This window comes from Paraburkholderia haematera, assembly GCF_905220975.1.
GTDB classification, from domain to species: domain Bacteria; phylum Pseudomonadota; class Gammaproteobacteria; order Burkholderiales; family Burkholderiaceae; genus Paraburkholderia; species Paraburkholderia haematera.
Genome location: NZ_CAJNBK010000016.1, coordinates 1 through 114601, shown reverse-complemented (window position 1 = coordinate 114601; position 114601 = coordinate 1). Strand labels below are relative to the sequence as shown.

Here is a 114601-nt window from a genome sequence, read left to right as displayed (position 1 = left end):
ACCGAGTCGGGTTCGACCGCGCTGTGGATGTCGCGTCACTGGACCCACGTGCCGATTTTCGCGCTCACGCCGCGCATCGGCAGCGAACGGGCCATGGCGATCTACCGCAACGTCACCTCGCTGCATCTGGACACCAGCAGCGACCGTGACACCGCGTTGCAGCAGGCGCTGGAAACCGTGGTCAGCAAGGGCTACGCGTCGCGCGGCGACATGGTGGTGCTGACCGTCGGCGAGCCGATGGGTCAGGCAGGCGGCACGAATACGCTGAAGATCGTGCGCGTCGGCGAGCCGTATTGATTGGCATCAGCGCTCCGGCGTAAGCCGGAGACTGCTCGATCGGCACAAAGGCTTGATAGAGCGAAGCAGGCTCTCATGCCCCGCGAGAGGCGGCGCACAGACTCCAATCGCGCGTCGGGGAAACGCGCTTTAGGGAACGTGTGAAAGGGTATGAAGCTCGCTTCGCGATAAAATCGTCAAAAAAGATGCCGACAGCACAGAATTCGTTTCAATCTAAGGAGTTAAGCATGCCTCTCGTATCAATGCGTCAACTGCTGGACCATGCCGCCGAAAACGGTTACGGCATTCCGGCATTCAACGTGAACAATCTGGAGCAGGTGCAGGCCATCATGGCCGCGGCCGACAAGATCAACGCCCCGGTCATCATGCAAGCGTCGGCCGGCGCGCGTAAGTACGCGGGCGAGCCGTTCCTGCGTCATCTGATCGAAGCCGCGGTCGAGTCGTACCCGCATATTCCGGTTGTGATGCACCAGGACCATGGTCAATCGCCGGCGGTCTGTATGGCGGCGATCCGCAGCGGTTTCACCAGCGTGATGATGGACGGTTCGCTCGAAGCCGACGGCAAGACGGTCGCATCGTACGAATACAATGTCGAAGTCTCGCGCAAGGTCGTTGAAGCGGCGCACTCGATCGGCATCACGGTGGAAGCGGAACTGGGTGTGCTCGGTTCGCTGGAAACCATGAAGGGCGACAAGGAAGACGGTCACGGCGCGGAAGGTACGATGACCCGCGAACAACTGCTGACCGACCCGGAGCAGGCTGCCGACTTCGTCAAGCGCACGCAATGCGACGCGCTCGCGATCGCGATCGGTACGTCGCACGGCGCGTACAAGTTCAGCAAGAAGCCCACGGGCGACATTCTGTCGATCCAGCGCATCAAGGAAATTCACCAGCGCATTCCGAACACGCACCTGGTGATGCACGGTTCGTCGTCGGTGCCGCAGGAACTGCTCGCGGAAATTCGCGAATTCGGCGGCGACATGAAGGAAACCTATGGCGTGCCGGTCGAAGAAATCCAGGAAGGCATCAGGAACGGCGTGCGCAAGGTCAATATCGACACCGACCTGCGTCTGGCGATCACCGGTGCGATCCGCCGCTACATGGCGACCAATCCGGGCAAGTTCGATCCGCGCGATTACCTGAAGCCGGCGCGCGAAGCCGCGATGAAGATCTGTCTCGAGCGCTTCACGCAATTCGGCTGCGAAGGCCAGGCTGGCAAGATCAAGCCGGTTTCGCTTGATAAAATCGCGGAGAAGTACAAATCGGGCGACCTCGCGCAAGTCGTCCGCTAAGCTATAAGCAGGCTCTACGCCTGGCTGATTGGCCAGGTTGTCGTTCGATCGCCGTTCCCGCATCATCCGGGGAACGGCGTTTCCCTTTTGTTCCGGTCACACTTTTTGCCCCACTTTTAGCGAACCACGACGATGTCTACCCTTTACGAATCCACGCTCCACTCGCTGCCGCTGCTCGGCCGCGGTAAAGTCCGCGACAACTATGCGGTGGGCAACGACCAGTTGCTGATCGTCACGACCGACCGTTTGTCGGCGTTCGACGTCATCATGGGCGAGCCGATTCCGAATAAGGGCCGCGTGCTCAACGAAATGGCGAACTTCTGGTTCGAGAAACTCAAGCACGTGGTGCCGAATCACCTCACGGGCGTGGCGCCCGAATCCGTGGTGGCGGCTGACGAAGTCGAACAGGTCAAGGGCCGCGCGGTGGTGGTGAAGCGCCTCGAGCCGATCCTCGTCGAAGCAGTGGTGCGCGGCTATCTGGCCGGCAGTGGCTGGAAAGACTACCAGGCAACCGGTTCGGTGTGCGGCGTGGAACTGCCGCCGGGCCTGCAAAACGCGCAAAAGCTGCCTGAGCCGATTTTCACGCCGGCAGCCAAGGCCGAAATGGGCCACCACGACGAAAACATCACGTACAACGAGATGGAACGCCGCATCGGCACCGAACTGTCGGCCACGATCCGCGACATCTCGATCAAGCTGTACAAGGAAGCGGCTGACTATGCTGCGACGCGCGGCATCATCATCGCGGATACCAAGTTCGAATTCGGCCTGGACAACCACGGTCAGCTCTATCTGATGGACGAGGCGCTGACCGCCGACTCGTCGCGCTTCTGGCCGGCTGACCAGTATCAGGTCGGCACCAACCCGCCTTCGTTCGACAAACAGTTCGTGCGCGACTGGCTCGAAACCCAGCCGTGGAAGAAAGAGCCGCCTGCACCGAAGCTGCCGGACGACGTGGTCACGAAGACGGGCGAGAAGTACCAGGAAGCGCTCGAACGCCTGACCGGACAGAAGCTCGCTGACTAACGGTTAGCGCCGCTCGAGACACAAGGAAGCCGTAAGATGAGTGAAGTCCAGACTGCCCATACGCATGGCGCGCCGGTTGTCGGCGTGTTGATGGGGTCCAGTTCCGATTGGGATGTGATGAAGAACGCCGTCGCGATTCTGCAGGAATTCGGCGTTCCCTACGAAGCGAAGGTCGTGTCCGCGCACCGCATGCCCGACGAAATGTTCGCCTATGCTGAAAGCGCGCGTGAGCGCGGCATTCGCGCGATCATCGCGGGTGCGGGCGGCGCGGCGCATCTGCCGGGCATGCTGGCCGCCAAGACCACGGTGCCGGTACTCGGCGTGCCGGTGGCGAGCAAGTATCTGAAGGGCGTCGATTCGTTGCATTCGATCGTGCAGATGCCCAAGGGCGTGCCGGTCGCCACGTTTGCAATCGGCGAAGCGGGCGCGGCGAATGCGGCGTTGTTCGCGGTGTCGATTCTGAGCGGCACGAGCGCCGAGTATGCGGAAAAACTGGCTGCATTCCGCGTACGCCAGAACGAAGCGGCCCACGCAATGGTGCTGCCGGCGCTATAAGCGCTGAGGCTGACTGCTTTTAGATGTCTCCCACTGTCTGAACCCCGGCCGGGTGCTGCTATTGCACGTTTTGCATGCGCATCCGGCCGTGACCGACCACACAAGATGAACCCAGACAACACCCCGGTTTCACCGATTCTGCCCGGCGCATGGCTTGGCATGGTCGGTGGCGGCCAGCTCGGCCGCATGTTCTGTTTTGCCGCTCAAGCAATGGGCTATCGCGTCGCCGTGCTCGATCCGGACGAAACCAGTCCGGCGGGCGCGGTTGCCGATCGGCATATCCGTGCAGCTTACGACGACGAAGCGTCGCTCACCGAACTCGCGCGGCTGTGCGCGGCGGTGTCGACCGAATTCGAAAACGTGCCGGCCGCGAGCCTCGATTTTCTTGCGAGGACCACCTTCGTGAGCCCGGCGGGCCGTTGTGTCGCCGTCGCTCAGGACCGGATTGCCGAGAAGCGTTTTATCGCGTCGTCGGGTGTGGCGGTGGCGCCGCATGTGGTGATCGAGTCGTCGGACGCGCTGGCCGCGATCGACGACGCGAAGCTCGAAGCCGTGCTGCCGGGCATTCTCAAGACGGCGCGCATGGGCTATGACGGCAAAGGCCAGATTCGCGTGCGCAATGCCGAGGAGGTGCGCGAGGCGCATGCATCGCTGGCAGGCGTTCCGTGCGTGCTTGAAAAGCGTTTGCCGCTGAAGTTCGAAGTCTCCGCGCTGATTGCGCGCGCGGCGAGCGGTGCGTCGGCGGTGTATTCGCTGGCACAGAACACGCATCGCGACGGCGTGCTGTCGCACACCATCGTGCCCGCGCCGGATGCGAGCCCCTCGCTGGTCCAGCAGGCGCAGCAGGCCGCGCTGCAAATCGCGGACAAGCTCGGCTATGTTGGCGTGCTGTGCGTCGAGTTCTTCATTCTCGAAGACGGTTCGCTCGTCGCCAACGAAATGGCGCCGCGTCCCCACAACTCCGGCCACTACACCGTCGACGCCTGCGCGACCAGCCAGTTCGAACAGCAGGTCCGCGCAATGACCGGCATGCCGCTCGGCGACACGCGCCAGCATTCGCCGGTGGCGATGCTGAACATTCTTGGCGACGTCTGGTTTCCGGACGGCCCGAAGGGCGCGGCGGTTACGCCGCCGTGGCACGAGGTCGCCGCGATGCCGGCGGCGCGTTTGCATCTGTACGGCAAGGAAGAAGCACGTTGTGGACGCAAGATGGGTCACGTGAACTTCACGGCCGCGACGCTCGAAGAAGCCCGCACGGCGGCGCGCGATTGCGCGCGGCTCCTGCATATCATCACGAGCTGACGCGAGTACCATGCCGGATCAACAGAAACCCGCCCAAGGCGCCGCGAGCGCCTTGCCTGTGAGCGCTGCGCAGATCGAGCACGCGGCCGCGCTGCTCGATGCGGGCGGTCTGGTTGCGTTCCCCACGGAGACTGTCTACGGACTCGGCGGCGACGCCGAAAGTCCGGACGCGGTCGCGCGTATTTATGCGGCGAAGGGAAGGCCGGCGAACCATCCGGTGATCGTGCATCTGGCGCCGCAGGGCGATCCGAACTATTGGGTCGAATATTTGCCGGCTGAGGCGCAGCGCCTGATCGATGCGTTCTGGCCGGGGCCGCTCACGCTGATCCTGAAGCGTGCCGCGCGAATTGACGCAGCGGTGAGCGGTGGACAGGATTCGGTGGGTTTGCGCTGCCCGTCACATCCGGTTGCCCAGGCTTTGCTGGAAGCGTTCAGCGCGTTGCGCGGTGGACATGGCGGCGTGGCTGCGCCGTCGGCGAATCGTTTTGGACATGTGAGCCCGACGACGGCGCAGCATGTGCGCGATGAGTTTGGCAGCGCGATTCATGTGCTGGACGGTGGCGCATCGGACGTCGGGATTGAATCGACCATTCTGGATTTGTCGCGTGGGTTTCCGGCGCTGTTGAGGCCGGGGCGGGTCACGCCGCAGGATATCGCCGATGTGCTCGGCGAGGCGCCACGTTTGGCCGACGGTTCGGATGCGACGGCTCCGCGCGCCTCGGGTACGTTGAAGGCGCACTATGCGCCGCGAACGCCGCTGGCTTTGCTGCCTTTTGATGCGTTGCGGAGTGTGCTCGCGGCGCGCCGGGTGGATGAGCGTGTTGCTTTGGTGGCGCGGGCTTCTCGCGCGGGTGAATGGGCGCATGCCGAGGGTGTGCATTTTATTGCGGCGCCTGAAGATCCGCATGTGTATGCGCGTGAGTTGTATGGCCTGCTAAGGGCGCTGGATCGCGCGGATGTGAGTCGGATTCTTATTGAGAAGTTGCCGGACACGATTGAGTGGATTGCTGTTAATGATCGGTTAGGGCGTGCGGCGGCTGCTTTTGAAGCGCAGGCTTGATGGGGTTTTTGCCTTGTAGTGGTGCTTTTTTTGTATGCCTGCGGCGGTGGCCTTTCCTTGCTTTGTTCGTGGTCTATTAGCGTTGCCCCTGTGCGGGGCGGCACCTACTTTTCTTTGCCTGCCGCAAAGAAAAGTAGGCAAAAGAAAGCGGCTCACACCGCTAATTCTTAAGCGGGTCCCCCGCGCAGCCGCGGTAGTGGTGCATCTGGAATCTGTGTTCTCGCACATTCGGCCCTGGTGACAAGGCAGTCATACTTCCGGCGGCGCTGCGCGCGCCGAAACGTACTTCACTAAAACATTCGTGCGTTCTCTTGCCGCCGTCCACTCGGCGCATAGCTCACCGCCTCGATAGAGCGCAGTACGAGACGCCGAGGCGAAGCCGATGGCTCCCACCGAGCAGGCCCGAAGCCCCTGGTTTCCCACGCAGACCCATCCGCGACGCACGCAGTGCGGAGTGGGAGCTAATGAGCCCTTAGTCACTAACGCGGAGTGTGCGAGGGCCCGGATTCCAGATGCACCACTGCCTCCTCCAAGCCGGGGGACCCGCTTAAGAATTAGCGGTTTGAGCCGCTTTCTTTTGCCTACTTTTCTTTGCGGCAGGCAAAGAAAAGTAGGTGCCCGCCCCGCACAGGGGCAACGCTAATAAACCACTAACAAAGCAAGGAAAGGCCACCACCACAGGCCCACAACCAAGCACCGCGAAGGCAATAAAAAAAACGCCCGACTCAACCAACAAGCCAGGCGTTCGCAGAACACGCAATCAGTCACCGCCAAGCGGCATCCCCAACCTTATTTCCCCAAACCCGTCGCAGCGATCTGCTGCTGAACAAATTGCGCGAACAAGGCGTGCAAGTGCGAGCTCGGGTGGACCAGGTCCGCGAACATGTAAGTCTGGTCAGCGCCAGCCACCGTGTAAGTCTGCGGCGAGCAGAACAGCGACGAACCGAACTGGGAGCCGTACTGGGCCGGGGTCAACCCGTTCGTTGCGCTCGGATTGGCGGTGGCGTAAGCAGTTGCGTTGGCGACCATCGACGCCAGGTTACACGCCGTGCCAGTGTTGGACACCGTGAAGCCCAGCGCCTGGTAGTTCGGCAACTGGGTGTCCAGCCACGTGAACGCATCGACCACAATGACCTTGCCCGTACCCAGCAGGCCGAGGGACGTCAAGCTCTGAACCAGCATACCGTTGTACGCCGCGGTAATCCCCGTCAGCAGCGCAGCCGCGCCAGGTGAGGCTGCGTTGGCTTCGACGCCTTGCGGCGTATTGCCGATGTCCGGCACCGTCGAGATCACCACGTGGGTCGCACCCGAGTTGACCATGGTCTGGACTTGCGCGGCGAGCTGGACGGCGGCCGTCGCGATCTGGGGGTTGGCCAGTTTCTGCAGGTAGCCGGCGATGAACTGTACCTGGCCGGCCGGCGTGTTCGGCAGTGTGCCGGCCTGCACGAGCAGCGGGTATTGCGTCTGTAGCGCGGTGGCGAGCGCCGTCAAATTGGCGGTGGTCCCCGCGAACTGGAAGATATCGTTCGCGCCGCCGTTCACCAGCACGAGCTGGTTCGCGTTGAAGCTCGTATGCGCGCCCAGGTAGTTTGCCACCTGGGTCACCACCGGCACAGTCGTAGCCGCCGCGTTGTTCGGTGCCCAACCTTCGCCCTGGGCGTTGACGACGTCCGAGCCGCCTTGCGCGTAGCCAAATCCGCCCGTTGCAACCAGCGGTTGACCGAAGCCGCCCAGATACGCGGCGCTCAACGTGCCGCCGTAGTACTCCGCAACCTTCTGGGTCCACACTTCGCCCGGGTTGGTCGTGAAGCGGCCACCGCCGAAGCTCGACTGGATCACCGGCGAATACGTGCCGACGTCCGAGAGGCTGTCGCCGAACGACACGACCTGCAATTTCACGCCGCCCGCCGGCGTGCTGCTGCTCGAGTTGTTATCGCTGCCGCCGCCGCAAGCCGCGAGCAGCGCAAACGCGGCACTGGCAACGGCGATCTGCGTGACGCGGATGAAATTGCGCTTCTTCGATGTTGTTTGATTCATGTTGACTGCATCTCCTCGTATGTGTGGCCCTTGCGCCATGTGTTGCAGGCAGCGCCCACCGCGTCGGCGGCGTGACGACAGCTTACAGAATCTTCTACGGCCTGCGCGGTGTTTGAAACGCGGCCGTATGGTTTTCCTCAATGCCCGTATCGACTCCGGATGCCGCGATTCGGGCATTCGTACCGGCGGCGCGGCGCGCATGAAAATCGGTGGCCCACGCGGGCGGCGCGAATAGCGCGCGCAACTTGTTGCGCCAGCCTCGCACGCTCACGAAATCGGCCGCCATCGACCCCCATTCATGAAACGTCGCCTTCAGCGGGTTATAGGTGTGGAGTGGTTCGACGATGCCGTACACCGGCGCGTCGTGCGGATCTTCCTCGACAAAGCTGCCGAACAGGCGATCCCAGACCACCAGCACGCCGGCATAGTTGCGGTCGATGTAGCGATCGTTGCGCGCGTGATGCACGCGGTGAATCGAAGGCGTGTTGAACACGTATTCGAGCCAGCCGAGCTTGCCGATCGCCTGGGTGTGCACGAAAAACTGAAAGCCGAGGTTGATCAGCACGATGGCGACGATCTGCTTCGGCGGAAAGCCGAGCACGGCGAGCGGAATCCAGAACACCCACATGCCGGCAACCGGATACATCAGGCTCTGGCGAAACGCAGTCGAAAAATTCATCCGCTCCGACGAGTGATGCACGACATGCGCGGCCCACAGCCAGCGCACGCGATGGCTGCAGCGGTGAAACCCGTAATAGAGCAGATCTTGCGCGACGAACAGCACGACGAACGACACCCAGGTCGCCGGCCACGTGGTGACGCGATAGTGATCGTAGAAAAAAGCATAGACGGGGATGATCGCAAGCCACGCGAGCTTGTCGGCGGCTTGCTGCATCAGCGCGAGCCCGGCGTTGCAGAACGTGTCGCGCCAGCTATAAAGCTGTGCGCCGGGGCGCGTGCGCCGCAGGTGCCACGCCTCCCAGCCAATGCATGCGAGAAAGACTGGCGCCATGGCGAGCAGCAGCAATTCGGCATCGAATTGCATTGTGTCTTCCTCCGTGGTCCCTGGCCGCTGCGCTTGAGGCAGCGGACGTTGTCGTTTTCGTTTGATCAGGCCACGTGACCGTAACGGGTGCGCGGCTCGTGCGCTACGCGTTACGTTTCACGCGCGCCTCAAACACTGCCCGACAGCGTACACGCTTGGGCGCGTTGCGGCGCGCGGGTTCTATAGAAGGAATCCTCAATGGGCGCCGCGCTTGTGCGGGTTTTTCCTGGGCTTGCTGCTGCGCGCTTCGGCGACGGGGGCGGAGACTTTCCGGAATCCCTGGGACGGTCCCTGGTAGACCCATTCGAGCAAGGCGTCGTGCGCGGCGCGCGCGGCCTCTGAGTGCGGGTCGTTGATCAGGCTAACCACCACGTAGCTGTTGCCATCGGCCGAGGCCACATAACCGGCGATCGCGCGCACATCGCGCAGGGTGCCGGTCTTGATATGCGCGTTGCCGCCCGCGCCCTGGTTGGTCAAACGGTTGCGCATCGTGCCGTCGACGCCCGCAATCGGCAGCGACTCCACGAACACCTGGGCGACCGGGCTCGCATTGGCCCGCTGCAGCAGATCGGCGAGCGAGAGCGCGGTAACGTGCTCGTCGCGCGACAGACCCGAGCCGTTGTCGAGCGTCAGGTATTGCATGTCGACGCTGTCGCGGCGCAGGAACGACTCGATGGCGCGTGCCGATTTCGCGGGCGTGGCGGGCGGCTTTTCTTCCATCGCGCCGATCGTCAGAAACAGGTTGCGCGCCATCGTGTTGTTGCTGAACTTGTTGATGTCGCGAACGATGTCGGCGAGCATCGGCCCCTGGTGCGTGGCGACGAGGCGCGCGCCGACCGGCACCGCGCCTTCGCGGGTCGCGCCGCTGAAGGTGCCGCCGGTTTGCTGCCACAGCGCGAGAAAGCCGCCCGCGAAGAACGCGGTGTGGTCGAGCACCGCGACGTTGGTCGTGCGCGGGCCGCAGCGCACCGAGTAGTCGCCGTCGAACGACGCGACCACGGTGCCGTTGGGTTGAGGCGTCACGGTGGGCGAGACGGCGGCGGCGTCGCCGCGGCACGGGCCATTCACTGCGTGCATCTGATTGTCGATCTTTAGCTGCGAGAGCGCGGGCAGCACGTCGATTGCGACGCTGCCATCCGGGGAAGGCGTCAGCGTGAACGACAGCGATTTGAATGCATACAGCAGCGGATCGGGGCCGACGTTGTACGGTGCGGTCGTGTCGTCGTCGAACGGCGGCAGATCGCGCGTGGAGGTGTCGAAGTAGCGCTTGTCGAGCACCAGCGCGCCGTCGATGCCGTTGATCCCGGCCTTGTGGATCTTCTGCACGAGGTCGATCAACTCTTCAGGCACGAGTTTCGGGTCGCCCGTGCCCTGAATGTAAAGATTGCCATGCAGTACGCCGTTGGCATCGACCGTGCCGTCCGCGTAGGCGCTCGTGCGCCAGCGGTAGTCCGGGCCGAGGATCGACAGGCCGGAGTAGGTGGTGACGAGCTTCATCGTCGAGGCGGGCATCATCGGCTTGCCGGCGTTCAGCGCGAGGATCGGCGTGCGGTCGCCGACTTTTTCGACCACCACGCTGATCGACGACAAAGGCACGTGCGCGCGCTGCAGGCCGGTCATGACCGTCTGCGGCAGCACGGTGGTGACGTTGACGCTCGGATGCGTGGTCTTGACGCGCGCCTGCGCGGCAAGCGGCAGCGCTGCGCCGCAGCCGAGCGCGGCGCAGGCGAGCAGCCATGCCGCCGCACGCGACGCGAACCGGCGAGGCTGGGTGTCGACGCAAGCGGAGGAGAGTGGCCGCAGCGCGACACGGCGTGCGAGAGAAGGGAAAAAAGCAGGGGAAAAAGCGTGCGTCATGGACAGGCGAGGAAGCAAGATTTCGGGGCGCGGTGACGCGCGGCAATTCAGAGTGTGGAGAAGCATCGCGTAACGCGCGGAAAACCGCCACGCGACGCAAAGCGCTCATTGTAGAGACATGCCGCGAAGCTGCGGTGAAAAAGCGTCGCGCGTCGCGCACGCCGGGGCCGGGCGCTAGAATGCGGCATCATCAAATGTTTCGGGACCGTACCAACCATGCGCATATTGCTAGTCGAAGACGACCGGATGATCGCCGAAGGCGTGCGCAAGGCGCTACGCGGTGAAGGCTTCGCGGTCGACTGGGTGGAAGACGGCGAAGCAGCACTCAGCGCGGCGACCAGCCAACCTTACGATCTGGTGTTGCTCGATCTTGGCCTGCCCAAACGCGATGGACTCGACGTGCTGCGCACCTTGCGCGCCAAAGGCCACGCCACGCCGGTGCTGATCCTCACCGCGCGCGATGCGGTCGCCGATCGCGTCAAAGGCCTCGACGCCGGCGCCGACGATTACCTCGTCAAACCTTTCGATCTCGACGAACTCGGCGCCCGCATGCGCGCGCTGATCCGCCGCCAATCGGGCCGCAGCGATTCGACGATCCGCCACGGTAACCTGACGCTCGACCCCGCGTCGCATCAGGTCACGCTCGACGGCGCGCCGGTCGCGTTGTCGGCGCGTGAATTCGCGCTGCTCGAAGCGTTGATCGCCCGGCCCGGCGCGGTGCTCTCGAAGAGCCAGCTCGAAGAAAAAATGTATGGCTGGGGCGAGGAGATCGGCAGCAATACCGTCGAGGTCTACATTCACGCGCTACGCAAGAAGCTCGGTGCGGACCTCATCCGCAACGTGCGCGGCCTCGGCTACATGATCGCCAAGGAAGCCTGAGCCGATGCGTTCGATTCGCCGTCAATTGCTGTTCTGGCTGCTGGCGCTGGTGTTGCTCGGCGTGGGCATTGCGGGTTGGCTGATCTACCGGCAGGCGCTAGCCGAAGCCAACGAACTGTTCGATTACCAGTTGGAGCAGATCGCCGCGGCACTGCCGTCGGAACCGTTCTCGCAGGTGCTCGGTTCGCGCGACACCGGCGACGAAGGCATCGTGCTGCAAATCTGGAATCGCAACGGCGTGCTGATGTACTACTCGCGGCCGCGTGCGCCGCTTGCGCCGCGTGCCGAACTCGGCTTTTCGACCGAGCATACGGAGCGCGGCGACTGGCGCGTGTACGGTGCGATCGTCGGCGATAACGTCGTGCAACTGGCGCAACCGGTTTCGGTGCGCAACCGGCTCGCGGCAAATGTCGCATTGCGGACCCTGTGGCCGTTGATCGTTCTGCTGCCGCTATTGGGCGTGGCGGTCTGGGTCGTCGTCGGGCGCGGCCTGCGGCCGCTGCGGCGCGTGACCAGCGCACTCGACGCGCGTCACCCCGAGGCGCTCGATCCCTTGCCCGATCAGCGTCTGCCGCTCGAAGTGCAGCCGCTCGTGCGCGCGCTGAACGGCTTGCTCGAACGGCTGGCCACGGCGCTCGATATCCAGAAAGCATTCGTCGCCGATGCCGCGCACGAACTGCGCACGCCGCTCGCCGCCGTGCAGATCCAATCGCAACTGGTGGCACGCGCGAAAGACGACGCCGCGCGCGGCGAAGCGCTGGTCGATCTGCAGGCGGGCGTCACGCGCGCCACGCGTCTTGCCGAGCAATTGCTGGCGCTCGCACGATCGGAGCCGGACGGTCTCGCCGCCACCAAGGCGATCGATTTGCGCGAGCTGTTGCAGGACTGCGTGGTGGCCTACTCGCCGCTTGCGCAGAATCGCGGTGTCGATCTCGGCATCGAGGCGAGTGAACCTGCCACGGTGACCGGCGACGCCGACGCGCTGCGTGTCATGTTCAACAACCTCGTTGATAACGCAACCAAGTACACGCCGCGCGGCGGCCGCGTCGACGTCGGTCTGCATGTCGAAGAAGGGCATCCGGTGGTGCGGATTGCCGATAGCGGGCCGGGCATCGAACCGGCGGAACGCGAGCGCGTATTCGATCGCTTCTACCGCGCCGGCGCCAGCGCGAACCGCGTGCGCACCGACGTGGCGGGCAGCGGTCTCGGCCTCGCGATCGTGCGCCGCATTGCTACGCAGCACCATGCGGCGGTGAGGCTCGACGAATCGCCGGCGGGTGGTTTGCAGGTCGAAGTGCGCTTCTGAATGTGAGGCTTTCTGTTCGCAAAGTGGTTCGAACGTGGTTTAAGCAAGGCTTAAACGAGCCTTAAGAGCGGGCTTGAGACGATCTGGCGCTGCTTAAGACTCTTTTAAGCGATGCCACGTACGCTTCATCTCATTCCAGAGCCTCTTTCTGCCAGTCAGGAGTACACGATGAACGCGAAAACCTTGTCCCGCAGCGCTGTTGCAGTGGCTGTCGCCGTGGCGCTCTCCGCCGGCTACGTGGCGGGGCATCGCGACGTGCCCGCGCCCCAGGTGATCACGCCGGCGCAGGCCGCGATGATGCCTGCCGAAGCCGCGGCGAAAACCGGTATTCCCGATTTCTCGGGCCTCGTTGAAACCTACGGCCCGGCCGTCGTCAACATCAGCGCGAAGCATGTGGTCAAGCAGGCGGCCTTGCGCGGCAACGGCGGCAATGGCGGCGTCGGCGGCAACCAGTTGCCGATCGATCCAAGCGATCCCTTCTATCAGTTCTACAAGCACTTCTTCGGCGGCATGCCGGGCATGCAAGGCGGCGACGGCGGCGATGCGCCCGATCAGCCGAGCGCGAGCCTCGGGTCAGGGTTCATCGTCAGCAGCGACGGCTACATCCTGACCAACGCCCACGTGGTGGACGGCGCGAACGTCGTCACCGTGAAGCTGACCGACAAACGTGAATTCAGGGCGAAAGTGGTCGGCGCAGACAAGCAGTCCGACGTCGCCGTGCTGAAGATCGACGCGAGCAATCTGCCGACGGTGAAGATCGGCGACCCGCGTCAGAGCAAGGTCGGCCAATGGGTGGTCGCGATCGGCTCGCCTTACGGTTTCGACAACACGGTGACCTCGGGCATCATCAGCGCGAAGTCGCGCTCGCTGCCGAACGAAAACTACACGCCGTTCATCCAGACCGACGTGCCGGTGAATCCGGGTAATTCGGGCGGCCCGCTGTTCAATCTGCAAGGCGAAGTGATCGGCATCAACTCGATGATCTATTCGCAGACGGGCGGCTTCCAGGGCCTTTCGTTCGCGATCCCGATCAATGAAGCAATCAAGGTCAAGGACGACATCGTCAAGACCGGCCATGTGAGCCGCGGGCGTCTCGGCGTCGCGGTGCAGGGCATGAACCAGACGCTGGCCGATTCGTTCGGCATGCAGAAGCCGCAAGGCGCGCTCGTCAGCTCGGTCGATCCGGGCGGCCCGGCGGCCAAGGGCGGTCTGCAACCGGGCGACGTGATTCTGTCGGTGAATGGCGTGTCGGTTGGCGACTCGTCGGATCTGCCGTCGCAGGTTGCCGGTCTGGCGCCGGGCAGCCCGGCCACTGTGCAGGTGTGGCGTGACAAGGCCACCAAGGACCTGAAGGTGACGATCGGTTCGTTGTCGGATGCGAAGGCGGCCTCGGACAAGGCGGATCAGCCGGCGCAGTTGCAAGGCCGTCTCGGCGTGGCAGTGCGGCCGCTGACGCCGGAAGAGAAGAGCGGGGCGTCGGTGTCGCACGGTCTGTTGGTGCAGCAATCGGGCGGCGCGGCTGAAAGCGCCGGCATCCAGCCGGGCGACGTGATCCTCGCGGTCAACGGCCGGCCGGTCACGAGCGTCGATCAGTTGAAGCAGATGATCGCTGGCGCGGGCAATAGCATCGCGTTGCTGATCCAGCGCGATAACGCGCAGATTTTCGTGCCGGTCGATCTCGGCTAACCGGGAATTGAATTAATCGAAGTCATGCTTGCCGGTCCCTTGTACTTGCTGCCGACGGACCGGCAATTTTTTCCCGATTCCACAGCCGTCAAGAAGGGCGCTCTGCGCCGCGTGACGTGGCGCAGCAGCGATTTCCAGACGACGCAAACCGGGCTTGGCACGCAGGTTGCGTCTACTTTGGTCGGGGACCCATCAAGGGCTTCCGGACGCCAAGGACTTTTGGAAGGAGCGAACCGATGAAAACCCAACGCAAGCAGCGAAGGATCGTAGCCGCCGCGGTATGCGCAGCGCTCACGCTCGGTCTGGCGGGCGGCGCTTATGCACAGCAGGCGAGCGAGGTAGCGGGCGGTACGACCGCGGACAACACCAGCGCAGGCAACGCGAACGGCGGCGGTCTGCCGCAAATCCAGCAAAAGGGCGACGTCTCGTTCGTGTCGGGCGGCGTCGGTATCGACGAATCGACGGCGCTGCAACACGCGCAAAGCGAGTGGCCGCTGTCGCTGCGCTTCACCGGCCCCGGCTCCGACTTTCTCGCCGACGTCCATGTGCGAATCGTCGACGCGCACAACGACGATGTGCTGAGTGCCACCTCGCGCGGCCCGTATATGCTGGTCAGGCTGCGCCCCGGCCGCTACACCGTGCATGCGCAGTACAAGGATAGCGACCAGACCAGGCCGGTGACGATCCCGGCCAAGGGCACCGCCAAGGCGGCGTTCTACTGGAAAACGCAATAAGCGTCTTACCTTGTCGAGTGGCGCCGGACGAGACGCCCCGGCTGCACTCAGGAAGGCCGCACAATCGGCTGGAGTTTGGCCGATAATGAAGCCACGGGCACCCCCGTGGCTTTACTATTTGCAGGACCGCACACGAGTTCCACACCACCCCGGAGCCGAGACATGAGCGATGCCTTGACACCCCACGGAAACCCCGGCGCAAGCACGGGCGGGCATACCATCGCGATCGGCGGCAACAATCACCGGGTGCGTGTAATTCATGGCGGCGTGACCATGGCCGACACCCAGTCGGGCCTCACGCTCGCGGAAACCGGTCTGCCGGACGTGTTCTATTTCCCGCGTGGCGACGTGAACATGGCGCGCCTCGAACGCTCGACACATACTTCGCACTGCCCGTTCAAGGGCGAGGCGTCCTACTTCCATTTGCGCACCGAAGACGGTCTGGTCGAAAACGCCGCGTGGAGCTATGAGACGCCGCTCGAGCCGGTGGCACGTATAAAAGGGTATCTCGCGTTTTACGCATCGCGCGTCGACCGCATCGATCAGACGTCCTGACCGGCTGTCGCGCGTTCATCGGGGAGGCTGCCATGGAACTGAACGACGCGTTACGGATTCCGCTTGCACCGTCCGACGTTTGGGACGCGTTGCAGGACCTTGCCTTGTTGCGTGCCAGCCTCGACAACTGCGAGTCGTTCACGCGGCTCGGCCACGGCGAATTTGCACTGACCATGACCGTGCCGCTCGGGCCGTTGCGCGCGCGTTATGAAGCGCGGGCCCATGTCGCCGGGCAGGATTCCGGACCGGCGGACGCGCAGCGCCGCACCATCAATTTCAAGGCGCGAGCGGAGGGCATCGGCTCCTTGCGCGGACAGATCGAGGTGAGGTTGCGCGCGGACGATGGCTCGCATGGCGTCGGCCGGGAACGGGGCACGCGGATCGATTACACGATCTGGGCGACCTCGTCCGGGCCGCTTGCCGAGCTGCCTACGCGCCAGCTCGAAAATGCGCTGCACCAACTGGCGGACGATTTTTTCGACGAGTTCGGCGCGGTCGTTCGCGCCAAGCATGGGCAAGGGCCGAACCGTGCGCGGGGTTCGGCGGCGCGCCGGCAGCACGTGTTTCTACGGCCGATCACGCTCGGCGGCATCGCCCGGCGTACCCGCACGGATCATGGCAATGCGTTGACCGGGCGGGCGGCGAGCGCGTCGCACGCGGCATCGCACGGCGTCTCGCATCACCAGTCCAGTCCGCATGTGGTCCCGAACTGGGCGTGGGCGGCGATGATTTTTCTGGTGGCGCTGTTGTTGTATGTGGCCCGTTGGCTAAGCGAACACTGACGGCTTGGCTTGGCTTGGCTGTAGCGTCAGCGCGACTACGAAATCCTGGTAGGTCACTACGAAACGCCGTTGATCACACGGCGTTTGCCGTCCTTGTTCGCTTTTTGCCGGCCCCACCCCGCGCTTAAAGATTATCGACCGCTTTCACGCCAGCTCACACGCCGCGAAATTCCCGCCTCCATGCGGACGGCGAGGTGCGAAACGCCTCCGCGAAATGTTGCCGTAGCGAGGCGGTCGAGCCGAAACCCGCAATGCCCGCGATCGCTTCCACGGATTCGTCCGTGCTTTCCAGCAGGTGTTGCGCGCGGCCGAGCCGCTGCGCCAGCAGCCATGCGCCGACCGTCGTGCCGGTGGCGAGCCGGAAGCGTCGCGTAAAAGTGCGGCGGCTCATCAAGGCGCGCTCGGCGAGCGTGTCGAGCGTATGCGGCGCATCGAGATTGCCACTCACCCAATCGAGCAGACCGGACAAACGATCGCCGCGTACATTCGGCGGCACCGGCTGCTGAATGAACTGCGCCTGGCCACCTTGTCGATGCGGCGGCACGACCAGCCGGCGCGCAACATAGTTCGCCGCTTGCGCGCCGCACATCTTGCGCAGCACGTGCAGGCAGCAGTCGAGGCCGGCGGCGGTGCCGGCCGAGGTCACCACGTTGCCGTCGTCGACGTAGAGCACGTCGGGATCAAGCCGTACGCACGGATAGCGGTGCGCGAACTCGTCCGCCCACGCCCAATGAGTGGAGGCCGGCCGGTCGTCGAGGATGCCGGCGGCGGCCAGCACGAACGCGCCCAGACACAGCCCGACCAGTTGGGCGCCGCGCGCATGGGCGGCGCGCAGTGCGTCGAGCAGCGCGGCGGGCGGCGTCTCGTTCGGGTCGCGCCAGCTCGGCACGATGATCGTATCCGCGTCGGCGAGCGCTTCGAGCCCATGCGTGACGGCGATCGAGAAACCGGCGGTGGTGGTCAGCGCGCCGGTTTCGGCCGCACAGACGCGAAAGTCGAACGCGGGCAAGCCGCCGCCGCTGCGGTCCTCGCCGAACACCACGCAGGGCACTGAAAGATGGAACGGGCTGATGCGGTCGAACGCGATGACCGCGACGATGTGGCGGGGCGCATCGTCGCGCGCTGTCATGGAGGAGGGGGATGTAGCCATAGGTTGCGGTCGCCCCGCGAAATTCAATGATGGCCCGATTCTATCGAATATTGTCATTCGGGTCGCTATCGGGAAAACGGCGGCGGGCCAACAATGCAGTCATCGCCGCTGCCTGCTGAACGCCCATCCCGGGCCGGGCAGCGCGAGCCTTAACCGCTCAACCGACAGGAGTCTTGCCATGACCGCACCACGCCGCGCGCTGATCGTCATCGATGTGCAGAACGAATACGTCACCGGCGATCTGCCGATCGAATATCCGGATGTGCAAACCTCGCTCGCCAACATCGGCCGGGCGATGGATGCGGCCCGTGCCGCCGGAGTGCCGGTGATTGTTGTGCAGAACTTCTCGCCGGCCACCTCGCCGCTATTTGCGCGCGGCAGCGTGGGCGCGGAGTTGCATCCGGTGGTGGGCTCGCGTGCCCACGATCGTCTTCTGGAGAAAACGCTGCCGAGCGCGTTCACCGAGACCGATCTGGCCGACTGGCTCGCCGCGCAGCAGATCGACACGTTGACGGTGGTCGGCTACATGACCCATAACTGTGACGCGTCGACTATCAACCACGCGGTCCACTTAGGTCTCACAGTCGAATTCCTGCACGACGCGACGGGTTCGGTACCCTACGAGAACAGCGCGGGGTTTGCGAGCGCGGAGGACATTCACCGGGTATTCAGCGTGGTGTTGCAGTCGCGCTTCGCGGCCGTGGTGAGCACAGACCAATGGATTGCGGCTGTGAAGAGCGGCGCGCCGCTCGAACGCGGCAACATCTACGCGTCGAACCAGAAGGCGCGGGCGAGCCTGGCGGCTGCATAAAGCCGCGGCCCGGCCGGCTGTCAGCCGGCCGTTTTTTCCTTGCGCAACGCCGGGCTCAGCTGCAGCGCATCGAACATCCCCGCAACCATCTGCTCCGCATGCTTGCCGAAATCGGTCGCCTCCGGCAAAAACAGCATGTCGCGCAGCGAGCCGCTGACGAATGCGTGCACCATCGCCGCCGCGATCCCGGTATTGAGATTGGCCGGCAATTGCCCTTTGGAGATCGCATTGCGCAGACCGCCTTCGATCTTCTTCAGCCCTTCGCGCATATTGGTCTGGTAGCGGACCATCACCGGCCCCATCTCTTCGACCAACTCGCATTTCAGAAAGAGAATGTCGAACACCCGCCGGCGGCGCGGGTCGTTGGCGGTGTCGCGCAGGCAGACCGTGCAGATTTCCACCAGGCGCCCGAGCGGGTCGGGCTCGTTGGGGTCTGGCAAGCCGGCCTTGAGTTCGTCCAGCGGCAGCAGCACGCGGTCGAACATTTCGGTAAACAGATCGCTTTTGTGCGCGAAATGCCAATAGATCGCGCCACGCGTGACGCCGGCGGCCTGCGCGATGTCGGCGAGCGACGTGCGCGATACGCCTTTCTCGAAGAAGACCCTTTCAGCCGCGTCGAGAATACTGTTACGCGTCTCCTGCGCCTCTTCTTTGGTTCTTCTGACCATATTGGTGTGACCTGCCCTGATTGTGGGGTTTTCCCGGGCGTTTTTAAGTACGCCCGATGACAATCTGTCCGCTGTTAAGCCATTTGCGAAGCGATCTTGCAGGCCCCCCGCCTGCAAAGAAGCAAACGCACTTTTACATGCATTCGTGGATGTATATATAATAGCATCCCACGATCGGATAGCCCAAGCCGTGACGACCGGTTAATATCCGTCACTGTTGCCTTTCAAAACGCTCTCGCGCCGTGCCCTGACGGACGGCGCCGTGCGGCATTTCCCCGGTATGGCGCATTTCGCTCAGGATGCCCCTGCAGGTTCGGTTTGCATCAGTGGGCTTCCGGTCAAGCGTCGAAAGACGTATGTGTGCGCTGCCGTCCCCGGGGTAGGGATGCGCGCACTTTTTCATTCTCAGTCATAGACAGAGGTCGCTCCATGCGCGTCGAACGGGTTCCATTCCGCTTAATTAGTGCCGCGACGGCTGCCGTATTGCTGGCAGCGTGCGGACCAAAACAATCGGCCCCGCCGCAACAAACCCCCGAGGTTGCCATCGTTACGGTCCAGCCGACGACTGTGCCAGTGACCACCGAATTGCCGGGCCGCACCAATGCGTTCCTGGTGGCCCAGGTCCGTGCGCGGGTTGACGGCATCGTGCTGCGCCGCGAATTCACCGAGGGCAGCCAGGTCAAGGCTGGCCAGCGTCTGTACAAGATCGATCCGGCGCCTTATATCGCGGCACTGAACAGTGCCAAGGCAACGCTTGCGAAGGCTCAGGCGAATCTCGCCACGACCACCGCGCAGGCAAACCGCTATAAGGTGCTGGTCGCGGCCAACGCAGTCAGCAAGCAGGATTACGACAACGCTGTCGCAGCAGAGGGGCAGGCCGCGGCAGACGTGGCTTCCGGCAAGGCAGCGGTCGATACGGCGCAGATCAATCTCGGCTATACAGACGTGACTTCGCCGGTGACCGGCCAGGTCGGCATTTCGCAGGTCACGCCGGGTGCCTACGTCCAGGCTAGCGCGGCGACGCTGATGTCGACCGTCCAGCAACTCGATCCGGTCTATGTAGACCTGACCCAATCGAGCCTCGACGGCCTGAAGCTGCGCCGCGAAGTCCAGGAAGGGCGTCTGAAGACGAACGGCCCGGACGCGGCGAAGGTCACGCTGATCCTCGAAGACGGCCGTAACTATTCTGAGCAGGGCAAGCTGCAGTTCACCGACGTGACGGTCGACCAGGGCACCGGTTCGGTCACGATCCGCGCGATCTTCCAGAACAAGGATCACGTGCTGCTGCCGGGCATGTTCGTGCGTGCGCGTATCGACGAAGGCGTCAATGACAAGGCAATCGTCGTGCCGCAATCGGGCATTACGCACGATCCGAAGGGCCAGCCGACCGCGCTCGTTGTCGATGCGCAAAACAAGGTCGGAGTGCGCCAGCTCGTCACCTCGTCCACGTACGGTTCGAACTGGGTGGTCGAGAGCGGCCTGAATCCGGGTGACCGCGTGATCGTGCTCGGCACTGACAAGGTACGTCCGGGCATGACGGTCAAGCCGGTTCCGGCGCCTTCGCCAGCCTCCGACGCAACCGCTCAGGAAGCGCCGGCGGCCAGCGGTGCACAGATGGCGCAGGCTGCGTCCGCTGCATCGGCCGCGAAATAACAGGGAGCCTGTTTCATGGCAAAGTTCTTTATTGATCGCCCGATTTTTGCATGGGTGATCGCCATCATCCTGATGCTCGCGGGTATCGCGTCGGTGTTTACGCTGCCGATCGCGCAATACCCGACCATCGCGCCTCCGGCGGTGCAGATCAGCGCCGTGTATCCGGGTGCGTCGGCGAAGACGGTGGAAGACACCGTCACGCAGGTGATCGAGCAGCAGATGAGCGGCCTCGACCACTTGCTGTACCTGTCGTCCACCTCGGACGACTCCGGTACGGCAACCATCACGCTGACGTTTGCGGCCGGCACGAATCCGGACATTGCCCAGGTGCAGGTGCAGAACAAGCTGCAACTGGCAACGCCGCTTCTGCCGACCATCGTGCAGCAGCAAGGGATTAACGTCACCAAGTCGAGCAGCAGCTTCCTGCTCGTGCTGGCGTTCAATTCCGAAGACGGCAGCATGAACAAGATCGACCTCGCGAACTACGTCGCGTCGAACGTCAAGGACCCGATCAGCCGTCTCGACGGCGTGGGTACCGTGACGCTGTTCGGCACGCAGTACGCGATGCGGATCTGGCTCGACGCCAACAAGCTGACCAAGTTCAATCTGACGCCGGTCGATGTCCAGGCTGCGCTGCAGGCGCAGAACGTTCAGGTGGCAGGCGGTTCGCTCGGCGGCACGCCTTCGGTGCCGGGCCAGATGTTGCAGGCAACGATTACCGAGGCGACGCTGCTGAATACGCCTGAGCAGTTCGGCAACGTGCTGCTGAAGGTGAACACCGACGGCTCGCAGGTCCGTATCAAGGACGTCGGGCGCGTCGAGCTGGGCGGTGAAAACTACAACTTCGACACGCACTACAACGGCAAGCCGACCGCCGGTCTGGGCATTCAGCTCGCGACGGGCGCCAACGCGCTGCAGACCGCGAAGAATGTGAAGACGAAGATCGACGATCTGTCGAAGTACTTCCCGCACGGCCTCGTCGTGAAGTACCCGTATGACACGACGCCGTTCGTGCGCCTGTCGATCGAAGACGTGGTGAAGACGCTGCTCGAAGGTATCGTGCTCGTGTTCCTCGTGATGTACCTGTTCCTGCAGAACCTGCGGGCGACGTTGATTCCGACGATCGCTGTGCCGGTGGTGCTGCTGGGTACGTTCGCGATCATGAGCGCGGTGGGCTTCTCGATCAACGTGCTGTCGATGTTCGGGCTGGTGCTCGCGATCGGTCTGCTGGTGGACGATGCGATCGTGGTGGTGGAAAACGTCGAGCGGGTGATGGCCGAGGAGGGATTATCGCCACGCGACGCCACCCGCAAGGCCATGGACCAGATCACCGGCGCGCTGATCGGCGTGGCGCTCGTGCTGTCGGCGGTGTTCGTGCCGGTCGCGTTCTCGAGCGGTTCGGTGGGCGCGATTTATCGGCAGTTCTCGCTGACGATCGTGGCGGCGATGGTGTTGTCCGTGCTGGTCGCGTTGATTCTCACGCCGGCGCTGTGCGCGACGATTCTCAAGCCGATTCCGAAGGGCCATCACGAAGTGAAGAAGGGCTTCTTCGGCTGGTTCAACCGGACCTTCGAATCGAGCCGCGACAAGTATCACAGCGGCGTGCACCACGTGATCAAGCGTTCGGGTCGCTGGCTCATCATCTACCTGGTGGTGATCTTCGCGGTCGGTTTGCTGTTCGTTCGTTTGCCGAAGTCGTTCCTGCCGGATGAAGACCAGGGGATCATGTTCGTGCTGGTGCAAACGCCGGCCGGCTCGACCCAGGAGCGTACGGCGCATGCCCTCAAGGACGTCTCGGACTACGTGCTGAACCAGGAAAAGGACATCGTCGAATCGGCGTTTACGGTGAACGGTTTCAGCTTCGCGGGCCGCGGCCAGAATGCCGGTCTCGTCTTCGTGAAATTGAAGGGCTATTCCGAGCGCCAGCACGCGAACCAGAAGGTGCAGGCCTTGATCGGCCGGATGTTCATGCACTTCTCGACGTACAAGGATGCACTGGTGTACCCGGTGAATCCACCGTCCATTCCGGAACTGGGTACGGCATCGGGTTTCGACTTCGAGTTGCAGGATCGTAGCGGTCTGGGTCACGCGAAGCTGATGGAAGCGCGCAACATGCTGCTTGGCATGGCTGCGAAGGATCCGACGCTTGCCCAGGTGCGTCCGAACGGCCTGAACGATACGCCGCAGTTCAAGATCTCGATCGATCATGAGAAGGCGTCGGCGCTGGGCGTGTCGCTGGCGGCGATCGACCAGACGTTCTCGATCGCGTGGGCTTCGGTCTATGTGAACAACTTCCTCGATATCGACGGCCGGATCAAGAAGGTGTACGTGCAGGGCGACGCGCCGTACCGGATGAACCCGGAAGATCTGAACTACTGGTACGTGCGCAATGCGGCGGGCGGGATGACGCCGCTCAACTCGTTCGCGTCCGGCACTTGGACCTTCGGGTCGCCGAAGCTCGAGCGCTACAACGGTATTTCGGCGGTGGAAATCCAGGGCGCGGCCGCACCGGGCAAGTCGACCGGTCAGGCCATGACGGCGATGGAATCGATTGCGGCGAAGCTGCCGGCGGGTATCGGCTACGAATGGACGGGTCTGTCGTTGCAGGAACGCCAGTCCGGTTCGCAGGCGCCGATCCTGTATGGCATCTCGATCCTCGTCGTGTTCCTGTGTCTCGCGGCGCTGTATGAAAGCTGGTCGATCCCGTTCTCGGTGATCATGGTGGTGCCGCTCGGCGTGCTGGGCGCATTGCTTGCCGCTACGTTGCGCGGGCTCGAGAACGACGTGTTCTTCCAGGTGGGTCTGTTGACCACGGTGGGGCTGTCGGCGAAGAACGCGATTCTGATTGTGGAGTTCGCCCGCGAGCTGCAACAGAGTGAGGGCATGGGGCCGATCGAGGCCGCGCTGGAAGCGGCGCGTCTGCGGTTGCGTCCGATTCTGATGACTTCGCTCGCGTTCATTCTCGGCGTCATGCCGCTCGCGATCAGTAACGGCGCGGGTTCGGCCAGCCAGCACGCAATCGGTACCGGTGTGATCGGCGGGATGTTGACGGCGACCTTCCTCGCGATTTTCATGATCCCGATGTTCTTCGTTGTGATCCGCGCGAAATTCGGCGGTGAGAAGGAAGACCCGGATGAGGCGCTCGCACACTATAACCAGCACCATCCGCATGACGGCCAAGGTGGCGGCTCGGCTGGCGGGTCGGCTGATGAAGGCTCGGGCAAGGACGGACATTGAGATGCAAAAACACTCTTTGATTGCAGTGGCGGTTGCGCTGTTCGCCGCGGGTTGCACGATGGCGCCGAAGTACCATCGCCCGGCCGAACCCGTGACGGCGGCCTTCCCGACCGGCGGCGTGTACGACACGCAACCGGGCGCGGCGGGTACCGCGCGTACCGCGAACGGTCAGGCGGCAGCCGATATCGGCTGGCGTGATTTCTTCGTCGACGCGCGTTTGCAGCGGCTGATCGAAATCGCGCTGAAGAACAACCGCGATCTGCGCGTGTCGGTGCTGAATATCCAGGCATCGCAGGCGCAGTACCAGATTGCCCGCGCGGCGCTGTTCCCGACGCTGGACGCTGCGGCTTCGCAAACCAAACAGCGTACGCCTAAGGATCTGACGGCCACCGGCCAGACGATCTCCAACACGTACTCGGTGGGTCTGAACGCCTCCTGGGAAATCGACTTCTTCGGGCGGATTCAAAGTCTGAAGGATCAGGCGTTGGCGCAGTACCTGGCTACCGCTCAGGCGCGCAAGGCCGCGGAAATCGCGTTGGTCTCGCAGGTGGCGAATCAGTACATGACGGTGCTCGAGGTGGACGATCTGCTGAAGGTCACGCAGAACACGCTGAAGACCGCCCAGGAGTCATACCGGATCACCAAGCTGCAGTTCGACAACGGCACCGGTTCGGAACTGGATCTGCGGCAGGCGCAGACGGTGGTCGAGCAGGCGAACGCCAACCTGCAGTCGCAGGCGCGTTTGCGGGCTCAGGCGGATAACGCGCTCGTGCTGCTGCTCGGCGAGCCGTTGCCGGCCGATCTGCCGCCGGGCACGACGTTGGACAATCAGAACCTGCTGACGGATATTCCCGCGGGCTTGCCTTCCGATCTGCTCACGCGTCGTCCGGACATCATGGAGGCCGAAGAGAACCTGCTTGCGGCCAACGCGAACATCGGCGCGGCGCGCGCAGCGTTCTTCCCGAAGGTCTCGTTGACCGGCAGTTTTGGCACGCTGAGCCCGTCGCTCGGTGGCCTGTTCAAGCCGGGTTCGGCGGCATGGAGCTTCGCGCCGTCGATCACGTTGCCGATCTTTGAAGGCGGCCAGAACAAGGCCAATCTCGATCTCGCCACCGTGCAGAAGAACATCCAGATCGCGACGTATGAAAAGGCGATCCAGACGGCCTTCCGCGAAGTGGCGGACGGACTGGCGGCGCGCGGCACGTACGATCAGCAGATCCAGGCGCTGGAGCGCAATACCTTTGCCGAACAGCGCCGGCTGGATCTGTCGAATCTGCGTTATACCAACGGCGTCGACAGCTATCTGTCGGTGCTGACCGCGCAGACCGATCTGTATACGTCGCAGCAGTTGCTGGTGACCGCGCGCATGCAGCGTCTGCAGAACCTGGTCACGCTTTACCAGGCACTCGGCGGCGGCTGGATCGAACGGGCAGGCGATCAGCCGCGTCCGGCCGACGCACCGGTCGATTACGGTGCGGCGAGTGCGCCGGTGGCGGCTTCGGCCGCGACCGCGGGCTGAGATTTGTAGTCTTGCGGTAGCAGCCGCGCGGGACGGCTTTCAGTTTCACGAAAGCCGTCCCGCGCAGCCGGTAATAAAAAAACGCCACGGCATGCCGTGGCGTTTTTGTTTCTGCTTAACTTAACTTAACCTGACTCGACCCAGCGCTCAGTGCGCATCCGCCGCACGCAGCAACTCGTCGCCTGCCGGCGGCTCATTCCCGCCGCGTCCGTCGAAATCATGTCCGGCCTTGCGAATTTCGCACTGAGCCTTCTTCTCGCTCTTTACACCGTTGAAGATCAGGTTCAGCACCACCGCCGACACTGACGCCAGCAAGATCCCGCTGTGCAACAGCGGCGAGAGCGCCGGCGGCAGCTTCGAGAAAAATTGCGGCGACACCACCGGCACCAGGCCCATGCCGATACTGACCGCGACGATGAAAAGGTTGTGATGGTTCTTCACGAAGTCGACTTTGGCTAGCACCTTGATGCCGTTCGCCGCGACCATGCCGAACATCACGATGCCCGCGCCGCCCAGCACGAAGGCCGGCACCGAAGCGACCACTTGCGCCATCTTCGGGAACAGGCCCAGCAGGACCAGGATGACGCCGCCCATCGCGCAGACAAAGCGGCTTTTCACACCCGTCACGCCGATCAGGCCAACGTTCTGCGAGAACGAGGTATGCGGAAACGAGTTGAAGATACCGCCGATCAGCGTGCCCAGACCGTCGACACGCAGACCGCGCACCAGCGTCTTCTGATCGACCGGACGATCGACCATGTCGCCGACCGCGAGGAACATGCCGGTCGATTCGATGAAGGTGACGAACATCACGGTGACCATCGTCGCGATCGCGAGCGGATCGAAGTGCGGCAGACCAAAGTGGAACGGCATCACGAAGCCGACCCACGGCGCGTGCGTCACGCCGTCCATGTTGACGCGGCCGAGTACCAGCGCGATCACGAAACCCGCGACGATGCCGAGCAGCACCGAGATATTGGCGAGGAAACCCTTGGCGAACTTGTTGATGAGCAGAATCAGCATCAGCACGACCAGCGACAGCCCCAGATAGATCGGATTGCCGTAATCAGGATTGCCCACGCCGCCGGCCGCCCAGTTGATGCCCACTTCCATCAGCGAGAGACCGATCACCGAGATCACCACGCCGATCACCACCGGCGGGAAAAAGCGCAGCAGCTTGCCGACCGCCGGCGCGAGAAGGATGCCGATGACGCCGGCTGCGATTGTCGAGCCGAAAATATCGAGAATACCGAGCGATGGATTCGTTCCGATTGCGACCATCGGACCGACGGCCGCAAAGGTGCAGCCCATGATGACCGGCAGACGGATGCCGAAGATCCACAGACCGAGCGTCTGAATCAGCGTAGCGATGCCACAGGAAAACAGATCGGCGCTGATCAGGAACGCGATCTGGTCTTTCGGCAGTTTCAACGCGGCGCCAACGATGAGCGGCACCGCAACTGCGCCTGCGTACATCACCAAAACGTGCTGAATGCCGAGCGTCAGCAACTGGCCTGCGGGCAGTCGCTCGTCGCACGGGTGAACCGTGTTCGATTGCATTTTGTCTCTCTCCACCATCTCGTTTTGGGATGGCTCCAAGGTATGCGGAACGATAAAGCGCAACAAGACCACTGGGGCCTATTCCGGCATTCCCGGTGACGATATGCATGAGGCCCGTTTGAAAGCCAAAAGAAATGCGCGTATCTCGCAAATTGGCCGTAAGCCCCACGCAGCGGTGAGGCGTGCGCGCGCGCGCCGCGGCGTCGCTTCAGGTGATATGTGTTAAAAACAATGGGGTGTATCTCGCTGGACGCATAGTGCTGTTTTCGTCTGGAGTCCCGTTTGGCGGGGTTAACCCGCAAATTCAGGGTTTTCACTTAGGCCGCGGCACAGCTGTCGGCGCACCTCGAAAGCCTGCCTCCGTTGATGGAAAATACAGCGCTATCCGCACCCTTTCCGCGTGCGTTTTCCCATGCCTCATTGGATGTTCTATCGCCTATGAATTTTCTTGGCATCGATCTTGGCACTGGCTCCCTCAAAGTCGTTATCGTCGACGAAAACGGCCGCGAGCAGGCGGCAGCGAGCGTCCCTTACGCGCTCGAAACGCCGCATGCGGGTTGGGCAGAAATGTCGGTACAGACCTGGTGGCGTGCGCTGTGCGAGGCGGCAGCGCGACTGCCCGCTGACGCACGGCAAAACGTAGAGGCGATCGGCTTTTCCGGACAGATGCACGGCGTGATTCTGGTGGATGCGGACGGCGAAGCGGTGCGCCCCGCGATGCTCTGGCCCGACACGCGCGCGCTCGCTTTGCTCGATGAGTGGCCAGAGTCGCAACCGAATCCCGTAGCGCCCGGCATGGCCGGCCCGTTGCTGTGCTGGATCGTGAGGCACGAACCGCAGTCCGCGCGCAAGACACGTTGGGCGCTGCAACCGAAAGACTGGCTGCGCGTGGCGCTGGGTGGCGTGGTGGCAACCGATCCCTCCGATGCCTGCGCGACGGCGCTTGCCGATCCGGCCGGCGTGTGGGATCGCGCGCTGCTCGATCGCCTTGAACTGCCGCACGAATGGTTTGCGCCGCTGGCGCCATCCTATGCGGCGGGCGGCGTGTTGTCGGAGAAAGCCGCTCAGGCGCTCGGGCTGCGCGCCGGCATTGTGCTCGCGATCGGCGCTGCCGATACGCCATGCGCGGCACTCGGCAGCGGTCTCGCTCACGACGGCGACGCGTTGCTCACCACAGGCACCGGTGGACAGATTGTCGTACTCGCCGGGCACGCGCCCGCAGCGGTTAAAGGTCTGCATCGCTATCGCGCGGCGAGCGATCACTGGTACCGGATGGCAGCCATGCAAAACGTCGGCGTCGCGTTGGAGCGCGTGCGCGGCTGGCTTTCGTATGAATGGGCTGATGCCTATCGCGATGCGTTCGGTGAAACTGGAGTCTCAGCGGAAAACGCAGCGGAAAACGCAGCGGACGGCGCAACGGATGGCGCAACGGAAAATGCAGCGGGAGCTGCAGCGAAAGCCCCCGCGGGCCTTACCTTCCTGCCGTACCTCACGGGCGAGCGCACGCCATGGCTCAACCCGGCGGCGCGCGGAGGCTGGCTCGGCCTTGCGCTCGATCACACGCGCGGCACGATGATGCGGGCGGCTTTCGAAGGTGTTGCGTTCTCGCTGCGCGCCGGGCTCGACGCGATTCGCGCAAGCGGCGCGAACGTGACCGCATTGAAGCTCGCGGGCGGTGGTTCAGTGGATGCTCGCTGGCGGCAGTTGCTGGCCGACGCGCTGAACGTCGAGCTGTATGCGGTCGATTGTCCGAACGCGGCGCCGCGTGGCGCGGCCATCCTCGGCGCATTGGCAAAGGGGCACTGGCACGCGAGCGATCTCGCGGCGCTTGCGCCGGGCGCGACGCGAGTGGCCGGTCCGCAAAACGATGCAGCGCTCGCACAACGCTATGCGCGCTTTCTCGACCTCTATGGCCGGGTCGAGACATGGTTCGGCGAGGACGAAGGCGAGGGCGAACGCTCGTAGCCGGGCCGATGTCACGTACAGACAATGCCGCGACGCACTTTGCAATACCATGACGGCTTTCGCGCGCTAAGTTATCTGCCGGCACATCAGGGCGCGCGGCAGTGGCAACTTCTATCCGCCGCCCGGTACATCAGGCGATTACCGCCGTCGAACTGCAACACCGGCGCGCCGCGCGTTTTTCTCGCCGCGACGTGCCACGCATTCACAGACTCACAGGAGCATTCACGATGAAGACCAAAGCAGCAATCGCATGGAAAGCCGGCGCCCCGTTGACGATCGAAGAAGTGGATCTGGAAGGCCCGCGTGCCGGTGAAGTCCTGATCGAAGTGAAGGCAACAGGGATCTGTCACACGGATTACTACACGCTCTCGGGCGCCGATCCGGAAGGCATCTTCCCTGCGATTCTCGGCCACGAAGGCGCGGGCGTGATCGTCGATGTCGGTCCCGGCGTAGGCACGCTGAAAAAAGGCGACCACGTCATTCCGCTCTACACACCGGAATGCCGCCAGTGCAAATTCTGTCTGTCGCGCAAGACCAATCTTTGCCAGGCGATCCGTTCGACGCAAGGTCGCGGCCTGATGCCCGATGCGACCTCGCGTTTCTCGCTCGACGGCAAGCCGCTGTTTCACTACATGGGCACGTCCACGTTTTCGAACTACATCGTCGTGCCGGAAATCGCGGTGGCGAAGGTGCGAGAAGACGCGCCGTTCGACAAGATCTGCTACATCGGCTGCGGCGTGACGACGGGCGTAGGTGCTGTCGTGTATTCGGCGAAGGTCGAGGCGGGCGCGAACGTGGTGGTGTTCGGTCTCGGCGGCATTGGTCTGAACGTGATCCAGGGCGCGAAGATGGTCGGCGCCGACAAGATCATCGGGGTCGACATCAATCCGGGCCGTGTTGAGTTGGCGAAGAAGTTCGGCATGACCCACTTCGTCAACCCGAACGAAGTCGAGAACGTGGTCGATCACATCGTGCAACTCACCGATGGCGGTGCGGACTACTCATTCGAATGCATCGGCAACACCAAGGTGATGCGTCAGGCGCTGGAGTGCACGCACAAGGGCTGGGGCCAGTCGTTCATCATCGGCGTGGCGGCGGCGGGCGAGGAGATCAGCACGCGTCCGTTCCAGCTGGTGACGGGCCGCGAGTGGAAGGGCTCGGCATTCGGCGGCGCACGCGGGCGTACGGACGTACCGAAGATCGTCGACTGGTACATGGAAGGCAAGATCAATATCGACGATCTGATCACGCACCGTCTGCCGCTCGAACGCATCAACGAAGGCTTCGACCTGATGAAGAAGGGAGAGTCGATCCGCTCGGTGGTGTTGTACTAACGCGGCATCTATGCGCCACCGACCCAGCACGGAAAGGAACAAGTCGATGCTTGAACTATTGTCGTCGCATGCCTGCCATGGTGGCGAGCAGCGGATCTACCGCCACGACTCGCAGACCATCGGTCTGCCGATGCGCTTCTCGGTTTATCTGCCGCCGCAGGCCATGCAGGCCAACGCGAATGTGCCTGCGCTGTTCTACCTCGCGGGTCTGACCTGCACCGAAGAAACCTTTCCGGTCAAGGCGGGCGCGCAGCGCTTCGCGGCACAGCACGGCATTGCTCTCGTCGCGCCGGACACCAGTCCGCGCGGTGCGGGCGTGCCGGGCGAAAGCGCGGCGTGGGACTTCGGCGTGGGCGCGGGCTTTTACGTCAACGCGACGCAGCAGCCGTGGGCGACGCACTACCGGATGTACTCGTATGTGCGCGATGAACTGCGCGAAACGGTGCTCGCGAATCTGCCGGTGGACGGCGCGCGTCTGGGTATCTTCGGACATTCGATGGGTGGTCACGGCGCGTTGATGCTGGCGCTGCGCAACCCGGAGATCTATCGGTCGGTGTCGGCGTTCGCGCCGATCGCCGCGCCTTCACAGTGCCCGTGGGGCGTGAAGGCGTTCAGCGGATATCTGGGCGAAGACCGTGAAGCGTGGCGTCAGTATGACTCGAGCGAACTGGTCACGCGGTCGTCACGCAAGTTCAAGGAAGGGATCCTGATCGATCAGGGGCTCGCGGATCAGTTCCTCGCCGAGCAACTGAATCCGGATGTGTTCGAAGCGGCCTGCAAGGCCGCGGGACAGCCGCTGACCTTGCGTCGTCACGCGGGCTACGACCACGGCTACTACTTCATCTCGACGTTCATCGAGGATCACATCGCGCATCACGCTAAGGTGCTGCTTTGAAGTAGCGATTAACCCGGAAAGGTAGCGGCAGCATGGAGGTGTGCCGCCGTTACCGCCGGGTTTCGGTCAATGCCGCTTCAACAAACTGCCGCCATACACCACCGCCGACAGCACGGTGATCCAGAAGCTCGTCGGCCAATCGGTATAGAACGCCAGCGTCAGACCCAGCCACGCTTGCACCAGCGCGAACACGGCGGCGAGCACGAGACCGGTGGAGAGCCGTGTCGTCATGTTCTGCGCAGCGGCAGCCGGCCCGACCATCAGCGTGAAGACCAGCAGCACGCCGACAATCTGCGTGCAGGCCGCCACCGCCAGCGCGGCAATCGACAGAAACAGCACCGACACCTTGCGCAGCGACACGCCCTTGGCCTCGGCCAATTCCGGCTGCAACGAAGCAAACAGCAAGGGCCGCATGATTGCCGCGAGCGCCAGCAAACTGACGATGCCCAATGCCGCCAGCACGCCGAGCGTCGACGCATTCACGCCGAGCACGTTGCCGAACAGCAGCGCGGTGACCTGGGTCGCGTACGCGGTGAAGAAGTGCAGGAACAGCAAGCCGAAGCCGAGCGACAGCGACAGGATCACGCCGATCGCCACGTCACGTCCGGCGAGCCGCTCGCCGAGCGCGCCCATGCCGACTCCTGCGGCGAGCGTGAAGCCGATCATCCCCCAGATCGGCGAGATGCCGATCAGGACCGCGCCGGTCGCGCCGGTGAAGCCGACGTGCGAGAGCGCGTGGCCCGCGAAGGTCTGTCCGCGCATCACCAGAAAGTAGCCCACCACGCCTGCCAGCACCGCGACGATCCCCGACGCCGCGAACGCGTTCACCATGAAATCGTATTCAAACATCGTGCTTGTGTCCGTCGCGTGAGTCGTGCTGGTGTGAGTGGCCATGTGCGTGGCCGTGGTCATGCGAGTGGCTGTGGCCGCCGTTCTCGTCGTGTTCGTGCTCGTGATCGTGTTTTTCGACTTCGACGCCGCCCGACATCACGAAGATGCGGCCGTTCACGCGCATCACGTCGATCGGCGAGCCATAGAGGCGCGACAGCACCGGTCTCGTAATGACTTCATCGACGGTGCCGAGCGCGGCCACGCCGCTACCGAGATACAGCACGCGATCGATCGAGTTCAGAAGCGGATTCAGTTCATGCGCCGAGAACAGCACGGCAATCCCGAGTTCCTGCTGCACGCGCCGCACCAGTTCGACCACGCTTTTCTGATGATGCGGATCGAGACTGATCAGCGGTTCATCGAGTAGCAGCAGCTTGGGGTTGCCGAGCAGGCACTGCGCGAGCAAGAGGCGCTGACGCTCGCCGCCCGACAATTCCGATAGCGGCCGCTCGGCCAACTGGCGGCCGCCCACCAGATCCAGCACCCGCTCGACATCCGCGCGGGTCTTGCGGTCCGCATGGGGCAGGCCCCAGCGGTGTCCGTCGGCCGCCATCGCGACGAAATCGCGGCCGCGCACGCGGCGGCCCGCCAGCGCGCTGCGCGTCTGCGGCATATAGCCGATCGACGCATTGCCGCGCTCGACCGGCTGGCCCAGCACGCGGATCGCTCCGCTCGCGGCGGGCACGAGACCGAGCACGGCGCGCATCAGCGTAGTTTTGCCCGCGCCGTTCGGCCCGAGCACGCCGATGAATTCGCCCTGGTTCACCACAAAGCCGGTGTCGCGCAGAATCGTGCGGTCGCCGAGCTCGAGCGTCACGTGTTCGAGTTCGAGCACGGGAGCATTGGCGCGTCCGCTGGTTGATGCACTTACTGATGCATTAGCTGGCGTGCTGCGGCCAGTTTCGGTCATTGGGTTTTTCCTTTGGCGGGGGGTGTGGTGGCCGCCGCCGCATTCGCTCCGCTCGCATCGCCCGCGGCCAACGCCGTGCCCAGCGCGTCGAGCTGCGTCAGCATCCACGTCTGATAGGTCTTACCGGCCGGTTCGGTTTCGGTGACGCTCATGGTCGGCACCTTCGATTGCTGCGCGAGCTTCAACATGCGTTTGGTCAGGGCCTCGGTTGCCTGGCTGTTATAGATCAGAACGCGCACGCGCTTTTCACGCAGATCGCGTTCGAATGCGGCGATATCGGCCGCACTGGCTTCCGTGTCGTTCATCGTCGCCATCTGGAAGCGCAGATTGCGCATCGAGAGGCCGACCGCGTCCGACATATAGCCGAACACCGGCTCGGTCGCCGTCACCGGCACGCCGGCGTAGCGGCCATGCAGACCGGCGACTTTGGCGTCGATGGGTTTCAGCGAATCGAGAAACTTCGCGAGGTTCGCATCGTACGCCGACTTGTGCGCCGGGTCAGCCGCGACGAGCGCCTCGCTCACCGCGCGCGCCACCTTCGGCATGGTTTGCGGGTCGTACCAGAGGTGCGGATTATCGCCGCCTTTCTTACCGACGAGATCCGCGGCGACGATCGTGGCGCGCTTCGCGCTCTTCGAGGCGGCCAGCAGTTTCGCCATCCACGGATCGTAGTCGGCGCCGTTGTAGACCACAAGGCTTGCATGTTGCAAGGCGCGCGCCGTCTTCGGGCTGGCCTCGAACAGATGCGGGTCCTGATCCGGATTGCTGAGGATGCTCGTTACGTCGACGCGGTCGCCGCCCAGTTGCTGCACGACATCGCCGTAAAAGTTTTCCGCCGCCACCACCGGGATTTTCGCATCCGCGGCAAACGCGCCGTGACTGAGCGTGAAAGCCGCAGCGGCCGTCGCGACCGTGGCCGCGGTCTTCGACAGTGTCAGCGCACGGCGCGCCCCGTTCAACATCGAGCCGAATGTCTTCATCGTTGATTCCTGCTGCGTGAGAGTTGAATGAACCGCAAAACTTAGGCGCGGCGCGCTTTGGCGGTCGTCGGGGCATGCGGGCCGCCGTCAACCCTGCGTAGCGGCGGTCTGCGCGCATGCCGCCAGCACAAAGCGAAGCGAGGCCGAAATGATATAACGTATCTCGATTTTTTGTCAGCGGCTTGAGCGGAAAACAGCTTGGCCGTCTCCGATTTCTCGTATTAGTGCTGGTCTCGTACCGATCGGGGCCGGAAGAGGAGGTGTGGCGATCCTGCCGCGCTGCACCATCGAAATCTGGTCGAGCGCCTTGACATGACCCGGTACGTATCCGATCATTCGATCACAAGCAGAGCAATTGTTCGCGCAACGAGCGTTCGCTCACCGCGCCTCAAGAAGCGAAACGAACCGGAGACAGGCAGTGGCGGCACGATTGCAAGACAAGGTGGCCATTCTGACGGGCGCGGCAAGCGGGATCGGTGAGGCCGTGGCCCGGCGCTATCTGGACGAAGGCGCGCGTTGCGTGCTGGTCGATGTCAAGCCGGCGGACAGTTTCGGCGACGCGCTCGTCGACGCTTACGGCGACCGCGTGCTGACCGTGAGTGCCGACGTGACGCGCCGCGAGGATATCGAACGCATCCTCGCGAGTACGCTCGCGCGCTTCGGCCATGTCGACATCCTGTTCAACAACGCGGCGCTCTTCGATATGCGCCCGATCCTCGACGAATCCTGGGACGTGTTCGACCGCCTCTTCGCGGTCAACGTGAAGGGCATGTTCTTCCTGATGCAAAGCGTCGCCCGCCAAATGGTCGAGCAGGGCCGCGGCGGCAAGATCATCAATATGTCGTCACAAGCCGGCCGGCGCGGCGAGGCCCTGGTGTCGCACTACTGCGCAACCAAAGCCGCCGTCCTCAGCTACACGCAATCCGCCGCCTTGGCCCTTGCGCCGCACAAGATCAATGTGAACGGCATTGCGCCGGGCGTCGTCGATACGCCGATGTGGAACGAGGTCGACGCGCTCTTCGCCCGCTATGAAAACCGGCCGCTCGGCGAGAAGAAGCGCCTGGTCGGTGAAGCGGTGCCGCTCGGCCGGATGGGTGTGCCGGAGGATCTGACCGGCGCCGCCCTGTTTCTCGCGTCGGCGGATGCCGATTACATCACCGCGCAAACCCTGAACGTCGACGGCGGGAACTGGATGAGCTGAGCGGATAACAGCGTGGACGTGCTGAATCCGCTTCACCCTTCGTCATTTTCGTAGAACAAACGCAGCATCACATAACGTACGAGAAAGGAGACAACACATGAAACCAGCTACCCAATCCGCGCTGAAGGCGCTAAGTGCCGGTGCGCTTGCCTGCTTTGCGTTGAGCGCTCAGGCGGCCACGGTGACGATCGCCACGTTGAACAATCCGGACATGATCGAGCTGAAGAAGCTCTCGCCCGCTTTCGAGCAGGCAAATCCGGACATCAAGCTCAACTGGGTGATTCTCGAAGAAAACGTGCTGCGTCAGCGCGCCACCACCGACATCACGACCGGCAGCGGCCAGTTCGACGTGATGACGATCGGCGCGTACGAAACACCGCAATGGGGCAAGCGCGGCTGGCTCACGCCGCTCACCGGCCTGCCCGCCGATTACGATCTGAACGACGTCGTGAAGACGGCCCGCGACGGCCTCTCGAGCGGCGGCCAGTTGTACGCGTTGCCGTTCTACGTCGAAAGCTCGATGACGTACTACCGCAAGGATCTGTTTGCGGCCAAGGGCCTGAAGATGCCCGACCAACCGACCTACGAGCAGATCGCGCAATTCGCCGACAAGCTCACGGACAAGGCCAACGGCATGTACGGCATTTGTCTGCGCGGCAAAGCCGGCTGGGGCGAAAACATGGCGTACGCGACGACGGTGGTGAACACCTTCGGCGGCCGCTGGTTCGACGACAAGTGGCAAGCGCAGCTCACGTCGCCGGAATGGAAGAAGGCCATTTCGTTCTACGTCGATCTATTGAAGAAAGACGGCCCTCCGGGAGCGAGTTCGAACGGCTTTAACGAAAACCTCACGTTGATGTCCTCGGGCAAGTGCGCGATGTGGATCGATGCAACGGTGGCCGCCGGCATGCTCTACAACAAGCAGCAGTCGCAGATCGCCGACAAGGTGGGCTTTGCGGCGGCGCCGACGGCGGTCACGCCGAAGGGTTCGCATTGGCTGTGGGCGTGGGCGCTGGCCATTCCGAAGTCATCGAAGCAGGCTGACTCGGCGAAGAAGTTCATCGCGTGGGCTACGTCGAAGCAGTACATCGAACTGGTCGCGAAGGATGAAGGCTGGGCTTCGGTGCCGCCGGGAACGCGTCAATCGACGTACGCGCGCCCTGAATACAAGCAGGCCGCACCGTTCGGCGACTTCGTGCTGAAGGCCATCGAAACGGCGGATCCGGACCATCCGACGCTGAAGCCGGTGCCGTACACCGGTGTGCAGTTCGTCGGCATTCCTGAGTTCCAGTCGTTCGGCACGGTGGTCGGTCAGAGCATCTCCGGTGCGGTTGCCGGTCAGATGACGGTCGATCAGGCGCTGGCAGCCGGGCAGGCAACGGCGAACCGCGCCGTGCAGCAAGCCGGCTATCAGAAGTAAGCCGCAGTGTTAAGCCGCAACGCGAGCATTGCAACGTAACGTGAAACGCGCCGGCTGACGCCCGTCAGCCGGCTCACGCAGCACAGTGGGTTGTCCTCGGCACTCATTTGCCACGCACTTGCCACTTATGCGTCGCGACATCGTCTGGCGTCTCGGCGAGTGATACGGCTAAGGCGGTGTCTTCACTGGACAGCCCGCGCATTACCGAACAGGTGGTCAATCATGCGTCCTCTGCGCCTACCTCTCATGCATGCCCATCCCCAGACAGAAAAAGAACGCGAAATCCGTAAAGCCAATTCCGCCCGCTGGCTAGTGTCGCCCTCAGTGGCGGTACTCGTGCTGTGGATGGCGATTCCGCTGGCGATGACGATCTGGTTTTCGTTCTCGCGCTACAACTTATTGAATCCGGATCTCAAAGGTTTTGCCGGATTCGACAACTACAAATATCTCGCAACCGACCCGTCATTCGGACCGTCGATCGGGCACACGCTCGAACTGATCATCTCGGTTCTGGTGATCACGGTGGTCGGCGGCGTGCTGATGGCGATCCTGTTCGACCGTAAGTTCTACGGGCAGGGTGTTGCCCGGTTGCTGGCGATCGCGCCGTTCTTCGTGATGCCGACGGTCAGCGCGCTGATCTGGAAGAACATGATTCTGCACCCGGTGTATGGCCTGATCGCGCAGGGCATGCGCGCGATCGGCCTGCAGCCGATCGACTGGTTCGCCGACTATCCGCTGACGGCGGTGATCATGATCGTCGCGTGGCAGTGGCTGCCGTTCGCGTTCCTGATTCTGTTCACCGCGATCCAGTCGCTCGATCAGGAGCAGAAGGAAGCGGCGCGCATTGACGGTGCCGGCCCGTTTTCGATGTTCTTCTACATCACGCTGCCTCACCTGAAACGGGCGATCGCGGTGGTGGTGATGATGGAGACGATTTTCCTGTTGTCGATCTTCGCCGAAATCTATACGACCACGGGCGGCGGTCCGGGCACCGCGACCACCAATCTGTCGTACCTGATCTATTCGCTGGGCCTGCAACAGTTCGACGTCGGTCTCGCTTCGGCGGGCGGCATTCTCGCTGTCGTGCTGGCTAACATCGTGTCGTTCTTCCTGGTGCGGATGCTCGCGAAGAACCTGAAAGGGGAGTACGAAAAATGAGCCACGTTGCCTCTACACCGGCGTCCACCACGACGTCTATGAGCGTACCGGCCAAGTCGCCGTTCGACGCGATTCGCCGCGGCATTCCCGGCGTGATCGCATGGCTGGTCGCGCTGCTGTTGTTCTTTCCGATCTTCTGGATGACGATCACCGCGTTCAAGACGGAGCAGCAGGCGTATTCGTCGTCGCTGTTTTTCATCCCGACGCTCGACAGCTTCCGCGAGGTGTTCGCGCGCAGCAACTACTTTTCGTTCGCGTGGAATTCGATCCTGATCTCGGCGGGCGTCACGGTGCTGTGCCTGATTCTCGCCGTACCGGCCGCGTACGCGATGGCTTTCTTTCCGACGCGCCGCACGCAGAAAGTGCTGCTGTGGATGCTGTCGACCAAGATGATGCCGTCGGTCGGCGTGCTGGTGCCGATCTATCTGCTGTGGAAAAACAGCGGGCTGCTCGATACGGTGTCCGGACTGGTGATCGTCTACACGCTGATCAATCTGCCGATTGCGGTGTGGATGTCGTTCACGTACTTCGCTGAAATTCCGCGCGACATTCTCGAAGCCGGTCGGATCGACGGCGCGGCGACCTGGCAGGAAATCGTCTACCTGCTAATGCCGATGTCGTTGCCGGGGCTCGCCTCCACCGCGCTCCTGCTGGTGATCCTGTCCTGGAACGAAGCGTTCTGGAGTATCAATCTGTCGAGTTCGAATGCCGCGCCGCTGACCGTGTTCATCGCGTCCTATTCGAGTCCTGAGGGTTTGTTCTGGGCGAAGCTTTCCGCTGCGTCGCTGCTCGCGGTGGCACCGATCCTGATCGTCGGCTGGTTGTCGCAGAAGCAACTGGTGCGCGGCCTTACGTTCGGGGCGGTCAAATGACGTCAGGCACGAGTGCAAGCACGACTGTCGGTCAATTCGCACTGATCTGCGATTGCGACGGCGTGCTGATCGACAGCGAAGCCGTGGCGGCGCGCATGCTGGTGCACGAACTCGAAGCGCGCTGGCCCGATGCCGATGTCGAACCGGTGGTGCTGCCATTGCTCGGCTTGCGGATCGAAAAGGTGCTGGAAGGCACGGCGGCGCAACTTGGCAAGAGGCTCAGCGACGAGGATATCGAAGCGATCCGCCGAGCGGTGGAAGCGGCGGCGATGCAGGCGCCGGCAGTGGTTGGAATCGAAGCCGCGCTCGCGCAGGTGCCGCTCACCAAAGCCTGCGCGAGCAACAGTTTCCGGCCGTATGTGGAGAACGTGCTGGTGCGCACGGGTCTCGTGAAGTTTTTCGGCAATCGGCTCTTTTGCGCCGATGCGGTGCCGAATCCGAAGCCTGCGCCCGATGTCTATCTCGCTGCCGCGCTAGGCGTTGGACTTGCGCCGTCGGCCTGCCTCGTCGTGGAAGACAGCGTGACGGGCGTGACGGCGGCCGCCGCGGCAGGCATGACGGTGCTGGGTTTTATCGGCGGCGGTCATGCGAGCGATGCGCAGATCGACGCGTTACATGCAGCCGGCGCACGTCACGTTTTCGACGACATGCTGCAGTTGCCGGAACTGGTCGCGCAATGGACGCTGAGCGCGACGGCAGCGGCGCCGTAAGCGTGGCCGCGTTGGCACCGTATTGGGCACAGTACCTGGATAGACGAATTAACGCAGTAAGAGCAATACACGGAGACACATCATGGCAAGCGTAACTCTGCGCAACATCCGAAAAGCCTACGACGACAACGAAGTGATGCGCGACATCAACCTCGACATTCTGGACGGCGAATTCGTCGTGTTCGTGGGCCCGAGCGGTTGCGGCAAATCGACGCTGATGCGGATGATCGCCGGCCTCGAAGACATCAGCGGCGGCGATCTGACCATCGACGGCACGCGCGTGAACGAGGTGCCACCCGCCAAGCGCGGCATCGCGATGGTGTTCCAGTCGTACGCGCTGTATCCCCACATGACGCTGTACGACAACATGGCGTTCGGCCTGAAACTCGCCGGCACCAAGAAGCCCGAGATCGACGCCGCGGTGCGCAACGCGGCGAAGATTCTGCACATCGACCATCTGCTCGATCGCAAGCCGAAGCAGCTTTCGGGCGGGCAGCGCCAGCGGGTTGCAATCGGCCGCGCGATTACGCGCAAGCCGAAGGTGTTCCTGTTCGACGAACCGTTGTCGAATCTCGACGCCGCGCTGCGCGTGAAGATGCGCCTCGAATTCGCGCGTTTGCACGACGAGTTGAAGACCACGATGATTTACGTGACGCACGATCAGGTCGAAGCCATGACGCTGGCCGACAAGATCGTCGTGCTGTCGGCGGGCAATGTGGAGCAGGTGGGTAGCCCGACCATGCTGTATCACGCGCCGGCCAATCGCTTTGTCGCCGGCTTCATCGGTTCGCCGAAGATGAACTTCATGGAAGGCGTCGTGCAGTCGGTGACGCACGACGGCGTCACGGTGCGCTACGAAACCGGCGAGACGCAGCGTGTCGCGGTGGAGCCGGGCACGGTGAAGCAGGGCGACAAAGTGACTGTGGGTATTCGTCCGGAACATCTGCACTTCGGCATGGCCGACGACGGCGTGTCGGCGCGAACCATGGCGGTCGAATCGCTCGGTGACGCGGCGTATCTGTACGCGGAATCGAGCGTGGCGCCGGATGGCCTGATCGCACGGATTCCGCCGCTCGAACGGCACAGCAAGGGCGAAACGCAAAGGGTCGGCGCCACCCCTGAGCACTGCCATCTGTTCGATAGCGAAGGGAAAGCCTTTCAGCGGAAGATCGTCGAAGTGCTGGCTGCGTGAGTCAGTGAATTAGCCGGCGGCGGGCGCGCCGCTGGCCTTCAATTACGCTCGGGATAAGTTGCCGTGGCAAGCGCCGCGCACGGGTTTCGAGCGGCGCCCGCGTGGACAACGCGTCGCGAACACGTCTTGACCGGGTAAGCGGTTTTTGTCCGCCGCGCTCAGGCTTCGAGCGCCGCTCGCGCGCACAACTCGTCGGTTACCAGCCCCGACAACCAGCCGCCTTTGAGCACCGCGATCACCGCCTCGCGCTTGCGCTCGCCGCCGGCAAACCCGATGGTGGGGCGCCGCGGCGGCGAGTCTAGCGCGATGCTGGTGACGCGCCGGCCGGTCGGCGATTCGACGTGTGCGCCGGCCGCATCGATTGGCAGGCCGAGCATTTCGGCCACCGCACCGTTCTGCATCAACTCCTTCACTTCCGCGGACGTGATAAAGCCGTCTTCGTGCAGCGGACATTTCGGCCCGATATTGCCGATGCCGACGAACGCGACATCCGCCTTGGCCGACAGCGATTCGACGATCCGGTATAGCCGGTGATTGCACCACTGCACGCGCTCGGCCTCGCTATCGGCGAGCAACGGCGCGGGCAGCAGAAAATGCTTGCCGCCGGTCTTCTCCGAAATGTGCAGCGCGACGTCGTAGCGGTTCGACGAGCCGTCCGAGGCGATCGCCCCGACCATGGATACCAACCGGTGCTGCGGACGCTCCAGCTGGGCGATCTGATCGACCGCGGCCTTCAGCGTACGGCCGCTGCTCACGGCGACCACCATCGGCTTTTCTTCGCTGAGATAGCGTTCCATGACCTGCGCGCCGGCCACCGCCAGCTTGCGGTCGACTTCCTCCGAGGTGTCGCTGTCGATCGGTACGACTTCGCACATGCTCAGGCCGTAGCGCTTCGAGAGTTGATCGGCGAGCGCGAGGCAATCGGCCAGTTTGTGATCGACGCGCACGCGAATCAGGTTCTTTTCCACCGCGAAGGCGACCAGCCGCTGCGCGACCGGGCGTGACACCTGGAGTTTCTCGGCGATCTCGTTCTGGGTATTGCCTGCGACGTAGTAGAGCCACGCGGCGCGGGTAGCAAGATCTAATTTTTCTGTGGACTTGGGCACGGTGACGGTTCGCTTGAAGTGCGCCGATGATAGCAGCCGGTCCTCGCCTCTCAACGGGAACCAGCCGTGCTTGGCCGGTTAGGCGAGCGGTTGCCGCGCGGGGTCGAACAGCGGCCGCACGTGGCGGTAGAGCGCGCGATACGCTTCGAGCCGGTGACGCAGTTCGGCATGCCGTCGCGGGTCGGGCGTGAACTCCTTTTCGATCGGCGGCTTGGTGAGCACTTTGGCCGGGTCGCCGCCCGCAGCCAGCCAGCCGAGGCGTGCCGCACCGAGCGCCGCGCCGGTTTCGCCGCCGCCGTGCTTGCGGGTGGCGGTATCGAGCGCGTCCGCGAGCAGTTGTGCCCAGTAGTCGCTGCGCGCGCCGCCGCCGAGCAGGGACAGCGCCTTCGCTTCGGTGCCGGCCGCGCGCAACGCGTCGAGGCCGTCGGTGAGCGCGAGCGTCACGCCTTCGAGCACCGCGTAGCCGAGCAACGCGCGATCGGTCGCGTGATTCATGCCGAAGAACACGCCTTGCGCGTACGGGTCGTTGTGCGGCGTGCGTTCACCGGACAGATAGGGCAGAAAGAGTGGGGCGGTGGTCAATGCCTCTGCGGGGAGCGCCTCGATTTCGGCGAGCAGGGTCGGTTCGTCGGTTGAGGTGAGCTTGCAGACCCAGCGCAAACAGCTTGCCGCCGACAGCACCACGCTCATCTGATGCCAGCGATCCGGAATCGCGTGACAGAACGCGTGCACCGCGGAGGCGGGGTTCGGCCGGAAACTGTCGCCGACCACGCACAACACGCCCGACGTGCCGAGCGAGACGAAGCCGTCGCCCGGTTGCGTCGCGCCGATCCCGATCGCGCTCGTGGCGTTGTCGCCGCCGCCGGCCGCGACGATCACGCCGTCGCTCAAACCGAACTCGCGGGCCACCTCGGGGAGCAGGGTGCCGGACGGCGCGCTGCCTTCGCACAGGCTGGGCATCTGCGCGCGCGTCATGTTGCAGGCGGCGAGCAATGAATCGGACCAGTCGCGTTTGGCGACGTCGAGCCACAGCGTGCCGGCTGCATCCGAGGGATCGGACACCTTGCCGCCCGTCAGTTGCAGGCGCAAGTAGTCCTTCGGCAGCAGTACGCAGGCGGTTTGCGCGAAGATTTCCGGTTCGTGGCGTGCAACCCATAGCAGCTTCGGCGCGGTGAAACCGGGCATCGCGAGATTGCCGGCCACGGTGTGCAACTCCGGCGCGCGCTCGGTCAGCTCCGCGCATTCCTTGTCGCTGCGCATGTCGTTCCACAGGATCGCGGGCCGCAAGACGCGATTGCGTGAATCCAGCAGCACGGCCCCGTGCATCTGCCCCGAGAGGCCAATGCCGCGAATCTGCGCGAACTCGTCCGGATGTCTGGCGCGCAACGCGGCCAGCGCCGTGCGCGTGCCGGCCCACCAATCTTCGGGATTCTGTTCGGCCCAGCGCTGATGCGGGCGCGAAACGGTAAAGGGTGAGCCTGCGGTGCCGATCACGCGTCCATCGGAGGCGAGCAGCAGGACTTTCACTTCGGACGTGCCGAGGTCGATGCCGAGATACATGGGCGCGAAACCTTCGTCGTTAGAGATGCGCTACTTTAGCCGCACATTGCGCGCGGTGCCATGCGGTTTAAGCCTGGCAGCGGTGTGATTCGGGTGGTTCGCGGGATTCGCGTGGTTCGATACAGCGCGGGTCAAGCCGCGCCGCGTTTGGCGAGCCACACGTCGACACGCGCCAATGCGCCCGCCAATGCCGATTCCAATTCCAGCGTCTGCGCCATGCTGCCCCATAGCAGGCGGTCGGCAGCGAACGCCTGCAACGGATCGGGCGCGCTAAAGAATCCACGGGCGACGCGCTCGTCCATCACGCCGTCCTGATACGCATACGGCAGCGTGCCGGCATTCCAGCGTTCGAGGAAACGGAAGAACAGCGCCGGCAACATCGCCGTCGCCGCCGGCGTGACACCACGTTCGAAGCATTCCGAGAGCGTCGGCGCGATAAAGCCGGGCAGCTTCGAAAAGCCGTCGGCCGCGACGCGCTGGTTGGTGTCCTGGATGTAGGGATTGCCGAAGCGTTCGAGCACCACGTCGCGATAGCGTTCGAGATCGAGCGGGCTCGGCGTGAGACACGGAATCACGTCTTCGGTCACGTAGTCGAAGGCGAATTTGTTGATGTCCGGGTCGAGCGTGCCTTCGTGGATGTAGGTCAGGCCGACCAGTGTGCCCGCCCACGCAATGCAGCTATGTGTCGCGTTGAGAATGCGGATCTTCGCTTCCTCGTACGGCAGCACCGAGTCGACCAACTCCGCGCCGACCTTTTCCCACGCGGGGCGTCCGGCGATGAAACGGTCTTCTATCACCCATTGGATGAAGGATTCGCCCATCACCGGGCAGACATCGTCGACGCCGGTGGCGGCTTTCACCCGTTCGCGCACGTCGGGCGTGGGACGTGGCGTGATGCGGTCGACCATCGAACTGGGGCACGCGGTGTTGTCGTCGAACCATTGCGCCAGTTCGTTCGCGCCGCGCCGTTCGAGAAATTCGCTCATGCCCGCATGAAAACGCTCGCCGTTGCTGCGCAGGTTATCGCAGGTTTGCAGCGTGACCGGACCGGCGCCACGCTTCATGCGTGCGTCGAGAATCGCCGCGAGCGCGCCGTAAATCGTCGTGTGACCGCCTTGCAGATCGGCCGCGAGATCGGCATTGGCCGTGTCTAGCGCATCGTGTTCGTCGAGGTAGTAGCCGCCTTCGGTGACGGTGAACGCAATGATCTTGCAGGCCGGATCGGCACCCGCTTCGATCAGCGCATCGAGACTCTCGGTCCACGGTACCACGCGCTCAATCGAGCGAATCGTCTCGTACGCGCGCTCGCCCTGCGGTGTGACGGTCTCAAGCGTATAGACGCCGTTTTGCGCGGCGAGCGCGTCGAGCACCGCGTTCATGTCGCTGCGGATATTGCCCACCGTCAGCGACCAGTGCGGCTCGCCCGCCACCTTTGCCTCGTTCAGCCGATGCAGATACCACGCCTGATGCGCGCGATGAAACGATCCCGCGCCGATGTGCAGGATCACGTGTGCGGTCGCGCCGCTGCCTTGCCCGCTGTTCATGTGCGTCTCCTGAATGTCTTCGATCGCACGGCTCGGGGCGTGCGTTTTTTCGATGGTGGAGCATTTGCTCTGCTTGTGAGCGAATGATCGTACCCGGCGAATCGAATGTCAAGACGAGGTAAGGGGCTTTTCGTGGCGCGGCGCGGCGTGACAGGGCGTTCGGCGTGATTCGCGAGGCGTCCGCGCGTTGCGGGACGTGTCTCGCGGTGTGTATTGCATTGCATCAAATTTGACTTTCGCCGCGCCAGGACTAACCCGAATGCAAAAAAGTATCGGTCCGCGGTTTGATTTTGAGTGGTGGATCAGGCTTGAGAAGGCTACTTTTCGCTATACAAGACGAAGTTCAGCGGCACCCGTAACACGCCGCTTCATGGAGGAAGACGCGAATGCAACCCGATCTGGAAGTCGTCGCCGTACGGCGCGACGAATCCTTCAAAGTGTGGTCGCACGGCTATCCGTATCGCACGGTGCGCTGGCACTTTCACCCGGAATACGAAATCCATCTGATCGTGGCGACGACCGGCAAGATGTTTGTCGGCGACCATATCAGCAGCTTTGCGCCCGGCAACCTCGTGTTGATGGGGCCGAACCTGCCGCACAACTGGGTCAGCGACGTGCCGGAAGGCGAGACGATCGCGCAGCGCAATCTGGTCGTTCAATTCGGGCAGGAGTTTGTGTCGAGTTGCCTCGCTAGTTTTCCGGAATGGCGCCAGGTCGAGGCGCTGCTCGCCGACTCGCGCCGCGGCGTATCGTTCGGTGCGCAGACGAGCGGTGCCATCCAGCCGTTGTTCCTCGAACTGCTGGCAGCGCGCGGGCTGCGTCGTCTTGTGCTGTTCATGTCGATGCTTGAGATCCTGATGAGCGCCGAGGATCGCGAGACCCTCGCGAGTCCTGCCTATCAGGCCGACCCGAGCGGTTTCGCGTCGACTCGCATCAATCACGCGCTCTCCTATATCGGCAAGAATCTGTCCAACGACCTGCGCGAGTCGGATCTCGCGCAACTCGCTGGGCAAAGCGTGAGTGCGTTTTCGCGTTATTTCCGGCGTCATACGGGGCTGCCGTTTGTGCAGTACGTGAACCGCATGCGTATCAATCTCGCATGTCAACTGCTCACGGACGAAGAGTTGAGCGTCACCGATATCTGCTTCAAGGTGGGCTTTAACAACCTGTCGAATTTCAACCGGCAGTTCCTCGCGGTCAAAGGCATGGCGCCTTCGAAATTCCGCCGCTATCAGCAAATGAACGATGCAAGTCGCGACGCCTCCGAAGAAGCCGCCGCGCGCGGCGCCGGCATCGACAACGCACCCGCAATCGTGCTTGCGCCAGGTTTGCCACGCAGCACCGCGGCTGCCTATCCACCGACGTAGTCCTCCACCAGGCTTCAAGCCGAAGCGTTTCACTTCACCCGCGTTTTAACACCTGGCGCGCTGTCCCAAGACGGCGTGAGGGACGTGCTCATCTCATCGAACAGTTTTAATAACGGAGACAACCATGACGCAATTCACTACATCGAAGCAGACATCGTTGAAGACCTTCGCGCGCAGCACGGCCGCCCTGGCGACGCTCGCGTTCGGCCTGTCGTTCATCGCCTCACCGGCGGCACAAGCCGCACCGCTGAAGATCGGCATGACGTTTCAGGAACTGAACAACCCGTACTTCGTGACGATGCAAAAAGCGCTGAACGATGCGGCTGCGTCGATCGGCGCGACGGTCGTCGTCACTGACGCGCATCACGACGTCAGCAAGCAGGTCAGCGACGTCGAGGACATGCTGCAAAAGAAGATCGACATCCTGCTCGTGAACCCGACCGACTCGACCGGCATTCAATCGGCGGTGACGTCGGCGAAGAAAGCGGGCGTGGTGGTGGTTGCAGTCGATGCGAACGCCAACGGCCCGGTTGATTCCTTTGTCGGCTCGAAGAATTTCGACGCGGGTCAGATGGCCTGTGACTATCTGGCTAAGTCGATTGGCGGCAGCGGCGAAGTGGCGATTCTCGACGGCATTCCGGTGGTGCCGATTCTCGAACGTGTGCGCGGTTGCAAGGCGGCGCTCGCAAAAGTGCCGGGTATCAAACTCGTGGATACGCAGAACGGCAAGCAGGAACGGGCGACCGCGTTATCTGTCACCGAGAACATGATTCAGGCACATCCGAATCTGAAAGGCGTATTCAGTGTGAACGACGGCGGCTCGATGGGCGCGCTCTCGGCGATCGAATCGTCGGGTAAGGACATCAAGCTGACCAGCGTCGACGGCGCGCCGGAAGCGATTGCCGCGATCCAGAAGCCGAATTCGAAGTTCATCGAAACGTCCGCGCAATTCCCGGCCGACCAGGTGCGGATCGCACTCGGCACCGCGCTCGCGAAGAAGTGGGGCGCCAATGTGCCGAAAGCCATTCCCGTCGACGTGAAGATGATCGACAAGAGCAATGCCAAGGGCTTCAGCTGGTAAGCCGAATGCTCGTCGCCGTGCTTCTTCGATAAATGGGGCGACGAGCGGTAGAGGAGGACCCGATGGACACGATACTTAAGCTCGACAACATCACCAAAAGTTTTCCGGGTGTGAAGGCGCTGCAAGGCATTCATCTGGAAGTCGCGCGTGGTGAGATTCATGCGTTGCTCGGTGAAAACGGTGCGGGCAAATCGACCTTGATGAAGATCTTGTGCGGCATTTATCAACCGGATGAAGGCACGATCACCATCGCGGGCGAAGCGCGCCACTTCACGAATTACCACGATGCAGTTGCCGCGGGCGTCGGTATCGTGTTTCAGGAGTTCAGCCTGATTCCGTATCTGAATGCCGTGGAGAACATGTTTCTCGGCCGTGAGTTGAAGAACGGTTTGGGCCTGCTCGAACGCGGCAAGATGCGGCGCGCGGCCGCGGCGATTTTTCAGCGCCTAGGCGTGGCGATCGACCTGTCGGTGCCGATTCGTGAACTTTCGGTCGCGCAGCAACAGTTTGTTGAAATCGGCAAGGCGTTGTCTTTGGAAGCGCGCATTCTGATTCTGGATGAGCCGACCGCGACGCTCACACCCGCTGAAGCGGAACACCTATTCGCAATCATGCGTGACCTGAAGCAGCAGGGCGTCGCGATGATCTTCATCTCGCATCACCTTGAAGAGATCTTTGAGGTGTGCGATCGCATTACGGTGTTACGCGACGGTCAGTACGTCGGCATGACGGAGGTCGCGCAATCCGATGTGAGCCGCCTGGTGGAAATGATGGTGGGACGCCGCATCGAAAACAGCTTTCCGCCGAAGCCACCGCTACGCGACGATGCGAAGATCGTGCTCGAAGTCGACAAGCTGCAGTTGCTCAAAGAGAGTCCGATGCTGAGCTTCACACTGCGTGAAGGCGAGATTCTCGGTTTCGCGGGACTGGTCGGCTCGGGCCGCACGGAAACCGCCTTGGCCGTGATCGGTGCGGATCCGGCGTACGTGAAAGAAATCCGCGTCAACGGCACGGCCGCGAAACTATCCGATCCCGCCGATGCGTTGCGAGCGGGCGTCGGCATTCTGCCGGAGAGCCGCAAGACCGAAGGGTTGATCACCGATTTCTCGATCAAGCAGAACATCTCGATCAACAACCTCGGCAAATACCGCTCACTGCGTTTCTTCATCGACCAGCGCAGTGAAGCGCGTGCGACCGCCGACATCATGAAGCGCGTCGGCGTCAAAGCGCCGACGATGCATACCGAAGTCGCGACCCTTTCAGGCGGCAATCAGCAAAAGGTGGTGATTGCGCGCTGGCTGAATCATCACACCAACATTCTCATCTTCGACGAACCGACGCGCGGCATCGACGTCGGCGCCAAAGCCGAAATCTATCTGCTGATGCGCGAACTCACCGCGCGTGGCTACTCGATCATCATGATCTCGTCCGAACTGCCGGAGATCGTCGGCATGTGCGACCGCGTCGCCGTGTTCCGGCAGGGCCGCATCGAAGCGATGCTCCAAGGCGACGAGATCGATTCGAACGCCGTGATGACTTATGCAACAGCCGGCACCCGTGGAGCAAGCCATGAACACGCCTAGTCCTTCTTCATCGCCGAAAACCTCGACCGTCAGCGGCAATACGCCGGGCGCACCGGTGCGATTGACGTGGTCCGCGTTGAAGCGCTCGACGCTCTTTTATCCGTTCGTCGGCTTGCTGGTGGTGTGCGTCGTCATGGTGTTCGCGAGCGATAGTTTTCTCTCCGCCGCGAATATCGAGAACGTGCTGCGCCAGGTCTCGATCAACGCGATCATCGCTGTGGGCATGACGTGTGTGATTCTGACCGGTGGCATCGATCTGTCGGTTGGCTCGGTGATGGCTTTGGCGGGCACGCTCGCTGCGGGCCTGATGGTCGCCGGGATGAATGCAATCGCTGCGTTGGCAGTGGGTATTGCAGTCGGTTTGGGCTTCGGCGCCGCGAACGGGTTCTTTGTCGCGTTCGCCGGTATGCCGCCGATCATCGTCACGCTCGCGACGATGGGTATCGCGCGCGGTCTCGCGCTGATCTATACGGGCGGCTATCCGATCGACGGCCTGCCTGACTGGGTCAGCTTCTTTGGCAGCGGCAAGATTCTCGGCGTTCAGGCGCCGGTTGTGATCATGGTGGTGATCTATGCGATTGCCTGGGTGTTGCTCGAACGCATGCCGTTCGGCCGTTACGTGTATGCGATTGGCGGCAACGAACAGGCGACACGTCTGTCGGGCGTGCGTGTGGCGCGGGTCAAGCTGATCGTCTACACGCTCGCCGGTTTGACCTCCTCTTTCGCCGCCATCGTGTTGACCGCACGCTTGATGAGCGGTCAGCCGAACGCGGGCGTTGGCTTCGAACTCGATGCCATCGCCGCCGTGGTGATGGGCGGCACGTCGATCTCCGGCGGACGTGGCTCGATCATCGGCACCTTGATCGGCGCACTGTTGCTCGGCGTGCTGAACAATGGCCTGAACATGGTCGGCGTGAATCCGTATGTGCAGAACGTGATCAAGGGCGGAATTATTTTGCTGGCGATCTACATCAGCCGTGACCGTAGAAAGTAACGCTTAAATGACCTCTTTTTAGCAGGACCATGCAATGACTCAATCCACGCAATCCGATCAGCAAAACATGACGGCAATCGTCTGCCACGCACCGAAAGACTATCGCGTCGAACAGGTGTCAAAGCCTCGGGCCCGCGCACATGAACTGGTGATCCGCATCGCCGCGTGCGGCATCTGCGCGAGCGACTGCAAATGCCATTCGGGTGCGAAGATGTTTTGGGGCGGCCCGAGCCCATGGGTCAAAGCGCCGGTGATTCCAGGTCACGAGTTCTTCGGTTTCGTCGAAGAAATGGGCGACGGCGCGGCCGATCATTTCGGCGTGAAGATCGGCGACCGCGTGATCGCCGAACAGATCGTGCCTTGCGGCAAGTGCCGTTATTGCAAATCCGGCCAGTACTGGATGTGTGAGGTGCACAACATCTTCGGCTTCCAGCGCGAAGTCGCGGACGGTGGCATGGCCGAGTACATGCGTATTCCGCCAACTGCAATCGTCCACAAGATTCCCGACGGCATTTCACTCGAAGACGCGGCCATCATCGAGCCGCTCGCCTGCGCGATTCACACGGTGAACCGTGGCGACCTGCAACTCGATGATGTGGTGGTGATTGCCGGTGCTGGTCCGCTTGGTTTGATGATGACCCAAGTCGCACATCTGAAGACACCGAAGAAGCTCGTGGTGATCGATCTGGTTGAAGAGCGCCTCGCACTCGCGCGCGAATATGGGGCGGACGTGACGATCAATCCGAAACAGGACGACGCGTTGGCGATCATTCACTCCCTGACTGACGGCTATGGTTGCGATGTCTACATCGAAACGACCGGCGCGCCGATCGGCGTCAATCAGGGCATGGAGATGATTCGCAAGCTTGGGCGCTTCGTCGAGTTTTCCGTGTTCGGTGCGGATACGACGCTCGACTGGTCGGTGATCGGCGATCGCAAGGAGCTCGATGTACGCGGCGCACATCTCGGCCCATACTGTTATCCGATTGCGATCGACTTGCTGGCGCGTGGACTCGTTACGTCGAAGGGCATTGTCACGCACGGCTTTTCGCTGGAAGAATGGGACGAAGCGATCAAGGTCGCTAACTCGCTCGACTCGATCAAGGTGTTGATGAAGCCGCGCGCCTGAGCTTTCTTTGCGCAAGTACGGGATGGGCAGTAGATAAACGGAGACTGTATGGACTACGTGATCGGCGTCGATATCGGCACGCAGAGCACCAAGGCGCTGCTGGTCGATCAGCACGGCGCGATCGTCGCGCAGCATGCGTCGAGCTATCAGCCGGATACGCCCAAGCCGTTATGGGCAGAACAATGGCCAGCAGTATGGTTGAAGGCGGTGGTGGAGTGCATCGCGGCGTGCGTCGGCAAGGCGAAGGAGGCGGGCGTCGCGGCGAAGTCGATCAAGGCGCTGTGCGTGAGCAGTCTGTATGGCGGCTCGGGGATTCCCGTCGATAGCGATATGCGGCCGCTCTATCCGTGTCTGATCTGGATGGACCGGCGTGCGACGGATCAGGTTGAGTGGGTGCGTGAAAACATCGACCTGGAGCGGCTGTATACGATCACAGGAAACGGTGTGGACAGCTACTACGGCTACACGAAGATGCTGTGGCTGCGCGATCACGAACCGGATGTGTGGGCGCATACGCGTTACTTCCTGCCGCCCAATGCCTATGTGATTTATATGCTGACCGGCGAGGTCGCCGTCGACCATAGTTCGGCGGGAAACATCGGCGGCATCTACGACATCGCCAAACGCGACTGGTCGGATGAAGCACTCGACATGCTCGGCATTCCCGCGACGATGATGCCGGAGCGATTAGTGGAGTCGTCCGAAGTGGTGGGTGGTTTGTTGTCGCAGTGGACCGAACAGCTCGGATTGGAGGCGGGCACGGCGATCGTCGCGGGCGGCGTGGATGCCGCGGTGGCGACGTTTGCCGCAGGCGTCACGCGCGCGGGGCAGCATGTTGCGATGATCGGTACGAGTATGTGTTGGGGGTATATCAACCAGACTGTCGATGCGCGGCATGGGTTGATCAGTATGCCGCATGTGTTCAACGGTCAGCGCGACATTTATGTATTTGGCGGCGCGATTACGGCGGGTGCTTCGGTGACGTGGTATCGCGAGCAGTTCTGTCATGCGGAGACTGAGGCGGCACGTGCGATGCCGAATGGGGATCCGCATCGGTTGCTGGAAGAGAGTGCTTCTCAGATCCCGGCGGGTTCGGACGGCGTGATGTTCTTGCCGTATTTGATGGGCGAACGAAGCCCTGTGTGGGATGCCAAGGCGAGTGGGGCGTTTGTCGGCCTGAGCCTGTTTCACACGCGGGCGCATTTGTACCGGGCCGTGTTGGAGGGCGTGTCGTTCGCGTTGAAACACAACATCGAAGCGGGACGCAAAGGTGCACAATCGTTGGACGACAAGTTGATCGTTGTGGGCGGTGCGGCGCATTCTGATCTCTGGATGCAGATCATCGCGGACATTACTGGTTACCCGGTCTATACGATCGAGCAGGAAGTGGAGGCCGCGATGGGCGCGGCGTTGCTGGCAGGGGTTGGCGTCGGTCTCGTATCGCGCGAAGAAGCACAGGGCGGATGGGTGACGTTGATTGAACGCGCTGAGCCGAACGCGCAACGAATGGCTTTGTACGAACAGCGGTTTGGTATTTATACGGATTTGTATCCGGCGTTGAAGCCGGTCATGCATCGGCTGCAGACATCATGAATGCTACTTTTGATTTTTCTGGTAAATCGATTCTGGTTACGGGAGCATCGAGCGGCATTGGACGGGCGACGGTTGAAGCGTTGTGCGCGTCTGGAGCGAACGTGGTTGCCGCGGCGCGGAATGTGAATGAACTCGCGCGGCTGGCTGAGGAAACGGGATGCGAACCGTTGACGCTCGACGTAAGCGACGAAGCCGTTATCGATGATGCATTGGGTTCACTCGATGCGTTCGATGGGCTCGTAAATTGCGCTGGGATCGCTTTGCTTGAGCGGGCGGTGGATACGACGGGTGCCAGTTTCGATCGCGTGATGGGCGTGAACGCGCGAGGGGCGGTACTGGTTTCCAAGCACGTGGCGCGCGGGATGATCGATGCTAAACGCGCTGGCAGCATCGTGAACGTTTCCAGTCAGGCTGCGCTTGTGGCGCTGGATGATCATTTGAGTTATTCGGCTTCCAAGGCGGCGCTTGATGCTATTACGCGTGCTTTGTGTATCGAACTGGGACCCTACGGCATTCGGGTGAATAGCGTTAATCCGACCGTGACTTTGACGCCGATGGCCGTGCAGGCGTGGAGTGATCCTGCGAAACGCGATCCCGCTTTGAAGGCGATTCCTTTGCGGCGATTCGCCGAGTCTGCTGAGGTCGCTGCACCGATTATGTTTTTGTTGAGCGACGCGGCTTCGATGATTAGTGGAGTTTGCTTGCCGATTGATGGGGGGTATACGGCGAGGTGATTGGTTTGGCTGCTACGGATTATTGACGGCACGTCCACTGTGTAACGGCGAATCGCGTCTGGGACGTCACTGCACTCGCAGGGCAGCCAATACGCGAATCGGCGACGAATTGATGGTCGGCGATACTGCACGCAGCACGTCCCCGTCATCTTGGCTAGACACTTTTGTACTCGCCACCTTCCTTGAATGCCCCCGATGAGGGCGTTGTTGGGGTGCCCGCTTAGCGGCGACCCATCCCCTGATGCTTCCGATTTCAGCCGGTTTGTGAAGATGTGTCGCGCAACCGATATTTTCAGAGTGTTCCTATTCTAGTTTCAGCTCTCCTTGATGCAACGTCGAATTATTACGCAATTCTAACGACGTATTACAGAAGGGAGATGTATGAGAACAAAAATCTCATCTTGCTGGCTCGGCGGCAAGCTAGCCCGCCTAGTGTCCTCGTGTGCCTTGTTATTAGTGGCTTCTACTGCGCATGCAGACGACTGCTGGACGCTTTACTCGAAATCAGGTGCGACGCCAGGTACAGCGAGCTGTCGGCTGGACGTCGCAAGCAATACTCCAAGCGGCATGGGCAGTTACGGATGTAGAAACGACATTGCGGCGATTGACGAGTGGTGCGCCACGCCTACGGACCCTGACGAATCTTGTCCGGTTGCCGATCCGGTGTATTCGGCCAATGGCAAGGTGACTCTCTCTGAGAACGATTTCCGCAGCGGCGATGGAATGCCACTGACATTCACTCGAAGCTACCTATCCTCACCGTTTCTCAAATCGGCTACCGCCATGGGGCCGGTATGGATGAATAACTGGCAGCGACAACTCAACGTGGCCGGGACAAGCGGTAGTTCACCTCAAGTCAGTGCATATCGCGCAAACGGCCAACCGCTCACTTTCCTACTTACCAACGGACAGTGGAAAACGTCCAGTTTCAGTGGGTTCGCTCTCGCTCAGAACAGCTCTGGATGGGTTTTGACGGACCTGACAACAGATACCGTTGAGTCGTATTCTGCACAAGGCGTCCTGCTGTCCGAAACAACACATAGCGGTTTCACCCGAACGCTTTCCTATGACGGTGCGGGGCGGCTCACGGCCATCAACCAGCGCGCGGCAGGTGCGGTTCCGAAGTATGAGTTACTGTCGATCAAGCTTGAGTACGACACGTTGGGCCGGATCTACCGCATGACAGACCCAAGCGGCGGTCTTACGCAATACGGTTATGACGGAAGCAGTAACCTCGTATCGGTCACATGGCCTGATGGTTATGTACGCCGTTACGTCTACGACGACTCGCGCTTCAAAAACGCACTAACCGGTGTGATTGACGAATCCGGTTCACGGATCGCAACGTGGACATACGATGCGAGAGGGCGCGCTATCTCAGCAACGCACCCGGATACGACGCAGAACGTCCAGTTCACCTACGGCAACGGCTCGACCACTATTTCGTGGACGGACGGTTCCGGCACGATTAACTTCGCGTCAATCGCTGGCATGTTACGCATGACGGGTGGCAGTACGGCCGATGGCACCGAGAGCCGGACGTTGGACTCGAGCGGGAACCTGCTACAAAAAACTGCACCGGACGGAAGCGCAGCATATTCGTACGACGCCGCGGGTCGACCGGTTCGAGCCGCGGTGAGTAGTGCTAGTGGCACGGTGATAACGTCAGTGCGCTACGCCGATGCGACGAGCCTGCACCCGTCACTTGTTGCAACTCCGGGCAAGATGCGTGCGTTCGTGTATGACGCAGGTGGTAACGTCACTGGATACAGCGAGTTCGATACGTCTGACACGACAGGCGCGAGCGGTTTCGATGCTACTGGCACGGGCAACAAGTTGACTGTTGGTGCGCGCTACGATGCCAATAACCGCCTGGCGCAAGCAACTGTCTATGTGAATGGTGTCAAAACCGAAGACTGGGTGTATTTCCCAGATGAAACGGGGAATCTACAGACCGCTCAGGAGTTGGTCTCACGTTGGCTACTTGGTGCAGTCGATCGCGACGCGTCGAACCGTGTCACGAGAGCCACCGGCAACTATCGTGAAGCGCGCTTCACGTATGACAAACGCGGACGCGTCAGCCGGTTCACGTACAACGAAGACGCAACTGCATTGACGGCAGGTCTGAAGCGTTTCCTGACTGTGGACTACAGCTATACGCCTGATGGTCGTGTGGCGGGTCGGACTGGTACGGCGGCCAGGAACGGGGGTGCCGCGCAAGCGATATCCAGTGATGAGATTGACCAGTGGATTAATAACTATGAAACTGGTGCTGATCCTGTCGGGCCACCGGCCAATCTCTCAGGCTCGCGTAAAGCACTAAAAGCCAGCGGTACGACGGCGATCACACCTGTATGCACCGAGTGCTACGTGTTCACGAAGGCTAAGCTGGCGTGGAAGCTCTTTTACCGTGGGCTCACTGTCACCCAGACAGGTCAGCCAGTTCAGGGTGACGTGCCTGAACTGCAAATAACGGCACAGGAGCAGGTGCCTTTCCCTATCCTGATGCCCGAGCAGAACGGGCAGTCAAAACGTGCGGTGCTATATGCTCAACTCTTCCAGAACAATGGTGACTCTGATTCGGGCTTCGTCAAGTGTGCTTATGGAAAACCCATAACGAAACGCTGTCGCGAAGTTCATGAAAGATGCCAGATCAAGTGCGCGGATACGACGTTTCCGACTGGAAATTATGGCGTGAGTTTTTTCAGATGTATGAACCAGTGCAAATCAGATCAAGACTGCTAGGGAGAGTATGATGGATAAGGAAATAGACAAGGATGTAGCGTCAGAAGTAAGCAAGCAGCTATTAGACGCGTATTTGTCGGTCGAAAATGCGACAAAAATAATTCAGAAAAAATGCTCGAGAGATGAGTTTGAGGGGTTTCGCTCCGAGGCCGGCAGGATCGCCGGGGGGTTGTACCTTCTTCTCGAACCACTGTGGAGAGCATATCCAGACCTTGCTCCCGAAGGTCTGGTCATGATTCCACCAAAGAACAAAAGTAAGAAGTAAACCAAAAAAGGCGCGAATTCGCGCCTTTTTCTTTGCAGCGGCACGATTGCCGCTCTTTCACCCTAGTGCTTCACTTCTGCCTTTTGCGCATCAGCTCGCGTACGCGCCGCAGTCTTTACACGCTCCTGCTTACGCGTTACAGCTTTGTCCACCGCAGCTTCGGCTTCAGCTGCAGCTTCGCCTGCTTCTCGTCCCGCCTCCGCAGCATCTGAAAGAAGCTGTGCCGCAAGCTTGGCCGTGATGCGATTGTGAGCAACCCCTTTCGCATCGAGCGCAATCACCTGATACAGATCGCGGTCGCATTCAACTTCCTGCTGATATTGCTCGACGGTATAGAGCAGGTGTTCCAGCAGGTTGCGCTCACGGCGTCTTTCTTCGACCGTCGTAGCCGGGCATCGCGTGATGCTTGCCGCGAGATCAATCAGTGTTCGAAGCTGCCGGATTTGTCGGTCGCATGCTCCAAACGCCGACAGTGCAAGTTTTTCATACTGGAGTGCATCAACAGGCGGGCGTGATGCAGTTTGAGTTTTCTTTGTGGTTTTGGCCATGTGCGATTTCCGGTGCGTTCGTGAATCGCCCGACACTCGCGAGCTAATCGTTGGGTGAGCGGGCACGTAGCGAGTTTGAGAGACCGGCGGTAGTTCAAACCGGTGGACCTTTCGGCCCCCTCACTGCGACCCGCCCATTGAATAGACGTGCAGAAGCAAGTGCACGACCTACGAATGTAGGTTATGCGAACTACCGTTCGGGCTCTCACACCCGGCCGTCTTTCCAACGGCACGTAGAAATCTAACCTAACCGTTTTTTAAGACGATCAACCACACAGGCTAAACGCGCGAGTTATGACCAATCTTTACATTCGAACCGACGCGTCTACGGATCGCCACGTGTTTCGTGAACGTTGCCAATGCATCGCGCATTGACAAAGACGCAAAGACGCCTTAAAGCATCGTCCTCACATGCCAAAGCTCGGGAAACAAGACCACGTCGAGCATCTTCCGCAAATAAGGCGCACCACTCGTACCGCCCGTGCCTTGCTTGAATCCAATGATTCGCTCAACCGTCGTCACGTGCCTGAACCGCCACTGGCGAAACGCATCCTCGAGGTCGACAAGCTCCTCCGCCATCTCGTACAGCTCCCAATGTTGCGAAGGATTCCGATAGACCTCCAACCACGCCGCCTCAACTGAAGCATCATGCGTAGTCGGTTGCGTCCAATCCCGCTCCAACCTGGAAGGTGAAATCGCAAACCCACGCCGCGCCAGCAGTCGAACAACTTCATCGTAAAACGAAGGTGCTTCCAGCGAAGCTGTCACCTCGGCAAGAACATCCGCCCGGTGCGCGTGCGGTTTCAGCATCTGCTCATTCTTATTGCCGAGCAAAAACTCGATCTGGCGATACTGATATGACTGGAACCCGGACGAGCTACCCAGATAAGGCCGCATCGCCGTGTACTCGGACGGCGTCATCGTCGCGAGAACACTCCACGCCTGCACGAGCTGCTCCATGATCCGCGACACGCGAGCGAGCATCTTGAACGCCGGCGGCAACTCATCGCGATGCACCGCCTTCAGCGCGGCACGCAGTTCATACAGCGCGAGCTTCATCCATAGTTCACTCGTCTGATGCTGGATGATGAACAACATCTCGTTGTGATCCGGCGACAACGGATGCTGCGCATCCAGCACCGTCCCTAACGAGAGATAGTCGCCATAACTCATCGACTCTGAAAAATCGAGCTGCGCATCATGCCAGCCCTCGCCGGAATCGGCAGCCGAAGACGCTGCATGAGCAGTCCCACTGCCATGCCCAAACGGACACCCTTGCGCCGGTTTCTCTTCCGGCAAGCCCGGTGTTTGCATGTGATCGTTCATTGCGCGCTCCTCAGGTCACTGCGCCGCGGGCGGCAAATTCAGGTGCTCGCCAGCTCTCTTCCGCAAGCACCTCGCGCAGCGTTTCCACCGCATCCCACACATCGACAAAGCGCGTGTACAGCGGCGTAAAACCAAACCGCAACACATGAGGCTCGCGATAGTCGCCGATCACGCCACGCGCGATCAATGCCTGCATCACTTCAAAACCATGCGGATGCTCGAAGCTCGCATGCGAACCGCGCTGCGCATGGTCGCGCGGCGTGACGAGCTTCAAAGGAAACTCGCCGCAACGCGTTTCGACCAGTTTGATAAACAGATCGGTCAGCGCGAGCGACTTGGCGCGGATCGTCTGCATATCCGTTTGATGGAACACATCGAGCCCGCATTCGACCAGCGACATCGACACCATCGGCTGCGTGCCGCACAAGAAGCGGCCAATACCGTCATCGGGTTGATACGTCGGGTCCATTTTGAACGGCGCGCGATGACCCCACCAGCCGGACAGCGGCTGCGCGAAGTCGTTTTGATGCCGCTTCGGTACCCAGACGAACGCCGGCGAACCCGGGCCGCCATTCAGATACTTATACGTGCAGCCCACCGCGTAATCCGCGCCGACGCCATTCAGGTCGACCGGCACCGCGCCCGCCGAATGTGCGAGGTCCCACAGCGCGAGCGCGCCTTTGTCGTGGATGAGTTGGGTCAGCGCGGCCATGTCGTGCATGTAGCCGGTGCGGTAGTTCACATGCGTGATCATCGCGATCGCGGTGTCGTCGCCGATCGCGGCGGGCAGCTCGGAGGGGTCGTCGACCAGGCGCAATTCATAACCGCGATCGAGCTGTTCGATCAGCCCTTGGGCGATGTACAGATCGGTCGGGAAATTCGAACGCTCGGAAACGATCACGCGACGCTTCGGATCGCGCGCATTCGCCAACCGCACGGCCGCCGACAAAAGCTTGAACAGGTTGATCGAAATCGTATCGGTGACGACCACTTCGTTGTCGGCTGCGCCGATCAGCGGCGCGAGCTTGTTGCCAAGGCGGCGCGGCAATTCGAACCAGCCGGCGGTGTTCCAGCTGCGGATCAGGCCTTCGCCCCATTCGGCGGCGATCACGTTCTGCGCGCGTTGCGCGGCGGCGGCCGGTGGCACGCCGAGCGAGTTGCCGTCGAGATAGATGGTCGCCGGCGAAAGCGCGAACTGGTCGCGCAGCGTTGCGAGCGGGTCGGCGCTATCGAGCGCGAGAGCTTCGTCACGGGTGTTCATGATGGTCCAGTCAGAGAGATCAGGGAGTTCGGTGAATGCAGCGCGCAGGTGATGTCGGTGATCAGCGGGAGTCGGGCAGCGCCCGCAATACCGCGCGCACGGGGCTCGCATCGAGCGTGGTGAATTTGAGCGGCAGCGCGATCAGTTCGTAGTCGCCAGGTGCGACGGCATCCAGCACGATGCCTTCGAGGATCGCCATGCGGTGCGCGCGAATCCGGTGATGGGCGTCCATCGTCTTCGACTCCTGCGGATCGAGCGACGGCGTATCGATGCCGATCAGCTTGACGCCACGAGCAGCGAGAAGATCGATCGTTTCCGGCGCGACCGCGCAGAACGCGCTGTCCCAAACCTGAGTCGGCGCGTTCCTGTAAGTGCGTAGTAAGATTCGCGGCGGCAGGTCGTCGAGCGAACCGGTCAGGTGTTGTGGCGTCACAACAGGCGAAGCGCCGATGCAATGAATCACACGGCAGCGTCCAAGGTACGCATCGAGCGCGACCTGGCCGATCGCCGCGCCCTCCGCGTCGTAATGAAGCGGGGCGTCGGTGTGGGCGCCGGTGTGCGGCGACAGCGTCAGGCGCGCGACATTGACGGGCGAGCCCGCTTCCATGCGCCACACGCGTTCGATGCCGACCGGCGTGTCGCCAGGCCAGACGGGCGTCGCCGTATCGACGGCGGGGGTGATATCCCAGAGTGTTTCCATGTCTCCATCAGCGAATTGTGTCTATCCAGGAATGATAGGTGGCTTGGCGCGAAATGTGATTGCGAAAAAATCTCCTTCTGAGCCGTGTCTTGGAACATAATTTGAGACAAATGGGAAAGGGAGACCGAATATGAACGCGATCTCGCTCGACGCCACCGATTGCCGTATCTTGACGGTGCTTCAGCAAGAAGGACGGATCAGCAATCTCGACCTGGCGGAGCGCATTTCGCTCTCGCCGTCGGCCTGTCTGCGACGCCTGCGCCTTCTGGAAGAGCAAGGCGTCATCGAACACTACCGTGCGTGCCTGAACCGCGAAGTGCTGGGTTTCGAACTGGAAGCGTTCGTGCAGGTGTCGATGCGCAACGACCAGGAGAACTGGCACGAGCGTTTTGCGGAGGCGGTGCGGGATTGGCCGGAAGTGGTCGGCGCGTTTGTCGTGACCGGCGAGACCCATTATCTGCTGCGGGTGCTCGCGCATAATCTCAAACACTATTCGGACTTCGTGCTGCAACGCCTCTATAAGGCGCCGGGCGTGATGGATATTCGTTCGAATATCGTGCTGCAGACGCTGAAGGAAGATTCGGGCGTACCGGTATCGCTAGTGACAAAAACCAGCGGACACAGCGCGCCGCATAGCTGAGTGCGGGTGGCCGGTCAGTCAGCTTGTACTGGCGTCTACCTGCTTGCGGCGGCCGCTGTTAGTGCACAGCGGCGCCGCGTTCAGAGCGGCTTGAGTCCGTGGAATTGGCCGTTCTGGAAGACTAGCGGCGCAATCTCGGCGGCATTCTCGTGGACGCCGCAGCGCTCCACTTCGCCGACGAAAATAACGTGGTCGCCTTCTTCATAGCGGCTGCGGTTATGGCATTCGAACCAGGCGAGCGCGCCGTCGAGCACCGGCATGCCGGTGTCGCCTTCGGCGTGCGACACGCCTTCGAAACGATCGCCCTTCACTGTGGCAAAGCGTTTGCACAGATCGAGCTGCGACGCGGCCAGCACGTTGACCACGTAGTGACTGTTCGCCCGGAACACCGGCATCGAGGCCGAGCGCGTGGCCAGACTCCACAACACGAGCGGCGGATTGAGCGAAACCGAATTGAACGAGCTGGCCGTGATGCCGATCAATTGGCCGGACGCTGCGCGCGTTGTGATGACAGTGACGCCGGTGGCGAATTGGCCGAGCGCCTGTTTAAAGGCGGATTGGTCGAAGTTGGGCGGGTTGGCGTGCTTCATCGGGCGGAAGCCTTTGCGCCAGACCGGGTGAACCCCGAGCTGAACCCATCGTGCGTGTGGCCGGAAACAAATGATTCGAAAGTCATAGTGAAAATCGTCGATTTGCCCCAATTTTAACTGCAATCGCGGCGGACTGGCCGCGACACCTGCCGGTTAGTGGAAAAACCGCTAAGCTGGAAAGTCTCGGTGGTGGCATGAGCGTTGCGGAAAGCTGGGACCGGCATCGGCCGACTATGAGAATCAAGGAGCAAGCAGCATGAGTCAGACAGGCGAAGTCGCCACCCTCGGTGGCGGGTGTTTCTGGTGTCTTGAAGCGGTGTATCTGGGCGTCGAAGGCGTCAACTCGGTGGAGTCGGGCTATGCGGGCGGCCAAACCCAGCGGCCGACCTACGAACAGGTGTGCGACGGCGTGACGGGCCATGCGGAAGTCGTGAACGTCGACTTCGATCCGGCGAAGATCAGCTATCGCGAGATTCTCGATATTTTCTTCGCGATCCACGATCCGACCCAGTTGAACCGGCAGGGCAACGACGTCGGCACGCAGTACCGATCGGTGATTTTCACCCACTCCGACGCGCAGCGTGAAACGGCACTGCAGGCGATCCGCGAGATCGGCGAGCAGGGTATCTACGACGGCCAGATCGTCACCCAGGTGCTGCCGCTCGACGGCAACTACTGGCCGGCCGAGGCGTACCACCAGAACTACTTCGCGCAGCATCCGAATCAGGGGTACTGCTCGTTCGTGGTGGCACCGAAGGTCGCGAAATTCCGTCAGAAATTCGCGCATCGGATCAAGGCGAGCTGAGCCGGCGCGGTGATCGAGGTGTGATGGCGGGCTGATCTGTGGGACTGGCGGCTTAGGTTTCAACCTGGGCCGCCGCTTGAATCGCGGCTCAGAAAGACGGGCGACGCCGGACGGATGGTAATGCGGCGGCGCTGCGCCGCTCAGTCTTGCTCGCCGCCTTCGCGTTGCGCATTCTCGTTCGGCTCCGGCTCCGGCTCCGGCTCCGGATGCGAATGCGGCATCGACTCGAGTTGCGATTGTGGCTCCGACTCCTGGCGCGGTTGCTCACGTTCTTGTTCATGCTCATATTCATGAGCAAGGCGCGCATACGCCTCAATAATCGCTCGCGCTAATTCCACGCAGCTCAACGGCGCGGAACCCTCCGCCTTGTTGTTGATCGCGATCACCACCGGCTGGCCGGCCAGCGCATAGCGCGCGGCCATCTCGGCGAGCGCGACGCGGGTCGCCGGGTCCTGGTCGACCAATTGGTTGAACGGTTCGTACTTGGCCTTCGCCTGTTCGTATTTGAAGCCGCCGTGCAAACTCCAACGCACGATCAGCGGGCCGGCCGGCTCGCCGTCCAGCAGCGCGAGCGCCGCCGCCTGACGCAGCGGGTCCGGCATCCGTGCATGAATTCCCACGCAGTACCGTACGCCCGCCGCTTTCAGCGTGCGGATAAAGCGCGGCGTGAGCAAACTCGCGTCGCGAATTTCGATCGCGTAGCACGTGCCTTCCGGCAGCTTTGGCAACGCTGTCAGGAACGCGGCGACTCGCTCGATGAATGCCGCCGGTTGCGCGAGCATCTGATCGGGCAGTGGCGAGAGCTGGAACACGAGCGCACCGGCTTTCGCGCCGAGGCCTTCGAGGCATGGCGTGACAAACTCGTCGATCGCCATTTGCGCGTTCAGAAAGCACGGGTTCAGCGAGACCGGTTCGCCGCGTTCGGCTCGCACGGTGGCGTCGGTGATCGTCATCGGCGCTTTGACGATAAAGCGGAAGTGCTCCGGCACCTGCTGCGCATAGCGCAGGTATTCGGTTACGGTAAGCGCCTGGTAAAACGACCGGTCGATGCTGACGGTCTTTAACAGCGGATGCGCGCCATAGGCCGTCAGACCTTCGCGCGAGAGTTTGCTATTGCTGTAATCGTCGCCGTAGACAATGCCGTTCCAGCCCGGAAACGACCATGTCGACGTACCGAGATGGACTTGCGGCGGCAGTTCTGCAGCCAGCGCCAGGAGTTCGGAAGAGGGCGGTGCGGCGAGAACCTCGCGTGAACGGCGTTTTCTGGGTGGATCGGCGGTTGCCGGCGCTGCGGTGGCTTCGGCTTCGGACGCGGTTTCCGGAGGTACTGGCGCGTCGTCATCCTGCCAGAGCAGGGCAGCGCCGCTCGCCTTCGTGCGCGGTGGTTTCGCCCCCGCATCAGGCTTCGATGCCGATGCCGATGCAACCGCTGTCTGCTCCACCGGCATCCCGAACAGATCGAACTGCACGGCGTCGGCCTGTGCGTCTTGCTCGCCGCTTACGGTTTGTTCAACTTCGCTTGTCCCGCTCTGGTCCATCGATGTCCGACCTGCTGTTTAAGGTTTGCGCCGCGTCGGCCCGCACGTGCAAAGCACGTAGCCCTGGCACGCGGCAACGGCAAATCGCCGCGGCGCAACCGTATCACAACGTTTTGTCGTACATATAGCGGCGCGACCAGGGCAAGGTTGTTGCGCTGCGGCCGGCTTTGCGGCACACCACCTGGTAGATCGACACGTCGTCGTTCTCGAACGCGTACGCGCAACCGGCGAGGTACACGCGCCAGATGCGGAATTTTTCGTCGTCGACCAGCTTGCGGGCTTCGTCCGCATGCGTCTCGAAGTTTTCCGCCCAGATGTTCAGCGTGTGCGCATAGTGACGGCGCAGGCTTTCGACGTCAACCGCTTCAAGCCCGCCGCGCTGCATCGCTTCGAGCGCAAGGCTGATGTGTGGCAGTTCGCCGTCCGGAAATACATAACGGTCGATGAATTCGCCGCCGCCCAGCGCGGTTTCGCCGCTGTCGGAATCGCTCGACGTAATGCCGTGATTCATTGCGATGCCATCTTCGGCGAGCAGATCGTGCATCTTCTGGAAATAGCCCGGCAGATTCTTGCGGCCGACGTGCTCGAACATGCCGACGCTGGTGATGCGGTCGAATTGCCCGTCGATGTCGCGATAGTCCTGTAGACGAATCTCGATCTGGTTTTCCAGGCCCGCGGCTTTCACGCGTGCGGTAGCGAGATCGAACTGGTTTTGCGACAGCGTCACGCCGACGCACTTCGCGCCGAACTTCTGCGCTGCGCGCAAGACGAGCGCCCCCCAGCCGCAGCCGATATCGAGCAGGTGCTGCCCCGGTTGCAAGCCGATCTTGGTGAGGATGTGGTCGATCTTCTTGACCTGCGCCGTGGCGAGATCTTCATCGCCATTCTCGAAGTACGCACACGAGTACACCATGTTCTCGTCGAGCCACAGCTTGTAGAACTCGTTCGAGACGTCGTAGTGATACTGAATGGCCTTCTTGTCAGACGATTTCGAATGATGAAAATAGCGCCGTACGCGCGCCAGTTTGCTCGCGCTGCTGACGGTGTTGCGCGCCAACTGATAGCTGACGGTGATGATGTCCGACAGCTTGCCTTCAATGTCGATCTTGCCCTTCACATACGCCTCGCCCAGATTGTCGAGGCTCGGTTCGAGCAGATAAGGCAGCGCCGTAGCGCTTTTGACATGTAGCGTGACCTGAGGCGCGGCGAACTGCCCGAAGTCATGTTGCTGGCCGTCCCACAGCACAAGGCGTGCTGGCAGGTTAGCCTTGGTTTTTACCTCTTCCACCCACTGCGCCAGCTTTTTCTCCCAGAACATGTGATCTCTCCGTGTTCGTTGAATTAAAGCAAAGCCTGTGTGGATCGCGGCTCAGCGCGGCGCAACTCCCATGCCGCGAGACGCAGTCCGACCGGCGCGCGCGGCTGCGTTGGCCACGCGCGTACGGTGTTGTGTTCCGGTTCAAGGCGATAGGCGGGAGATGTGCCAGTCGCTGTTTTCGCTTGAACGCGTGTAGAGCAAGCGGTCGTGCAGACGCGACGGCCGACCCTGCCAGAATTCGATTGCTTCAGGTACCAGGCGATAGCCGCCCCAGTGCGGTGGGCGGGGCGGCTGGTCGCCGTATTGAAGGCTGATTTCGCGTTCGCGTGTTTCGAGCTGCGAACGGCTTTCAATTACCCGACTTTGATTGGATGCCCACGCGCCGATGCGCGAACCGAGCGGGCGCGACGCGAAATACGTATCGCTTTCTTCCGCGCTGGTTTTAACGACGCGGCCCTCGATACGCACCTGGCGTTCGAGTTCGATCCAGTAAAACAGCAAGCTCGCGTAGGGATTGGCACCCAGTTCGCGGCCCTTGCGGCTTTCGTAGTTGGTGAAGAACACAAAGCCGCGCTCGTCAACGCCCTTGATCAGCACGATACGTGCCGACGGCCGGCCGCGCGAGTCGACCGTGGCCAGCGTCATCGTATTCGGTTCGGGCAGTTGGGCGTCTACCGCTTGCTGAAACCACGTGTCGAATTGACGAAACGGGTTGCGGTCGATATCGGCAACGTCCAATGAACCCAGCGAATAGTTTTTTCGAAGTTCGGCGAGTGAGGTCATGTTCTTATGCGAACGCTACAGTACAACCAGTATAGCCAGGGACCGAATTCTTTGCGCGCAGCCAGATCAAGGCCCGCCGCGTTGTGTGGACATCCGCGCTACCAGGTTTGCGAACGTTTGGGCCTAAGCGAGTGCGGCCATGCGGATCGCCGCGATCAGGCAAAATACGGGCTGCGAACGCCTGAGCGTTATCACTTTGTGTTTTGCCTGCTTTGAACGAGCCTGCCACCATGTCCAGCACCACCGCGCCTTCCGATCTTACTACCAGCCTCGACGGGAGTGAAACCGCCGACCGCGCGCGGCGCTTCGGCGGCATTGCCCGCCTGTATGGCGCGCCGGCGCTCGCGGCGTTCGAAGGGGCCCACGTCGCCGTGATCGGCATTGGCGGGGTCGGCTCATGGGTGGCGGAGGCGTTGGCGCGCAGCGCGGTCGGCACGCTGACCTTGATCGATCTGGACAATGTCGCGGAGAGCAACACTAACCGCCAGATCCATGCATTGGACGGTAACTACGGAAAACCGAAAGTCGAGGCGATGGCCGAACGCATCGCGGCAATCAATCCGTTCTGCGACGTGCGGCTGGTGGAAGACTTCGTCGAACCGGACAATTTCGCGGCGACGCTCGGCGGCGGTTTCGACTACGTGATCGATGCGATCGACAGCGTGCGCACCAAGACGGCGTTGATCGCGTGGTGCGTGGAGAAGAAGCAGGCGTTGATTACGGTGGGCGGCGCGGGCGGTCAACTGGACCCGACGCGCATTCGGATCGACGATCTCGCGCTGACCATCCAGGACCCGTTACTGTCGAAAGTGCGCGGGCAGTTACGCAAACAGCATGGTTTTCCGCGTGGCCCGAAGGCGAAGTTCAAGGTGAGCGCGGTGTATTCCGACGAACCGCTGATCTATCCGGAAGCCGCCGTGTGCGATATCGACGAGGAAGCGGAGCACGTCGCGACATCGCCGGGTCATACGGGACCGGTTGGTTTGAACTGTGCGGGGTTTGGTTCGAGCGTGTGTGTGACCGCGAGCTTCGGTTTTGCCGCGGCCGCGCATGTGTTGCGGGCCCTGGCGAAGCAGGCAACCAGTTGACTGCCCGGTAGGGCGTTACCACGTCGCCGCATTAGAGCGGCAGGGTGTTGATGCAGTAGGGCCGTTGCAGTGCATGTGGCAACGCATTCAGGCGCGGCGACCACGCCGCACCCGAACACGGTGCGGATTAGAACAGCAACGCGCTCAGCTTGCGCCGCCATTGCGACACCAGCTCCGGCTGATGCGCGGCGAGATCGAACACTGACAGCATCGTCTTACGGCCGATGTCGTCGCGGAACGTGCGGTCGCGTTGCACGATGGCTAGCAGGTGCTCGAGCGCGCTTTCGTATTTACGGCGTGCGATGAGCGCGCTAGCCAGATCGAAGCGTGCTTCGAGATCGTTCGGGTTCGCGGCGACTTTGGCTTCGAGTGCATCAGTGGGCGGCAGATCGGCCGCCGCGTCCACCGCATCGAGCCGGGTCTTGATCGTATTGAAGCGGGCGTCGATTCCTTGGGTGGTTTTCGGCGACAACAGGTCGACTTCATTGCGCGCTTCGTCGATGCGGTGATCTTCGAGCAGCATCTCGATGAGATCCATGCGCGCTTCGTCGAAACCCGGGTCGTAGGCGAGCGCGGCTTGCAGGGCATTGTAGGCATCTTCACGGCGGCCTTCGGCCAACGCGGCTTGCGCTTCAAGACGTGCCGCGTCCGCGCCTTGCGGCACGAGGCGCTCGATAAACTCGCGCAACTGGCCTTCCGGCAGCACGCCGACGAATTGATCGACCGGCTGGCCCTCGGCAAACGCCATGACGTGCGGAATGCTGCGCACCTGGAAGTGCGTGGCCAGTTCCTGGTTCTCGTCCACGTTCACTTTCACCAGCTTCCATTTGCCGGCGGCTTCGGCCTCGAGTTTCTCCAGCATCGGGCCGAGCGTCTTGCAGGGACCGCACCACGGCGCCCAGAAATCGACCAGCACGGGGGCCAGCGTCGACGCCGTGATGACGTCTTGTTCGAAAGTGGCCAGAGTGGTGTCCATTGCGTCCTCGTCGATAAAACAGTTGGTTGGCTAGGTGGGGCCGGGCGCGGCGAATTCAATGCGCCGCGCGCTCACTTTTACTCGCATGGATGCGCGCTTATTTTCTTGCCGGCAGCGGAATCCATTCGGTCTCACCCGGCACCTGGCCCATCTCCTGATGGGTCCACGCCAGCTTCGCGGCTTCGATCTTCTCGCGCGAACTGGCGACGAAGTTCCATTCGATAAAGCGCTCGCCATCCAGCTTTTCGCCACCGAGCAGCATCACGCGCGCGCCGTGGGTGCTGGCGAGCGTCACGGTTTCGTCGAGCGCCAGCACGGCCATCTGACCGACTTCGAGCGGTGCGCCGTCGATCTCCAGGTCGCCGTCCACCAGATAGACACCGCGTTCTTCGTGCTCCGGTTCGAGCGCGAAGGCGCCGCCCGGGGCGAACTCCGCGGCCACATACAACGTGCCGGAAAAGGTCGCGACCGGCGAGGTTTCGCCGAATGCCGTGCCCGCGATCACGCGCAGCGTGACGCCGTTGCGCTCGACCACCGGCAGCGTGTTGGCCGCGTGATGCGCGAAGGACGGTTCGATGTCCTCGTCTTCGAGCGGCAGTGCGACCCACGTCTGGATGCCGTGCATGGTCAGGCCGCTCGCGCGGTCTTCGGCCGGCGTGCGCTCGGAATGGACGATACCGCGGCCCGCCGTCATCCAGTTGACGTCGCCCGGGACAATCTTCTGCTCGGAGCCGAGGCTGTCGCGATGCATGATCGAGCCTTCGAACAGATACGTGACGGTGGCGAGGCCGATATGCGGGTGCGGACGGACGTCGAGTCCGACACCGGGTTCGAGCGTGGCGGGGCCCATGTGGTCGAAGAAGATGAACGGGCCGATCAGCCGCGCGGCCATGGCCGGCAGCACGCGCCGCACGGTGAGGCTGCCGACGTCGCGCAGATGCGGTTTGAGAATGGCTTTGATCGAGGAAGACATGGGCAGGCTCGGCTGGAAGGGGGAGTCAGGTTTTTGCTCAATAGTCGATTCTACTGCGGAGGGCGCAATGCTGACGGTTTGCGCGGCTTTGCCGCTCCGGGATTCCGTAAGGCGCGCCATCCCTTGACGCCGCTGGCTCCGCTAAACTGCCAGATCCAACAATGAAATGGAGACTGGGATGTCGCCCAGGGACTTACTGCTCGCGCTGGTCGTCGTGGTTGCGTGGGGCGTCAATTTCGTCGTGATCAAGGTGGGCCTTCATGGCGTGCCGCCGATGCTGCTCGGCGCGCTGCGTTTCGCGCTCGCCGCGGTGCCGGCCGTGTTCTTCGTCAAGCGGCCGCAGATGCCGTGGCGCTGGCTGCTCGCCTATGGCGTGACGATTTCGTTCGGACAGTTCGCTTTCCTGTTCTCGGCGATGTATGTCGGGATGCCGGCCGGGCTCGCTTCGCTCGTCTTGCAGGCACAGGCGTTCTTCACGCTGATTTTTGCGGCCCTGTTTCTGCATGAACGCTTTCGCGTGCCGAGTATCGTCGGTTTGCTGATCGCGGTGGGCGGTCTCGCGATCATCGGCATGCAAGGCGGCCACGCCATGACGCTTGCCGGTTTCGTCCTCACGCTATGTGCCGCGTGTTCGTGGGCGCTCGGCAACATCGTCACGAAGAAGGTCGGCAAGGTCGATCTGGTCGGGCTGGTGGTGTGGGGCAGCCTGATCCCGCCGTTGCCGTTTTTCGCGCTGTCATACGCGTTCGAAGGACCGCGGCGGATCGTCGCGGCGCTGTCCGGGATCAGCGCGGTGTCGATCTTCGCCATCGTGTATCTCGCGTTTGTGGCGACGCTGATCGGCTACGGCCTATGGAGCCGGCTCCTGTCGCGCTATCCGGCGAGCCAGGTGGCGCCGTTCTCGCTGCTGGTGCCGATTGTCGGGCTGGCGTCGGCGTCCCTGTTTCTCGACGAGCAGTTGTCCGAAGCGCAGATCGTGGGCGCATTGCTGGTGATGGCGGGCCTCGCGGTGAATGTGTTCGGTGGTTGGGTCGTGCAGCGGCTTTCACCGGCGCGTTGAGTGCCTCTTTGGCGCGAAAAAAAACGGCCGGGCGGCCGTTTTTTTGTTGCCTGCATGACACCGCGTGACGCGGTGCGCACGCGGCGCGATACCCGGTGGCGTCAGGTCATGCGGTTCTTCGCCAACGGCGGATTCGCCGCGAAATAGCGCTTGATGCCGGTCATGATCGCGTCGGCCATCTTCTCCCGATACGCGTCGTCGTTCAGGCGGCGCTCCTCGTCCGGGTTGCTGATGAAGGCGGTCTCCACGAGGATCGACGGAATGTCCGGCGCCTTCAGCACGGCAAACCCGGCCTGTTCGACCGACCCTTTGTGCAGCTTGTTGATGCCGCCGATCTCCTTCAGCACGAAGTTGCCGTAGCGCATCGAATCACGGATCTGTGCCGTGGTCGACATATCGAACAGCGCGCGGTTGACCGTGGCGTCGGTGGACTTGATGTTGATGCCGCCGATCTGGTCCGACGAGTTCTCCTTGTTCGCCATCCAGCGTGCCGCGGCGCTCGACGCGCCATGCTCCGACAACGCGAACACGGACGAGCCTTTCGCGTCGGGCGTGGTGAATGCGTCAGCGTGGATCGACACGAACAGGTCCGCGCCGACGCGCCGTGCCTTCTGCACGCGCACGTTCAGCGGCACGAAGAAGTCGGCGTCGCGCGTCATCATGGCGCGCATGTTCGGCTGTGCGTCGATCTTCGCACGGAGCTTCTTCGCGACGTCGAGTGCGATGTGCTTCTCGTACGTGCCCGAAGCGCCGATCGCGCCCGGGTCTTCGCCACCGTGACCCGGATCGATCGCGACGGTGAGCAGGCGCACCGTGTTGCTCTTGCCGGTTTTCGGGTTGGTGAAGGCGTAGCTATCGTCGCCGTCGCTGTCATCGCCACCGAGGTTGCCCGCCGTGCTGCCGCCCTTGTTGCGGGCGATCGCGGTGGGCGGCGTGAGCGGTGCAAGCGGCACCGCCGGCGTTGCAGGCTTGCCGAGGATGGGAGGAGCAGGGGGCGACACGATATGCGCAGGCGGACGGGGCACGCCCGGCGCTGTCCCACCGCTGCCGTTCTGCGCGTAACGCTCGAAGAAGGCTTCGCTGTTGTCGGCGGTGGGCGGCGTGATGCCCGGGCCGCTTAGCGTGGCAGGCGGCGCGTTGTTTTCATCCAGCGTTTGCTGCTTGCGCTCGGTTTGCGCGAGCAGATCCATCAGCGGATCGGGCGCGACAGCGGGGTACAGGTCGAACACCAACCGGTATTTGTACGCGCCGACCGGCGACAGCGTGAACACCTGCGGTTTCACCGAGCCCTTCAGATCGAACACCATGCGCACGACATGCGGCTGATACTGGCCGACACGCACCGATTGAATCTGCGGATCGTTCGGCGTAATTTTCGATACCAGATCCTTCAGCGCCTGATCCAGATCGAGGCCGCTCAGATCGACCACCAGCCGATCCGGCCCCTGCAGCAACTGCTGCGTGTTCTGCAAAGGCTGATCCGACTCGATCGTCACGCGCGTGTAATCGCGCGCCGGCCAGACCCGCACACCCAGCACCGAGCTGGCCCACGCGAGGCGCGGCGTGACAAGGCCGAGCACCAGCGTGGATGCACCCGCGCGCAGAATCTGCCGGCGCCGCCAGTTATGCGTTGCGGTAGCCGCCGATTCGATCGAGCGGAACGGTTTGATCAACATCTTTCGAGACATGCCTTTCCTGATTCGCTGTATGCCCGTGCAACGAGTACCCGGCCCTCGCCTTCGTGGTCCAGGTCGAGCGCGAAGATGAGATCCGGCACGCCAAGAAGACGCCCGGCGCGCTGCGGCCATTCGACGAGGCAAATAGCGCCGCTGTCGAAGTACTCGCGAAAGCCCGCATCGGCCCATTCGGCCGGGTCGGTGAATCTATACAGATCGAAGTGATAGAGCGCGAGTTCCCCAGCGGGCCGCTCGAGCACGTAGGGTTCGACGAGTGTGTAAGTGGGGCTGCGCACGCGGCCGGCGTGGCCGAGGCCGCGCAAGGTTGCGCGCACGAGCGTGGTTTTGCCGGCGCCGAGGTCGCCGACGAGCTGTACTTGCAGGCCGTGGAATGCCTGATTGCCTTCAGAGCCCGGCGCGGGTTGACGTGCGGGTTGATGAGCTATTTGCTGCGGGGTTTGCAGCGCTCCGCGCACGCTTTCGATTGCCCGTGCAAAGCGCTCGCCGAATGCGTGAGTAGCGGCCTCGTCCGCGAGCGCAAAGGTGCGTTCGAGCAGGACATTGGCGGGCGGTTGGATCGCGAGATCGGAATTGACGGGCATTCTCGTAAAATGGCGTGATGAACCGAAGTCCGGAGTCCCCAGTTTCCTGCACGCCTGCGTCTAACGACGATGCGCGTGCCGAGCGTCATTTCGATGAAGCGGCGCTGAATGCGCTCGCGCTCAACATCAAAACGTGGGGCCGTGAACTGGGTTTCGGGGCAATCGGTATCAGCGACACCGATCTCTCCGCTGCCGAAGCGCCGCTTGCAGCATGGCTGGACGCAGGTTGCCACGGCGAGATGGATTATATGGCGAAACACGGCATGAAACGCGCGCGGCCCGCCGAGCTTGTGGCCGGCACGCGACGTGTGATTACCGCGCGCATCGCCTATTTGCCTGTAGAGACATTGAGTGGAAAGGCGCACGAAAGCGCTTTGCAGGACTCACCGCTCGCGCCGCAAGACTGGCGCGCAGCCGAGCATGCGCGGCTCGCGGACCCGTCGGCGGCGGTGGTGTCGATCTATGCGCGGGGCCGCGATTATCACAAGGTGATGCGTAACCGTCTGCAACAGTTGGCCGAGAAAATCGAGGCGGCGATCGGCGCATTCGGCTACCGCGTATTTACCGATTCGGCGCCGGTGCTCGAAGTAGAGCTTGCCCAGAAGGCCGGCATCGGCTGGCGCGGCAAGCACACGCTGCTGCTGCAGCGCGATGCCGGTTCGCTGTTTTTCCTCGGCGAAATCTACGTCGACGTGCCGTTGCCCACCGATGCCGAGACGTTGCCCGACAATGCGCCCGAAACGCCGGGCGCGCATTGCGGCAGCTGCACGCGCTGCATCGGCGCGTGCCCGACGGGTGCGATCGTGGCGCCGTACAAGGTGGATGCACGTCTGTGCATTTCGTATCTGACGATCGAATTGAAGGGCAATATTCCCCTGGAAATGCGGCCGCTAATCGGTAATCGTGTATACGGCTGCGACGATTGCCAGCTCGTCTGTCCGTGGAACAAGTTTGCGCAGGCCGCGCCGGTCGCCGATTTCGATGTGCGCCATGGGCTCGATCGCGCGACGCTGGTCGAACTGTTTGCATGGAGCGCGGAGGAGTTCGATACGCGCATGCAGGGGAGTGCGATTCGCCGCATCGGCTATGAGAGCTGGCTGCGCAATCTGGCGGTGGGGATGGGTAACGCGCTGCGGGCCCCGTCGGAAAGTTTGAGTGCGAATGCGCGTGCGGCGATTGTCGACGCGCTGAAGTTGCGCGTCGAGGACCCTTCCGCCGTGGTGCGAGAGCATGTGGAATGGGCGTTGGAAGCGGCGTAAAGTAGCGGCAATCGGGCGGGGGCTGCGCCGGGAGTGAGCGACGGGAAATGCGAGTAGCGCGTTTGCAAGCTGCCCGCGCTTATCCAGATGCGCCGCCGTGCAATCTGAAAGATGCCCCGCCAATCACGGAGCAGGCAACCATGTTCAACGCAGTGATCGATGCACCGTTCGGCAAGGTCGGCATCCGCCTCGAAGGCGAGGCTGTGCGCGAGATCGTCTATCTGCCGGACTCGGTGCAGAACGTCGCACCGGCTACGCCTCTGGCAAAGCAGGCCGTCGAGCAGATCGAACGTTATTTCGAGCTTGCGTCCGCAAAATTCGACTTGCCGCTGGCGGCGGTCGGCACCGCGTATCAGCGGCGCGTGTGGCAAGCGATCTGTGACATCCCGCCCGGCGTCGTACTGACCTATGGGCAACTGGCAAGGCAACTAGGCAGCGTCCCACGCGCGGTCGGTCAGGCCTGCGGGTCGAATTACTTTCCGATCGTGGTTCCGTGCCATCGGGTGGTCAGTTCGAGCGGCATCGGCGGATTCGCGCATCATGCCGGAGATGGTTTTTTTCGCAACGTCAAGCGCTGGCTTCTGGCGCATGAAGGCATTCCCTACGCATGAGCGACACCGTAACTGAAGATGCACCGGCCGCGTCACCCTTGTTTGTGGCGAGCTCGGCCTCGATCGATGCGTTCTGCGACGCGTTGTGGCTCGAGCACGGCTTGTCGCGCAACACACTCGATGCGTACCGGCGCGATCTGCGGCTGTTCTGCGAATGGCTCGCGCAAACCCGCAACACGTCGCTCGACACCGCCAGCGAAGCCGATCTCAACGCCTATAGCGCGGCGCGTCAGAAAGACAAGTCCACCTCGGCGAACCGGCGGCTCTCGGTGTTTCGCCGCTACTACGGCTGGGCGGTGCGCGAACACCGCGCGAAAGCCGATCCGACGGTACGCATCCGTTCGGCCAAGCAACCGCCGCGTTTTCCATCCACGCTTACCGAAGCGCAAGTCGAAGCGCTGCTCGGTGCGCCCGATATCGACACGCCCCTGGGCCTGCGCGACCGCACCATGCTGGAGCTGATGTACGCGAGCGGGTTGCGTGTTACCGAGCTCGTCACGCTGAAGACGGTGGAAGTGGGGCTGAACGAAGGCGTGGTGCGCGTCATGGGCAAGGGCTCGAAAGAGCGCCTGATTCCGTTCGGCGAAGAGGCGCATGGCTGGATCGAACGCTATCTGCGCGAAGCGCGTCCCGCTTTGCTGGGTGCGCGCGCAACGGATGCGCTGTTCGTCACGAGCCGCGCAGAGGGCATGACCCGCCAGCAGTTCTGGAACATCATCAAGCGTCATGCGAGAGCGGCCGATGTGCACGCTCCGCTCTCGCCGCACACGCTGCGGCACGCGTTCGCGACGCATCTGCTGAACCATGGCGCCGATTTGCGCGTCGTGCAATTGCTGCTCGGTCATACGGATATCTCGACCACGCAGATCTATACGCACGTGGCCCGCGAACGGTTGAAGTCGCTGCATGCGCAGCATCATCCGCGGGGGTGATCCGCGCTTGCACGGGCGCGTGCATTTGCCCGTGCCGTTACATGAAGTCGCGCAACCGGTGCTTAAGAATCTTGCCCGTCGACGCGGCCGGCAGCGCGGCGAGCACCTTCACTTCGGCCGGGCGCCTGTAGGGCGCGAGACGCTCGCCGCACCACGCGATCAGTTCAGCCGGCGACACCTTCGCACCCGCGATCAATTCGACGAACGCGACCACTTCCTCGTTACCCTCCACGGCGCGCCCGATCACCGCGGACTGCACCACCTGCGGATGCGCGTTCAACACATGCTCGACTTCCGCCGGATACACGTTGAAGCCCGAGCGGATGATCAGTTCCTTGCTGCGCCCAACGATGTGCAACGCACCGTCCGCGTCCTGCCGTGCGAGGTCGCCGGTCTTGAGCCAGCCGTCTTCGGTGACCGCTGCGCGAGTCTGCTCCGGGCTGCGGTAGTAGCCAAGCATCACGTTCGGGCCACGCACCCATAGCTCGCCGATTTCGCCCGTCGCGGCCTCCACGCCATCGAGTCCGACGAACCGCACCTCAACACCAGGAATGACCTCGCCGACCGAGCAATCGCTGCGCGGCGCATCGAGCATGGTGTGCGAGACGGTCGGGCTGCTCTCGGTCATGCCGTAGCCGTTGTGCAGTGGGAGACCGTAGACGCTTTCGACGTGCGCCTTCAGCGCGGCGTCGAGCGGTGAGCCGCCTGAATAGGCGAAGCGCAGGTGTGGCGCGGACCATGCATGGCCGTGCGTTTGCAGATGTTCGAGCAGTTTGGCGTGCATGGCCGGAACGCCCTGGAAGATCGACACCCGCTCTTCGGCGAGCGCGCGCCGTACCGCTTCCGGCGAAAAACGTGGCGCGAGGCGCAAGGTCGCGCCGGCGTGCAGGCTGCCGAGACAAACCGAGGCAAAGCCGTACACGTGCGAGATCGGTAGAACAGCGTACACGACATCGTCCGGACCGACTTTGCGCAAGCGGCTCGACACGGCCGCGATGAAGAGCAGGTTGCGATGGGACAGCATCACGCCTTTCGGCGCGCCTGTGGTTCCCGTGGTGTAGATCAGCGCGGCGCATTGGCGGTGATTGGCGGCTTCAACCGGTTCGGGTTTCGCGTTGGTGTCGATCGTGTACGACCAGGCACCGATATCCGGCGTGATGGCAGGCGCTGTGACGGCTTGCTGTCGCTCGGCATGCTGCTGGGCATCTGCGGAGCTTTCGACCGCATACGCGACCACGCGAGGCTGTGCGTGCGCACGGATTGCGTCGAGTTCGGCCGCTGACAGGCGTGCGTTCGACACCAGCGCCCATGCGTCGAGTTTCGCGGTCGCGAACAGCAGCACGATCTGCACGATGCTGTTCTCGGCCACGATCATCACGCGATCGCCGCCACGCACGCCCCATTCGCGCAGCAGCGCGGCGGCGGCCTCGACGGCTTCCTGAAGTTGCGCATTGGTGAGGCGGCGCGCGTCTTCGATCAAGGCGACGTGGTGCGGATCTTGGGCGGCGGCGAGCGCCGGAATGTCGGCAATACGCGCGGGCAGGGCGCCCAGCAGCGCGGGAATGTCGATCGTGGGACGGGTGGAAGAATCGAGGCTCAACGCTGTCTCCAAGAGGCGATTCGGTGCCCGGCATGCGGTGTACCGGAAGATTTTCGAACGATCGTGCCACAAGCGCCGGACCCGCACAATTGGCCTTTCGGCAAATAGCCGTTGTCCAAAGTCGCTATTACAATGCGCCGATGAGCAAATCCAGACACGTCTCCGAAACGCCCGCAACGCAGTTTCTGCGCCGTCATGGCGTCACCTTCGGCGAACATCCTTACGATTACGTCGAGCACGGCGGCACCGAGGAATCGGCGCGCCAGCTCGGCGTGGACGAACATCATGTCGTCAAGACGCTCGTGATGGAAGACGAGCACGCCAAGCCGCTGATCGTGCTGATGCACGGCGACCGCACCGTCAGCACCAAGAATCTGGCGCGGCAGATCGGCGCGAAACGCGTCGAGCCTTGCAAGCCCGAGGTGGCGAACCGGCATTCGGGCTACCTGATCGGTGGCACGTCGCCATTCGGTACGCGCAAACAGATGCCGGTGTACGTCGAGTCGAGCATCCTCGAGATGGACAAGATCTGGCTGAACGGCGGCCGCCGCGGTTTTCTGGTCAGCATCGAGCCAGGAGTATTGACCGGCTTGCTGGAGGCGAAACCGGTTCAGTGCGCGAGCGTCGATTGACGTTTGCCTGAATGTTTTCCGGGCAGGTGGGTTCGGTAGAATGTGCGCCGCCTTGTTCCCTGTTGCGGTTGGGGTATCGAGTTTCAGACCGCCGATCCTTATAAGAGTCCCAGATGCAAAACCTGATCGTTGCTGTCGTTGCCTACCTGATCGGCTCGGTGTCGTTTGCCGTGATCGTGAGCGCCGCGATGGGGCTGGACGACCCACGCTCGTATGGCTCGGGCAACCCGGGCGCCACCAACGTGCTGCGCAGCGGCAGCAAGAAGGCCGCGATTCTCACCCTGATCGGCGACGCCTTCAAAGGCTGGCTGCCGGTGTGGTTCGTGGTGCACTTCGGCGCGCGATTCGGCCTCGACGATACGTCGGTCGCGATTGCGTCCGTCGCCGTGTTTCTCGGCCACCTGTATCCGGTCTTCTTCCGCTTCAAAGGCGGCAAGGGCGTGGCGACGGCAGCGGGCGTGCTGATCGCGATCAACCCGATCCTCGGTATTGCCACCTTGCTGACATGGCTGATCGTGGCGTTCTTCACGCGCTATTCTTCGCTGGCGGCTTTGGCGGCGGCGGTGTTCGCGCCGCTTTTTGACGGCTTTCTGTTCGGGCCGCATATCATCGCGCTGGCGATTGTCGTGATGAGTTCGCTGCTGGTATGGCGCCATCGCGGCAATATCGCCAAGCTGATGCGCGGCCAGGAAAGCCGTATCGGCGACAAGAAGAAAACCGACGCAGCGGCCGGCGCGGCGGGCGGTAACGAGCCTTGAGCGTAGGCGGCGCACGTTCGGGCCAGGTGTTAGCCGCGTGCCTTAACGCGTTGACGGAGTACGCGTTGAAGGCACACTGCCTGTGTGCTGGGCGATCAGCACGCGCAGGGTGCTGAGTCTCCGTTGGGCCGTTTTCCGGGCGTTCAACACGCGCCGGTGCTGAGGCTCAATGCAGCTAAACATTCTGCGGTGAGCTTTAACGCGGCTCATTGCCGGGCGTCAGCACGCGCCCGGTAACGAGCGTGACGCGCCTTCAGTCGCGGAAGTTGTTGAAGTCGAGCGGCGTATCGGTCACGTCCTTGCGCAGCATCGCGATCACACTTTGCAGATCGTCGCGCTTGCCGCCGGTGATGCGCACCGCGTCGCCCTGAATGCTCGCCTGGACCTTGATCTTGCTGTCCTTCACGAGGCGCACGATTTTCTTCGACAGATCGCCGGACACGCCTTTCTTGATCTTGATGACCTGCTTGACCTTGTCGCCGCCGATCTTCTCGATCTTGCCGTAATCGAGAAAGCGTACGTCCACATTGCGCTTGGCCATTTTCGACAGCAGCACGTCTTTGACCTGGCCGAGCTTGAAATCGTCGTCGGCGTAGGCCGTGATTTCGCTTTCCTTGTGCTCGACGCGCGCGTCCGACCCTTTGAAGTCGAAGCGGGTTGAAATTTCCTTGTTGGACTGCTCGATCGCATTCTTGACTTCGATCATGTCCGCTTCGCAGACGACGTCAAACGATGGCATTGTTTTCTCCCAATAGTGCCGCGGTGCGCGGCGCGGCCGGTCGGCTGCTCACGGGCACTCGCTATAATCACGAACCTGGCGTCATTTTACCGACGCCACTCCCTTTTGCCTAAGGCCGCCGCGCATTGTCGCGCAGCCTGGGGCCAGATGTCGTTTCATTCGCCGTTCCATTCCTGTCATTCTGATGTCTCAATCCGACTCCGCCGCGTTCATTGCCGGCTATCCGCTGAAGTCGCATAACACCTTCGGTTTCGACGTTCGCGCGCAGTTTGCGTGCCGGATCGAGCGCGAAGCGCAACTGATGGCGGCGGTGCGCGATCCGCGTGCCGCCGGCTTGCCGCGGCTGGTGCTGGGCGGCGGCAGCAATGTTGTGCTGACGGGCGACTTCGCCGGACTGGTGCTGCTGGTGGCGCTGCAAGGCCGCCGCGTCGTGCGCGAGGACGACCACGCATGGTATGTCGAGGCGGCAGCCGGCGAGCCATGGCATGACTTTGTCGAATGGACTTTGTCGCACGGGTTGCCGGGGTTGGAGAACCTCGCGCTGATTCCGGGGACAGTGGGGGCGGCGCCGATTCAGAACATTGGCGCGTATGGAGTGGAGATGTGCGAGCGATTTGCGTCGCTGCGGGCGGTTGAGCTGGAAACGGGCGCCGTAGTCGAGCTCGATGCCGACGCGTGCCGATTCGGCTACCGCGACAGTTTCTTCAAGCGGGAAGGGCGCGACCGTTTTGTGATTACGTCGGTCACGTTTCGTTTGCCGAAGCTGTGGCAGCCGCGCGCCGGGTATGCGGATCTCGCGCGTGAGCTGGCTGCTGGCGGTCATGCCGATGCAGCGCCGAGTGCGCGGGCGATCTTCGACGCGGTCGTCGCGGTGCGGCGCGCCAAGCTGCCCGATCCGCTTCATCTGGGCAACGCCGGGAGCTTCTTCAAGAATCCGGTCGTGGAGGCGGCGCAGTTCGAGGCGCTGAGGGTTAAGGAGCCTGAGATGGTGTCTTACGTTCAACCGGACGGCCGGGTGAAGCTCGCGGCGGGTTGGTTGATCGATCGGTGCGGCTGGAAAGGCCGCGCGATGGGCGCCGCGGCCGTGCATGAACGGCAGGCGCTGGTGCTGGTGAATCTTGGCGGAGCGAGCGGGGCGGAAGTGTTGGCGCTTGCAAAGGCAGTTCGGCGGGACGTGCGGGCGCGATTCGGGGTGGAGCTGGAAGCGGAGCCGGTTTGTTTGTGACTGCGGCCGGTGGCGGAGCGAGCCACACTTGGATTGCTGGCGGTCGTAGGAAGCGGTTTGGCACAAGAGGGTGACGCGGCGTGGAGCCAGGTTGCCCGTCATTCGCCGCACAAGAGGCCGCAATTAAAAAAGGCGCCGGGAGTTTCCTCCCGGCGCCTTTTTCGCCTCTGCGCTTCAGCTCCGGCTGCGCCGCTCGGCGCTTAACTTCGCTTGCGCGAAATTTGCCTTCACCAGAATGCTAACGCTTAACCGCGCTGACGACGCGCGTTCTCAGCAATCCGCATACGCAGCGCGTTCAGCTTGATGAACCCGCCAGCGTCGGCCTGGTTGTATGCGCCGCCGTCGTCGTCGAACGTGGCGATGGTCTTGTCGAACAGCGTTTCCTTCGAATCGCGCGCGACAACCGACACGCTGCCCTTGTACAGCTTCACACGCACCCAGCCGTTGACCTTCTCTTGCGTATGGTCGATCAGCACCTGGATTGCGCGGCGCTCCGGGCTCCACCAGTAGCCGTTGTAAATCAGCGAAGCGTAACGCGCCATCAGGTCGTCTTTCAGGTGGGCCACTTCGCGGTCGAGCGTGATCGACTCGATGCCGCGGTGCGCCTTCAGCATGATCGTGCCGCCCGGCGTTTCATAGCAGCCGCGCGACTTCATGCCGACGTAGCGGTTTTCGACCAGATCCAGACGGCCGATACCGTGCTTGCCGCCCAAACGGTTCAACTCGGTCAGCATTTCAGCCGCCGACAAACGCTTGCCGTTGATCGCGACCGGGTCGCCGTGCTCGTACTCGATATCGAGGTATTCAGCCTGGTCGGGCGCCTGTTCCGGCGACACCGTCCAACGCCACATATCGGCTTCGGCCTCGGCCTTCGGGTCTTCCAGGTGACGGCCTTCGAACGAGATGTGCAGCAGGTTCGCGTCCATCGAATACGGCGCGCCGCCTTGCTTGTGCTTCATTTCGATCGGAATGCCCGCCTTTTCGGCGTACGCCAGCAGCTTTTCGCGCGACAGCAGATCCCATTCGCGCCACGGTGCGATCACCTTGATGCCCGGTTCCAGCGCGTAGTAACCGAGTTCAAAGCGAACCTGGTCGTTGCCCTTGCCCGTTGCGCCGTGCGAGACCGCTTGTGCACCGGTGGCGCGGGCGATTTCGATCTGACGCTTGGCGATCAGCGGACGCGCGATCGACGTACCCAGCAGGTACTCGCCTTCATAGATCGTGTTGGCGCGGAACATCGGGAACACGTAGTCGCGCACGAATTCTTCGCGCAGGTCTTCGATGAAGATGTTGTCCTGCTTGATGCCGAGTTGCAGGGCCTTTTTGCGCGCCGGTTCCAGCTCTTCGCCCTGACCGATGTCGGCCGTAAACGTGACGACTTCGGCGTCGTAATTGTCCTGCAACCACTTCAGGATGACGGAGGTGTCGAGGCCGCCCGAATAGGCGAGCACGACTTTGTTGATATCGCTCATGGTGAACTCGTAGCTGGAGAAAGCTGGAAAACAAGGCGCACCGGCGGTTCCGGAGCGCGGAAAATCACTATTTTGACACTAAACCGCCGCTTGCCCGCGTTTTTGGAACGGTGCGGTGGGTGAGCCGGGTCTGCGTGCAACCGTGGACGCCGGCTCGATGCGTGGCGCTAAACGTGGATGCCTCGCCTCGTATTCAAGGCCCCGTCGCGCTGCACGCAGATGTTGCTTAAGGTGCTGAACAGCGGCTCGCTCAGTGATTGAGCTTGCCGAGCAGCAGGTATTCCATCAACGCCTTTTGCACGTGCAGACGATTTTCCGCTTCGTCCCACACGACGCTTTGCGGGCCGTCGATCACTTCCGCACTGACTTCCTCGCCGCGATGGGCGGGCAGACAGTGCATGAACAATGCATCAGAATTGGCGCGCGCCATCATGTCGGCGTCTACGCAATAATCGGCGAAGGCTTTCTTGCGGGCTTCGTTTTCGGCCTCGAAACCCATGCTGGTCCACACGTCTGTGGTGACCAGATCGGCGCCCGTGCAGGCTTCGTTCGGATCGTCGAATTCCTGATAGAACGGTGCGCTTTCAGCCGCGACCATGGCGGGGTCGAGCTTGTAACCTGGCGGCGTGGACAAGCGCAGCTTGAAACCGAGAATCTGGGCGGCTTCGATCCACGTGTACAGCATGTTGTTCGCGTCACCAACCCACGCGACCGTCTTGTCGCGAATCGGACCGCGATGCTCGAAGTACGTGAAGATGTCCGCCAGCACCTGGCACGGGTGATATTCGTTGGTCAGCCCGTTGATCACCGGCACGCGCGAATTCTCGGCGAAGCGCTGGAGTATGTCCTGGCCGAACGTGCGGATCATGATGATGTCGACCATGCGCGAGATCACTTGCGCCGCGTCTTCGATCGGCTCGCCGCGGCCGAGCTGCGTGTCACGTGTGCTCATGAAGACGGCGTGGCCGCCCAGCTGGAAGATGCCGGCTTCGAACGACAGGCGCGTGCGCGTCGAATTTTTCTCGAAGATCATCGCCAGCGTGCGATCGTGCAGCGGGTGGTAGGTCTCGTAGTTCTTGAATTTGCGTTTCAGAATGCGCGCGCGTTCCAGCACGTACTCGTAGTCTTCCAGCGAGAAATCCTTGAACTGCAGGTAGTGGCGAATTTTCTTGGCGGTCATGAAACAAATACGGCGGTCTCACCCGGCAGGATTGCCGGACGGCGCCGCCGTCGTTTGTGGTAACTCAATGCAGCATAAAGGATTTCGCCCCGTTTGACGAGTCGGCTAAAAGGCCGGACAAGCTGTCTGAAAGCCATTCGCAACCCTCAAACGAGGCTTGTGTGCGGTGCGGAAAGAGGTCCGCTGCGCTATAATCTACCGGTTATCCCTAAGCCCAGCAGGCCGGTATTGAGCCTGTGGGACACGGCTCGCGCGTTCCGGAACGTTTCCTCGCGGTGCGCCGTCATGATGAGCGCCGAGGCGCCTTGTGCGGTCCTTCGCGATTTCTGGCGGCGCAGCCCGCCATTCAGGCGTGGCCGACGTGTTCAGGCATCCCAAAGCCGGTTTGCAGTCAGCTTTGCCGTCATCCCGCTGGGCAGTCACACAGGTATTCCTACATGGCCGAAGCAGCTCCAACCGAATATTTCATTCAGGGCATCACGTCGACCGGGAAAAAATTTCGGCCGAGCGATTGGTCGGAGCGGCTCGCAGGCGTCATGGCATGCTTCGGTCCCAGCCCGGGCGGCAAGGGGCCGAACGCTTACCTGCAATACTCGTTGTATGTCCGACCTACCATGATCGGCGACCTCAAATGCGTCATTCTCGATTCGCGCTTGCGCGACATCGAACCAATGGCTTTCGATTTCGTCCTGAACTTCGCGAAAGACAACGACCTTCTCGTGACCGAGGCATGCGAGTTGCAACTCGAGCATGCCACGCCGCAAGCCAAAAGGCATGTGATCTAGCGCAAGCCAGCCGGATCGGCAAAAGAAAAAACCCGCAAGTAGAGCGGTTTTTATGGCCGAAGCCGAAGTCTCGGTGAGCGGTCCGTCAATTGCGCGCGGGACGAGCCTCGCGGTACCGTGCGGAGCGGTCGGTGCCAAGCAAAAAAGCCCGCCGAAGCGAGCTTTTCTGTTGCAGCGGAAACAGGAGGTAGCCCACCGAAGCGGGCTGACCGAATTTACTGCGCTGCGGGCGCTTGCAGACCCTTGAGGGCTGCAGCCAGACGGCTCTTGTTGCGAGCTGCCTTGTTCTTGTGAACGATTTTCTTGTCGGCGATGATGTCGATGGTCTTCGACGATGCCTGGAAGATTTCGAGGGCTTTAGCCTTGTCGCCGGCTTCGATTGCCTTGCGGACAGCCTTGATAGCCGTGCGGAACTTCGAGCGCAGTGCCGAGTTGTGCGAGTTAGCCTTGGCGGCCTGGCGGGCGCGCTTGCGTGCTTGTGCGGTGTTAGCCATGACGGTTCCTTATCCTGTTCCTGTTTCCAGTACCTGACCTTCAAGTGGTAGGTGCTGCTTTTAGATCGAACTCTTGGAAGCGATTGCCCAAGAGCGCAAAAGTGTCGAAATAATTCGAAAAATCGATCGGACTACGCGAAGGCGGGCCCGTGTTCCGGTGTATTCCGAGGCTGGTTGGCGCCTCCTCAATACGGCTTGAGCGATGTTCGCGCTCGTGTATTGTGGCGTGGCCGAACCTAGTCCAAAAAACCGTCCGAAAATTGAGCGAGCTTCGAAACCGGCGATTATAGCAACAAAATCAGGCACGTGGCAACGGGGGATCGCCAATCCGGATACGCCGGGTTGCCGCGCAAGGTCCAGGATTCTATGCGTTCCCGTGTGGGGAAGGGGGCGGACTGCGAACACGCCTGCGACCACGCGACCGGCAAATGGGCGGTTGGCCCGGCGCGCAACGCGTCCGGCACGCAACAAAAAAAGCCCCAATCCGCTCATCCGAACGAACCTCTGCGGCGCAAATCGGTCCGATTCGCGTTCCGGCTCGTCGTCCCCACCTGCGGCACCCGTATAATAAGCGCCCCATGAATCTATTCCGAGCCCTGCTGACGGTCAGCGGCTTCACGCTGCTGTCGCGCGTGACCGGTCTGGCCCGCGAAACGCTGATCGCCCGCGCGTTCGGCGCCAGTCAATATACTGACGCGTTTTACGTCGCCTTCCGCATTCCGAACCTGCTGCGCCGCATTTCCGCCGAGGGTGCGTTCTCGCAGGCTTTCGTGCCGATTCTTGCCGAGTTCAAGAACCAGCAAGGACACGACGCCACCAAAGCGCTCGTCGACGCCACGTCGACCGTGCTTGCCTGGGCGCTCGCCATTCTCTCCCTGATCGGTGTGGTGGGGGCGTCCGGCGTGGTGTTCATCGTCGCGTCGGGGCTCGCGCACGAAGGTCAGGCGTATGCGCTCGCGGTCACGATGACGCGCATCATGTTCCCGTACATCATTTTCATCTCGCTGACGTCGCTGGCGTCCGGTGTGCTGAATACGTACAAGAACTTTTCGCTGCCCGCGTTCGCACCGGTCCTGCTGAACGTCGCCTTCATCTTGGCGGCGGTGTTTGTCGCGCCGCGCCTGCAAACGCCGGTCTATGCGCTCGCGTGGGCGGTGATTGCCGGCGGTGTGCTGCAATTCATCGTGCAACTGCCGGGTCTGAAGAAGATCGACATGCTGCCGCGCATCGGCCTGAATCCGCTGAAAGCGCTCGCGCACCGCGGCGTCAAGCGGGTGCTGTCGAAGATGGTGCCGGCGATGTTCGCCGTGTCAGTCGCGCAGATCAGCCTGATCATCAACACCAATATTGCGTCGCGCATCGGTCCGGGCGCCGTCTCGTGGATCAATTACGCCGACCGCCTGATGGAGTTTCCGACGGCGCTGCTCGGTGTCGCGCTCGGCACGATCCTGCTGCCGAGCCTGTCGAAGGCGCACGTGGATGCCGATCCGCACGAGTATTCGTCGCTGCTCGACTGGGGGCTGCGCGTGACCTTCCTGCTGGCCGCACCGAGCGCCGTTGCGCTGTTCTTCTTCGCCCAGCCGCTCACCGCAACGCTGTTTCACTACGGCAAGTTCGACGGCAACTCGGTGGTGATGGTCGGCCGCGCGCTGTCGGCCTACGGTATCGGCCTGATCGGCCTGATTCTCATCAAGATCCTCGCGCCGGGTTTTTACGCGAAGCAGGACATCAAGACGCCGGTGAAAATCGGCGTCGGCGTACTGATTGTCACGCAGTTGAGCAACTACGTATTCGTGCCGATTTTCGCGCATGCGGGCCTCACGTTGAGCGTCGGGCTCGGCGCTTGCGTGAATGCGCTGTTTCTCTTTCTCGGTCTGCGCAAGCGCGGCATCTATACCCCGTCGAGCGGCTGGCTGAAATTCTTTGTGCAGATGGGCGGCGCCTGTCTGGTACTGGCCGGCACGATGCATTGGCTCGCAATCAGCTTCGACTGGATCGGCATGCACAACCGGCCGGTCGACCGCATCGCGTTGCTGGGGGCGTGCCTCGTGCTGTTCGCCGCGCTATATTTCGGTATGCTTTGGCTGATGGGCTTCAAGTACGCGTATTTCAAAAGGCGAGTGAAGTGATCACGATGACGCGAGTTCTCGACTATTTCAGCACGCTGGTTGCCGAAGATGACAGCCTGCCGCTGACCGAGGCGGCGCTCTCGCTCGCGCAGGACGCTTATCCCGATCTCGATTTGCAAGGCACGCTGGCCGAGATCGACGAACTGGTCGTGCGTTTGCAGCGCCGCATGCCGGACGACGCCGACATCAGGCAGAAGGTCGGCATTCTGAATCGGTTCTTCTTCCGCGAGCTGGGTTTCGCCAGCAACCTCAACGATTATTACGATCCCGACAACAGCCATCTGAATGCGGTGCTCAAGCGGCGCCGTGGCATTCCGATTTCGCTGGCCGTGCTGTATCTGGAGATGGCCGAGCAGATCGGCATTCCAGTGCGCGGCGTGTCGTTTCCCGGCCACTTTCTGCTGCGCGTGACAACGCCCGATGGCGACGTGATGCTCGATCCGACCAGCGGGCATTCGCTGTCCGAATCGGAGATGGTGGAAATGCTGGAGCCGTATGTGGCCTCGGCGGGCGAGTCGGTGAGCCGGGCGCTGCGTATGTTGCTGCAACCGGCCACGCGCCGGGAGATCATCGCTCGCATGCTGCGCAATCTGAAGTCGACTTATCTTCAGACGGAACGCTGGCAGCGCCTGTTGGCGGTGCAACAGCGTCTTGTGATCCTGTTGCCGGACAGTATCGAGGAAGTGCGCGATCGCGGTTTCGCCTATGCGCGGCTCGATTATCTGCGACCGGCGCTCGAAGATCTCGAGCGATATCTCGGCGACCGGCCGGATGCGGAAGACGCAACAGTGGTGGAGTCGCAGTTGCATGAACTGCGCCAGCGCACCCAATACGACGACCACGACTGAATTTTCAACCGGTCAAAACAGAACGCCTGCCTGTGACACACGTTGAGTCACAGGCAGGCGTTTTTCATTGGCGCAGCCGCCTAAAGTAAGGTAAGCGGCACGCCGTATACACCGCTTATTTCGGCTGCATCCGGATCGCGCCGTCCAGACGAATCACTTCGCCGTTGAGCATCGGATTGTCGAAAATCTGCTTGGCCAGCATCGCGTACTCTGCCGGTTTGCCCAGACGCGGCGGGAACGGCACCATCGCGCCCAGCGCGTCCTGCACTTCCTGCGGCATGCCGAGCAGCATCGGCGTTTCGAAGATGCCCGGAGCAATCGTCATCACGCGGATTGCGTTGCGCGACAGGTCGCGTGCGATCGGCAAGGTCATGCCGACCACGCCGCTCTTGGACGCAGCATAAGCGGCCTGGCCGATTTGCCCGTCAAACGCCGCCACCGATGCCGTGTTGATGATCACGCCACGTTCGCCATTCGCGTTCGGTTCGTTCTTCGACATGGCCGCGGCGGCGAGCCGGATCATGTTGAAGGTGCCGATCAGATTGATGGAGATGGTGCGAGCGAACGAGTCGAGCGGATGCGGCCCGTCTTTGCCGACCGTCTTGATGGCAGGCGCAACGCCCGCGCAATTGATCAGTCCGCGCAGCGTGCCGAGCTGGGTGGCGGCTTCGACTGCTTGCGTGGCGTCGTCTTCGCGGCTCACGTCGCATTTGACGAACACGCCGCCGAGTTCCTTCGCGAGCGCCTCACCGGCATCCTGATTCAGATCGGCCAGCACCACCTTGCCGCCGTTCTCGACGAAAAGGCGCGCTGTGGCCGCGCCGAGGCCCGATGCACCGCCGGTGATCAGGAATACGTTGTCACGAATCTCCATATCTGCTCCTTTGCTTCAGTTCAGTAATGTCTCGATCGAATATCTTTTCGATGATCGATTGTAGCGGCTATGCTGCAATGCGGAAAGCGAAGTAAGGCGCCGGCCGTCTGAGGGCCTTGCCGACGGCGCGTGGCACCGCCGCACTGATACGGACGGCTAATTAATGCTGAGCATGATCGACAACGGCGATCGTGAGAAAGCGCACGCCACGCAGCGCGCAATAAAAAACCCGCCGGCATGGGCGGGTTTTTCAATCGGCAACTGCAGACGCGAGATTACTTCAACGCATCGAACGCGCGGTTGCGAATTTCGTCGACCGAGCCGAGGCCCGAAATGCGGCGATATTGCGGCGCCTTCAGCGGTGTCGCCGGGTCGCCGTTTTGCGCCCAGGTGTTGTAGTACTCGATCAGCGGCTTGGTTTGCGCAACATACACGTCGAGGCGCTTCTTGACCGTTTCTTCCTTGTCGTCGTCGCGCTGGATCAGCGGTTCGCCCGTCACGTCGTCCACACCTTCAACCTTCGGCGGGTTGAACTTGACATGGTACGTACGGCCCGACGCCGCGTGCGAGCGGCGGCCGCTCATGCGCATGATGATCTCGTCGAACGGCACGTCGATTTCCAGCACGTAATCGATTGCGACGCCTGCCTGCTTCATGGCTTCAGCTTGCGGAATGGTGCGCGGAAAACCGTCGAACAGATAACCGTTCGCGCAATCACACTCTTGCAGGCGTTCCTTCACCAGGTTGATGATCAGCTCGTCTGTGACCAGTTCACCGGCATCCATGAAGCGCTTGGCTTCAAGGCCGAGCGGCGTGCCTGCCTTAACGGCGGCGCGCAGCATGTCACCGGTGGAAATTTGCGGAATGCCGAACTTTTCCTTGATGAAAGTTGCCTGAGTGCCCTTACCCGCGCCGGGCGCACCCAAAAGGATCAAACGCATGTGATATCTCCAGATCTATGTGAATTCTTTGGCGGCGCTGCAGCCATCCCACGAATCGCCGAGGGACCCGCGTCGGCTGCCGTTTCAGGTCTCGCGCTGCACGTCGAATACGACGGCGCTGCAAGGCGACAACGGCGCGACCGGGGCAAACCCTGGCTCTCGCATTTAACGGGAGGCGCGCACAACCGTCCGATTATGCCATGGGTTTTTACGCTCAAGCCCCGAATAAAGCCTGCACGCGCGCGAGATCGGCGGGCGTGTCGACGCCCGGCAGCGGTGCATTCCGGGTGACGAGCACCGCGATTCGCTCGCCGTGCCACATCGCGCGCAGCTGTTCGAGCGCCTCGACCTGCTCGATCGGCGAGATCGCGAGACTCGGGTACGTGCGCAGGAATTGGGCGCGATACGCGTACAGGCCGATATGCCGGTGGACGACTGCCGGGGCCGGCGGCGCGGGCATCGACGCCACGTCGGGCCAATGCGGCTGATACGCGTCGCGAGCCCATGGAATCGGCGCGCGCGAAAAATACAGTGCGACGCCACGCGCGTCGAGCACGACCTTGACGACGTTCGGATTGAATATTTCCGCAGGATCGGTGATCGGATGCGCGGCGGTGGCGATTGCGCAGCCGTGGCTCGACGCCAGATGCGACGCCACGCCGCACACGAGCGCCGGGTCGATCAGCGGCTCGTCGCCCTGAACGTTCACCACGATCGTCTCGTCGCTCCAACCAAACTGCGCCGCTACTTCCGCGAGACGGTCGGTGCCCGACGGATGATCGGCGCGCGTCAGCACGGCTTCGAAGCCGTGCTCGCGGGCTACGTCCAGCACCGCTTGCGCGTCGGAGGCGATCAGCACCTGTTGCGCGCCCGATTCGCGTGCGCGCTCGGCGACCCGCACCACCATCGGCTTGCCGCCGATGTCGGCGAGCGGTTTGTTGGGCAGGCGCGTCGAGGCGAGCCGGGCCGGCACGACGGCGATGAACGGAGGAGCGGTGACGTTAGCGTTGGTCATCGGAAGGACGAGCGGCGATGAAACCGGAGGAAAACGCTCGCACGTACACTGCGGGCGCTGATGGGAAAGACGGCAAATGCGGATGGCAGGCGCAAATCAGAGCGGCGAGTTGCGCCGCATGGTTCTGTCTCGCACCCGCCCCGCGCCGGGTAAAGCCGACTCAGGCGACGGAGCCCGGATTCAGATCGACCGGCGTGCCTTCCACGGTCTGCCGCGCTTCGTCGACCAGCATCACGGGAATGCCGTCGCGGATCGGATAGGCAAGCTTGTCCGCGTTGCAGATCAGTTCCTGAGCAGAACGGTCGTAGCTGAGCGGGCCCTTGCAGATCGGGCAGACGAGAATTTCAAGCAGGCGAGCGTCCACGGACTTTCTCCACAACTAATGCAATGAGGCGATGATCGAGCGCGGCTTCGACAGGGACAACCCAGATGCGCGCGTCGTGCCAGGACCCCAATTTTACCGCATCCTTTTCGGTTATCAGGATGGCGTCCGCGTCGACGTCCGCAAAAGGATTGCGCTCGAACGCGTAGTGATCCGGCAAGGCGCGGGTGGTGGGGGAGAGACCGGCGGCGCGCAGCGTCGCGAAAAAACGCTCCGGCGCTCCGATGCCGGCCGCGGCCAGCACGCGATCGCCGCTGAATTGCGCGAGCGGGCGGCGCAGACCGGGGTTGTCGAGATGCCAGGCGTCGGCGGGCGCGAGTTGCAGCGCGAACGTGTTCGGCCAGGCGGGCAGCGTGCGGGCGTACGGATCGTTGATCAGCGTCGCATCGCGGCGGCGCGATAGCGGCTCGCGCAGCGGACCGGCCGGCAGCAGAAAACCGTTACCGCCGAGCCGGTGATCGAAGACCACCAGTTCGGCGTCGCGGGCGAGACGGTAGTGCTGCAAGCCGTCGTCGCTGACGATCACGTCGACTTCGCGATGCGCGGCGCACAGCGCTTGCGCGGCCGCGACCCGATCCGGGCAGACCCACACCGGTGCGCCGGTACGGCGCGCGATCAGCAGCGGTTCGTCGCCGCCGACGCTCGCTGCCGACGTCGCGAGAACCGGCGTCGGTCCCTTGACGCGTGCGCCATAGCCACGCGATACCACCCCGGGCTTAAAGCCAGCGGCGCGCAAGGCTTCGACCAGCGCGATGACCGTCGGCGTCTTGCCGGTGCCGCCGACGGTTACGTTGCCGACCACCACCACGGGCACGCCAATGCGCACGGATTTCAGCCAGCCGAACGAGAAAGCGGCGCGGCGTGCAGCGGCAATCGCGCCGAACAGGCACGCGAAGGGCGTCAGCGCCCACGCAAGCGCGCCGCGGTGCTGCCACTCACGCGCAAGGCGCGCTTCGAGACGGTCGTTCAGTTCGCTCATTGGCGAACTGCAAGGACGGGCGATCCACCGCACGCCCGAAGGAGGCGGGACGGCGGCGCGGAAGCGCTAGCTGCGATACGCGGGGCAAGCATCAACGCGGTTCTCCGGACAATCGAAAAGTGAAGCGAAAAGGCGAAGCGGCGGCGGCATCCGACGCGTTCGCGCCGCGTGCCCGCCATCTGCCGTCAGTGTGCCGCAATGACGAGCGCTGCGGGGCGTTCGGCTTGCTGTCGAACCCGACACTCTAGCGCGCGTGCGTCCCGCCCGGCAAGTCGGGCGCCGCGCGCCGCATGCCAGGTCGTCGCTTCTGGCGCTACCCGCAGCCTGTGGATAACTTTGTGGAGAACCTGCCTGTCGATGGGCTGGAAGGGCCGTGCCGAGCGCTTCGTATCGGCAATCGCTCTCATTAACGAGATGCAAAATCCATATAAATCAACGACATGCTTCCAAATCACACGGTCTGGCGGGCGTTTTGGCGGTATTCGTCTAACGGCTCCCGACATGTGGACACTTTTAACAATTAAGCCGCTGCGCTGGACGCCGATGGCCACTCGGTCTATCGTCTGTCCGGCCCGTCACAGATATTCCTCGCATGAATCCCGAAAGCCCTTTTGCTTCGTCGGCTACGCCCGGCGGTGAAGTTGTCGTCCCCGTTTCCGCGCTCAATCGTGCGATTGGCACGATGCTCGAACGCTCGTTTCCGCTTGTCTGGGTAGCGGGGGAAGTGTCGAACTTCACGCGTGCCGCGAGCGGCCACTGGTATTTCTCGATCAAGGACGCTCAGGCGCAGATGCGCTGCGTGATGTTCCGCGGTCGCGCGCAATACGCGGAGTTCACGCCGCGCGAAGGCGACCGCATCGAGGTGCGCGCACTGGTGACGATGTACGAGCCGCGCGGTGAACTGCAACTGAATGTGGAAGCGGTGCGCCGCACGGGCCAGGGGCGTCTTTATGAAGCCTTTCTCAAGCTGAAGGCGCAACTCGAAGCCGAAGGTCTCTTTGCCGCCGAACGCAAACGTGCTTTGCCGGCCCATCCGCGTGCGATCGGTATTGTGACGTCGCTACAGGCCGCGGCGTTGCGTGACGTGTTGACCACGTTGTCTCGTCGCGCGCCGCACATACCGGTGATTGTCTATCCGGCACCGGTGCAGGGCGTGGGCGCCAGCGCCAGGCTGGCCGCGATGGTCGAGGCGGCCAGCACGCGCCGCGAAGTCGATGTGCTGATCGTGTGCCGCGGTGGCGGCTCGATTGAAGACCTGTGGGCGTTCAACGAAGAAGTGCTGGCGCGCGCGATTGCTGAAAGCGCCATTCCGGTGGTCAGCGGCGTGGGTCACGAAACCGATTTCACGATTGCCGACTTCGCCGCCGACGTGCGCGCACCGACGCCCACCGGTGCCGCCGAACTCGTCAGCCCGCAGCGCGTGCTGTTGCTGCGCGAGCTCGATCATCGGCATGCGACGCTCGCGCGCGGGTTTGGCCGCATGATGGAGCGCCGCGCCCAGCAACTCGACTGGCTCGCGCGACGTCTCGTCTCGCCGGTCGAGCGGCTCGCGCGGCAGCGCACGCACCTGCAGCAATTGAGCGTGCGGCTGGCGTCGGCGGGCGCGCGTCCCGTGCGTGACGCCCGAGCGCGTTTTTCTCTGCTGCAGATGCGCTGGCAGCGCTGGCGTCCTGATCTCGCGGCGCATCAGGCGAAGCTCGGTAATCTCTCGCAGCGTCTGGACGCTGCATTGTTACGCCAGCATGAACGTCGGTCCGCGCGTATCGACACACTGGCCGCGCGGCTCGAAGTACTGAGTCCGCAGCGCACCCTGGAGCGTGGCTATGCCGCCGTGCTCGATGCCCAGAGCGGCCGCGCGGTGCGCTCGCCGTCGTCGCTGAAACCGGGGCGGCGCCTCACGGTGCATCTCGCCGAAGGGGCTGCGGACATTGCCCTCGCCGATGTGCAACCGCGCCTGACCGACGGTTTCTGACACTTCGCCGACAGCGCGCCAGCGCGTATTTTTGACTTTCGCATGGGGCAGGCACGGCTCGTGCGAAAGCACTAATTACGCTATGTGTGGGGCACGTTTGCCGATGCCTGGCATAAAGTCCGTTGGTTTGCGGGGTTATTCCAACTCGCCTACAATCCAGTGCTCAATAGCGTTATCCGCAGACTCCCCCACAACAGATACAGACAGAAGGAAAGCACCATGGAACATACGCTCCCGCCGCTGCCGTTCGCAAAAAACGCACTCGTTCCGAACATGTCGGAAGAGACGCTCGAGTATCACTACGGCAAGCACCACCAGACCTATGTGACCAACCTGAACAATCTGATCAAGGGCACGGAGTTCGAGAATCTGTCGCTCGAAGAGATCGTCAAGAAGGCATCGGGCGGCATTTTCAATAACGCTGCTCAAGTGTGGAACCACACGTTCTTCTGGAATAGCCTGTCGCCGCAAGGTGGCGGTGCACCGACCGGCGCACTGGCTGACGCGATCAATGCCAAGTGGGGTTCGTTCGACAAGTTCAAGGAAGAATTCGCCAAGACCGCAGTCGGCACGTTCGGCTCGGGCTGGGCATGGCTGGTGAAGAAGGCCGACGGTTCGCTCGACCTGGTGTCGACGAGCAACGCTGCTACGCCGCTGACCACGGACGCGAAGGCACTGCTGACCATCGACGTGTGGGAACACGCGTACTACATCGATTACCGCAACGCGCGTCCGAAGTTTGTTGAAGCGTACTGGAACATCGTCAACTGGGCATTCGCGTCGAAGAACTTCGCGTGAGTTGGCCGGTTGCAGCGTGACAATATAGTTCGGATTTCAAACAAAATTGAACGTCCGAACTGATCGCTGTAATGAAGTCTGGGAACGGTAGTAAAAAGGAAAGCCCTCCATCGCGAGGGCTTTCTGTTTTTTGTGTCTCTGTTTTATGTCTCTATACCTGGCGATTTTTATTGGCAGGCTTTTCCGTGATCGGCGTGGAAACCCTTGGCCTTTGCATCCGCCTCAGTCATGTATGCACCATTCTTGGTCTTGCCGTAGTACTTGTCGGTCGGGCAGTGGTAGACCTTGGTGCTCGTGTTAACCCATACTTGGCCGGGGCCGCCACCGGCTGCCGCCGGTTTTGCGCTGCTTGCGGCGACCGGAGCGACAGCGGGGGTCACACTTGCGGGAGCGCTAGCGGCCGCCGCTGTGGCACCGGATGCAGCACCCGATGCACCGTACCAGGTCTTCACACCTTTATGACCCGCGCAGGCGCCCTTTTTTGAAGCGCCCGAATAGGACGTACCGTCCTTGCAGAGGGCTGTTGATCCGGCCGGCGCGCTGGCCGGGACCTGCGCATAGCCAGCCGTTGCAAAGAGCAATCCGGTCGCCACTGCCATGGAAAGAAACGCTATTTTCATCGCTGATCCTGTAGGTGTGAGACGAGGTGGTGTCGATCAGTGTCGCGCGCCCGCACGGCACTGATTGATATAACGCGACGTCTGCGCGTTTCGCTGACAGGTTCAGGCACGCAATATTGTTAATCTTCGCAAAATCAAACGGGCAGTGGCAATTTAGCAGCCGATTTCTCGCGCAGCAGCCAATCCACCAGGCGTCGAGTTCGACCATGCGATGATGCGCTGTGGCGATTCGATGAGAACAGTCGAACGCTAGCTGGACACCGATGCCTGAGCGGATTGCAACTCGCGAAAATTCGAAGGAGACGACGTGGACGATTCGGTCGTGAAAGTGAAGCGCAGATACCTGACCACGCATCTGGCCATAGTGGGCACGGTGTTAGCGATGTCCGGTGCTCACGCGGACGACCTCAGCATGGGACAAACCATCGCGATGCAGGGCACGGCGAAGGGTGTCGCCGCGTGCATCAGTTGTCATGGTTCGCAGGGCGAAGGCAACGCGGCGGCAGGCTTTCCGCGTCTTGCGGGCGTCAGCGCGCCCTATCTGTCGGCCCAATTGACGGCGTTCGCGGACGGGACGCGCCAGAACCCGATCATGCAACCAACGGCGAAATTGTTGTCCGCACGCGAACGTGATGCGGTTGCGCAGTACTTCGCCGGGCTGCCGCCGCCCCCAGGTATAAAAGCGAGTGACAACGAGTCAGTCCAGCCTTCGGACACCGGCGCATGGATCGCCACACGCGGACGCTGGGCTGAGGGTCTGCCTGCCTGTGCGCAGTGCCATGGACCGGGCGGAATCGGTGTGGGTGCCGCGTTTCCGCCACTGGCTGGCCAACCGGCGTCCTATATAGCGAGCCAGCTCCACAGTTGGCAGAGCGGCACCCGGCCGCCTGGGCCCATGGCGTTGATGACAGCCGTCGCGAGCAAGCTCTCCGATACGGATATCACGGCTGTCGCCGCCTACTATGGTGGCACTGGAGCGCCGGCCGAAGGGGTGTCTGCGAACGGGGGCAAGCAATGATCAATCGAAACCGTTTGTCTCGCGGCGTACTCGCCGGTGTGTTGAGTGCGGTTGCCGGCTTGTGCCTGGCTGCCAACGGCGACATGCCGGCATTGCCCGCTTCTTCTGCGCAAGCCCCTGCGTCCTCAACCGTAAAGCCGTTCGCGCCACCGGGAGAATCGCGCATGCCGACCGACGGTTTCGGCAAATCGGTCAAACTGGGCGAGCAGGTCTTTACGCATACTCAATCGTTTGCCGGGAAGTACGTCGGTAACACGCTGAACTGTGCCAGCTGCCACCTCGATGCAGGTCGCAAGGCGGATTCGGGTCCGCTTTGGGCCGCCTATCCTTTGTACCCCGCCTATCGAAGCAAGAACGGACACGTGAATTCGTTCGCCGAACGCCTTCAGGGATGCTTCATGTACAGCATGAACGGCAAGGCACCTCCGCTCGGCGATCCGGTGCTCGTGGCATTGGAGTCGTACGCTTACTGGCTGGCGAAAGGCGCACCGGTTGGCGAAAAGCTGCCGGGCCAAGGCTATCCTAAACTTCCCGCGCCCGCGCAAAAGGCGGACTACGCGAGAGGCAGCGCCATCTACGCACAGCACTGTGTGCTATGTCACGGTGCCGATGGACAGGGACAGTCGAGCGGGGGGCAAGCCGTTTTCCCGCCGCTGTGGGGCGCTCATTCGTTCAATTGGGGCGCCGGCATGGGCGACATTCAGAACGCAGCCGGTTTCATCAAGGCGAATATGCCGTTGGGGCTGGCTGGAACGCTGACGGACCAGCAGGCGTGGGATGTGGCGACGTTTATGGATAGCCATGAACGTCCGCAAGATCCGCGCTTTGTGGGCTCAGTTGAAGCGACGCGCGCACAGTTCCATGACTCGCCGCACTCAATGTACGGTCAAACCGTTAATGGGCAGGTTTTGGGTGCGTCCGGATCGCGATGATGGAGTGTGTTGCCGCCGGCACGACCTGGTGCACGGCGGCCGTTAGCTGACGTTGGCATGTTTGCCGTTCGTTGCATTCGCGCGCGATAGGACGACGGGAGGTGACGCCATCGGAGGACGGGAGACGCGTGCGCTTCCGGCGGTTACGCGGTAGCGAGGGGAACAATGCTCAGATCGGTCGTGGCGGGTCGACGGCGAGTGCAAGCTTTGTCACAGTTGGTAACTGCGGCGAGGCCGGCGGACCCTTGTTGCACGCCGATTCGGACCTTGTGCGCGCGCCATCAAGGCTGCGTCGACGCGGCCCCGGTCGCATCGGAATCCGTCGACATCTGCCGATGCCGATGGCCGCGCCCGCTGCCGGTGGACGCAACCGAACTCGCCGGCGCGGGAGGCGGCGGGTGATTGATGAACTGGAAATTCTGCGCGATCGAGGCGCTCGGAAATGTCGTTGTCGACGGTTCGATCGCACTGCTCGGGAATGTCGAATTCGACTGGGCGAAGACGGGCGATACGCAGCCCACGTAAGCCGCCGCCGCTACGAAAACAAGCCGGTTCATCGAGTGATCCTCTATTGAATTGATGGGTGCCGTTCGGGCCGACGGAGCGCGCGCATATGGGGCGGTGGAGTTGCCATGCGACGCGGGGCGCGCGCTTCGGCGGCCAGGTCGCGTGGCGTTGGAGGCAGCCAGTTTAGGCCGCAAGGCGTGAAATTGGATTGCTGCTTTGCTTACAAGCGTTACTCCCTATAACGCGGTGAGGACGCCGATCGAGGCGCCATTTCGGCGCCAAGCAGGGCTGTGCGCGGGCCGTTGCGCGAATGTAAGCGAAAAACTTTCTGTAACGATCTGGTAAACAAGGACGGGACCGATTGGCCTAACGTGTGAATTCCAATGTCTCAGAAGCGTACCAACATGATCTTCAGCACCAGGTCGATAAGCATCGCCATACCTGCCGTTGTCGTCGCGCTCGCGCTCGGTGGCTGCGCGGTGATGCCGCCGAGCGGTCCGAGCGTCGTCGCACTGCCGCGCAGCGGCGAGCCGCTCGGTCAGTTCCAGCAGGACGACTATGCATGCCGCGACTACGCGAACCGCTCGACCGACCCGAACGCGGCAGCCCAGGCGGCGACCACGAATAGCGTGAACAGCGCGGCGATCGGCACACTCGGCGGCGCCGCCGTCGGCGCGCTGATCGGGGCGGCGGCGGGCAATGCCGGCGCGGGCGCGGCGATCGGCGCGGGCAGCGGGCTGCTGATCGGCGGCGCGAATGGTGCAAATGGCGCGCAGTATTCGGCCGCAGGCCTGCAAGCGCGCTACGACGCCGCTTACGCACAGTGCATGACCTCGAAAGGCAACACGATCTCGCAGCCGCCGCAGCCGGCTTACTATGCACCGCAGCCGGCCTATTACGCGCCGCAGCCGTACTACTATGCGCCACCGCCGAGGTACGTCGCGCCGCCGCCGGTGATGTACGCGCCTTACCCTTATTACTGAGGTTGAGGTACCGAAGTTGAAGGACTGAGGCCGATCTGCAGCCTCAGCTTCGCTGAAACGCGCCGGTTGTGCCAGACATCAGGCAAATGCCATGCGAGCTTGTTGCCGTGAAGCCTTTGTCATGTCTGGCGGAAAGACACGAAACGATGGCGGCAAGCTGCCCGGCAAACGGCGTACGTTTGGATCGGGGCTAAGGACGCCGGTCCTCTGGCGATTCGGCACAGCCCGCACACTCCCCTCTATCCCTGCCGGCACACGCCGTTTCTGACTTCGCCGTTCGCCGTAGCCCGACGTCCGGAGTTGGCCGGACATCGTGCAAGCGAGGCAACCATGCAGCGACCGCAAACCGGCACCTTCAATCCGAGAGTGTGGTTCCGCGTGTGCGAGCGGCTGGCGATTGCGTTGGTCGCCACCGTCTTCCTTTCCTGCGGTGGCGGCTCGGGTGGCACATCGGGTACGGCCTCGGGTTCCGCGGCCGGCGGCGGAACCACCAGCGGCGGCACCAGCGGCGGCGGCTCTACAACCGGCGGCACCATGGGGGGAACCGGTTCGACTGGTTCAGGCAGCATGTCCATGGGAACGAGCGCCTACGCCACCGACGTGCTGATGCACCACAACGATCTTGCCCGCACCGGCCAGATGCTTGCCGAGACAACGCTGACCCTCGTGAACGTCAATTCGGCAAGCTTCGGCAAAGTCGCTTTTCTCGCCGCGGACGGCAAGGTCGACGCGCAGCCGCTGTTCGTCACCAGTTTGCCGATCGGCGGCACGTCGCACGATGTGGTCTACGTGGCGACCGAACACGACAGCGTGTACGCCTATGACGCCACAACCTTCGCGCAATTGTGGAAAGTCTCGTTGATCCGCGGTGGCGAGACAGTCAGCGATGACTTTAGTTGTCCAGACTTCACGCCGGAAATCGGCATTACGTCGACGCCGGTCATTGACCGCACGCGCGGCACAAATGGCGTCCTGTATGCGGTAGCGATGACGAAGGACAGCAGCGGCGCCTATCATCACCGTCTGCACGCGCTCGATCTGACTACCGGCGCCGACATTCTGGGCGGCCCGACCGAGATCGCCGCGACCTACCCGGGCACCGGCGCGGGTAGCGTCAACGGCCTGCTTACTTTTAATCCTGCGGAACATACGGAGCGCGCGGCGCTCACGCTGGTTGGCGGCAACATCTATATGGGATGGACCTCGCATTGCATGGCGGGCGCGTACACCGGCTGGCTGATGGCCTATAGCGCCGACACACTCCAACAGACCAGTGTGCTCAACATCACGCCGAACGGCAGCCAGGGATCGATCTGGATGGCCGGTTCAGGGATGGCATCGGACGGCACCTCGATTTTCGTCGTGGACGGCAACGGCACGTTCGGCACCACGCTGAATGCACAGGGTTTTCCGGTCGACGGTGACTTTGGCAACTCGCTGATGAAGCTGTCGTCAGGAAACCTGCAGGTCACCGATTACTTCGCCATGGATAACGTCGTGGCCGAGGCAAATGCCGACAACGATTTCGGCTCGGGCGGCGTGATGCTGTTGCCGGATCAGACGACCGCGGGCGGCGTCGTCAAACACCTGGCCGTGGCGGCGGGGAAGGACAACCTGATCTATGTAGTCGATCGTGACGCGATGGGTAAATTCAGTCCGACGGCGAACAATATCTGGCAGGTGCTGACCGGCACGCTCGCGGGTGGCATCTGGGGTTCGCCGGCGTACTACAGCGGTGTGGTCTATTACGGCGGCTGGAACGATAACCTGAAGGCCTTACCGGTCTCGGGCGCGTTTCTCGCGACCACCGCCTCGTCGAAGAGTCCCACCGCGTTCGCCTATCCCGGCGCGACACCGGCCGTGTCGGCCAATGGCACGAGCAACGGCATCGTCTGGGTGGCGGAAAACGGCACGACGGGTGCCTTGCATGCGTACGACGCCAGCAACCTCGCGCACGAGCTGTACAACAGCAATCAGGCCGGCACACGCGATCAATGGGGCGCGGGCAACAAGTTCATTACGCCGATGATCGCGCGGGGCAAAGTGTTTGTCGGTGCGACGAATGGGGTGGCGGTGTTTGGTTTGTTTTAGAAGGTGCTGTCGGGTAGTTTCAGGCGCAGCCCGATCCTGCCGTCGCGGGATGAAATGGGCTGACATTGCGGACCGCGGAGCAGGCGTTGTTGCACGATGGACGTGCTGGTTCAACGATCAGTTCGTTCGAAGCACCGCGTGCCTGAAAAGGAAAAGCCCCTGTTCGTCGCGAGCAGGGGCTTTTTGATTGCAGCGGAGCGCGGTCTGAGGCGCTTACCTTGCATCGGTACGCGTCACAGAAGGTGAGACGCTCATTCCGCCTCGCTCGTTGCCGCTGTCTTACGCGGACGGCGACTGCGTGGCGCAGCTTTGCGCGCTGCCTTTTTGGCGGCCACAGGCGGTTTTTCTTCGGTGACAGAGACTGCCGGTGCTTCCGTAGCGGCCGCCATCTCCGGTGCCGCATCGGCCTTTCGCGGTGTTGCCTTCTTCGTTTTCTTCGCGGCTGTCTTGCGCGGTGCGCGTTCCTTGCGGCGCTTAGGTTGGGCGTCGCTCGCTTCCTGATTTTCTTCGCCGGCTATCGCAACCGGCTCAGCCGCAAAGGCCGCCGGTTCTGCCCAGGCGGCTTCCGGCTGTTCGAAAACGGACTCGCTGGTTGATGGCTCACGCGTGTGCACGGCTTCCGCCTGAACCTGCCCGCGGCCACCGTGCTCGACTGCAGCACGCTCTTCCTGCGCGGCCTCCTGCTGGCCACGCCCGGGCTTGCGATTGCCACGGCCTCTGCGGCGCTCATGCTTGCCGCCCGACTCGGCGACCCCTGTTTCGACAACCCTTGCCTCAACCACCTGTTCCAGCGACTCGCCGGATTCGCCCGGCTCGTTCACGTTTTCGGCACCCACATTCGCAGCCGTGCCCCGATAAACGTATGCGCCGGACTTCTCGTCGCGGCCGAATTCGAGCAGCCCGCGGGCCTGCGCTTCTTCCAGCAGATTGCCGAATGCGCGAAAACCGTAGTACGTCTCGTTGAAATCCGGCTTGCGGCGCTTGATCGCGTTCTTTAGCACCGACGCCCAGATCTTGCCGCTGTCGCCACGTTCGGAGGCGAGCGCGTCGAATGTCTGCACGGCGATCTCGACCGCTTTGGTACGGCGTTTTTCGAGGTCTTCCTTGTTGCGCGATTTGTCTTCGTCGGGCGCACGTTTGGCCGTCTGCTGCGCAGTCTGTTGCGGGCGCGACGACTCGCGTTTGGCTACCGTGCGCTGACTTTCTCGCACGAGGTCGTCGTAAAAGAAGAATTCGTCGCAGTTTGCGATCAGCAGATCGGAGGTGGATTGCTGGACACCGACGCCGATCACCTGCTTGGCGTTCTCGCGCAGCTTCGACACCAGTGGCGAGAAGTCCGAGTCGCCACTGATGATGACGAAGGTATTGACGTGCGATTTCGTGTAGCAAAGGTCGAGCGCGTCGACCACGAGCCGGATGTCGGCCGAATTCTTGCCCGATTGGCGCACGTGCGGAATCTCGATCAATTCGAAATTGGCTTCGTGCATCGCGCCTTTGAAACTCTTGTAGCGGTCCCAGTCGCAATAGGCTTTCTTCACGACAATGCTGCCCTTGAGCAGCAGACGTTCGAGCACCAGTTTGATGTCGAACTTGTCGTACTTCGCGTCGCGCACGCCGAGCGCCACGTTTTCGAAGTCGCAGAATAGCGCCATGCTGACGGTTTCGTTGGATGACGCCATGAATATCTCCATTGAAGCGATCGTCACATTCGACGAATCGCGACCATGATAGCGATTCTTGCGGCGGTGATCAGATTTTGTGTTCCTGGCGCACCGATACGGCAGGCAAATGCCGTCCGGGGCGAGGACTTGGGGAGAAGCGCAGGTGCGGGCGCTGCGCACCGGCTAACGTAGCCGCGCTACAGAGCATGGTGAAGAGCAGGTTCGCCTCGCGCCGCGCGTGTTTCCAGCACCTCGTCGACGAGGCCATACGTTTTCGCTTCGTGGGCCGACATGAAGTTGTCGCGGTCGGTGTCGCGGACGATCTCCTCGATGCTGCGCCCGGTGCGCTCGGCCATCATCGCGTTGAGGCGTTCGCGCTGATAGAGCACCTCTCTCGCCTGGATTTCGACGTCGGCCGCGGTGCCCTGACTGCCGCCCGACGGCTGGTGGATCATGATGCGTGCGTTGGGCAGCGCGTACCGTTTGCCGCGCTGGCCGGCGGTCAGCAAAAACGTCCCCATGCTGGCGGCAAAGCCGGTGCACAAGGTTGACACCTCGGGCTTGATGAATTGCATGGTGTCGTAAATAGCGAGGCCGTCGTACACCGAGCCGCCCGGCGAATTGATGTAAAAAGAAATATCCTTGTCGGGATTCTCGGATTCCAGAAACAGCAATTGGGCGACGATCAGACTGGCCGACTGTTCGTTCACCGGACCGACGAGAAAAACGATCCGCTCGCGTAGCAGACGCGAATAGATGTCGTAGGCACGCTCGCCGCGGCCGGACTGTTCGATCACGGTGGGTACGAGGCCGAGGCCGGTGATGGATGAATAGCTGGAATGCATGTTTGCCTCGTTTTTAGGCGGCGCGTTGCCGATAGCAGAGAGCCGGTGGCGGTGACCGATTCGAACAACGGCGCACCCGTTGCGCAGGTTGTTGTCCGTATGACGGGAGAGAGGGCGGCGGCGTGACAGAAATATTTTTTCGTCGGGCTGTCACATCGGCGGTCACCCGAGCGTCAAGCTGAAAGGGATGCAAATCTGGAGGTCTACGCATGACAGAACAGGGAATCGACAAGGCACCCAGCTTCGAGGCCGTGCGCGCCCGCCTGCTCGCGCTGGCGTACCGCATGCTCGGCAGCAGGGCCGAAGCGGAAGACGTGGTCCAGGACGTCTGGCTCAAATGGCATCTCGCCGATGCGCGAGAGGTGCGGACACCCGCGGCCTGGCTCACCACGATCACCACGCGCGCGGCCATCGACCGGCTGCGCCGTGTGCAGCGCGAACGCGCGTCACAGGCCGCCGGCTGGCTGCCGGAGCCCTGGCTCGACGAGATGGCGCCATCGGCGGAAGAACTGGCCTTGCGCGCGGCGGAGATGTCTTACGGCGTGATGCTCCTGCTCGAACGTCTGAAGCCCGACGAGCGGGCGGCATTCGTGCTGCACGAAGCTTTCGATTGCGACTACGCCGAGATTGCAAAAATTCTCGACCGTACGCCAGCCGGTTGCCGTCAGATCGTCCACCGGGCCAAGGCGCGTTTGCAACGCGCGGGCGCGCCAGTGGAACGGCCCGATCCAGCCGAGCATGCGCGCATCGTGGAGCGCTTGCGCACGGCGCTGGAGGCGCAGGATCGAGTGGGTTTGCTGCGCCTCTTTAGCGAAGAGCCAGAGGTTATCAGCGACGCGCCGGTGTGCACGCAAGAACTGGCGCCAGTGGCCTGGATGGAGACGGTGACCGCGCTCGCGCATCAGGCGAGTCATGCAGAAGTGGTGTCGGTCGAAGGCGCAATGGGCATTGCGTTGCTCTTCGAAGGCGAGATCGTCGCGGTGATCGACGTGTCCACGCAAAGTCTTGCGGATGGGGCGGTGAAGATCGTCGCGTTGCGCGCCGTCACTAGCGCGGCTCGTTTGCAGGCAGCCAACCGCTTGCTGGGCCGCGCGGCCGTCATGAAGCTGCTCGCGCGGATCCAGCAGAACGCCATTGCCTCAATTACGATGCGCAGCGACTTCCCAGTTGATGTCGACGCATAGCACCTGCGTGCCGTGCGGCGTATGCGCGGCGATCGAAGCTGTCACGCACAGGTGGGCTTCGTTGATCGACAGGTAGGGCGGGGTGAGGTGCACCTGGCCGGGCACGCGCATCGCCTGAATGAAGTACGGGCGGCGCTCCCAGCTCGCGCCTTCCGAATGCAGCAACGGCCGGAAGCGCTTCGCACGTTGCGAGGCACGCCCCGGCGGCAGCACGTTGTCGCCGATCTGCCGGCCCGAACCGTCGAGCACGAAGCAGCGCGCCGTTTCGCCAAGCGTGAGCAGCGACGCGGTCGCCTGGGTAACCGATTCCCCAGCCACGAGTTGGGCAGCCGCCGTTTCCAATGCCGTGACATAGGGTGCGAGCCGCGCGGACTGTGCGCGTTCGCGCGTGGCAACCCGTTCGCGCAACGCCGCGGAGAGCGAGTCCATCAAACCGGCCGCCGCTTGCGGTTTCACCGGCTCGACGCTCGGGCCCGCGAAGAACGCGCCCTGCACGAAGTCGACGTTGCATTCGAGCGCGATGAGCGCATCGCGCTCGGTGCCGAGACCGCCCATCAGTACCAGTTGGCCGGATTCGTGCAGCAGTGAGACGAGACCCGGCAGCACGCGTTCGATATGCGAGTGCTCGCTCGCTTGCGCAAGAATGCAGCGGTCGAGCGTGACGATGTCCGGACGCAGATTCCACACGCGGTCGATGTTCGAATGCTTGGCGCCAAAGCCGTCCAGCGCGATCAGGAAACCGGATTTGCGCAACGCGTCGATGATGTCGGCGAAGCGCGTGGTTTCACCGCCGGCCTGCTCGGATACTTCCAGCACCACGCGTTGCGGCGGCAGGCCCAGCGCCTTGAGGCCGGCGAGCAGGGCGTCGCCGTAACTGGTGTCCATCAGCGCCGCCGGGTGCAGGCTCAGGAAAAGCCATTCGTCGTGGCTGTCGAATGCATTGAAATTGCCCAGATGCAGCGATTCGGCGAGCCGCCCGAGTTCGAGCAGGTCGCCGCGCCGCGCCGCCTGCGTGAACACTTCGTGCGACGGCACTTGCAGCGCATGCTCGTCATGTGCACGCAGGGAAGCGTGATAACCGATCGCGCGCCGGTGCGATACCGAGAAAACTGGCTGGAACACGCTGAAAACGGTGTAGCCGCCGTACAGAACGGTGCGCCGGGAGCCTTCGTCGCCGGCCATCGGGCGCGGCGGCTGGAAGCCGGGAGGATCGAGTTCGATCATGCTCATCATGTCAGTCGTGTGGAAGTGGCGGCGCTTGCATGCTCGACACGAGTGGGCACGCGCAAATTGTGAGTTTACAGGATAGGCGAGCAAGAACTATGCGCGAACGGAAACACACTGCGTGCGCTCGGTTACCGCCGCAAGTACGGCGATTGTGCGCCAGCACGGGCGCGAAAGCGATGTTTCGCACTTCGGTGGTGCGCTCCGCGCCCCGTTGCGGGTCGGCGCCCGGCGCAAGACTCAGGTTCGCTCCGAAGGATCGGTCTTCTTCGCGGGCGAGCGGATGTCAGGCGACAGTTGCGCGAAGATCCACGAAGAGCCCGCGGTGATGATGCCCACACACAGGAACGTCGCATGGAACGCGGGCAGCGAGTTGGCGGCTGTTACGCGCGGCAGGAGGCCCGTAAAGGTCGCGAGCAACGCGCCGGCGACCGTCACGCCGAGACTCATCGAGAGCATCTGCACCAGCGAGAACAGGCTGTTGCCGCTACTCGCGCCGCCGGTGCCGAGGTCCTTGAGCGTCAGCGTGTTCATTGCGGTGAACTGCATCGAATTGACGCCGCCGAAAAACGCCAGTTGCACGAGCCGCAGCCACAGCGGCTGGCCTGCGGTGGTGAGCGCGAAGCTCGCCATGGTCAGGCCCACCAGCACCGTGTTGACGATCAGCACGCGCCGGTAGCTGTATTTGACAATCAGCCTCGTGACGAGGCGCTTGGCCGCCATGCCCGCGGCCGCCACCGGCAACATCATCATGCCGGCTTCGAAGGCGCTATAGCCGAGACTCACCTGCAATAGCAGAGGGATCAGATACGGCATCGCCCCGGTGCCGAGCCGCGCGAACAGATTGCCGAGCAGACCCACGCTGAAAGTATGGATCTTGAACAGATCGAGGGGGAAGATCGGCTCGGGCTCGCGTACCGCATGCAGACCGTAGGCGACGAAGCAGGCGAGGCTCAGAATCAGCAGCACCAGCACGGTGGCGTGCTGAATGCCAAACTCCGTGCGGCCGTCGAGCGCGAATGAAATCGCCACCATGCCGAAGATCAGCAGCAGGTAGCCCTTCACGTCGAACTTGCCGGTGTGCTCGTTGCGGCTGTCCGGCATGAAGATGAACGTGGCGATGCAACCCACGATCCCCACCGGCACATTGATCAGGAAGATCCAGTGCCACGAAGCGATTTTCACGAGCCAGCCGCCGAGCGTCGGACCGATCAGCGGCCCGATCAGCCCCGGGATCGCCACGAACGACAAGGCCGGCAAATAGCGTTCCGCCGGGAAGGTGCGCAGCACCGCGAGCCGTCCGACCGGCAGCAGCATCGCCCCGCCCACGCCTTGCACGATGCGGTAGATCACCAGCTGATTCAGGGTATGCGCGTTGGCGCAGAGCAGCGAACCGACCGCGAACACGAGGATTGCGCTGAAGAACACGCGCCGCGTGCCGAGTTTGTCGGCGAGCCAGCCGGACACCGGAATCATCACCGCCATCGTCAGCGAGTACGCGATCACCACCGACTGCATGCGCAACGGCAATTCGCCGAGGCTCGTCGCCATCGCGGGGAGCGCGGTGTTGACGATGGTCGAGTCGAGCGTCTGCATGAAGAAGCCGGTGGCGACGAGCCACAGCATCACGGTGAGCGAGCGGGCTGAGGGGACCGGAGTGATAGCGGCGGCGGGGGCGGAAGCGGGCAGGGGCGGCGGCGTGGACATGGAGGGCGGCTGGGCGCGCAGGGACGGGCTGGGACTCGCTATTCTAGGGAAAAGCGGGGCCCGGCGCAGCGCATAGACGGCAGGTGCGAAGCCAGAATGCGCCGTTCAGACCGAAGCAGGCAACGCCGCGGCAGCGTGGAAAAATGCCTGCGCGCGCGGCTCGTTGCCGAACGCCGCGTGAATCCTGATCCACGGGCTGACTTCCATGTTCGGCCGGAAATAGCTGCCGGGCACCACCGTCACGCCGAGCGGTGCGCCGCATGCCACCAGCCGTTCGGCGTTGTCGACGTGCGGTACACGCGCCCATACGAACTTGCCGCCGACGGGCTTTTCGAACAGTTCCCAGCCGGCGTCTTCGAGTATCTGGATGGTCGAGCCGAGCGCATCGCGCATGCGGCGGCGCAGTCGCTCCAGATACTTGCGGTACGCGCCGCGCTCAAGTAACGATACGGCGACCGCCTCGGCAAAGCGCGAACCGCCGATGCTCGTCAGCATCTTGATGTCGACCAGATCCTTGATGATCGCGTGGCTCGCCACCACGCAGCCGATCCGCAGCGAGGAGGACAACGTCTTCGACAAGCCGCCCACGTAGATCACGTGCTCGAGCTGGTCGAGGGTCGCGAGACGGTCGGTGACGTCGGTCTGGAAGTCGGCGTAGATGTCGTCTTCGATGATCGTGAAACCGTGTTCGCGCGCCAGTTGCAGCAGCCGGAACGCCACCGGTGGCGCCACGGTGGTGCCGGTCGGATTGTGGAACACCGTGTTGATGAACATCAGCTTCGGTCGATGCAGTTGCAACTGTGCCTGCAACACATCGAGATCGGGGCCGTTGCGGGTGCGCGGAATGCCGATCAGCTTCACGCCGTGCAGCTTCAGCAGACCGTACAGGTTGTAGTAGCCGGGGTCCTCGACGAACATGGTGTCGCCGGCTTTGAGCATGTAGCGCATCAGCAGATCGAGCGCCTGGCTCGCGCCGTTGGTGATCAGAATCTGCGAGGCGTCCGCCTGAATGCCCAACTGGCCGATACGGCCCTGCAGATGTTCGCGCAAGGTCAGATTGCCGAGCGGGGTTGCGTAATCGACCATGCTCGCGACGTCGGTGCGCGACACGTGGCGGATCGCCTGCGCGAGGCTATCCGTGTCGCGCCACGCATTGGGAATGAAGCCGCTGCCGAGCTTGAGCGTCTCGCCCTGGTGGTTGAACTGCTGGAGGATGTGCCCCGATTCGTCTTCGGCGCGGCGCGGGTCCGAGCTGCCCTGGCAATGTGTGCTCGCCGGCTGGCGGTCGGCGACATAGAAGCCCGAACCGTGGCGCGAGTCGACATAGCCGAGCGATACCAGCCGGTCGTAAGCCTCGATCACGGGAAAACGGCTCACGGCGTAGTCGGCGGCGAACTGACGGATCGATGGCAGCTTCGAGCCCGGGTGAGCGGTGCGCGAACGAATCCAGGCAGTGACGCCCGTGACGATCTGCTCGGTGAGGGGGACGCCGTTATCCCGATCGAGCTGGATTTCGAGTTTCATGCGGTTCTTTTCCTTCGCCGGACAGTTGCAGCGCGGAACCGCCGGTACGGCGCGCGCCGCACGCGTGCTCAAGAAGCGTGATTGCCGCCAACTGTCCGTTTTTTCGACTGAACAGTTCCGATAAAAGTGTTCGGAACTGTGTATGGGTATCTGATGATCGCACGTCAATAATCAGTACAACAGGAAAGTTCTTCGAAGGAGAAAAGCGATGCGTGAAGTCCGTATTTTCGAAATGGAACATGACGAGCCTGCGGCGGCCTGGCGTGTCGCGCGTCCGTCAATCTTCAAGGTGATCTCGGGCGAGATCTGGCTGACCGTCGAAGGTGAAAACGTCGATCACTGGCTGGCAACGGGGCAATCGATCGAGTTGCCGCGCGGTGCGGCTGCGTGGGTCAGCGCAGGCCGGGCCGGTGCGCGTTTCGCGTTGGCTAGCGGATCGGAAAGTGCTGCGACGCGGGCACTGCGCGGGTTGCCGGTGTTGAACTGGCTGCCGCGCTGGTTGGGCGTGGCGTAACCCGCGCTTTAACCTCAACCGCCCGCCTCATACTCCCCGATATAGCGCGCGCGTGGCCGGATCAGCCGGCCGTCGCGCGTCTGTTCCATTGCATGGGCAATCCAGCCGACCACCCGGCTTAGCGCGAACAGCGTGAATGCGGCGCCGGCCGGCAGGCCGAGTACCCGCTCGATCGCAGCCAGCGCAAAGTCGACGTTTGGCTCCGTGCCGGTCGTGTCGCGTACCGAGCGCGCGAGCGCCTCTACTTCGCTGAGCGGCGAGCGGGCCGGCGCACAGTCCGCAAGCATTCCGAGCAGCAGACGCGCGCGCGGATCGCCGTCCGGATACAGCAGATGGCCGAAGCCTGACAGCACCGGCCGATGCGTACCATGTTCATGGCGCGCAAGCCGGTTCGCCAGATAGCGATCGAGATCGGGGGCGCGCGACGCTTCATCCATGAGCGCGGCAACCCGCACCGTCTCGCCACCATGCCGCGGCCCGGCCAACGCGGCCAGGCCGCCCGCCACCGCGCCGAACAGATGCGTCCCCGTCGACGTGATGCAGCGAACCGTAAAGGTCGACGCGTTCAGTTCATGATCCGCGCATGCCACCAGCGCCGCGCGCAGCAGCCCCGCCTGCTGACGGTTGCGCACGTTCCACGCTGAAGCCAACTGCTTGTGCAGCAGTTCGTTCGACGGTGCCGCCGAGACCATCGCCGCTGCCAGCAGGCGCATGACCGCGCAGGCGGTATCGAGTTGCGCATCGCGGCCGAGCGCCCATACCCGCGGCATTTGCGCCGCGGCGGCCGGCAGCAGCACGAGCGCGCGGTCTAGCGGCGTGCTGTCGCTCCAGAGCTTGAGCCACGCCGCCCACTGAGCGGCGGCGATCGGTACCCCCGGGGCCTCGGCGATACGCCTCGTACTGCATTCCCACAATAACGCCGCGACATCTTCCAGTGATGCCGTGCGCGCCAGTTCCATGGCGTCGTGCCCGCGATACGACAGACGGCCGTCGGCCACCAGCGTGATCGACGATTCGAGCACCGGCACGCCCCAATCCAGCACCTTTTGCGCGACCTTGCCGGCGCGCTTGCCGTCTTCCTTGCGCCGCGCGAGCCGCCGCACTTCGCCGACGTCGTAGAGCCGGTGCTTGCCTTGCGCATCCGGTGACGAACTCAGCATGCCGCGGCTGACGTACGCATACAGGGTAGGCAGGCTGATGCCGAGTGCGTTGGCGGCTTCGGCGGCGGTCAGGGAATGGGAGGGTGGCATGGAAACGCGTGGAAACCGAAGAAATCAATATATATTGATTATCATAATCAAGATTGATTGCGGCAAGGCGAAATTCTAGACTCGGTTCACTTTCTTCCTGTTCTGACCTGACACGCACAACCCGAACGAGATGAACGACATGGACACGATGACGCCTGAACTTGCGCTCAACCATATCTGGACGACGGCGGGATGCGACCCGACCGCGTTGAGGTCCGTTTCGCTTGCCGGCACCGATCCGGGCTTGCCGTCGGTCTATCGGGTCGGCACCTTAGCCTCGGCGACCATCGCTGCGACCGGTCTTGCTGCGGCCGAATACCATCGCTTGCGCACGGGGCGCCGCCAGCACGTCACGGTGGAGATGCGGCGCGCGCTGGCTTCGTTTCGCAGCGAACGCTATCTGCGTATCGACGATGGGCCGCCACCGGCTCTGCGCGATCCGGTGATGGGCTTTTACGCGACGCGGGACGAGCGCTGGATTCAACTGCACACGAACTTTCCGCATCATCTTGCCGGGGTGTTGAAGGTCCTCGGCTGCGCGAACGATCGCGCGGCGGTGGCCGAGGCGATTCGCGGCTGGGAAGGCGCGACGCTTGATCAAACGCTCGCCGACGCGGGCTTGTGCGCTGCCCTGATTCGCTCGCCCGGCGAGTGGGCCGCGCTCGATCAGGCGAAGGCGATTGCGGCGCTGCCGTTGTTCGAGATCGAGCGTATCGGCGACGCGCCGGTCGAGCCGCCGCGCCGGGACGGGGCGGAGCGGCCGCTGGCGGGCGTGCGGGTGCTGGATTTGTCGCGCATCATTGCCGGACCGGTAGCGGGGCGCGCGCTTGCACAGCATGGTGCGGAGGTGTTGCTGGTCAACGGTCCGCATTTGCCGAACATCGCGCCGCTGGTGATCGACAACGGGCGCGGCAAGCGCTCGGCCGTTGTCGATCTGCGCGATGCCGCCGGACGGGACACCTTACGTGGCCTCGCCGGCGGCGCCGATGTGTTCTTGCAGGCGTACCGGCCGGGGGCGCTGTCGGCACGCGGGTTTGGTCCAGAGGACCTGGCGCGGGTGCGGCCGGGGATCGTCTATGTGTCGGTTTGTGCTTATGGGCACACGGGACCCTGGGCCGGGCGGCGCGGCTTCGATAGCCTCGTGCAGTCGGCGAGCGGGATTGCTTTTACCGAGCGAGAGGCTGCGGGATGGGTCGAGCCGAAGCATTTACCTTGTCAGGCGTTGGATCACGCTACGGGGTATCTGGCCGCTTTCGGCGCGATGGCCGCATTGGCGCGGCGAGCCCGCGAAGGTGGGAGCTGGCACGTGCGAGTGTCGCTCGCGCAGACCGGGCGGTGGTTGCAGTCGTTTGGATTGCTTTCCGACGGCTGGAAGGCACCCGATGTTTCGATCGATGACGTGCAGGATTGCCTTGCGACCGTGCAGTCCGGGTTCGGACGTGTTCTCGGGGTGTTACCGGCCGAACGCCTGGATGCGACGCCGGCCTATTTCGAGTTGCCGCCGGCCCGGATCGGGGCACACGAGGCGAAATGGGTGTGAAGCCTGGATTGCCCGTGCAGCATAGGGTTGCTTGCGTACGGCGCCGCTTCGCACAAACAGTAAAAAGGCGCCGCGTGGGCGGAAAGTTACTTCCTCAACTCCGCCACGAAATCATAGTAATCGTTCCGGCAATAGGTATCGGTCAGCTCGATCGCCCGCTGATCTGCCGTATAGCCGACGCGAGTGATCAGCAAGAGCGCTTCGTTAGGGGCAATGCTCATCTGGTGCGCGATCTCTTCACTCGCGTTCACTGCACGAAAATGCTGCAGCGCGCGCACGATCGTCAGCCCGCGATTTTCCAGGTACGTGTACAACGAATCGCCAATTGCCTGCGGGTCGGGAATCACCGCAGCAGGGAAGGTGGAGTTCTCAACAGCCATCACGATGCCGTCGGCGAGGCGCAAGCGGCGCAGCCGGGTCACGGCCGCCGCCGGCGATAAACCCAGTTGAATCACCTCGTCGCGGTTAGCCGGCGAAATTTCCCGCGACAGCCACTTCGAACTCGGCGTAAAACCGCGTCGCCGCAACATTTCACTGAAACTCGACAGACGCGAGAGCGGATCTTCATAACGCGGCGTGATGAAGCTGCCGGCGCCTTGGGTGCGGCGGATCAATCCCTGTTCGACCAGCAGGGCAATGGCTTTGCGCGAGGTGATCCGCGAGACGCCGAGCGCTTCGGACAGTACACGCTCGGAGGGCAGCGCCTCGCCGGCGTTCCAACGGTTTTCGTGAATCGCGCTGCCGAGCTTGCGAGCGAGTTGCAGGTACAACGGCGTGTCGTTTTCCGGGTCCGGGCGCAGGTCGCGCCAGCGGTCTTCCGAGGCAGAGGTCATGGGGCTTACGCAAGAAGGGCAAGCGGCAATTCTATGACATCGGCGCGCTCCGTTATAGCGGGCTTTTGCCTGGGGCCCGATCCGATGCCCGAGCAACCGCTACACTCGCCCTTATGATTTCCGTGGCATGCGCCGCGCTTGCCAGCGCCGCCGCATCGACGCACTCGCATGACCCTACGCGCATTTCAATCCGTTTAGCCACTTTATCCACTTCGAGGAGAAAGCATGACGACCGATATCGCAAGCGTAAGCCTGCCCGACGGCGAGCGTATTCCGAAACTGGGGCAGGGCACCTGGGAGATGGGCGAGCATCCGGCGCGCCGCGCCGCGGAAATCGCCGCGCTGCGCTGTGGTATCGAACTGGGCATGACGCTGATCGACACAGCGGAAATGTATGGCGACGGCGCCACCGAATCGCTCCTGAGTGAAGCGCTGGCGGGGCTGCGCGATCAGGTATTTCTGGTCAGCAAGGTGTATCCGCATAACGCGAGCCGGCGCGGCGTGATCGCGGCCTGCGAGCAGAGCCTCAAGCGCCTGAAAACGGATCGGCTCGATCTGTATCTGCTGCACTGGCGCGGCTCGGTGCCGCTCGCGGAAACCGTCGAAGCATTCGAGGCATTACGCGGCGCGGGCAAGATTCGCCACTGGGGCGTCAGCAACTTCGATACGGACGATATGGAAGAGCTCGTTGCCACGCCCGGCGGCGAGGCATGCGCGACCAATCAGATTCTCTATAACGTCGCGCGTCGTGGAGCGGAATTCGACCTGTTGCCATGGCTCGCCGAGCGCAAGATGCCGGCGATGGCATACAGCCCGGTCGATCACGCGCGCCTGCCGAAGCGTTCGCCGCTTGACGATATCGCCGACGCGCGCGGCGTGTCGGTCTTTCAGGTGGCGCTTGCGTGGGTGTTGCAAAAGCCTGGCGTGTTTGCGATTCCGAAAGCGGGCCGCGTCGAGCATGTGCGCGACAACCATCGCGCGTTGCAACTGCAACTCGGCGCTCAGGAACTCGCCGCCATCGACACCTATTTCAAACCGCCACGCAGCAAGCGGCCACTTGAAATGCTGTAAGCGCCGTGGCGGCCGTTAGCGAATTGCAACCGGCCTTGCGTTCGGCGCGCTTGCGCTGCCGCGGTTCGCCGCGCCGGCGTTATTAATTGCAACCGTGGTGCATGTGCACGGAGCCCAGAACGGCGACTTCGGCGGGCGTGTGCCTGAGCGAATCTTCGTTGACCTTGGCCGCGTCGGCGACGAATTCATCGACGATCGACGACACCTGCGTATCGCGCAAACACAGTGACACCCGCTGCGTTTCATTGGGCGGCAGCGACGCGCGCTGACTGAGGAACAGCACACCGTACTGATACCCATGGATGATGCCGCGGATCGCGCCGACGCATTGACCTTGCGCGACGTTGTCGTTTTTCTGTTTGCAGGTTTGCGCGAGTGAATAGGCGGAGAAGGTGGGATCGACGGGCGGTGCCGCTTGCGACAGGGTTTGTGGTTGCGGCTGCGCTGTCGCAGCCGGGTTTTGCGCCGGTGTTTGCGCCGATGTTTGCGCCGATGTTTGCGCCGATGTTTGCGCATGAGCGAGCGATGCGAGGCCCAGAGCGGTGATCATCAGCAGGCCAGTGGCCGTGCGCGCCATGGTGTGGGGGACGTTTCGTTGCATGTTGTGATGCCCTCATATCGAACGTTGAATCTGATATGAGGCAATCGAGTCGGTTTGGTTCCGGTCGCGCACGACGCAACCGATTGTTTGGGTTTGACCCGGTGCAAGAGTCGCTTGTCAGCCGCTCGCGGTGGTGCGTGCCGTTTTGCCGCGCCGCCGCAAGCGCCTGCGACTTCAACCGGCCTCGGGCGGTGACGCTCGACCGGGGGATCGAGACGTCACCGCCGATGCCGGGGGACTGCGGACGGGATATCGAAGTATGCCGTTAGCGACGGGTAGGGCGCGGGGGCCCCTACCCGGGAAGCAGGCGACTGCTAGTGCCCGTTTCCTCCGCCATTGCCACCACCGTTACCGCCGCTACCCTTGCCTCCGTGACCGCCGCCGGTGCCTCCGCCAAAGCCGCCGCCGAACCCGCCACCGAAGCCTCCGCCAAAACCACCACCGAAGCCTCCACCAAAACCACCGCCGCTGCCAGGGCCGCCTCCTTTTCCACCGCCAGGGCCACCGCTGGGGCCTCCACCGCAGCCGCAACCGCCGCTGCTGCCACCGCCACTGCTGCCGCCGCCGCTGCTGCCGCCGCCACTGCTGCCGCCGCCACTGCTGCCACCGCCACTGCTGCCACCGCCGCTGCTTCCGCCGCCGCTGCTTCCGCCGCCGCTGCTTCCGCCGCCGCTGCTTCCGCCGCCGCTGCTTCCGCCGCCGCTGCTTCCGCCGCCGCTGCTTCCGCCGCCGCTGCTTCCGCCGCCG

General features: G+C 62.6%; 103 protein-coding genes (1 of these 103 cut by a window edge). 58 read left to right on the top strand and 45 right to left on the bottom strand.

Annotation, left to right across the window (positions count from 1 at the left end; translation table 11 throughout):
• From pyk to KHO23_RS24000, 6 genes are all read left to right on the top strand, one after another.
• On the top strand, positions 1-297 hold the final stretch of the coding sequence (pyk, locus tag KHO23_RS24025) for a pyruvate kinase (RefSeq protein WP_211613824.1). 1140 nt of this gene lie to the left of the window's left edge; the window shows 297 of its 1437 coding nt (coding positions 1141-1437); its start codon lies beyond the left edge, outside the window; its stop codon occupies positions 295-297.
• Between the two features lie 227 nt (positions 298-524).
• Positions 525-1589 (top strand): class II fructose-bisphosphate aldolase, encoded by a 1065-nt coding sequence (fba, locus tag KHO23_RS24020; protein WP_211613823.1) that lies wholly within the window; start codon positions 525-527, stop codon positions 1587-1589.
• 132 nt (positions 1590-1721) lie between these two features.
• A complete protein-coding gene (locus tag KHO23_RS24015; protein ID WP_211613822.1) occupies positions 1722-2615 on the top strand; it encodes a phosphoribosylaminoimidazolesuccinocarboxamide synthase in 894 nt (297 codons plus the stop codon).
• A gap of 36 nt (positions 2616-2651) precedes the next feature.
• A complete protein-coding gene (gene purE / locus KHO23_RS24010) occupies positions 2652-3170 on the top strand; it encodes a 5-(carboxyamino)imidazole ribonucleotide mutase (protein ID WP_211613821.1) in 519 nt (172 codons plus the stop codon).
• 105 nt (positions 3171-3275) lie between these two features.
• Entirely contained in the window at positions 3276-4472 is a 1197-nt protein-coding gene (locus KHO23_RS24005; protein WP_211613820.1) for a 5-(carboxyamino)imidazole ribonucleotide synthase, read from the top strand.
• A gap of 10 nt (positions 4473-4482) precedes the next feature.
• Positions 4483-5532 carry an L-threonylcarbamoyladenylate synthase gene (locus tag KHO23_RS24000; RefSeq protein WP_211613818.1) on the top strand — a complete coding sequence of 350 codons (1050 nt, stop codon included), beginning with the start codon at positions 4483-4485 and terminating at the stop codon, positions 5530-5532.
• Between the two features lie 789 nt (positions 5533-6321).
• On the opposite strand, the gene KHO23_RS23995 is transcribed toward KHO23_RS24000, so the two are convergent.
• From KHO23_RS23995 to dacB, 3 genes are all read right to left on the bottom strand, one after another.
• Entirely contained in the window at positions 6322-7569 is a 1248-nt protein-coding gene (locus tag KHO23_RS23995) for an SGNH/GDSL hydrolase family protein (RefSeq protein ID WP_211613817.1), read from the bottom strand.
• 94 nt (positions 7570-7663) lie between these two features.
• Positions 7664-8614, bottom strand: a complete 951-nt coding sequence (locus KHO23_RS23990) for a sterol desaturase family protein (RefSeq protein WP_211613816.1) — start codon at positions 8612-8614, stop codon at positions 7664-7666.
• A 195-nt stretch (positions 8615-8809) separates the two neighbouring features.
• Positions 8810-10471, bottom strand: coding sequence for a D-alanyl-D-alanine carboxypeptidase/D-alanyl-D-alanine endopeptidase (gene dacB, locus KHO23_RS23985; RefSeq protein ID WP_211613815.1), 1662 nt, complete (start codon positions 10469-10471; stop codon positions 8810-8812).
• Between the two features lie 216 nt (positions 10472-10687).
• Between dacB and KHO23_RS23980 the strand changes: the two genes are divergently transcribed.
• The 6 genes from KHO23_RS23980 (at position 10688) to KHO23_RS23955 (ending at position 16413) form a co-directional block, all read left to right on the top strand.
• The gene (locus tag KHO23_RS23980; RefSeq protein ID WP_211613814.1) at positions 10688-11350 is read left to right on the top strand and encodes a response regulator; all 663 of its coding nucleotides are present in this window, start codon (positions 10688-10690) and stop codon (positions 11348-11350) included.
• A 4-nt stretch (positions 11351-11354) separates the two neighbouring features.
• Positions 11355-12656 (top strand): ATP-binding protein, encoded by a 1302-nt coding sequence (locus tag KHO23_RS23975; protein WP_211613813.1) that lies wholly within the window; start codon positions 11355-11357, stop codon positions 12654-12656.
• A gap of 168 nt (positions 12657-12824) precedes the next feature.
• Entirely contained in the window at positions 12825-14342 is a 1518-nt protein-coding gene (locus tag KHO23_RS23970) for a DegQ family serine endoprotease (RefSeq protein WP_211613811.1), read from the top strand.
• 236 nt (positions 14343-14578) lie between these two features.
• Positions 14579-15076 carry a carboxypeptidase regulatory-like domain-containing protein gene (locus tag KHO23_RS23965; RefSeq protein ID WP_211613809.1) on the top strand — a complete coding sequence of 166 codons (498 nt, stop codon included), beginning with the start codon at positions 14579-14581 and terminating at the stop codon, positions 15074-15076.
• Positions 15077-15238: 162 nt separating this feature from the next.
• Entirely contained in the window at positions 15239-15631 is a 393-nt protein-coding gene (locus tag KHO23_RS23960) for a DUF427 domain-containing protein (RefSeq protein ID WP_211613807.1), read from the top strand.
• A gap of 32 nt (positions 15632-15663) precedes the next feature.
• On the top strand, positions 15664-16413 hold the full coding sequence (locus KHO23_RS23955; RefSeq protein ID WP_211613805.1) for a CoxG family protein: 750 nt from the start codon (positions 15664-15666) through the stop codon (positions 16411-16413).
• 154 nt (positions 16414-16567) lie between these two features.
• On the opposite strand, the gene KHO23_RS23950 is transcribed toward KHO23_RS23955, so the two are convergent.
• The gene (locus KHO23_RS23950) at positions 16568-17563 is read right to left on the bottom strand and encodes a helix-turn-helix domain-containing protein (protein WP_211613803.1); all 996 of its coding nucleotides are present in this window, start codon (positions 17561-17563) and stop codon (positions 16568-16570) included.
• A 178-nt stretch (positions 17564-17741) separates the two neighbouring features.
• Here KHO23_RS23950 and KHO23_RS23945 point away from each other — a divergent pair, with 178 nt between their 5' ends.
• A complete protein-coding gene (locus KHO23_RS23945; protein WP_211613802.1) occupies positions 17742-18374 on the top strand; it encodes a cysteine hydrolase family protein in 633 nt (210 codons plus the stop codon).
• Between the two features lie 20 nt (positions 18375-18394).
• On the opposite strand, the gene KHO23_RS23940 is transcribed toward KHO23_RS23945, so the two are convergent.
• Positions 18395-19042, bottom strand: coding sequence for a TetR family transcriptional regulator (locus KHO23_RS23940; RefSeq protein ID WP_211613878.1), 648 nt, complete (start codon positions 19040-19042; stop codon positions 18395-18397).
• A 429-nt stretch (positions 19043-19471) separates the two neighbouring features.
• On the opposite strand from KHO23_RS23940, the gene KHO23_RS23935 reads away from it, so the two are divergent.
• From KHO23_RS23935 to KHO23_RS23925, 3 genes are read left to right on the top strand one after another with little or no spacing between them, the layout of a single operon-like run.
• On the top strand, positions 19472-20695 hold the full coding sequence (locus KHO23_RS23935) for an efflux RND transporter periplasmic adaptor subunit (RefSeq protein ID WP_211613800.1): 1224 nt from the start codon (positions 19472-19474) through the stop codon (positions 20693-20695).
• A gap of 15 nt (positions 20696-20710) precedes the next feature.
• Positions 20711-23932 (top strand): efflux RND transporter permease subunit, encoded by a 3222-nt coding sequence (locus KHO23_RS23930; protein ID WP_211613798.1) that lies wholly within the window; start codon positions 20711-20713, stop codon positions 23930-23932.
• A 1-nt stretch (position 23933) separates the two neighbouring features.
• Positions 23934-25451 (top strand): efflux transporter outer membrane subunit, encoded by a 1518-nt coding sequence (locus tag KHO23_RS23925; RefSeq protein WP_211613796.1) that lies wholly within the window; start codon positions 23934-23936, stop codon positions 25449-25451.
• A 147-nt stretch (positions 25452-25598) separates the two neighbouring features.
• Here KHO23_RS23925 and KHO23_RS23920 read toward each other — a convergent pair whose 3' ends face one another.
• Positions 25599-27011, bottom strand: a complete 1413-nt coding sequence (locus KHO23_RS23920) for a nucleobase:cation symporter-2 family protein (RefSeq protein WP_211613794.1) — start codon at positions 27009-27011, stop codon at positions 25599-25601.
• 438 nt (positions 27012-27449) lie between these two features.
• On the opposite strand from KHO23_RS23920, the gene KHO23_RS23915 reads away from it, so the two are divergent.
• The 3 genes from KHO23_RS23915 (at position 27450) to fghA (ending at position 31205) form a co-directional block, all read left to right on the top strand.
• Complete coding sequence (locus KHO23_RS23915) at positions 27450-28976, top strand: xylulokinase (RefSeq protein WP_211613792.1); 1527 nt, start codon at positions 27450-27452, stop codon at positions 28974-28976.
• A 227-nt stretch (positions 28977-29203) separates the two neighbouring features.
• Positions 29204-30310, top strand: a complete 1107-nt coding sequence (locus tag KHO23_RS23910; protein ID WP_211613790.1) for an S-(hydroxymethyl)glutathione dehydrogenase/class III alcohol dehydrogenase — start codon at positions 29204-29206, stop codon at positions 30308-30310.
• Between the two features lie 46 nt (positions 30311-30356).
• Entirely contained in the window at positions 30357-31205 is an 849-nt protein-coding gene (gene fghA / locus KHO23_RS23905) for an S-formylglutathione hydrolase (protein ID WP_211613789.1), read from the top strand.
• A gap of 66 nt (positions 31206-31271) precedes the next feature.
• Here the strand turns inward: fghA and KHO23_RS23900 are convergent, their stop codons facing one another.
• The 3 genes from KHO23_RS23900 to KHO23_RS23890 are packed head-to-tail and all read right to left on the bottom strand — an operon-like array spanning position 31272 to position 33986.
• A complete protein-coding gene (locus tag KHO23_RS23900; protein ID WP_211613787.1) occupies positions 31272-32054 on the bottom strand; it encodes a metal ABC transporter permease in 783 nt (260 codons plus the stop codon).
• Positions 32047-33006: an ABC transporter ATP-binding protein gene (locus KHO23_RS23895; RefSeq protein WP_211613785.1), complete on the bottom strand. Its 960-nt coding sequence runs from the start codon at positions 33004-33006 to the stop codon at positions 32047-32049. Before KHO23_RS23895 ends, KHO23_RS23900 begins: the two co-directional genes overlap by 8 nt.
• Entirely contained in the window at positions 33003-33986 is a 984-nt protein-coding gene (locus KHO23_RS23890; protein WP_211613783.1) for a metal ABC transporter solute-binding protein, read from the bottom strand. The genes KHO23_RS23895 and KHO23_RS23890 overlap by 4 nt, the downstream gene beginning before the upstream one ends.
• A 418-nt stretch (positions 33987-34404) precedes the next feature.
• Here KHO23_RS23890 and KHO23_RS23885 point away from each other — a divergent pair, with 418 nt between their 5' ends.
• From KHO23_RS23885 to KHO23_RS23860, 6 genes are all read left to right on the top strand, one after another.
• Entirely contained in the window at positions 34405-35187 is a 783-nt protein-coding gene (locus KHO23_RS23885; RefSeq protein WP_211613781.1) for an L-iditol 2-dehydrogenase, read from the top strand.
• Positions 35188-35284: 97 nt separating this feature from the next.
• A complete protein-coding gene (locus KHO23_RS23880) occupies positions 35285-36607 on the top strand; it encodes an ABC transporter substrate-binding protein (RefSeq protein WP_211613779.1) in 1323 nt (440 codons plus the stop codon).
• A 222-nt stretch (positions 36608-36829) separates the two neighbouring features.
• Complete coding sequence (locus KHO23_RS23875) at positions 36830-37765, top strand: carbohydrate ABC transporter permease (RefSeq protein WP_211613777.1); 936 nt, start codon at positions 36830-36832, stop codon at positions 37763-37765.
• Positions 37766-37803: 38 nt separating this feature from the next.
• Entirely contained in the window at positions 37804-38637 is an 834-nt protein-coding gene (locus KHO23_RS23870) for a carbohydrate ABC transporter permease (RefSeq protein WP_201071135.1), read from the top strand.
• Positions 38634-39347, top strand: coding sequence for an HAD family hydrolase (locus tag KHO23_RS23865; RefSeq protein WP_211613775.1), 714 nt, complete (start codon positions 38634-38636; stop codon positions 39345-39347). Before KHO23_RS23870 ends, KHO23_RS23865 begins: the two co-directional genes overlap by 4 nt.
• A gap of 82 nt (positions 39348-39429) precedes the next feature.
• A complete protein-coding gene (locus KHO23_RS23860) occupies positions 39430-40539 on the top strand; it encodes an ABC transporter ATP-binding protein (RefSeq protein ID WP_211613773.1) in 1110 nt (369 codons plus the stop codon).
• Between the two features lie 158 nt (positions 40540-40697).
• Here KHO23_RS23860 and KHO23_RS23855 read toward each other — a convergent pair whose 3' ends face one another.
• The 3 genes from KHO23_RS23855 to dalD all read right to left on the bottom strand — a co-directional run bounded on the left by KHO23_RS23855 (position 40698) and on the right by dalD (position 44749).
• Positions 40698-41645: a sugar-binding transcriptional regulator gene (locus tag KHO23_RS23855; protein WP_211613771.1), complete on the bottom strand. Its 948-nt coding sequence runs from the start codon at positions 41643-41645 to the stop codon at positions 40698-40700.
• A gap of 78 nt (positions 41646-41723) precedes the next feature.
• Positions 41724-43205 carry a xylulokinase gene (gene xylB / locus KHO23_RS23850; RefSeq protein ID WP_211613769.1) on the bottom strand — a complete coding sequence of 494 codons (1482 nt, stop codon included), beginning with the start codon at positions 43203-43205 and terminating at the stop codon, positions 41724-41726.
• A gap of 131 nt (positions 43206-43336) precedes the next feature.
• The gene (gene dalD / locus KHO23_RS23845; RefSeq protein ID WP_211613767.1) at positions 43337-44749 is read right to left on the bottom strand and encodes a D-arabinitol 4-dehydrogenase; all 1413 of its coding nucleotides are present in this window, start codon (positions 44747-44749) and stop codon (positions 43337-43339) included.
• A gap of 386 nt (positions 44750-45135) precedes the next feature.
• Between dalD and KHO23_RS23840 the strand changes: the two genes are divergently transcribed.
• The 9 genes from KHO23_RS23840 (at position 45136) to KHO23_RS23800 (ending at position 56240) form a co-directional block, all read left to right on the top strand.
• On the top strand, positions 45136-46116 hold the full coding sequence (locus KHO23_RS23840) for an AraC family transcriptional regulator (RefSeq protein ID WP_211613765.1): 981 nt from the start codon (positions 45136-45138) through the stop codon (positions 46114-46116).
• A gap of 124 nt (positions 46117-46240) precedes the next feature.
• Complete coding sequence (locus KHO23_RS23835) at positions 46241-47197, top strand: substrate-binding domain-containing protein (protein ID WP_211613763.1); 957 nt, start codon at positions 46241-46243, stop codon at positions 47195-47197.
• A 62-nt stretch (positions 47198-47259) separates the two neighbouring features.
• Positions 47260-48780: a sugar ABC transporter ATP-binding protein gene (locus tag KHO23_RS23830; RefSeq protein ID WP_211613761.1), complete on the top strand. Its 1521-nt coding sequence runs from the start codon at positions 47260-47262 to the stop codon at positions 48778-48780.
• Entirely contained in the window at positions 48767-49774 is a 1008-nt protein-coding gene (locus tag KHO23_RS23825) for an ABC transporter permease (RefSeq protein ID WP_211613759.1), read from the top strand. The genes KHO23_RS23830 and KHO23_RS23825 overlap by 14 nt, the downstream gene beginning before the upstream one ends.
• 34 nt (positions 49775-49808) lie before the next feature.
• A complete protein-coding gene (locus KHO23_RS23820) occupies positions 49809-50903 on the top strand; it encodes an alcohol dehydrogenase catalytic domain-containing protein (protein ID WP_211613758.1) in 1095 nt (364 codons plus the stop codon).
• A gap of 48 nt (positions 50904-50951) precedes the next feature.
• A complete protein-coding gene (locus KHO23_RS23815; protein WP_211613756.1) occupies positions 50952-52496 on the top strand; it encodes an FGGY-family carbohydrate kinase in 1545 nt (514 codons plus the stop codon).
• Positions 52493-53230, top strand: a complete 738-nt coding sequence (locus KHO23_RS23810; protein ID WP_211613754.1) for an SDR family oxidoreductase — start codon at positions 52493-52495, stop codon at positions 53228-53230. Before KHO23_RS23815 ends, KHO23_RS23810 begins: the two co-directional genes overlap by 4 nt.
• 381 nt (positions 53231-53611) lie before the next feature.
• Positions 53612-55975 carry a DUF6531 domain-containing protein gene (locus KHO23_RS23805; protein ID WP_211613752.1) on the top strand — a complete coding sequence of 788 codons (2364 nt, stop codon included), beginning with the start codon at positions 53612-53614 and terminating at the stop codon, positions 55973-55975.
• 7 nt (positions 55976-55982) lie between these two features.
• Positions 55983-56240: a hypothetical protein gene (locus KHO23_RS23800; RefSeq protein ID WP_211613750.1), complete on the top strand. Its 258-nt coding sequence runs from the start codon at positions 55983-55985 to the stop codon at positions 56238-56240.
• Positions 56241-56302: 62 nt separating this feature from the next.
• On the opposite strand, the gene KHO23_RS23795 is transcribed toward KHO23_RS23800, so the two are convergent.
• The 4 genes from KHO23_RS23795 to kynB form a co-directional block, all read right to left on the bottom strand.
• Positions 56303-56788, bottom strand: coding sequence for a hypothetical protein (locus KHO23_RS23795; RefSeq protein ID WP_211613748.1), 486 nt, complete (start codon positions 56786-56788; stop codon positions 56303-56305).
• A 393-nt stretch (positions 56789-57181) separates the two neighbouring features.
• Positions 57182-58114, bottom strand: a complete 933-nt coding sequence (gene kynA, locus KHO23_RS23790) for a tryptophan 2,3-dioxygenase (protein WP_211613746.1) — start codon at positions 58112-58114, stop codon at positions 57182-57184.
• A gap of 10 nt (positions 58115-58124) precedes the next feature.
• Complete coding sequence (gene kynU, locus KHO23_RS23785; RefSeq protein ID WP_211613744.1) at positions 58125-59375, bottom strand: kynureninase; 1251 nt, start codon at positions 59373-59375, stop codon at positions 58125-58127.
• Positions 59376-59436: 61 nt separating this feature from the next.
• On the bottom strand, positions 59437-60075 hold the full coding sequence (kynB, locus tag KHO23_RS23780; protein WP_211613742.1) for an arylformamidase: 639 nt from the start codon (positions 60073-60075) through the stop codon (positions 59437-59439).
• Positions 60076-60205: 130 nt separating this feature from the next.
• Between kynB and KHO23_RS23775 the strand changes: the two genes are divergently transcribed.
• Positions 60206-60715, top strand: coding sequence for an Lrp/AsnC family transcriptional regulator (locus KHO23_RS23775; RefSeq protein WP_120289809.1), 510 nt, complete (start codon positions 60206-60208; stop codon positions 60713-60715).
• A gap of 80 nt (positions 60716-60795) precedes the next feature.
• Here the strand turns inward: KHO23_RS23775 and KHO23_RS23770 are convergent, their stop codons facing one another.
• A complete protein-coding gene (locus KHO23_RS23770; RefSeq protein WP_211613740.1) occupies positions 60796-61305 on the bottom strand; it encodes a flavin reductase family protein in 510 nt (169 codons plus the stop codon).
• Between the two features lie 256 nt (positions 61306-61561).
• Here KHO23_RS23770 and msrA point away from each other — a divergent pair, with 256 nt between their 5' ends.
• Positions 61562-62110, top strand: a complete 549-nt coding sequence (gene msrA / locus KHO23_RS23765; RefSeq protein WP_153134590.1) for a peptide-methionine (S)-S-oxide reductase MsrA — start codon at positions 61562-61564, stop codon at positions 62108-62110.
• 140 nt (positions 62111-62250) lie between these two features.
• Here msrA and KHO23_RS23760 read toward each other — a convergent pair whose 3' ends face one another.
• From KHO23_RS23760 to pdxH, 3 genes are all read right to left on the bottom strand, one after another.
• Entirely contained in the window at positions 62251-63648 is a 1398-nt protein-coding gene (locus KHO23_RS23760) for a DUF72 domain-containing protein (RefSeq protein WP_211613738.1), read from the bottom strand.
• Between the two features lie 103 nt (positions 63649-63751).
• Positions 63752-64966 carry an SAM-dependent methyltransferase gene (locus KHO23_RS23755; protein ID WP_211613736.1) on the bottom strand — a complete coding sequence of 405 codons (1215 nt, stop codon included), beginning with the start codon at positions 64964-64966 and terminating at the stop codon, positions 63752-63754.
• 141 nt (positions 64967-65107) lie between these two features.
• The gene (gene pdxH, locus KHO23_RS23750) at positions 65108-65749 is read right to left on the bottom strand and encodes a pyridoxamine 5'-phosphate oxidase (RefSeq protein ID WP_211613734.1); all 642 of its coding nucleotides are present in this window, start codon (positions 65747-65749) and stop codon (positions 65108-65110) included.
• A gap of 230 nt (positions 65750-65979) precedes the next feature.
• Here pdxH and tcdA point away from each other — a divergent pair, with 230 nt between their 5' ends.
• Positions 65980-66837: a tRNA cyclic N6-threonylcarbamoyladenosine(37) synthase TcdA gene (gene tcdA / locus KHO23_RS23745; protein WP_211613732.1), complete on the top strand. Its 858-nt coding sequence runs from the start codon at positions 65980-65982 to the stop codon at positions 66835-66837.
• A gap of 127 nt (positions 66838-66964) precedes the next feature.
• Here the strand turns inward: tcdA and trxA are convergent, their stop codons facing one another.
• Both trxA and KHO23_RS23735 read right to left on the bottom strand, forming a co-directional pair.
• Positions 66965-67813 (bottom strand): thioredoxin, encoded by an 849-nt coding sequence (gene trxA / locus KHO23_RS23740; RefSeq protein WP_211613730.1) that lies wholly within the window; start codon positions 67811-67813, stop codon positions 66965-66967.
• A gap of 97 nt (positions 67814-67910) precedes the next feature.
• Positions 67911-68786, bottom strand: coding sequence for a pirin family protein (locus tag KHO23_RS23735; RefSeq protein WP_211613728.1), 876 nt, complete (start codon positions 68784-68786; stop codon positions 67911-67913).
• Positions 68787-68964: 178 nt separating this feature from the next.
• Here KHO23_RS23735 and KHO23_RS23730 point away from each other — a divergent pair, with 178 nt between their 5' ends.
• On the top strand, positions 68965-69846 hold the full coding sequence (locus KHO23_RS23730) for an EamA family transporter (protein WP_211613726.1): 882 nt from the start codon (positions 68965-68967) through the stop codon (positions 69844-69846).
• 101 nt (positions 69847-69947) lie between these two features.
• Here the strand turns inward: KHO23_RS23730 and KHO23_RS23725 are convergent, their stop codons facing one another.
• A complete protein-coding gene (locus KHO23_RS23725) occupies positions 69948-71534 on the bottom strand; it encodes an N-acetylmuramoyl-L-alanine amidase (protein ID WP_211613724.1) in 1587 nt (528 codons plus the stop codon).
• Positions 71516-72124 (bottom strand): tRNA (adenosine(37)-N6)-threonylcarbamoyltransferase complex ATPase subunit type 1 TsaE, encoded by a 609-nt coding sequence (tsaE, locus tag KHO23_RS23720; protein ID WP_211613722.1) that lies wholly within the window; start codon positions 72122-72124, stop codon positions 71516-71518. The genes KHO23_RS23725 and tsaE overlap by 19 nt, the downstream gene beginning before the upstream one ends.
• A 17-nt stretch (positions 72125-72141) precedes the next feature.
• Here tsaE and queG point away from each other — a divergent pair, with 17 nt between their 5' ends.
• From queG to xerD, 3 genes are all read left to right on the top strand, one after another.
• Positions 72142-73383 carry a tRNA epoxyqueuosine(34) reductase QueG gene (queG, locus tag KHO23_RS23715; protein ID WP_211613720.1) on the top strand — a complete coding sequence of 414 codons (1242 nt, stop codon included), beginning with the start codon at positions 72142-72144 and terminating at the stop codon, positions 73381-73383.
• 140 nt (positions 73384-73523) lie between these two features.
• Positions 73524-73994 carry a methylated-DNA--[protein]-cysteine S-methyltransferase gene (locus KHO23_RS23710; protein WP_211613718.1) on the top strand — a complete coding sequence of 157 codons (471 nt, stop codon included), beginning with the start codon at positions 73524-73526 and terminating at the stop codon, positions 73992-73994.
• Complete coding sequence (xerD, locus tag KHO23_RS23705) at positions 73991-74926, top strand: site-specific tyrosine recombinase XerD (RefSeq protein WP_211613716.1); 936 nt, start codon at positions 73991-73993, stop codon at positions 74924-74926. Before KHO23_RS23710 ends, xerD begins: the two co-directional genes overlap by 4 nt.
• A 37-nt stretch (positions 74927-74963) precedes the next feature.
• On the opposite strand, the gene KHO23_RS23700 is transcribed toward xerD, so the two are convergent.
• Positions 74964-76526: a class I adenylate-forming enzyme family protein gene (locus tag KHO23_RS23700; RefSeq protein ID WP_211613714.1), complete on the bottom strand. Its 1563-nt coding sequence runs from the start codon at positions 76524-76526 to the stop codon at positions 74964-74966.
• 140 nt (positions 76527-76666) lie between these two features.
• Between KHO23_RS23700 and ybaK the strand changes: the two genes are divergently transcribed.
• The gene (gene ybaK / locus KHO23_RS23695) at positions 76667-77158 is read left to right on the top strand and encodes a Cys-tRNA(Pro) deacylase (RefSeq protein ID WP_211613712.1); all 492 of its coding nucleotides are present in this window, start codon (positions 76667-76669) and stop codon (positions 77156-77158) included.
• Between the two features lie 113 nt (positions 77159-77271).
• Positions 77272-77916, top strand: a complete 645-nt coding sequence (gene plsY, locus KHO23_RS23690; RefSeq protein ID WP_211613710.1) for a glycerol-3-phosphate 1-O-acyltransferase PlsY — start codon at positions 77272-77274, stop codon at positions 77914-77916.
• A 253-nt stretch (positions 77917-78169) separates the two neighbouring features.
• Here plsY and KHO23_RS23685 read toward each other — a convergent pair whose 3' ends face one another.
• Complete coding sequence (locus tag KHO23_RS23685) at positions 78170-78655, bottom strand: YajQ family cyclic di-GMP-binding protein (protein WP_028197943.1); 486 nt, start codon at positions 78653-78655, stop codon at positions 78170-78172.
• Positions 78656-78839: 184 nt separating this feature from the next.
• Between KHO23_RS23685 and murB the strand changes: the two genes are divergently transcribed.
• The gene (gene murB, locus KHO23_RS23680) at positions 78840-79880 is read left to right on the top strand and encodes a UDP-N-acetylmuramate dehydrogenase (RefSeq protein ID WP_211613708.1); all 1041 of its coding nucleotides are present in this window, start codon (positions 78840-78842) and stop codon (positions 79878-79880) included.
• Positions 79881-80125: 245 nt separating this feature from the next.
• Here the strand turns inward: murB and KHO23_RS23675 are convergent, their stop codons facing one another.
• Both KHO23_RS23675 and argF read right to left on the bottom strand, forming a co-directional pair.
• A complete protein-coding gene (locus tag KHO23_RS23675) occupies positions 80126-81352 on the bottom strand; it encodes an argininosuccinate synthase (protein ID WP_211613706.1) in 1227 nt (408 codons plus the stop codon).
• 250 nt (positions 81353-81602) lie between these two features.
• Positions 81603-82532, bottom strand: a complete 930-nt coding sequence (gene argF / locus KHO23_RS23670) for an ornithine carbamoyltransferase (RefSeq protein ID WP_211613704.1) — start codon at positions 82530-82532, stop codon at positions 81603-81605.
• Positions 82533-82969: 437 nt separating this feature from the next.
• Here argF and KHO23_RS23665 point away from each other — a divergent pair, with 437 nt between their 5' ends.
• Positions 82970-83317 (top strand): DUF3579 domain-containing protein, encoded by a 348-nt coding sequence (locus KHO23_RS23665; RefSeq protein ID WP_211613702.1) that lies wholly within the window; start codon positions 82970-82972, stop codon positions 83315-83317.
• A 215-nt stretch (positions 83318-83532) separates the two neighbouring features.
• On the opposite strand, the gene rpsT is transcribed toward KHO23_RS23665, so the two are convergent.
• Complete coding sequence (gene rpsT, locus KHO23_RS23660; protein ID WP_201070905.1) at positions 83533-83811, bottom strand: 30S ribosomal protein S20; 279 nt, start codon at positions 83809-83811, stop codon at positions 83533-83535.
• A gap of 578 nt (positions 83812-84389) precedes the next feature.
• On the opposite strand from rpsT, the gene murJ reads away from it, so the two are divergent.
• Together murJ and KHO23_RS23650 are read left to right on the top strand one after the other, a co-directional pair.
• On the top strand, positions 84390-85940 hold the full coding sequence (gene murJ / locus KHO23_RS23655) for a murein biosynthesis integral membrane protein MurJ (protein ID WP_211613700.1): 1551 nt from the start codon (positions 84390-84392) through the stop codon (positions 85938-85940).
• Between the two features lie 5 nt (positions 85941-85945).
• Positions 85946-86788, top strand: coding sequence for a SirB1 family protein (locus KHO23_RS23650; RefSeq protein ID WP_211613877.1), 843 nt, complete (start codon positions 85946-85948; stop codon positions 86786-86788).
• 115 nt (positions 86789-86903) lie between these two features.
• Here KHO23_RS23650 and KHO23_RS23645 read toward each other — a convergent pair whose 3' ends face one another.
• The 5 genes from KHO23_RS23645 to lpxK all read right to left on the bottom strand — a co-directional run bounded on the left by KHO23_RS23645 (position 86904) and on the right by lpxK (position 90979).
• Entirely contained in the window at positions 86904-87662 is a 759-nt protein-coding gene (locus KHO23_RS23645) for a 3-hydroxyacyl-CoA dehydrogenase (RefSeq protein WP_211613698.1), read from the bottom strand.
• Between the two features lie 275 nt (positions 87663-87937).
• A complete protein-coding gene (gene adk / locus KHO23_RS23640) occupies positions 87938-88603 on the bottom strand; it encodes an adenylate kinase (RefSeq protein ID WP_211613696.1) in 666 nt (221 codons plus the stop codon).
• 214 nt (positions 88604-88817) lie between these two features.
• Positions 88818-89618, bottom strand: coding sequence for a 3-deoxy-manno-octulosonate cytidylyltransferase (gene kdsB / locus KHO23_RS23635; protein WP_211613694.1), 801 nt, complete (start codon positions 89616-89618; stop codon positions 88818-88820).
• A gap of 160 nt (positions 89619-89778) precedes the next feature.
• Complete coding sequence (locus KHO23_RS23630) at positions 89779-89982, bottom strand: Trm112 family protein (RefSeq protein ID WP_006050060.1); 204 nt, start codon at positions 89980-89982, stop codon at positions 89779-89781.
• Complete coding sequence (lpxK, locus tag KHO23_RS23625; RefSeq protein ID WP_211613692.1) at positions 89963-90979, bottom strand: tetraacyldisaccharide 4'-kinase; 1017 nt, start codon at positions 90977-90979, stop codon at positions 89963-89965. The genes KHO23_RS23630 and lpxK overlap by 20 nt, the downstream gene beginning before the upstream one ends.
• A gap of 119 nt (positions 90980-91098) precedes the next feature.
• Between lpxK and KHO23_RS35475 the strand changes: the two genes are divergently transcribed.
• The 3 genes from KHO23_RS35475 (at position 91099) to KHO23_RS23615 (ending at position 93749) form a co-directional block, all read left to right on the top strand.
• Positions 91099-91227: a hypothetical protein gene (locus tag KHO23_RS35475; RefSeq protein WP_268963919.1), complete on the top strand. Its 129-nt coding sequence runs from the start codon at positions 91099-91101 to the stop codon at positions 91225-91227.
• Positions 91228-91571: 344 nt separating this feature from the next.
• Positions 91572-92951: an exodeoxyribonuclease VII large subunit gene (gene xseA / locus KHO23_RS23620; RefSeq protein WP_211613690.1), complete on the top strand. Its 1380-nt coding sequence runs from the start codon at positions 91572-91574 to the stop codon at positions 92949-92951.
• A gap of 219 nt (positions 92952-93170) precedes the next feature.
• Positions 93171-93749, top strand: coding sequence for a superoxide dismutase (locus tag KHO23_RS23615; RefSeq protein WP_120289858.1), 579 nt, complete (start codon positions 93171-93173; stop codon positions 93747-93749).
• Between the two features lie 167 nt (positions 93750-93916).
• On the opposite strand, the gene KHO23_RS23610 is transcribed toward KHO23_RS23615, so the two are convergent.
• Complete coding sequence (locus tag KHO23_RS23610; protein ID WP_211613688.1) at positions 93917-94369, bottom strand: DUF3761 domain-containing protein; 453 nt, start codon at positions 94367-94369, stop codon at positions 93917-93919.
• Between the two features lie 307 nt (positions 94370-94676).
• Between KHO23_RS23610 and KHO23_RS23605 the strand changes: the two genes are divergently transcribed.
• Positions 94677-95387, top strand: a complete 711-nt coding sequence (locus KHO23_RS23605; protein ID WP_407946067.1) for a c-type cytochrome — start codon at positions 94677-94679, stop codon at positions 95385-95387.
• Complete coding sequence (locus tag KHO23_RS23600) at positions 95384-96319, top strand: c-type cytochrome (RefSeq protein WP_211613686.1); 936 nt, start codon at positions 95384-95386, stop codon at positions 96317-96319. Before KHO23_RS23605 ends, KHO23_RS23600 begins: the two co-directional genes overlap by 4 nt.
• A gap of 281 nt (positions 96320-96600) precedes the next feature.
• Here KHO23_RS23600 and KHO23_RS23595 read toward each other — a convergent pair whose 3' ends face one another.
• On the bottom strand, positions 96601-96876 hold the full coding sequence (locus tag KHO23_RS23595) for a hypothetical protein (RefSeq protein WP_211613684.1): 276 nt from the start codon (positions 96874-96876) through the stop codon (positions 96601-96603).
• Between the two features lie 354 nt (positions 96877-97230).
• Here KHO23_RS23595 and KHO23_RS23590 point away from each other — a divergent pair, with 354 nt between their 5' ends.
• A complete protein-coding gene (locus KHO23_RS23590) occupies positions 97231-97809 on the top strand; it encodes a glycine zipper family protein (protein ID WP_211613874.1) in 579 nt (192 codons plus the stop codon).
• A 330-nt stretch (positions 97810-98139) separates the two neighbouring features.
• Positions 98140-99900, top strand: a complete 1761-nt coding sequence (locus tag KHO23_RS23585) for a PQQ-binding-like beta-propeller repeat protein (RefSeq protein WP_211613683.1) — start codon at positions 98140-98142, stop codon at positions 99898-99900.
• Positions 99901-100151: 251 nt separating this feature from the next.
• Here the strand turns inward: KHO23_RS23585 and KHO23_RS23580 are convergent, their stop codons facing one another.
• Positions 100152-101579: an NYN domain-containing protein gene (locus tag KHO23_RS23580; RefSeq protein ID WP_211613681.1), complete on the bottom strand. Its 1428-nt coding sequence runs from the start codon at positions 101577-101579 to the stop codon at positions 100152-100154.
• A 179-nt stretch (positions 101580-101758) separates the two neighbouring features.
• Positions 101759-102406: an ATP-dependent Clp endopeptidase proteolytic subunit ClpP gene (clpP, locus tag KHO23_RS23575; RefSeq protein WP_211613680.1), complete on the bottom strand. Its 648-nt coding sequence runs from the start codon at positions 102404-102406 to the stop codon at positions 101759-101761.
• A 209-nt stretch (positions 102407-102615) separates the two neighbouring features.
• Between clpP and KHO23_RS23570 the strand changes: the two genes are divergently transcribed.
• Entirely contained in the window at positions 102616-103590 is a 975-nt protein-coding gene (locus tag KHO23_RS23570) for a sigma-70 family RNA polymerase sigma factor (RefSeq protein ID WP_211613679.1), read from the top strand.
• Here the strand turns inward: KHO23_RS23570 and KHO23_RS23565 are convergent.
• The 3 genes from KHO23_RS23565 to KHO23_RS23555 all read right to left on the bottom strand — a co-directional run bounded on the left by KHO23_RS23565 (position 103546) and on the right by KHO23_RS23555 (position 108045).
• Positions 103546-104820, bottom strand: coding sequence for an EAL domain-containing protein (locus tag KHO23_RS23565; RefSeq protein WP_211613872.1), 1275 nt, complete (start codon positions 104818-104820; stop codon positions 103546-103548). The genes KHO23_RS23570 and KHO23_RS23565 overlap by 45 nt on opposite strands.
• A 234-nt stretch (positions 104821-105054) precedes the next feature.
• A complete protein-coding gene (gene mdtD / locus KHO23_RS23560) occupies positions 105055-106521 on the bottom strand; it encodes a multidrug transporter subunit MdtD (RefSeq protein ID WP_407946066.1) in 1467 nt (488 codons plus the stop codon).
• Between the two features lie 105 nt (positions 106522-106626).
• A complete protein-coding gene (locus KHO23_RS23555; protein WP_211613678.1) occupies positions 106627-108045 on the bottom strand; it encodes an aminotransferase-like domain-containing protein in 1419 nt (472 codons plus the stop codon).
• Between the two features lie 208 nt (positions 108046-108253).
• Here KHO23_RS23555 and KHO23_RS23550 point away from each other — a divergent pair, with 208 nt between their 5' ends.
• The gene (locus KHO23_RS23550) at positions 108254-108559 is read left to right on the top strand and encodes a DUF2917 domain-containing protein (RefSeq protein ID WP_211613677.1); all 306 of its coding nucleotides are present in this window, start codon (positions 108254-108256) and stop codon (positions 108557-108559) included.
• Positions 108560-108573: 14 nt separating this feature from the next.
• Here the strand turns inward: KHO23_RS23550 and KHO23_RS23545 are convergent, their stop codons facing one another.
• Positions 108574-109809 carry a citrate synthase family protein gene (locus tag KHO23_RS23545; RefSeq protein WP_211613676.1) on the bottom strand — a complete coding sequence of 412 codons (1236 nt, stop codon included), beginning with the start codon at positions 109807-109809 and terminating at the stop codon, positions 108574-108576.
• A gap of 148 nt (positions 109810-109957) precedes the next feature.
• On the opposite strand from KHO23_RS23545, the gene KHO23_RS23540 reads away from it, so the two are divergent.
• On the top strand, positions 109958-111349 hold the full coding sequence (locus KHO23_RS23540) for a CoA transferase (RefSeq protein WP_211613868.1): 1392 nt from the start codon (positions 109958-109960) through the stop codon (positions 111347-111349).
• Between the two features lie 86 nt (positions 111350-111435).
• Here the strand turns inward: KHO23_RS23540 and KHO23_RS23535 are convergent, their stop codons facing one another.
• Positions 111436-112182, bottom strand: a complete 747-nt coding sequence (locus tag KHO23_RS23535; RefSeq protein ID WP_211613674.1) for a GntR family transcriptional regulator — start codon at positions 112180-112182, stop codon at positions 111436-111438.
• A 225-nt stretch (positions 112183-112407) separates the two neighbouring features.
• Between KHO23_RS23535 and KHO23_RS23530 the strand changes: the two genes are divergently transcribed.
• Positions 112408-113253, top strand: a complete 846-nt coding sequence (locus tag KHO23_RS23530; RefSeq protein ID WP_211613672.1) for an aldo/keto reductase — start codon at positions 112408-112410, stop codon at positions 113251-113253.
• A gap of 82 nt (positions 113254-113335) precedes the next feature.
• Here KHO23_RS23530 and KHO23_RS23525 read toward each other — a convergent pair whose 3' ends face one another.
• On the bottom strand, positions 113336-113854 hold the full coding sequence (locus tag KHO23_RS23525; protein WP_211613670.1) for a Rap1a/Tai family immunity protein: 519 nt from the start codon (positions 113852-113854) through the stop codon (positions 113336-113338).
• 292 nt (positions 113855-114146) lie between these two features.
• A partial coding sequence (locus KHO23_RS23520) for a hypothetical protein (RefSeq protein ID WP_211613668.1) occupies positions 114147-114601 on the bottom strand: 455 nt, incomplete at its 5' end.

Coding starts and splice junctions, on each gene's coding strand:
- fba (WP_211613823.1), top strand. CDS start 525: ATGCCTCTCGTATCAATGCGTCAACTGCTGGACCATGCCGCCGAAAAC.
- KHO23_RS24015 (WP_211613822.1), top strand. CDS start 1,722: ATGTCTACCCTTTACGAATCCACGCTCCACTCGCTGCCGCTGCTCGGC.
- purE (WP_211613821.1), top strand. CDS start 2,652: ATGAGTGAAGTCCAGACTGCCCATACGCATGGCGCGCCGGTTGTCGGC.
- KHO23_RS24005 (WP_211613820.1), top strand. CDS start 3,276: ATGAACCCAGACAACACCCCGGTTTCACCGATTCTGCCCGGCGCATGG.
- KHO23_RS24000 (WP_211613818.1), top strand. CDS start 4,483: ATGCCGGATCAACAGAAACCCGCCCAAGGCGCCGCGAGCGCCTTGCCT.
- KHO23_RS23995 (WP_211613817.1), bottom strand. CDS start 7,569: ATGAATCAAACAACATCGAAGAAGCGCAATTTCATCCGCGTCACGCAG.
- KHO23_RS23990 (WP_211613816.1), bottom strand. CDS start 8,614: ATGCAATTCGATGCCGAATTGCTGCTGCTCGCCATGGCGCCAGTCTTT.
- dacB (WP_211613815.1), bottom strand. CDS start 10,471: ATGACGCACGCTTTTTCCCCTGCTTTTTTCCCTTCTCTCGCACGCCGT.
- KHO23_RS23980 (WP_211613814.1), top strand. CDS start 10,688: ATGCGCATATTGCTAGTCGAAGACGACCGGATGATCGCCGAAGGCGTG.
- KHO23_RS23975 (WP_211613813.1), top strand. CDS start 11,355: ATGCGTTCGATTCGCCGTCAATTGCTGTTCTGGCTGCTGGCGCTGGTG.
- KHO23_RS23970 (WP_211613811.1), top strand. CDS start 12,825: ATGAACGCGAAAACCTTGTCCCGCAGCGCTGTTGCAGTGGCTGTCGCC.
- KHO23_RS23965 (WP_211613809.1), top strand. CDS start 14,579: ATGAAAACCCAACGCAAGCAGCGAAGGATCGTAGCCGCCGCGGTATGC.
- KHO23_RS23960 (WP_211613807.1), top strand. CDS start 15,239: ATGAGCGATGCCTTGACACCCCACGGAAACCCCGGCGCAAGCACGGGC.
- KHO23_RS23955 (WP_211613805.1), top strand. CDS start 15,664: ATGGAACTGAACGACGCGTTACGGATTCCGCTTGCACCGTCCGACGTT.
- KHO23_RS23950 (WP_211613803.1), bottom strand. CDS start 17,563: ATGGCTACATCCCCCTCCTCCATGACAGCGCGCGACGATGCGCCCCGC.
- KHO23_RS23945 (WP_211613802.1), top strand. CDS start 17,742: ATGACCGCACCACGCCGCGCGCTGATCGTCATCGATGTGCAGAACGAA.
- KHO23_RS23940 (WP_211613878.1), bottom strand. CDS start 19,042: ATGGTCAGAAGAACCAAAGAAGAGGCGCAGGAGACGCGTAACAGTATT.
- KHO23_RS23935 (WP_211613800.1), top strand. CDS start 19,472: ATGCGCGTCGAACGGGTTCCATTCCGCTTAATTAGTGCCGCGACGGCT.
- KHO23_RS23930 (WP_211613798.1), top strand. CDS start 20,711: ATGGCAAAGTTCTTTATTGATCGCCCGATTTTTGCATGGGTGATCGCC.
- KHO23_RS23925 (WP_211613796.1), top strand. CDS start 23,934: ATGCAAAAACACTCTTTGATTGCAGTGGCGGTTGCGCTGTTCGCCGCG.
- KHO23_RS23920 (WP_211613794.1), bottom strand. CDS start 27,011: ATGCAATCGAACACGGTTCACCCGTGCGACGAGCGACTGCCCGCAGGC.
- KHO23_RS23915 (WP_211613792.1), top strand. CDS start 27,450: ATGAATTTTCTTGGCATCGATCTTGGCACTGGCTCCCTCAAAGTCGTT.
- KHO23_RS23910 (WP_211613790.1), top strand. CDS start 29,204: ATGAAGACCAAAGCAGCAATCGCATGGAAAGCCGGCGCCCCGTTGACG.
- fghA (WP_211613789.1), top strand. CDS start 30,357: ATGCTTGAACTATTGTCGTCGCATGCCTGCCATGGTGGCGAGCAGCGG.
- KHO23_RS23900 (WP_211613787.1), bottom strand. CDS start 32,054: ATGTTTGAATACGATTTCATGGTGAACGCGTTCGCGGCGTCGGGGATC.
- KHO23_RS23895 (WP_211613785.1), bottom strand. CDS start 33,006: ATGACCGAAACTGGCCGCAGCACGCCAGCTAATGCATCAGTAAGTGCA.
- KHO23_RS23890 (WP_211613783.1), bottom strand. CDS start 33,986: ATGAAGACATTCGGCTCGATGTTGAACGGGGCGCGCCGTGCGCTGACA.
- KHO23_RS23880 (WP_211613779.1), top strand. CDS start 35,285: ATGAAACCAGCTACCCAATCCGCGCTGAAGGCGCTAAGTGCCGGTGCG.
- KHO23_RS23875 (WP_211613777.1), top strand. CDS start 36,830: ATGCGTCCTCTGCGCCTACCTCTCATGCATGCCCATCCCCAGACAGAA.
- KHO23_RS23870 (WP_201071135.1), top strand. CDS start 37,804: ATGAGCGTACCGGCCAAGTCGCCGTTCGACGCGATTCGCCGCGGCATT.
- KHO23_RS23865 (WP_211613775.1), top strand. CDS start 38,634: ATGACGTCAGGCACGAGTGCAAGCACGACTGTCGGTCAATTCGCACTG.
- KHO23_RS23860 (WP_211613773.1), top strand. CDS start 39,430: ATGGCAAGCGTAACTCTGCGCAACATCCGAAAAGCCTACGACGACAAC.
- xylB (WP_211613769.1), bottom strand. CDS start 43,205: ATGTATCTCGGCATCGACCTCGGCACGTCCGAAGTGAAAGTCCTGCTG.
- dalD (WP_211613767.1), bottom strand. CDS start 44,749: ATGAACAGCGGGCAAGGCAGCGGCGCGACCGCACACGTGATCCTGCAC.
- KHO23_RS23840 (WP_211613765.1), top strand. CDS start 45,136: ATGCAACCCGATCTGGAAGTCGTCGCCGTACGGCGCGACGAATCCTTC.
- KHO23_RS23835 (WP_211613763.1), top strand. CDS start 46,241: ATGACGCAATTCACTACATCGAAGCAGACATCGTTGAAGACCTTCGCG.
- KHO23_RS23830 (WP_211613761.1), top strand. CDS start 47,260: ATGGACACGATACTTAAGCTCGACAACATCACCAAAAGTTTTCCGGGT.
- KHO23_RS23825 (WP_211613759.1), top strand. CDS start 48,767: ATGAACACGCCTAGTCCTTCTTCATCGCCGAAAACCTCGACCGTCAGC.
- KHO23_RS23820 (WP_211613758.1), top strand. CDS start 49,809: ATGACTCAATCCACGCAATCCGATCAGCAAAACATGACGGCAATCGTC.
- KHO23_RS23815 (WP_211613756.1), top strand. CDS start 50,952: ATGGACTACGTGATCGGCGTCGATATCGGCACGCAGAGCACCAAGGCG.
- KHO23_RS23810 (WP_211613754.1), top strand. CDS start 52,493: ATGAATGCTACTTTTGATTTTTCTGGTAAATCGATTCTGGTTACGGGA.
- KHO23_RS23805 (WP_211613752.1), top strand. CDS start 53,612: ATGAGAACAAAAATCTCATCTTGCTGGCTCGGCGGCAAGCTAGCCCGC.
- KHO23_RS23800 (WP_211613750.1), top strand. CDS start 55,983: ATGATGGATAAGGAAATAGACAAGGATGTAGCGTCAGAAGTAAGCAAG.
- KHO23_RS23795 (WP_211613748.1), bottom strand. CDS start 56,788: ATGGCCAAAACCACAAAGAAAACTCAAACTGCATCACGCCCGCCTGTT.
- kynA (WP_211613746.1), bottom strand. CDS start 58,114: ATGAACGATCACATGCAAACACCGGGCTTGCCGGAAGAGAAACCGGCG.
- kynU (WP_211613744.1), bottom strand. CDS start 59,375: ATGAACACCCGTGACGAAGCTCTCGCGCTCGATAGCGCCGACCCGCTC.
- kynB (WP_211613742.1), bottom strand. CDS start 60,075: ATGGAAACACTCTGGGATATCACCCCCGCCGTCGATACGGCGACGCCC.
- KHO23_RS23775 (WP_120289809.1), top strand. CDS start 60,206: ATGAACGCGATCTCGCTCGACGCCACCGATTGCCGTATCTTGACGGTG.
- KHO23_RS23770 (WP_211613740.1), bottom strand. CDS start 61,305: ATGAAGCACGCCAACCCGCCCAACTTCGACCAATCCGCCTTTAAACAG.
- msrA (WP_153134590.1), top strand. CDS start 61,562: ATGAGTCAGACAGGCGAAGTCGCCACCCTCGGTGGCGGGTGTTTCTGG.
- KHO23_RS23760 (WP_211613738.1), bottom strand. CDS start 63,648: ATGGACCAGAGCGGGACAAGCGAAGTTGAACAAACCGTAAGCGGCGAG.
- KHO23_RS23755 (WP_211613736.1), bottom strand. CDS start 64,966: ATGTTCTGGGAGAAAAAGCTGGCGCAGTGGGTGGAAGAGGTAAAAACC.
- pdxH (WP_211613734.1), bottom strand. CDS start 65,749: ATGACCTCACTCGCCGAACTTCGAAAAAACTATTCGCTGGGTTCATTG.
- tcdA (WP_211613732.1), top strand. CDS start 65,980: ATGTCCAGCACCACCGCGCCTTCCGATCTTACTACCAGCCTCGACGGG.
- trxA (WP_211613730.1), bottom strand. CDS start 67,813: ATGGACACCACTCTGGCCACTTTCGAACAAGACGTCATCACGGCGTCG.
- KHO23_RS23735 (WP_211613728.1), bottom strand. CDS start 68,786: ATGTCTTCCTCGATCAAAGCCATTCTCAAACCGCATCTGCGCGACGTC.
- KHO23_RS23730 (WP_211613726.1), top strand. CDS start 68,965: ATGTCGCCCAGGGACTTACTGCTCGCGCTGGTCGTCGTGGTTGCGTGG.
- KHO23_RS23725 (WP_211613724.1), bottom strand. CDS start 71,534: ATGTCTCGAAAGATGTTGATCAAACCGTTCCGCTCGATCGAATCGGCG.
- tsaE (WP_211613722.1), bottom strand. CDS start 72,124: ATGCCCGTCAATTCCGATCTCGCGATCCAACCGCCCGCCAATGTCCTG.
- queG (WP_211613720.1), top strand. CDS start 72,142: ATGAACCGAAGTCCGGAGTCCCCAGTTTCCTGCACGCCTGCGTCTAAC.
- KHO23_RS23710 (WP_211613718.1), top strand. CDS start 73,524: ATGTTCAACGCAGTGATCGATGCACCGTTCGGCAAGGTCGGCATCCGC.
- xerD (WP_211613716.1), top strand. CDS start 73,991: ATGAGCGACACCGTAACTGAAGATGCACCGGCCGCGTCACCCTTGTTT.
- ybaK (WP_211613712.1), top strand. CDS start 76,667: ATGAGCAAATCCAGACACGTCTCCGAAACGCCCGCAACGCAGTTTCTG.
- plsY (WP_211613710.1), top strand. CDS start 77,272: ATGCAAAACCTGATCGTTGCTGTCGTTGCCTACCTGATCGGCTCGGTG.
- KHO23_RS23685 (WP_028197943.1), bottom strand. CDS start 78,655: ATGCCATCGTTTGACGTCGTCTGCGAAGCGGACATGATCGAAGTCAAG.
- murB (WP_211613708.1), top strand. CDS start 78,840: ATGTCTCAATCCGACTCCGCCGCGTTCATTGCCGGCTATCCGCTGAAG.
- KHO23_RS23675 (WP_211613706.1), bottom strand. CDS start 81,352: ATGAGCGATATCAACAAAGTCGTGCTCGCCTATTCGGGCGGCCTCGAC.
- argF (WP_211613704.1), bottom strand. CDS start 82,532: ATGACCGCCAAGAAAATTCGCCACTACCTGCAGTTCAAGGATTTCTCG.
- KHO23_RS23665 (WP_211613702.1), top strand. CDS start 82,970: ATGGCCGAAGCAGCTCCAACCGAATATTTCATTCAGGGCATCACGTCG.
- rpsT (WP_201070905.1), bottom strand. CDS start 83,811: ATGGCTAACACCGCACAAGCACGCAAGCGCGCCCGCCAGGCCGCCAAG.
- murJ (WP_211613700.1), top strand. CDS start 84,390: ATGAATCTATTCCGAGCCCTGCTGACGGTCAGCGGCTTCACGCTGCTG.
- KHO23_RS23650 (WP_211613877.1), top strand. CDS start 85,946: ATGACGCGAGTTCTCGACTATTTCAGCACGCTGGTTGCCGAAGATGAC.
- KHO23_RS23645 (WP_211613698.1), bottom strand. CDS start 87,662: ATGGAGATTCGTGACAACGTATTCCTGATCACCGGCGGTGCATCGGGC.
- adk (WP_211613696.1), bottom strand. CDS start 88,603: ATGCGTTTGATCCTTTTGGGTGCGCCCGGCGCGGGTAAGGGCACTCAG.
- kdsB (WP_211613694.1), bottom strand. CDS start 89,618: ATGACCAACGCTAACGTCACCGCTCCTCCGTTCATCGCCGTCGTGCCG.
- lpxK (WP_211613692.1), bottom strand. CDS start 90,979: ATGAGCGAACTGAACGACCGTCTCGAAGCGCGCCTTGCGCGTGAGTGG.
- xseA (WP_211613690.1), top strand. CDS start 91,572: ATGAATCCCGAAAGCCCTTTTGCTTCGTCGGCTACGCCCGGCGGTGAA.
- KHO23_RS23615 (WP_120289858.1), top strand. CDS start 93,171: ATGGAACATACGCTCCCGCCGCTGCCGTTCGCAAAAAACGCACTCGTT.
- KHO23_RS23610 (WP_211613688.1), bottom strand. CDS start 94,369: ATGAAAATAGCGTTTCTTTCCATGGCAGTGGCGACCGGATTGCTCTTT.
- KHO23_RS23600 (WP_211613686.1), top strand. CDS start 95,384: ATGATCAATCGAAACCGTTTGTCTCGCGGCGTACTCGCCGGTGTGTTG.
- KHO23_RS23595 (WP_211613684.1), bottom strand. CDS start 96,876: ATGAACCGGCTTGTTTTCGTAGCGGCGGCGGCTTACGTGGGCTGCGTA.
- KHO23_RS23590 (WP_211613874.1), top strand. CDS start 97,231: ATGATCTTCAGCACCAGGTCGATAAGCATCGCCATACCTGCCGTTGTC.
- KHO23_RS23585 (WP_211613683.1), top strand. CDS start 98,140: ATGCAGCGACCGCAAACCGGCACCTTCAATCCGAGAGTGTGGTTCCGC.
- KHO23_RS23580 (WP_211613681.1), bottom strand. CDS start 101,579: ATGGCGTCATCCAACGAAACCGTCAGCATGGCGCTATTCTGCGACTTC.
- clpP (WP_211613680.1), bottom strand. CDS start 102,406: ATGCATTCCAGCTATTCATCCATCACCGGCCTCGGCCTCGTACCCACC.
- KHO23_RS23570 (WP_211613679.1), top strand. CDS start 102,616: ATGACAGAACAGGGAATCGACAAGGCACCCAGCTTCGAGGCCGTGCGC.
- KHO23_RS23565 (WP_211613872.1), bottom strand. CDS start 104,820: ATGAGCATGATCGAACTCGATCCTCCCGGCTTCCAGCCGCCGCGCCCG.
- mdtD (WP_407946066.1), bottom strand. CDS start 106,521: ATGTCCACGCCGCCGCCCCTGCCCGCTTCCGCCCCCGCCGCCGCTATC.
- KHO23_RS23555 (WP_211613678.1), bottom strand. CDS start 108,045: ATGAAACTCGAAATCCAGCTCGATCGGGATAACGGCGTCCCCCTCACC.
- KHO23_RS23550 (WP_211613677.1), top strand. CDS start 108,254: ATGCGTGAAGTCCGTATTTTCGAAATGGAACATGACGAGCCTGCGGCG.
- KHO23_RS23545 (WP_211613676.1), bottom strand. CDS start 109,809: ATGCCACCCTCCCATTCCCTGACCGCCGCCGAAGCCGCCAACGCACTC.
- KHO23_RS23540 (WP_211613868.1), top strand. CDS start 109,958: ATGACGCCTGAACTTGCGCTCAACCATATCTGGACGACGGCGGGATGC.
- KHO23_RS23535 (WP_211613674.1), bottom strand. CDS start 112,182: ATGACCTCTGCCTCGGAAGACCGCTGGCGCGACCTGCGCCCGGACCCG.
- KHO23_RS23530 (WP_211613672.1), top strand. CDS start 112,408: ATGACGACCGATATCGCAAGCGTAAGCCTGCCCGACGGCGAGCGTATT.
- KHO23_RS23525 (WP_211613670.1), bottom strand. CDS start 113,854: ATGCAACGAAACGTCCCCCACACCATGGCGCGCACGGCCACTGGCCTG.